Raw genomic sequence first — 104,830 nt, 5'->3', positions numbered from 1 at the left:
TCAACAATACAAAAAATTTCTGTAAAATCGTACATGGTAGTTAGAGCCTTTGGGTTGTGTCGTAACTTTCTAAATGGCTCTAACTACCTTTTTTTCAAGGGCTTTTCTTATCCGTAATTCGGGTTAAAATAGTTGTTTTGGTCTTATTTACTTTTTAACTGATAAGCGTATTGCATCTAAAACTACAAAATTATGTTCAACATTTATTGTATGGCAACCATCATCGTTATTATTCCATGTGGGTAAAACAACTTCTAAAAGTTGCTCTTTATATGAGGTTGGGCTAAGTTCAAGAATTTCTTTGAATTCAATATTACCACCATAACGTTTTAATGAATCTTGACTAGGACGTACAAGCTTGTTTTTATAAATAAAAGGCTTCCCAGCCATTCTGAGTTGCTGATGACCTTTGCAGACTGGATTTTGTGGGTGTTCTTGCCAGTTAGGATTTAAAATATTTTCAGTAAAGAAAATATCTAAACGGTCACCAAATTTTTTGCAGTTTCTACGTGTGGACGTCAATAAATACCACATCCCTTCATGATAAAGAGGAGTGGTATCTACAGCATCAATATTTTCAAATAAGTTTAAATGTTTTTCCCATTTTAAAGGGAAATCAGTACATTTCCATAGTTCAATAGTTTTATTAGCACTGGTTTCAGGAATCATATACCAGTCATTTTCTACCTTAAATACACAAGGATACGATAGGTGGTAGTCCAATTTTAAAATAGTTTGTGGCTTTGAGTAAGCTCCGTCTTTAAAAACCTCCAAGACTGATAAAAAACCTACGGGATGAACATCATTTACTTCTTCGAAAAATATAAAGTGTCGATCATTGTATTGGATGTAGAAGCAATCGGCAAAGGTAAATTTGTGAGGTGAGTGAATTTCAAAAAGATCTTTAAGCTGTTCTTGATTGTTAAAGGATTCATCTAACCAACCAAAACGTATATACCAATGTGAATTAAATTTTTTGGCTTGTTGATTTTGTTGAAATTTGTACCATTTCTTTAAAATTGTTCGCATCATAAAAATTAGATATATAAAACTATCTATCTAATTCTACATTAGATATTATACTTATTCAGTAAAATATTGGTGCTTAGCATGAGCTTATACATCAATAGTATCGTATTTTTTAGTCCGTATAACTTTATTTTTATCTTTATATTTCATTGTTTAGATTTTACAATTGAAATTTAAGGGATTTCTGAAAGTACTATAGTCATAGGGAAATTTAGGAAGACAGATGAGGATTCTTCATACACTGCATTGGGTTCAATTTGCTGGCACAGAAAAAGTCTGTGTTGATTTGTGCAATGAGATGGTCAAAGAACATCAAGTTTATCTTTTAAGTCAGGAGGAAATTCGTCCTTATTTGAATGATGAGGTACATCTAATTGAATTTGATTTTGAGAAGAATCGTTATAACCCACTATTTTTGTATCAAACGGCTAAATTATTAGAAAAAATATCTCCAGATATTATTCATTGCCATAATACAAAAGAAATTGAGATTATGAAATATGCGCAAATTTTTTTGACAAAAAAAATTCCAATTATTGCTACAAAACATACATTACAATATAAAAAAAAATACAATCTTGCGGATTTATGTGTCGCTATTTTAGAGGATACCAAACAGCTTTTGAAGCAAGAGTCGATCATTATCAAAAATGGTATGACATACCAACCACCTACTAAAATTTCTCGCCCTGACAAGTTTTATATTGTACTAGTGGGTCGTTTAGATAAAATGAAAGGTTTTGATATTGCAGTTGAATCTCTTGCATTACTTAATTTTGAGTTCGAATGTCATATTTTTGGTCAAGGTGAAGAACAAGAAAATTTGCAACAGCAGATAAATAGGCTTAAATTGCAAGACAAAGTTTTATTAAAAGGCTTTAGTAATCATATTAATGATGTGTTGTATAGTTGTGACTTACAAATTATTCCATCCCGTTTTGAACCTTATGGGCTTGTCGCTATTGATGCTATTTATTATGCTCCACTAGTGATTTCCTCTCACACAGGGATTAGCGAACAAATTTTGCCAGAGGTATTAAAATTTGAGAATAATCCACAATTCTTATCAGATAAAATAACTGAAGTTTATAATAATTATGATAATTTTATTTATATATTTGATCAAATAAAAGCGACTAAGGACTGTTTTAGTATTGAAAAAATGGCCTCTAGTTATTTAGATGCATACCAAAAACTAATTAATAGCTATTACCCTAATTGAAAAGGTAACCTAATAATGGAGTCATTGATTTAAGTAGTAGACCTCTTGCGAAAGTATAGTTTTATGTAATTTTTGAATTGGCTAAAACCTCATAAAATATAGCTTTTGGCTGCTTAAAATTTGACTAACACAAGAAGTCTAGTATTCGGGTTATATAAATTTTAATACGAAAATCTAAAGTAACAGCTTTAAACTCTGTTAAATTAGACTAGAATCTAATTTTGATCTATTAAAGTCTATATTTATTATTGTTTATCCGAATTCCCCGCCAACACCATATAAATTAGTCCCACAAAAATCACAAATGCACCGCCAATAGAACTTAAGCTAAAGTACAAAATACGGTCATTGGTGTCTAAGGCAAACAGGTTATTGGCCAGAATATAACGCATGAATAACCATTGAGCGACAGCAAATACAATTAGCATAATGCCACGATTACGAACTGCAGGACGCATAGCCATAGTAACGCTCAACTCAAAATTCAAAACGAAGCGCTATTATGCCACTAGCTTAGCTTTATCTCAATTCATAAAAAACCCTGCAAATTTGCAGGGTTCTTCTCACATTCTCAAAACTTATTCTTGAGATTCTGCTTTTGGTTTTTCACGTAAACGAATACCCAAATCACGCAATTGAGTCGCCTCAACTGGTGCAGGTGCTTGAGTCAATGGACATTCAGCTGTCTTGGTTTTCGGGAAGGCAATCACATCACGAATAGACGAAGCACCTGTCATCAACATCACCAAACGGTCTAAACCAAATGCCAAACCACCGTGCGGAGGCGCACCGTATTTCAATGCATTCAACAAGAAGCTGAATTTCTCTTCGGCTTCTTCTTCTTCAATACCTAAAGCTTCAAAAATCGCTTTTTGCATTTCTAAAGTATAAATACGCAGTGAACCACCACCAATTTCAGTACCGTTCAACACCATGTCGTACGCGACAGATAAAGCTTCACCTGGGTTGCTTTTCACATCTTCAATGCTTGATTTTGGCAAAGTGAATGGGTGATGCACAGAGGTCCATTTACCATCATCAGTTTCTTCAAACATCGGGAAATCAACAACCCAAAGTGGTGCCCATTCGCAGGTTGCAAGGTTCAAATCGTGACCGATTTTGACTCGAAGTGCGCCCATCGCATCGTTGACTACTTTGGCTTTATCTGCACCAAAGAACACGATGTCGCCATTTTCAGCACCTACACGTTTTAATAGATCAAGCACGATTGGCTCAATAAATTTCACGATTGGAGATTGTAAGCCTTCAATGCCTTTTTCAAGTTCATTGACTTTAATATACGCCAAACCTTTTGCACCATAGATGCCTACAAATTTGGTGTATTCATCAATCGCGCTACGTGGCAATGAACCCGCACCAGGCACACGAAGCGCGACAATACGACCTTTCGGATCTTTCGCTGGGCCAGCAAATACTTTGAACTCAACGTCTTGCATCAAGTCAGCAACGTCTACCAATTTCAGTGGGATACGCAAGTCTGGCTTATCAGACGCATAATCACGCATCGCTTCTGAATACGGCATACGTTGGAATTTGTCGAATTTCACGCCTAGAAGTTCATCGAACATCTTCACGGTCATGCCTTCCATCAAATCCATAATATCATCGTCACTCATGAACGATGTTTCAATGTCGATTTGAGTAAATTCTGGCTGACGGTCTGCGCGTAAATCTTCGTCACGGAAACATTTAGCGATTTGGTAATAACGGTCAATACCACCCACCATCAACAATTGTTTAAATAATTGTGGAGATTGTGGCAGAGCATAGAAGCTACCGTTAGATACACGGCTTGGTACTAAATAGTCACGCGCACCTTCAGGCGTTGCACGTGTTAAAATTGGTGTTTCAACATCCAAGAAACCATGATCGTCTAAATAGTTACGAATTAGGTTGGTGACTTTAGAACGGAAACGTAAGCGATCTAACATTTCTGGACGACGGATGTCCAAGAAACGGTATTTCAAACGAATTTCTTCTGAAATGTTGGTATTTTCATCGTTCAATGGGAACGGAGGCGTTTCAGATGCTGCAAGAACTTCAATTTCCTTGCCTAAAACTTCAATTTGTCCACTGACCATATTGGCATTTTCTGTGCCTGCATAGCGACGACGTACACGACCTGTGATTTTTAATACAAATTCTGAACGTGCTTTGTCTGCAGTTGCAAATGCTTCTGGAGTGTCTGGGTCAATTACGACTTGCACAAGACCATCGCGGTCACGCATGTCTAGGAAAATTACACCACCGTGGTCACGACGACGGTGTACCCAACCACACAGGGTCACGGTTTGATCAATTTGAGCTTCGGTTAAAGAACCGCAATAATGAGTTCGCATCATAGCGTTAAAAATCCAACTATATGGGTTAAGGAAGCGAATACGTAAACAGCGCACCGCCTTTAGCAAAGGTAGGATTATGCCTCTTTGGGCATGTGGCTACAAGAACCTGCTGCAAAAACAGTGGGTTTTTACAAGGAATGTGTCTGAAATAGGATAATGCAGCAAGATTCAGGATAAAGTGATGAGCTTTGACTTTATTTTATCTACCCTTACCGATCCAAAAACAAAAATAACAGACAACCTAAACTGAACATGAGTAATGCCCCTTGGCTAAACTCATTGATGGCGCGTCCCGTAAAATAATATAGTTCGGCTTGCCAAGTCGCATCGGGGATATAACGCGCATAATCCCAAAGTGAAAAACCACCACATACAATCGACAAGATAATTAGGCCGATGGCATAAACGCGAATTTTAGTGCTTACAGAACTGAGCTGTCGATGCTTGCGATAATAATGCAGGCTCATACATAACAAAAAAGGCAGCGCCAAAATAGAACTGCCAATTTGCAGTATGCGATGCATCGGATAAATACCTGTGCCTAATTGTACCGATTGCGCTAAAAAATCCTGAAAGGCAAAACTACGAAAGTCGTGATGGGTTAAACCATCCCAAATTAAATGGGTGGCATTGCCAATCAGTAAGGCCAGAATCAAGCCACATACAAACCCAAGTACAGATTTTATCGTGTTTAGATTTAACGGGTGATGCACGCCCACAAAGCGATACAATGCAGGGCGATAGAGCAAATACCACAGCGCACAAAAGACAAGACCCAATAATAAATTTGGATACAGCAATGCTGACCATAAATGTGGAGTGGGATCATGACGCAAAGTAAACAGACGGTGTAAATCTGGCAACATCGTACCTATAGCGAGTGCAGCGATAGGCAGACGTTGTCCTGAAAGCTTGGCGAGTGGTGGGGCAAGTACCGCATGTGAGAGCGTAAAGGGCATACCAATTCAAAGTAAATAATATAAAAAATCAGAATAAATTGTGATGAATAGCTTAATTGAGAATACAGAGTAACAATGTTTTTTATTGCAATGTTAATGAAATGTTATATTATAACATCAATTATTTTTACTAATTTGAGCATGGGTCATGTCGTTCCATAAAAATTTAATAACACTTTCCATTTTTTCAGTGCTGACACCTGCAGCATTTGCCAATACTGAAAGCAGTAGTACACAACTGGAAACTATTCAGCTACAAGCACATCCTTTGGTGCAAACTGCAGCAGATTTTGCAGTAGCAGATCATGTGATTGATCAGAAAACGTTGGCAGAGCGGAGTACCACTATAGGTGATGCAATGTCAGATGAGCTAGGTGTATATTCCAATCAATATGGCTCAGGTTCTAGCCGCCCTGTGATTCGTGGACAAGATGGCCCTCGGGTTAAAGTGCTGCAACATGCTTCAGAAACTGCCGATGTTTCTACCCTTTCACCTGACCATGCCATCACTGTCGATCCAATTTTAGCCAAGCAAGTTGAAATTATTCGTGGCCCATCAACATTACTTTATGGTGCAGGAACGGTTGGTGGCTTAGTTAATGTGACCGATCAAAAAATTCCAACTCAAATGCCAAATAATGGTTTAGAAGGACAGGTAGGTTTACGTTACAACACGGGTAGCGATGAAAAGCTAGCGAGTGCGGGGGTAACTGCAGCACTCAGTGATCAATTTGCGCTGCGTATTGAAGGTTCAAAACGTAAAGCCAATGATTACATTACCCCAAACTATTGGGTAGAGCATCATCATACAGAAGTACATGTTGAACCAGATGGCTCAACCCATACACATGAACATGAAGAGTTGGTAAAAGAACGCCGTGTAGACAATACCTTTGCCGAAGGCCAAACGGTGAATATTGGTGGATCATGGATTCATGATCGTGGTTTTGTAGGTGTGTCATACAGTAACCGTCAAGACAAATATGGATTGCCAGGGCATAGTCATGAATATCATGATTGCCATCCACATGGGAATAAATTGCATTGCGGAAGCCACGACCCTGCACCACAACCAGATCCACATGACGAACACGAACATGCACATGGTGGCCCGTGGATTGATTTGGAATCACACCGTTATGATTTGCGTACTGAGCTTGATCAGCCCTTTGCTGGCTTTGAGAAACTGCGTGCGCATGCCAGCTTTACCGATTATGAACATGATGAATTAGAAGAAAACAAAGTCATTAGTAACTTTAAAAGCAAAGGCTATGATGCGCGTTTAGAGTTGGTGCATCAACCTATTGCGGGTTGGGAAGGTGTGTTTGGTACCCAGTATAGCCAGCAAAAAATTGATTTGACCGGACAGAAAGAAAAACATGGCGATCATTTTCATGAAAGCGTACCTATGCCAGATACCAAAACGCAAAAATATAGTTTGTTCGGTTTAGAACATAAACAATTTGGCGATGTGCATGTTGAACTTGGTGCACGGGTTGAACATCAAAAAATTGATGTCGATGCTCAGAAAAAAGATTATTCAGATACAGGTGTATCTGCTTCTGCCGCAGCCAACTGGCAGTTTGCACCGAACTATAAACTATCCCTTACAGGTTCACATCAGCAGCGTTTACCATTGGCGCAAGAGCTTTATGCAAATGGCATCCACTTTGCAACAAACACTTATGAGCGTGGCAATGCAAATTTAGATGTGGAAAAATCGAATAATTTAGAACTTGGTTTGCACTATGAAGCTGACAAACTGGATTATTCGTTGCATGTCTATCATAACTGGTTTGATAACTATATTTATGGTGCAACCACCGACCATATAGAAACTTTCCGTTTAATTGATTATCAACAAGACAAAGCCAAGTTTTATGGTACAGAAGCTAAGCTAGGGTATCAGATTAGCCCTGATTATAAACTTAGTGTGTTTGGTGATTATGTGCGTGGTGAAATTGACAATCAAAACGCACCACGCGTACCTGCAGGGCGTTTAGGGACTAAAGTAGATGCCAACTTTGCCGACGGTTGGTCGGGTATGGCGGAATATTATCGTGTCTTCAAACAAGACAAGGTTGCTTATTTAGAGCAAGAAACAGCAGGCTATAATATGGTCAATGTTGGTGTGGCTTATGCGGGCAACTATGCCAACAAACAAGATTACCGTGTGTATTTTAAAGCCAACAACTTGCTCGATGATGAAGTGTATTCACATACATCGTTCTTGTCGAATATTCCACAAGTGGGTCGTAACTTTACAGTCGGCGTGGAATTTGGCTTCTAAAATTCAATTTGCCTTGAGCAGGATGTCTGCGTGAAAACACAGAAATCCTCTTGAAAATCCAAACAATTAAACCTAGTCTGAGCGCATCGGACTAGGTTTTTTGTTATGCGTATCTTTCAGCGAATTCATCAAAAATTGAATTGGTCGCCTCGGGCGTATGTGGGACTTATTATAAGTTTTCTGGCTTTAGGTTATTTGGCGTCTGCGACCTACCACAGCTTAAAACCATTGCCCGAAGGGCTGAATTACACTGGAAAGTTACGTCATGCGCCTATTAAATTTATTGCCGATCAGACCTATATCGACGCGCAAGGTGTTCAGCAACAACAGCATCAAATTTTTAATGAAATTTTAGAGCTGGTTGATGCAGCACAAAGCACCATTGTATTGGATATGTTCTTGTTTAATCCTGAAGTGGGAACATCTAAACAGCAGCATCAGCCACTGACACAGCAACTCACCGATGCTTTAATTCATAAACGTCAGCTGCAGCCAAATATTGAAATCAAAGTCATTACTGATCCCATTAATTCGGTATATGGTGGCATTGCACCTGAACATTATCGTCAATTGCGTCAGGCAGGTATTGATGTGATTGAAACAGATTTAACCCCGCTGCGCGCATCGAATCCTTTGTGGTCGGGGTTTTGGTATCTCTGCTGTCAGGGCATTCCAAATAATGCTGAAAAGGGTTGGCTACCCAGTCCTTTCGGCAAAGATAAAATTACCTTACGTAGTTATTTCAGCTTGCTTAATTTTAAAGCCAACCATCGTAAAACCATGGTGGTCGATACCGCCGAAGGCTGGAAAGCATTGGTCACGTCGTTTAATCCACATGATGGCAGTTCACGTCATTCTAACAGCGCTTTATTGGTGACGGGCAATACCGCAGTAGATGTGTTGCAAACAGAACAAGCCGTCGCGCGTATGTCGCAGGGCAATCTGTCTGGGGTGATTGTGGGGGAGTTTGAGGCAGATTCGTCTTATCCTCAAGTGCAAGTCATCACTGAACAAGCCATTTTAGAGGGCAGTTTGACACTGATTCGGCAGACCAAAGCGCAAGAACATCTGGATTTGGCGATGTTCTATTTATCGGAGCGACAAATCATCAAGGCACTGATTGCTGCACAGCAACGTGGCGTACAGGTGCGGGTATTACTCGACCCGAATAAAGATGCTTTTGGACGTGAAAAAAATGGCATTCCAAACCGACAGGTGGCGGCAGAATTACATGCTGCAGGGGTGAAGGTACGTTGGTGTAATACCCAAGGTGAGCAATGCCACAATAAAATGCTGATGAAATCGAATGCCACACAGGCTGAGTTGATTTTAGGTTCTGCTAATTTCACCGCACGTAATTTAAAAAACTATAATTTAGAAAGCAACTTGCGTGTGGTCGGACAGGTGCAAGACCCTGTATTTCAGGATGCTCAACACTATTTTAATACCGCATGGTCAAACCTTGAGGGTAAAAATATGAGTCTGGATTATGCAGTCTATGCCGATGAGTCGAAGTGGAAATATGCGTTGTATCGCTTTATGGAGTGGAGCGGTTTATCGACATTTTAGTTTCCCTCATCCCGACCTTCTCCCTGAGGGAGAAGGGGGTGTCAGAACCTAATATTACTTCTCGGGATTTGGCGGCACCATTTCATCCAAATCTTTATCACTCATTTGATCTAACTCGGCAATATCGGTTTTGATTTTCCATTGTGCTTCATCATCCACAGGATTCGGTAAACGCGCTTCTAACCAATCACAAACCACATCTGGGCTAAATTCTGGATGGTTGCATTGAATTACCCACGATAAAAAATCTTTGGCTTCACCATTCATATACGGTGGTGGTGAAACAGGTAAGAATTGAGTCGGCAAGCGCTCATCTCTGGAAATATAATTCAGCACATGTCCCAATTCCTGCACAGTTTGCCATGCCAACGGATGTTCTACATCAATTTGAAATTTGAACCACCATGCATGCTGACCGTCTGAACCATAAGCGTCTACACGGGCTTGCTGTACACTCGGAACTTTGCAGAAAAACTGATGAAGGCGGTCAAAATTTAATTCAGGCACGAGGTTTCATCCAATTTCAAAAAAAATGTATCTTAGCATAGGGGTTGGAGATATTTCATAAATGGCGAGCCGTGTCGGTGAAATCTGCGGAGACGAAAGTTTAAAATTGCTGTTTTTTTATTCATTGTTTATCCTTAATTTGAGCTTAGAATAAAAATATGAAAATAGGAGTGCTAGATATGAAAGTGGCGATTTTAACTGCATTGAGTGGCATGCTATTTTTAGGTGTGTCGATGCAGAGCTTGGCCGAAACCAATCGCTGGGCAGGATATACAGGCGTCAATACACAGCGTGATCAGCATCGTCCTTATTCGCCACAACATCGTCCTGCTTATCCGCAGCATCGACCTTATCATTCACAGCAACCCTATTCCTATCCACCACATTATCCATACCATCAACGACCTGTGCCGCAGTGGGGGCAGCCCACGATTCGTAGTGGCATCAATATTCAATACAATGCGCCAAGTACTGTGCAATATAACCACCAAAGTTACAGTTGGGTAAATGGTGAGCCAAGTAGCGCACATATTGAAAGTTCGACCTATCGTGTGGTGACCGACTGGCAGCACTTGGGTTTACCCGCTCCGCCACGAGGTATGTACTGGATTTTTGAACATGGGCGTTATGTGTTGGTGGCAAATCGTTGAGAAAAAAGTGAAATCATAGAGATCAATGCTTCTAGATATTGAATATCTAGAAGCATTTTTTTGACCTATTTTAGATTTTTACGCCAATTCATCATCTTCTGGGCGAGGGGTTTTGCCTTGTGCTAAAGGCTTTTCACTGTGCTTGTCTCGAATAACGGAAGGGTAATGCCAAGATGCAAAACGCACCACTAAAATTGCAGCGGCTAAAATTAAAATTGAACCAGTAATAATCACTAAGTCGAGATCAGCTTTATGGTCGTGTTGAATATCTGAAATTAGCAAACGGGTTAGTGCGGTAATGGCAATATAAATTAAAAAACGCACAGGCATGTGATTGGTTTTAAAATAAATACCCACCATTGCACCTAGTTCTAAATAGATAAAAAGCAATAAGATGTCATCAATAGTGGCATATTGTTTGATGGTGAAAATATCAATTACCGTATGTCCAGCAGACCAAATGACCATACAGCCAATGATAAAGAGCGCAAGATAATGAAAACTTTCTACAGCCCAATTGCCATATTTGTCTAATAGGCTTTCAACTGCTTGAATATTTTTATCTATTTTTGAACGACGTACTGCCATTTTCACCTCCTGTTTAAGTATGGATATTCAGACTTCAACAAAGGTGATGCAAATTTCATGCACAAATTAGAATAGGGATATAAAATTTAGTATAAAAAAACGCCTGATGATTCAGGCGTTTTTGCAGATACTGTATGAATTAAGACTGGTTGGTGAAGTAATCTTCACTGAAGTTCATTACCACTTCTGCACCCGCTTTCACTTTGGTAATGCGTAAAGCCAGTTCTGGCAAAATACGTTGTACAAAGTACAGTGCCAATGACAATTTGTTTTGATAGAACTCACCCTCTTTTTGCTTGGCTGCATTGGCAATGCGCGCAAACATATATGAGAAGCTGAGCAAACCTACCGCATGTAAATAATCAACCGCTGCTGCGTTCGGGAAATCTACATTTTCTTTGGCTGCATTTAAAACGTATTGAGTCACGGATTCAACTTCAGTCGCTGCATCTAAAGTTGCATCTTTAATGAAGTTGAGGTCTGCATCTAAACCATTGGTGAAATCACGGATTTCTGCAATGTATTCTGCAATAAATTCGCCATTACATTTAATGGTTTTACGACCAATCAAGTCTTGCGATTGTACGCCGTTGGTGCCTTCATAAATTTGGGCGATACGTAAATCACGAACACATTGCTCCATACCCCATTCACGGATATAACCATGACCACCGAAGACCATTTGTGAATCAATTACAGCGTTAAATGCAGTATCGGTTAAGTAGGCTTTGGCAATTGGAGTTAACAATGCAACACGGTCATTGGCTTTTTTCACAACTTCTGCATCGGTAGAGAATTTAGTGATATCCAGTTGCTGACCCACGTAAACTGCAAATGCACGAGATGCTTCATTATTGGCACGTGCATTGAGCAACATGCGACGAACATCACCATGAACTAAGATGCTATCCGCAGGTTTGCTTGGAGATTTAACACCAGAAGCACTACGACCTTGTAAACGATCAGTCGCATATTGAGCTGCATTTTGGTAAGCAAATTCAGAAGCACCAAGACCTTGGATACCCATTGATAAACGTTCATAGTTCATCATCACGAACATGGCTGCAAGACCTTCATTTTCTTTACCGACCAAGAAACCCTTCGCACCGTCAAAGTTCATCACACAAGTCGCAGAGGCTTTAATGCCCATTTTGTGTTCGATTGAGCCTGGGGCTACAGGGTTGCGTTCACCCAATGAACCATCTTCATTCACCAAGAATTTTGGCACGATGAATAAAGAAATACCGCGTGAACCTGCAGGAGCGTCTGGTGTTTTCGCTAAAACTAAGTGAATGATGTTTTCTGCGAGGTCGTGATCACCACCTGTAATAAAGATTTTAGTCCCTGTGATGTTGTACGTACCGTCTGCATTTGGTTCTGCTTTGGTTTTAATAATCCCGAGGTCTGTTCCTGCATGTGGTTCAGTCAAACACATGGTACCTGACCACTCACCTGAGTAAATTTTAGGTAAATAGGTTTCTTTCTGTTCTTGTGATGCATAACTGCTTAATGCCATGCCTGCACCGACAGATAGCAGTGGATACAACATGAAGGATGGGTTGGTGGCAAACAGCATTTCATCTGACAATACTGTCAGCATTTTTGGCATGCCTTGACCACCCCATTCTTCATCTGCGCCTAAACCAATCCAGCCGCCTTCGGCATATTGTTTAAATGCTTCTTTAAATCCAGCAGGTGTGGTGACTTCGCCATTGTTATAGGTCGCGCCTTCTTCATCACCGCTACGGTTAATAGGCAACGTCACATTTTGGGCAAATTTTGCCATTTCTTCCAAAATTGCTTCAGCCGTTGCAGCATCAAGGTGAGCGAGGTTTTCATTGTTTTGCCAGAATTGTTCTGCATTGAATACATCATTTAAGATGAATTTCATATCGGCAAGTGGGGCATTATAAATTGGCATGTGAGTTCACCTGTTTATTGTTTGAATCTTGATTCGTTGAGTTCAGTGTAATCTACAATTGTGAATGTTGTAGACCACTAAAGCGAAAGAATGCTTTATTTATAAAGAAAAAGGACTGTCAATGCTATGACCGTCCTTTCTCAATTTCTGTACTCAAGAGTACAACATTTTGAATATCCCGCTAAATATGTTCAATATTTAGCGAGTTTCAATTTTCGCTTAGAAAGCAAAGTGTTCAGCATCTAATGCAAATAGTGGCTCTACACCTGTTGCAATCACGTCTACGTGTGAGCGAACACGTGGCAAGATTTTCTTGAAGTAGAAACGTGCAGTCGTCACTTTAGCATTATAGAAGTCTACATCGGTTGTGCCTGCTGCAAGTGCTTCTTGAGCGACCAATGCCATACGTGCCCATAGGTAAGCTAGTGTTACATAACCAGAGAAGTACATGTAGTCTACTGCTGCAGCACCTACTTCCTCAGGGTTTTGCATTGCACGCATACCAATTTGCATGGTCAAATCGCCCCATTCTTTATTGAGCGCTGCGAGCGGTTCAACAAATTCTTGCATTGCTGCGTTGTCTTTGTTGGCTTCTGCAAATTTATGGATGATTTTGGTGAAGTCTTTCAACATTGCACCTTGTGTACCCAAAACTTTACGACCTAACAAGTCGAGTGCTTGAATTTCAGTTGTACCTTCGTACAAGCATGAAATACGTGTATCACGCACAATTTGTTCCATGCCATGCTCAGAAATGAAGCCATGACCACCGAAGACTTGTACACCATGTTTTGCAGATTCAGAACCTGTTTCAGTTAAGAATGCTTTTGCAATTGGCGTCAATAAAGACAAGATGTTGTCAGAGTATTTACGCTCTTCTTCGGTTGCACCTTGTTCAACGATATCTGCGTGTAGAGACAACAGATACACTAGTGCGCGACCACCTTCAGCAAACGCTTTTTGAGTCAATAGCATATTGCGTACAGCAGGATGCACAATAATTGGATCTGCTTCTTTTTCAGGAGCTTTCGGACCAGAAAGTGAGCGCATTGCTAAACGGTCTTTGGCATAAGTCAACGCACCTTGGAAAGAACCTTCAGATGCTGCAAGACCTTGTACCGCTGTACCGATACGTGCAGTGTTCATGAACGTGAACATGCAGTTTAGACCACGGTTTTCAGGGCCAATTAGGAAGCCTTTCGCGTTATCAAAGTTGATCACGCAAGTCGCGTTACCATGAATCCCCATTTTGTGTTCGATTGAACCACAGCGTACGCCGTTGCGCTCGCCTACAGAACCGTCAGCATTGAGGTTGAATTTTGGCACGATGAATAAAGAGATACCCTTAGTACCTTTAGGTGCACCAGGAAGACGAGCAAGTACAATGTGGATAATGTTCTCTGCCATGTCATGTTCACCAGCAGAGATAAAGATTTTCTCGCCAGAGATTGCATAGCTGCCGTCTGCTTGTGGTTCAGCTTTGGTACGGATAATACCCAAGTCAGAACCTGCGTGAGATTCGGTTAAGCACATGGTGCCTGTCCATTCACCAGAAACTAGTTTTGGTAAATAAGCATCTTTTTGTTCTTGAGAACCATGGTGTTCTAAAGTACGTACTGCGCCGTGCGATAAACCAGGGTACATGCCCCAAGCCCAGTTTGCAGTACCAACCATTTCAGAAATAACGTTACCTAAAGAAACAGGTAATGCTTGACCACCGTATTGTTCTTCAGCTGAAAGTGATGGGAAACCGAGTTCGATATATTTTTGATACGCTTCTTTAAAGCCCGTTGGTGTAGTCACCACGCCATCATTCCAAGTACAACCTTCACGGTCACCGTTTTGGTTGATTGGAGAAAGTTCATTTTCACAGAAATCTGCTGCAGCTTCCAAATATTGGTCAACCAATTCACGGCTTACGTTTTCTTGGAATGCAGGTAATTTTGCATAGTGATCTTCGGCATTTAATAATTCATGCAAAACGAATTGCATATCACGTAAAGGCGCTTTGTATTGTGGCATATCGGTTTCCTCAATACTGGTTTGACCAGCGTTATATTTTAAATGGATTTCAGCACATGCCTTCTCAGACATGCTATGTTGGAATGGTTGTAATCGTGCAACATCTTCTAATTCGGTACAAGCATCTGCATAGCATTTCTTGGTGACTGCAAAGTCAAAGATTTTTATGTTGAAATGGCTAAGTTGTTTGAGTGTAAACAGTTTTGCTGAATTTGAAATGATACAAATAGTCAAAAAGCGTAAAGAGATATGTCTAAGTGAAGTGGATAAAAAGGTAAATAAAAAGGCACTCAATCGAGTGCCTTAGAGTCGTGTAAGTGTGTGCTCACCTGAATGCATTAGCGCGAAGTAGGTGATATTCTCATTTGTTGCATAGGTTGATTCGGCTGAAAACGAACCAAGCATTGTCCCTTGAGTTGTAGTTCGCCCAGTTTCACTTGAACGTGTTGTCCATGCATTTTTCCTTCACAGGCAGCACGCATGGCCTTTTGATGCGCTTGATGTTGTGCTAATCGTTGATCGTACCGTTTGGTCATTTCAGCACGTTGCGCATCGGTCAGCATTTCACCACGTTGTTGCATACGCGGCATTTTTGCACGCATGGCTTGGTGTTGTTGCATCGCATATTGGCGATGTTGTTTAAATGACTGGCGATCAGGCTGGAAACGCATCGTACAGGTACCTGCGAGTGTTTGATCACCTACTTTTAATTGTAGATTTGTACCTACTGCTTTGTTGTCACAAGCCTGTTGCATCTGCCCACGAAATGCGCGGTGTTCTGCACGCATGGCACGATATTGCTCGCGTTGTTCAGGACTGAAGCGTTGTCCATCTTGAGCATAATGTTGTTTAAACATACGTGTTTGTTGTCGTTCGGTCAGATCATTACTGGTTTGGCATGCAGTTAAAATCCCCATGCCCAAAACACTTGCCCCAAGTAATGCGATTTTCGTCATCTGTTTCATCTTCAAACTCCCCAACCTGCTTTTAACTTCACTCAGTTAAGATTAAATAATAAAGATGAAGAAACAATGGAGAGTTTTTTCTAGCACTGTTGGTTACAATGCTCAAAATCAATAAGAAAAGCTGAGATTGCGCTTTTGAAAATTCGCCGTATACCCATCGCATTACGCCTGTTCTTAACAGTGCTGCTGACGACCTTGCTGATTACCACGGTCAGCTTGGGGGTATTGCATGTCAATATGCAGCGAAACTTCAGCAAATATGTGGCCGATGTCGAAATGCAAAAGCTGGACTTGCTCACTCAAAACTTGGCAGAAGTCTATGCGGTATATCACGATTGGGGCAACGCCATTCAGGCGCAAATTCTCCAAATTGAAGGTGAGGCTGCACCCGATGATTATGACCGTTTATCGCGGTGGTGGTTGCGCCGTCAGTATGACATTGCCTTGCAGCAGCGTTATTTTCAGGAACACACCCTCGCCAATGTAAACCCAAGTGTGGTCGAGCCTGATCTAGCTAAACGACAAGCCAATGCCGCAGAACTTCGCTGGTTAGAACTGAATTTACCTTCACAGTTTCAGCCATTTGAAGGTTTGGTCTTTCCTTTAAGTGCCAATCAAAATGCTTTCCGTCCTGATCGTAAAAATGAAGGACACCAAAACGCGACAGAATCATCTGGAAAAAAACAATTTATTTCGATGCCTGACCGTTTAGGCTTGAGTTCACGCTTATCTTTATATGATGCACAGCGGCAATTTGTGGTAGGAGAGCCTGCTGAAACTCAAATTTCTTATCGTCCAATTATGGTCAATGAAAAAGTCGTGGGCTATTTAGGCTTAAAACCTGTGTTAGATCAGGAAGATGCTTTAAGTATTAACTTTTTTAGTAAGCAAACCCGTTATTTATTATTGGTTTATGCTTTAAGTATTTTGGCGAGCTTGATTGCTGCATTGTTATTGGCGACCTATTTTAAAAAACCGATTCAGCGTTTGTTGAATGGTACACGTGAATTGACCAAAGGGCATTATCAGCATCAGGTCACGGTCAATCGTAATGATGAATTGGGTGATTTATCTACCGAGTTGAATCATTTGGCGGTGATTTTAGATCAACATGAAACTTCACGTCGTCAGTGGGTGGCTGATACTTCGCATGAATTAAAAACGCCATTGGCGGTGTTGCAGGCGCAAATTGAAGCCATGCAAGATGGTATCCGCAAAGCCACACCAGAGCATTTGGCTGCGATGATGCATCAGGTCAATAGTCTGAAAAAACTCACACAGGATTTATCGGAATTGGCGCAAGCCGAAGCCATGCAGCTGAAATGCTATTTCTCGAGCATTGATCCATGGCAAGTGATTGAGCAGGAAATCGAAAGCTTTAAGCCGAAATTTGAGCAGGCTCAGTTGGACTTGATCGTGTCGGGTGAAGGCACGCAATTACAATTGGATATAGACCGTTTTAAACAAATTATGCTCAACTTGCTCAGTAATAGTATTCGCTATACTGAAGCAGGTGGGCAGGTGCATATTCACACCGGTCAAAGCGCAACAGAATGGACAGTGTATGTAGATGACAGTCCGTTTGGTTTAAGTGATGAACAATTGGCACGTTTGGGTGAGCGTTTTTATCGTGCCGATGATTCACGTACACGCGCCACAGGTGGGACAGGTTTAGGTCTGGCTTTATCGGTCAAAATTGCCAAAGCATTGGGCGGAGAGTTAAGTTTTGCACATTCACCATTGGGTGGTTTACGTTGCAAATTAAGCTTTCCTAAAACAATCAAATCTTGAAGGACTTTAAGGAATCGTGCATGAAACATATCTTGCTGGTTGAAGATGAAATTGAACTTGCCCAATTGGTGCGAGATTATTTAGAAGCTGCTGGTTTTGAAGTCAGTATGTTTCATGATGGGCAAGAAGCTTATGACAGCTTTTTGCAGCGTAAACCGAGCTTGATGATTTTAGACTTGATGATTCCGCGTATGGATGGTTTGACCATTTGCCGCAAAGTGCGTGAACAGTCTGATGTGCCTATTATTATGGTCACGGCACGTACTGAGGAAATTGATCGGGTGCTAGGTTTGAACATGGGCGCAGATGATTATGTATGTAAGCCTTTTAGCCCGAAAGAGTTGGTGGCTCGTGTGCAGGCAGTGTTGCGCCGTCTTGAGCGTAAAAATGAGCCAGAGAGTAATGATTTATTCCGTATGGATAAAGCGCAGCAGCGTATTTGGTATCAGCAAAAAACCTTGAATTTGACCCCAACCGAATTCCGTTTATTGGAATTGTTTTTAGAGCATGTCGGGCAGGTGTATTCACGTGCGCAATTGCTAGATCATATTAACCCTGACAGTTTTGAAGTGGCAGATCGTGTAATTGATAGCCACATTAAAAACTTGCGCCGTAAAATTTCTGAAGCTGCCGAAACAGGTAATAGACATGAGTGGATTCAGGCTGTGTATGGTGTAGGTTATCGTTTTGAATATCCTGATGAGTAAAAAAATATAAGCTCTTTATTAATAAAGGGCTTATATTAAATAATCGATTGTCATTATAAATATAACTAGATATGATTATAAAAAACCAAAAAATGGTTTTATAAAATCCTAAATTAAAGAATTTAGATAACAATTTTCCTTAAAAAAAGGGGGGTAGAATGTTTAAGAAAACATTGTTAGTTTTAGCTTGTTCAGCCATTTTAACTGCTTGTGGTGGAGGCGGTGATTCATCGTCGAATAATGGTGGTAATATTCCTGAAAATCCAGCTGTTCCAGCATCAGACCTGGATAAGGCAAAGCAATTGGTAGATACAACAAATACGATTATTAGTTATTTTGATAGTTTCGATGGGCTTCAATCACAATATCAGCCGACATTTGATGCAATTAGTGATGCTGGCAGTGATATTGGGAATGCTAGTAGCTTGATTTTGACTTTGGCTTCATTAGCGCAACAAGCTGCAAACGGTTCAACCCAAGAATATAATGCAACTGAGTTAGAGGCTTTATTAAAAGAAGATTCAACCTATGGTCAGTATTCCCCTGATTATGAATTGAGCAATAATACGTTAAAAGTGAGTGTAAAGCCTGATTCTGTGACTGTAACAGGGGGAGTTACAGCTAAATATTGGACAGATTATGTTTGGGACTCTAAAACACAAACATGGCATGACGTTTTTGGTAATGAAACTACTGTGGCTGTAACCAATCTGAAACTTGAAGCACCATTCTCGGCATCTCAATCAACTTACGATTTTAAATTGGTTGCTGGTGGGAAAATTGCGACCAAGAATGTCCTGAGTAAGAAAGAGGCAATTTTGGCGTTCAATAGTGATAGTACTGCTCAAGTTGTTTATAACAATGCGAAAAAACTTGATGATCGTTCTAGTGACCAAGCACCTAAGACTGCACAATTTAAGTTTGAGAATATTGTATTGACTGCTTTAGGTACAGGTGCAGAGTTGAGCTTAACGGAGTTTTCAAGCAAGGCGACACAAGTTCAGTTTAAAGATAGTTTAAGCACCTCTACAGAAATTATTCCGACTGAACTGAACTTAAAAGGTAAGGCAGTTGCTGGAACTGAGAACCTTAACCTAGAGGCAAGCATTAAATTAAACAATGATTTGTCAAAACAGATTGATGTGACTAATGGTGAAACTGCTGCTGCATTTATCAATGCGGACCTGAATGTGAAACTCAGTGGTAATGTCAAAGGTGGCGGTACCAGCATTAAACCATTTAGTATTGATTTAACTGCTAAACGTAATGAGTACCAGAAAGGTACAGCAACGATTAAGGTCGCTGTGGATAAAGATGCGCTAACGGCTGACTTTAAAACAGATAACCTGATTACAAAAGATCAACCTGTGGTGTGGGCAAAACTGTCTCATGCCAATGGTGCTTATGTTGAAATTGCTGATCTTGACAAGTTTACTTCAGCAGAGATTAAAGTGGGTAACACCCCATACGCTACAGTAAGCAAAGTGTCAGATAATGTATATTCTGCAAAATTCACAGATAATACCGTTAAAGCAATTGCACCATAATCATAAAAAGGAGAGGGGGAGTAAATCCCCCTTTTTATATGCTCAAAAAAAGTCTAGCTGTATTGGGAATGCTAATGCCTTTCTATTCCAATGCCCAGGAAAAAATCTATTATCAAGTACAGGCAGATGTATATAGTGAACCTTTGTCGATTCACGCATTTACAGATGATTGGGATGACCCAAACTTTAAATCGGGAAAAAATGCGTTTGCCCATGGCCTAATGCAGTTGGGTATTAAACAGGGTCAATGGGATTTTAGCTGGATTTGGCGTTATGATTATGTACTACGTTTTAGTCCAGACACTGCAAAATTATATTATCAGATCAAAAATGAAAAATTGATTGATGCCAATACTCAATATAATTTGCAACTAGAGGCACAGCATATTGATACGGTTGGGTCACGATTTGCATATACCTGGCAACTTTCACCTAACTGGAATGTAACTACAGGGGCAACAGCATTAATTGGCCGACATTATGCTGATGGTCAGGTGAATGCTTTGGCGAAAACCACAGATCAGGAACAACTTATGGATCGTGTGAAGTGGCTTAATGGTCAAATTGACTATAGTTATGACCAGCCAGCATTAAAAGAAGACAAAATGGGCTGGAATGAGCGAGCGAATCATGGATATGGTTTTGCATTTGATACTTCATTACAAGGGACCATTGCGAATCACTGGAAAGTAAATATCAATATTCAAGATGCTTTGGCTTATTTATATTGGCAAGATGCACCCTACACCCAATATCAGATTGCTTATGATCAGGATAAGCGTCCACGATTTGATATTCAGGGACAATTTAATAAGTATCATCAATATACGCAGAAACTGCCTTTTAAAATTTATACTGATCTAAATTATCAGTCAGATCAGAATTGGCGTTTAGGTATAAGTTCAATCAGCAATCAATATAGTAGTATTTGGCAATTGAACGCTTATTGGGATAAAGGTGTAGAATGGGGAATCCTTTTTGAACCTCAGACCCATGCTTTAGGCTTATCAGTACAGCATCAAAATTTTGGCTTGAAATATATTGCAGATGATCTAAATACCAATCAGGCCAAGAGGATGGGCGCTCAATTGTTTGCCCAGTATCAATGGTAAAATTTATTCATTATATTTTTAAATTGTCTTCTGCAAAAATCAAAATCCAGTGCTGTTTATTCATGTGCTAGTCCGCACGAATATAAGGATAAAAATCACTTAACATCACACCATGCTCAGGCTGAACTTTCAAGTTGATGATGGCATGACCATTTAAATGCAGACTTATAGCTAAATACTTAATTTATCATCACACCTAAAACCATAAAATGATGTTTTACAGATTTTTCCATGTGCTAGTGTTTTTAAAATTTACATATAGCATAAATACTTTATCGAAAACTTTATGCACCAAACAGCCATCACCAAAAGGTTCGCTCAGGCTAATCCCAGGCAGTTATGTTGCAACACTTGCTGCAATTTGATGCAGTGATGACGGTGTTTGTGCCACTTATTTTCTCCTAAAAAGTTTATCCTGTGGATAACCACAGCTTTTTCCACAGAAAATGTGTATAACTTTGCTGGAATTCTAAACGTCCTTTGGCGAGTGCATCAGTATTAAGATGAACAACTCACCATCACTTCTGGCACATCACTTGGCAAAGGCGCTAAATCTTCAGGTGTTTCCAATGCTGTTTGCTGAATATACGGCTGGCTGAGCAAGTTAAATAAACGCTCAACTTCTGAAAAATCATCACGCTCTGCTTGCTCAATCGCCTTTTGTGCCATGTGATTGCGCAAAATATAGTGAGGGTTTACCTGTTGCATTGCAGCATCTAAATCATCGGTGTCTTGATATTCACGAATCTGTAAATACTGCGCTAAAAAGCTTTCCCACTGACGACGATCCAAACAATCATCCAGTATTTCTGTGTATTGTTTATTTTGTAGGCGGATAAAGCTTTGGGTGTAATCCAGTTGCTCACTTTGCAAAATGCGTAAGAAGTTGGTAGCGCAGTCAAAACTGTCTTTGTGGAAACTTGGTAGTCCCATTTTTTCACATAAACCAAGTTTGTAATGCTCTAAAAAAGTCGGTTCAAAATGCTCTAAACATGCTGCCAGTGCTTGTTTCCAGTGTTCTTTCTGATCTGGGTTTTGTTCAAGCGGAATTAAATTGTTCAACCAAACCCACAAATTCCAGTGTGCCACACTCGGTTGTTGTTGGTAGGTATAACGTCCTTGATAGTCCGAATGGTTGTTGATCCAGTTGGGACGAAAACGCTCCATAAAGCCATAAGGGCCAAAATCGAGTGTTGAACCTGTAATATTTAAATTATCGGTGTTCATCACCCCATGCGCAAAACCGACCAATTGCCATTTGGCAATCATGACAGCGGTACGTTGAATAACTTGCGTAGCAAAGGCGAGTACAGGCTGTTCGGCTGCCAAGCATTCTGGATAGTGCCATTCGATACACTTTTGCACAAACTCTGGCAGTAATTCAGGTTGATACTGATTGATCCATTCAAAATGTCCCAAACGAATATGACAGTCTGATGTGCGTAATAGCATTGCACCAAGTTCTAATTTTTCACGTTGTACACCTTGAGTAGATGAGGTAAATCCAACTGCATTGCTTGATGGCACACCCAGCGCATTTAAAGCATGACCTGCCAAATATTCACGAATCACTGAACGTAACACGGCACGTCCATCCCCCATACGTGAATAAAGCGTTGCACCTGCACCTTTTAAATGAAGATCAATTGTACGTTGTTGTGTGTCCAAAACTTGCGCAATAAGTAAACCGCGTCCATCGCCCAATTGACCTGCCCACTGACCAAATTGATGTCCCGCATAGACCATTGCCAAAGCAGGAAATTCTTTAAACGTGGTTTGTCCGCTGCAAATTTCAACCCATTGTTGTTGTTCCTCTGCTGTCCATTGCAGTTCTTTTGCCAATGCAGCATTAAAGTGTCCTGCTTTTGCACCTTTTAAAGGTAAAGGCTGCTGCATGTGATAAAGACGGGCGGGCAGGGTCGGATAACGTGGATTAAATTGCATGATGATGAAGCGCTTGGCACAAAGTGAGTTTCACTATAGCAAACTTGGACTTTAAAAACTGTAGCCTAACAATGCAGAAAGCCCTGAACAGGTCAGGGCTTTCGCAGTGCATCAGAACAGAGGTTTATTCAGATACAGGGTTCTTTTTTAGGTTACGCATCAGCAAGTTCAATGTTTCACGATGGTGTGAAAGACGCTGTTCAACCAACTGGAATTCAACTTTTAATTTGTCATCCATTTGGTGAATTTTTTCAGCTACAGACGCTTTTTTCGCCTGAATTTCTTGCTCTTTTAACTTTGCCCAATCGTTCAGGGTTTGGGTAAAGGCATCATATTCTTGCGCAAGACGGCTTTTAACTTGACCAATGTCATCATTTACATTGTGACCATAAACTGCCAAGTCTTGCTCTGCATATTTAAAACGCATCGCCAATTCTGCTTTTTTAATATTAAAGCTTGGAATACGACGCAAGTTTTTCGCTAAGCCCAACTTTGAGCATGTCCAAATTAACCATTTGGTTGGGTCATATTGCCACCATTTTACGCCATTACGATAATCGTACTGGAAAATATGGTGATAGTTATGATAGCCCTCGCCCCAAGTGGCAATTGCTAACCAGAAGTTATCACGCGCGGTGTTTTCGTCAGTATACGGACGCGAACCCCACATGTGGCACAGCGAGTTAATAAAGAAGGTAACATGGTGGCTTAAAATCAGACGCATTAAACCGCCCAATAACAACACGCCCCACATATCGCCTACAGCCCAACCAATTGGCACCAAAATGCCAACGTGAACTGCAATCACGAGCGGAATATAGTATTTGTGTTGGAACATCACCAACTTGTCATTTAACAAGTCTGGCGCATTTTTAAAGTTTGGCTCTGCGGCAGGATAGTCGCGTAACATCCAGCCCATGTGCGCAAACCAGAAACCATTATTAATTGAATACGGGTCTTTTTCGACATCATCGACATGGCGGTGATGGGTACGGTGACCTGAACCCCAGAACAAAATACTGTTCTGAACGGCAAATGTTCCCATAATCATTAAAATGATTTTCAAGGGAAGGGTAGCTTCATAAGCACGGTGTGCCCATAAACGGTGATAACCTGCTGTAATACCCAAGCTACTTACGCCAAGTAATACAAACATGCTGATCCAAGCGGCTAAGCTAAAATCATGGTGATAGGCATACCAAGGAATCGCGATCACTGCAACAATAGGTAAGAAAACCAGTGCAAAGATGGCAATCCAGTTGATTGGGGCTTTGGGTAAGGGAGCATTCATCTCCAACAGCACTCCTAGAACCTTGGGAGGTATAAATGGACGCTTAATCCGTTATAACGCTATGACCGATCTATAGATTGAAATCATAGTATTAAATTTTTTAGGGATTAATTTTTTCGCATATTAGCATGAGCGTATTCACGATCACAGCATTATTGTACAGTTGTATTGTACTGGGTGGTAACAGAATATAATGGTATCTGCGAGATTTTACGGAAATATGATATACGGTAGCCAAACAAGCACGATAAATCATTTATTTATTCATCAATATGCTTAAGGTTACCGCTTACAAGTGTTGCATCATCAGTTTAGGATAATCGGTAATTAAACCCTGAATCCCTAAATCTTTAAGCTGTTTGGCGCGTTCAATCTGGTTGACTGTCCAAACGCTGATATTCAGTTTGGCCTGTTGTGTGGCTTGAATGAGCGCACCGGTTGCGAGTTCGTTCATCCAACCAATTTGGCAACAACCTAATTCTAAAGCCTGATCAATGGCTTGATATTGCAGATCATCTTCAACCAATAAACCGCGTTTAAAGCGTGATTTTTGTTGTTGCAAAGCCCAGTGAATTTTCGGATCAAAACTGGTGATGATGGCGTTGTGTTCAAAACCCTTCAAATGTTGCTCTAAACTTTGGGTAATTTTTTCGGCAGCGGCATGCGAGTTGACCGCTTTGACTTCTACTTCAATATGATCAAAATTTTGAATAATGGTCATGGTTTGATTGAGTAGGGGCGTGGTTTCGACTTTATTCCAGTCCGACCACATCACCGCATGATTGTAATGGTTTAAATCTTCCAGACTACATTCATACAGTGCTTTGTCTTGTCCTGTGGTGCGAATGAATTGATCATCATGCATAACCACTAAGGCATTGTCTTTGAGTTGACGCACATCAAACTCAACCGCTCGAATGCCAATATTTTGAATATATTCAAAACCACCGAGTGTGTTTTCAGGCGCTTCGCCACGCGCACCACGATGACCAATTATGCGCATAATGTGCCCATGAATTGAAAGTTTGCTTTCATTTTGCAAGTACGACGTGACAAAGAGATGACATTTCTTATTTTGGTCGGATGGTGTGAAATTTCAAGCAGCATCCGACGTGATTTTTTAGATGCAAAATCAGGGCTTTATTTTAGTTTCCGATTCTAGAGTGTGATGTCAGTTACCAATACTGTCGTTGATGTTCTTTTGCCATAACACTTCGCTGCCTCTTTCGGCACGTTGCAAGCTGCGAGATGCGACAAATAGCCAGTCAGACAGTCGGTTCAGTAATTGCAAAGACGGTGCCTGAATATTTTGATCACGGTTGTGTACGGTCATTAAACTGCGTTCTGCACGACGACATACAGCACGAGCTTGATGTGCATAACTGCATGCCAATGTACCTGCAGGTAAAATAAATTCTTTGAGCATTGGCAGGCTTTCATTCATACGGTCAATGTCTTGTTCTAGGTACTCAATTGCAAGCGGTTGTACGAGGTGGTAATTGGGGATACAGACTTCACCGCCTAAATCGAATAGCCAGTGCTGAATCAGGCTAAGCGATTTGTCCCAAGTGTTTTTGTCTTGAATGTTGCTATGTGTAATTTGTGAGCGCAATACGCCTATGCAGGCATTGAGTTCATCGACATCGCCCAGTGCATGAATGCGTAAGTCGTCTTTGGCGACACGTGAGCCATCGCCCAGTCCTGTTGTGCCTGAATCGCCTGTGCGGGTGTAGATTTTGCTTAAACGGTGGCCCATGATCGTTCCTTGTTTGAAAGTGAAAGTTGCGTTTACTTGGTTGTAAGAAATAAAAGCTGGCGCAATAAAAAAGGATAATGTCGGTCATTACATTATCCATAAACTGCGCTGTTTTAAAGTTTTTGTTGTTATGCGGGTTTTAGTAGCGGAAAGTTACACCTGCTGAAGCGAGGCGACCGCCGTTGATGTAGTAGCTGCCGCTACCGTAAGCGGTTTTATAACCTGTATCACCAATATTCTGAATGTTTGCAAAAACTTTCATATTTGGATTGATGTTATAGAAACCGTGCATATCAATTCTGAGATGCCCTGGAATCGTAATATCATCATAGGCGCTGTTGTCGTATGAGCTATTTGCCATTAGTGTGGTAGAAAAACCAATTTTGTCATCAGCCCAGCCAGTAGTTAAAGCTGCGCTTTGGCGCGGACGACGGCTTAAACTAGCATTCGTTTTTTCGTCTTTTGCATCAACATAGTTATAGCCAAGATTGATATATAGGTTGTCATCTTGCCACTTGATGTAGGCTTCACCACCTTCCATTTTGGCTTTATCAATGTTTTCCATTAAGTTTTTGGTATTGTCATAATCGATTAAGCTATCAACTTTTGTCGAATACAACGAAAATCCAGTAGAAATATTGTAAGCCAATTTCTGATCTAAACCAATTTCATAAGAAATACTTTCTTCTGGATTTAAATCTGGGTTACCACCGTAGGCGTACATATCATTCAACGTTGGCGCTTTAAATGCAGAACCAATATTGGCGTAAATACTGGTTAATGGCAGCAGTTGGTAACGTACGGCACCTTGTGCAGCAGTATGTGTGCCAAACTTTTCATTATCTTCAACACGTAGACCAAGCTGTGTATTTAACCCATTGTTTTGATATTGATGTTGTATGTAATAACCAGCAGAATCTATATCACCTTTATAAGGAGAACCATAAGAAATCACATTACCTTGAGTTTCTCTGTAAGTGCTACCTAATAAAATATTCTGGTGAGGCGTAAATTGCCACTGCCCATACAACTCAGCTTCTTGAGTTTTACTATGAATGAAATCAGTTGAACTGTTTTGATCAATATCATCTTTAAATTGTGATAAGCGAGCATTTAAAGAAAGATTAGGATTGAGATTCACACGGCCTTTTAAATTGATAATCTGATTTTTAAAATCTTGGCTGATGTTGTTGCCGTTATTATCGTATTGACTTGTTCCTTGGTTCTCACTGAAATCGACAGATGCAACATAGCCATCCTGTTCAATTCCCAGCTTTGCGCTATAGCCTTTTTGATCAAAGGATGCATTAGACGCATTTTTTGAGTCTTTTACTGGTGTGCCATCAGTCTCTAAACGCTGACCGCGAACCTGAGCATAATAACCGTCTTGGGCGAAGTCTGCACCGATGATGCTTTTATAGGTATTGTTTTCACCCATTTCACCAGTGATGAAAGCACTGTTTTTAGTTGGTGTTTTTGTGATAAGTTGTACAACACCACCAATTGCATCTGTACCGTATAGAACAGATGCTGGGCCTTTAAGAACTTCGATTTGCTTGATGTCGGTTGTATCAATAAATGGAAGCGAAGCAGCGCCAGAGGTTGCTGAATTTAGTCGCACACCGTCACGCAAGACTAATGCTTGATCAGATTCGGCTCCACGTAAGAAAATAGATGATGCTTGACCATAACCGCCGCTTTGAACAACTGTGATCGCTGGGTCAGTCATTAATAAGTCAGGCAGTGATGCAATCGGGGACTGTTCCAGAATTTTTGGCTCAATAATATTAATCCGTGCAGGCACATCTTTAATATTTTGTTCACTACGTGAAGCAGTAACAACAAGCGTATCTAAAGCAGCATTCACCACACGCTGATCTTGCGATTCTGCAGCAAAAACTGAAGTTGAAAAACCCATTGCAAGCGCAATTGCGCCCACTAAAGCAGTAGGCTGAAAAAGAGTAGACATGACTTTGCTCCATACATTCACCCCACGTGAATGATTGAGTTAAGGGCACAACAAGCAGGTCTCCGGACTTCAATGTGCCAAGCATCTTCTAATTTATGATTGCTTCGCTGTATATCCACCTTCCCATATTGTTCATACAGTGGTGTAAATCATAAGATTTAAATTGATATACGTTTCATGGTTACCGTTGCGGGGGCAGTGTTGGACTTTCACCAACTTCCCTAAAGCTCAAAGCTAGGACTCGTTGCATTTGCGCGAAGTATAAAGTCTGTATGCCATTTAAACAACGGAAATGCAGAATAATCCGCCTGAACTTCACTCAACCCCTTAAAATTGCATTACAATGATTCGCCCCAATATCTGATTTTGTTAGTGTGAACAGACAATTTAAATTTAAAAGTCACGCACAGCAAGATCAGCAAAATGAAGATTGAAAATCAGGATTAGAGTCCAAAACGATGCGTACCCGTGCCAAAATTTGCGGAATCACGCGAATTCAAGATATAAACAGTGTTGTGCATGCGGGTGCAGATGCAATTGGCTTGGTGTTTTATCCTCCAAGTCCGCGCAATGTGAGCATTAAACAAGCACAAGGCTTGCTGCAACACATTCCCGCTTATGTGCAAGTGGTCGGTTTATTTGTCAATGCAACGGCAGATGAAATTGCCACTGTATTGAAACAAGTGCCTTTAGATATTTTGCAATTTCATGGCGATGAAACACCCTTGCAATGTCAGCAAATAGCACAGCAAGTTGGACGTCGATGGTACAAAGCCATTCAGGTCAAACCCGATTTAAATGTGTTGGATGCGATAAAAAGCTATCAACAAGCAGGTGCAAGCGCAGTATTATTAGACGCGTGGCATCCTGAACTCAAAGGTGGAACAGGACACAGTTTTGACTGGTCAAAATTCCCCAAACTCGATATTCCTTTAATTTTGGCGGGTGGTTTAAACCCTGAAAATATTGAAGATGCAATTCAGACGACTCATGCCTATGCCGTTGATGTCAGTGGCGGAGTTGAGTCTGCAAAAGGTATTAAAGACCAACAACTCATAGAAAACTTCATGCAAGGAGTCCAACGTGGATCAGCAAAGTACAAATCACAATAACCCAGTGATTGACTATACCCAATTCCCAGATGCAAAAGGGCATTTTGGTATCCATGGCGGACGTTTTGTGTCAGAAACGCTGATGGCGGCTTTACAAGATTTAGAGAAATTGTATTTCCGCATGAAAGATGATCCGCAGTTTTTGGCAGAATTCGACCGCGATCTCGCCTACTATGTAGGTCGTCCTAGTCCTTTGTATTATGCTGAGCGATGGTCTAAAGAGTTAGGTGGTGCGCAAATTTACTTAAAGCGTGAAGACCTGAACCATACAGGCTCACATAAAGTGAATAACACCATTGGTCAGGCATTACTGGCAAAGTTGTCTGGTAAAAAACGCATTATTGCCGAAACAGGTGCGGGTCAGCACGGTGTAGCAACCGCGACCATTGCCGCTCGTTTAGGCTTGGAATGTGTGGTGTTCATGGGTGCAGAAGACGTCAAGCGTCAGGCCATGAACGTGTACCGTATGCGTTTACTTGGTGCAACTGTTGTACCTGTAGAAAGTGGCTCAAAAACCTTAAAAGATGCCATGAACGAAGCCATGCGTGACTGGGTCACCAATGTTGACTCTACATATTACGTGATTGGTACGGTCGCTGGCCCACACCCATATCCACAATTGGTACGTGATTTCCAGTCGATTATTGGTCGTGAAGCGCGTCGCCAAATTCAAGAGCAGGCAGGTCGTTTACCTGATGCATTGGTGGCTTGTGTAGGTGGTGGCTCTAACGCCATGGGCTTGTTCTATCCATTCCTAAACGATGCCGAAGTGAAAATGTACGGTGTTGAAGCCGCAGGTTTAGGCATTGAAACAGGCAAACACTCTGCACCATTGAACGCAGGGCACGTGGGCGTATTACACGGCAACCGTACTTATTTAATGTCTGATGCACAAGGTCAGATCATTGAAACTCACTCTATTTCTGCAGGTCTGGATTATCCAGGTGTAGGGCCAGAGCACAGCTTCCTGAAAGATATGCACCGTGTCGATTACGTGCCAATCAATGACCAAGAAGCCTTGCAAGGTTTCCGTGATTTAACCCGCATTGAAGGGATTATTCCTGCTTTAGAAAGCTCGCATGCTATGGCTTATGTAAGCAAGCTTGCACCAACGATGGATAAAGACCAAATCATTATTGCGACTGTTTCAGGTCGTGGTGATAAAGACTTAATGACTGTTGCCCGCATTGATGGCGTGGAAATGGTCGATATGTAAATCGCAAGCTGCTTGAAATAAAGCATGCTACATTTCAATTCAATCGTGCTGAAGCAATTCGGCACGATTTTTTATTTGGAGGATTGAAAAATTCTCGCTACTTTAAACAATCATGCTTAAAAAGCATCAACCTTAAAAGCCATCATGCTTAGGAAATTTGCGTAGGAGTCGGATATGCCCAGTTTATTTATCGTGATGTTAGGCGGGCGTCATGTGCGAGCCAATACTGAAGTGCATGATGTGGTACTTGCGGTAGGCGATTCTTTAGAACAGACCTATCCGCAACTCAAGCAGGCTTGGTTTGCAGAGCCGAAAGGTTTACATATTGACGCATGGGCGCAAATTAATGGTGTTGAGTTTGAAGGTAAATCCTACTATTTAAAATTTACCGATGCACAGCCGAATCAGGCAGAAAACCGACTGTATTTAATTAATTTGGGTGGATATGACCCGCGTGAGTTTGGCGAATTACATCGTTATGTTTTGGTGGTGGCGCAAAATCCAATGGTGGCAAAACAGCGTGGTAAAACCTATTTTGCTAAGCATTGGCAAAAACAACATACCGATCGGGTCTTAGAGGTAGATGATTGTATTGCCATAGATCAGGTGTATGGTCGCTATGTGCAGTTGGTTGAAGGCTCATTTTCAGGCAATCGTTGGGAAAATACCTATCTGACTTTGAATGCTGATGCTTAAATACCTTCAGAATATTGAGGGGAAGATATCTATTAATTTATATTTTGTATATTTAGTGAACGCTCAAGCCTTAAAATAGTAAAACAATCTATGCTTTTATAGTTTTTTGAACAAAATCATAAGCTGCGGGTTTTTTGTACATGCATTTGTAGGCATAATACGACCAAAGATGAATTGTTTTTAGACAATAGGGAATGTCTTCAATGGATTTAATTCAGGCGAATGGACAACCGCATTATGGACGTTTTAGTGAACTTCCCAAAAAAATTGATTATCAGGCTTATCAATATAAATCACCGTATGGTGAAGTATTGTCGGGTTGGCGTAAACGCTTAAAATATAAAAAGTTTAAATTTTGTAGTATTCAGCACGAACACTATACCATTGGGCTTGCGATTGCCGATATTGCTTGGGCAGGGCACGGTTTTGTCTATATTTATAATCACATGACGGGCGAAGTGCAGGAATGGAATGCGATTAATTTTTTATCGCGTAATACGGTTTTAGATGAGCAACCGTTATTTAATCAAAGTTTTTTTGAAAAATCGCCATTTCAAATTGAAATTCAACATGCCAATGGTGTGCGTTATATCCGCGTGACAAAATATGGTGAAATTAAACTCAGTGCGCGGATATTTTGTGCAGGCACAGACCCGCTAAGTATGTGTAGCCCAACAGGTATTAATGGTTGGACTTACACCCAAAAACTGACCACACTCGGCTGTGAAGGCTATTTTGTTAATAAAACAGGACAAACCATTCAATTCCATGAACGCACCTTTGCTTCTTTAGATGATACCTGCGGTTTTTTACGCCCTGAAACAGCATGGTTTTGGTTGTCGTGCAACTTTTGGGATACCGAAGACCGTCGTGTAGGCTTGAATCTGGCTTCTGGTGTGAATGAAAGTTTTGGCAACGAAAACTGTTTGTGGATTAATGGCGTGCTGTATCCCTTAACAGATGTGTTGTTCCAACCTGAGGATGATGGCTCGTGGAGCATTCGCTCACTGGATCATCGTTTGAATTTAACTGTCAGCACAGGTTGGCGCCGTTATGAAAACCTGAATTTGCGTCTAGTCGGCAGTCAGTTCAGCCAATGGCAAGCTAAAATTAGTGGTACTATTCAACAAGACGATACCGAAATTATTTTGTTAAACGAATACGGCTTGCTTGAACAGCATTATGCCAAGTGGTAGGGCAAGTTTTTAACCAAGATTGTACGTCACCACTTGCAGATCATCATGTGACGTCATCTATCACTCACTTGAATCGCCATTGAGTTTTTACATAAACGGCAAAAAAAGGCGCATTATGCAATTTCACTATGCGTTCAGAATTGGCATGATACTGCGAAATATATCAAGGTGAGTTTCACATGGCACAAGGTCTTTTGGCGGGTAAGCGTTTTTTAATTGCTGGTATTGCAAGTAAATTATCTATCGCATTTGGTATTGCAGAAGCATTGCATCGTGAAGGTGCAGAATTAGCATTTACTTATCCGAATGAAAAACTCAAAAAACGTGTTGATGACTTCGCTGCACAATTTGGCTCAAGCATTGTATTGCCTTGCGATGTAGGCGTAGATGCAGAAATTGAGCAAGCTTTTGCTGACTTGGCAAAGCACTGGGATGGTTTGGATGGTTTGGTTCACTCGATTGGTTTTGCGCCTGCGCATACTTTAGATGGTGACTTTACCGATGTTACAGATCGTGATGGTTTCAAAGTTGCGCATGACATTAGTGCTTATAGCTTTATTGCGATGGCACGTGCTGCAAAACCATTATTACAAGCACGCCAAGGTTGCTTATTGACTTTGACTTATCAAGGTTCTGAGCGTGTGATGCCAAACTACAACGTCATGGGTATGGCGAAAGCATCTTTAGAAGCAGGTGTACGCTACTTGGCTTCAAGCTTGGGTGCTGACGGTATTCGCGTGAATGCAATTTCTGCAGGTCCGATTCGTACGCTTGCCGCATCGGGCATTAAATCATTCCGTAAAATGTTAGACCTGAATGAAAAAGTTGCACCTTTAAAACGTAACGTGACCATTGAAGATGTTGGTAATGCGGCATTATTCCTTTGCTCACCATGGGCGAATGGTATTACTGGTGAAATTCTGTATGTCGATGCAGGTTTTAACACGGTTGGTATGAGCGCAGAATTAATGCTAGATGCTGAATAAGCATTGCATCAAGCAGATAAAACCGAAGTTTAGGCTTCGGTTTTTTTATCGCTGCATTTTAAGTAAGAGGTATTTTGCAGATTGCTGTAATTTTATTTTCTTCTTTGACGCATCTGCTGCTATAAATAGATGGGTTGACAATATTTCAAAATAAAACTGGGTTTTAGGTCTTAAAAATGAATGCGGAACAATTGCAAAAAACGTTACATGCCAGTCAATATGCAGAACAAGTCTTGGCAAATCACGAAAGCCTGTTACAGCAGGATTATGCAATTGACCAATTTCTAAAACCGCTGAGCGCAGACTATATTCATCAATTGGTGATTTCGACTTTACAAGACATTCAAGATGAAACCTTGTGGATGAAAACCCTGCGAATTTTACGCGCGCGTTTAATGTTCCGCTGGATTTGGCAAGATGCCAACCAACTCACCGATGTGGTGACGTTGACGCAGGAACTTTCAGACTTTGCTGATATTTGTGTGCAAGTAGCCAAAGATTTTGCGCGGATTCCGTTGGTCGCCAAGCATGGCGAACCGATGGGGTATAACGGTAAAGTCCAAGACCTGATTGTGGTCGCCATGGGCAAACATGGCGCGCAGGAACTGAATTTATCCAGCGACATCGACCTGATTTTTGCCTTTGATGAACAAGGCGAAACCAATGGACGCAAGTGTATTGAAGTGCAGCAATTCTGCATTTTATGGGGACAAAAACTGATCTATCTATTAGATCATATCACCGCCGATGGTTTTGTTTTCCGCGTCGATATGCGTTTACGTCCGTGGGGTGATGGTTCGGCTTTGGCGATTAGCCATGTCGCACTGGAAAAATATTTAAGCCAGCATGGACGCGAATGGGAACGCTATGCTTGGATTAAGGCACGTATTATCACAGGTGGGCAAGAAGGTTATGAACTGCTGGAAATGACCCGACCTTTCGTATTCCGCAAATATGTCGATTACACCGCCTTTGAAGCCATGCGCGAAATGAAAGCCATGATTGAGCGCGAAGTGCAGCGTCGTAATATTGAAGACAATATTAAATTGGGCGCGGGCGGTATTCGTGAAGTTGAATTTATTGTGCAGGTTTTTCAGCTGATTTACGGTGGTTCAAAACTAGAATTACAAGACCGCCAGTGTTTGGTGAGTTTGCGCCATTTGGGCGAAGCTGAATTGCTAGAGCCACAAGCCGTACTGGATTTGGAAGATGCCTATTTATTCCTGCGTCGAGTAGAACATGCCATTCAAGCCTTGAATGATCAGCAAAGCCAAGCTTTACCGACTGAACCTGAGTTACGCGCACGCATTAGCGATACTTTGGGCTTTGCCGATTGGGACAGCTTTATGCAGACCCTAAATGAAAAGCGTGTCAAAGTCATTTATCAGTTTGAGCATTTAATTAAAGAAAATGAACCCGATTCTTTGCTGGAAAATTACAGTCAGCTAGAAAAACAGCTCGATGCGGTACTAGACGATCAAGCGAAAAATTTAGTGCATGAGTTCTGGTATGGACATGCCATTAAAAAACTCACCGCCAAAGCTTTACAGCGTTTAAAAACCTTTTGGCCACACTTGATTGAAGCAGTGTTGCAGTCAGAAAATCCACAAATGGCATTGATGCGTTTAATGCCACTGGTCGAATCTGTTCTGCGTCGTACCGTGTATTTGGTCATGCTGATTGAAAGCAAGGGGGCACTGCAACGCTTGGTAAAAATGGCCACAGTCAGCCCGTGGATTTGTGAAGAATTGACGCAATATCCTGTGTTGTTGGATGAATTTTTATCTATGGATTTTGAATTGCCAAAACGCAGCGATTTGGAAGATTCTTTGCGCCAACAATTGCTGCGCATTGAACTGGATGAAGTTGAAGACCTCATGCGGGTGCTACGTTTATTCAAAAAATCCAACGTATTAACAGTTGCGGCCAGCGATGTACTGGCAGAAAGCCACTTAATGAAAGTGTCAGATGCGTTAACCGATATTGCTGAAGTGACCGCAAATGCAGCCCTGCAACTGGCCTATCAGATGATTGTCAAAAAACATGGTTATCCGCTAGACAGTGAAGGGCAGCGCTGTGGTTTGGAGCATAACGCTTTTGCCATTATTGGTTATGGCAAAGTGGGTGGCATTGAACTTGGTTATGGCTCAGATTTAGACGTGGTTTTTATTCACAACATGGATGAACAAGCCGATACCGATGGCATTAAACCGATCAGTGGTTTTGAATTTGCCATGCGGGTGGCACGTAAATTTGTGTCTTTAATGACCACGCAAACCTTAGATGGTCGCGTTTATGATGTCGATACCCGTTTACGTCCTTCGGGAGATGCGGGTTTATTGGTGACCAGTTTACGGGCCTTTGAGCAATATCAACTGAAAAGTGCGTGGCTGTGGGAGCATCAGGCTTTAGTGCGTGCGCGCAGTATTGCGGGTGAGCAATGTTTACGTGACAAGTTTGAAGTGTTGCGTTGTCAGATTTTAACCCAGCCGCGAGATGAAGCTTATGTCCGCAGTGAAGTGCTGAAAATGCGTCAAAAAATGAAAGATCATTTGGGTTCATCTAAAGAGCAAAAAAAAGATGGAATTTTTCATTTAAAACAGGATGCAGGTGGTATCGTTGATATCGAATTTATGGCACAGTATGCGGTATTAGCCTGGAGTGGGTCGAATCCTGATCTCGCCCATTATTCCGACAACGTAAGAATCCTTGAAGATGCCGCAAAAACAGGTTGCTTATCCAGCGACGATGCGACAGCATTGATTCAAGCTTATCTCCGTGAACGAGCCGAAAGCCACCGCTTAGCCCTTGCAAATCAATCCATGCAAGTCAATGCTGCGGACTGGTACGATACCCGTGAGGTCGTTTGCAAGTTATGGCAAAGATTAATTGATCCGACTGCTATGTCTGCGTTGGATTAAAATGACTATTGTATAAACATTTGGAGTGTGTGCCATGAATTTGGCTGATCGTGATGGTTTTATTTGGCAAGATGGACAATTGGTTGACTGGCGTGATGCAAAAATTCACGTCTTAACGCATACCTTACACTACAGTATGGGTGTGTTTGAGGGTGTCCGCGCTTATGAAACGCCAAACGGAACTGCGATTTTCCGTCTTCAGGACCATACTAAGCGTTTGTTAAACTCTGCAAAAATCTATCAAATGAAAGTACCATTTGATCAAGCAGCTTTAGAACAGGCGCAAATTGATGTGGTACGTGAAAACAAACTTTCATCGTGCTATTTACGTCCATTAATTTGGATTGGTTCTGAAAAACTGGGTATTGCTGCAACCAATAACACCATTCATGCTGCTGTTGCGGCTTGGGGTTGGGGTGCATACTTGGGTGAAGAAGCGATGGCTAAAGGTATTCGCGTTAAAACTTCATCGTTTACGCATCATCATCCAAACGTGACCATGTGTAAAGCTAAAGCTTCTGGTAACTACACTTTGTCTATTCTTGCACACCAAGAAGTAGCGCAAGCAGGCTATGACGAAGCGATGTTGATGGATCCACAAGGTTATGTATGTCAAGGTTCTGGCGAAAACGTATTCTTAATTAAAGATGGCGTTTTACATACACCAGACATCGCAGGCGGTGCTTTAGATGGTATTACGCGTCAAACGGTGATCACCATTGCTAAAGACTTGGGATATGAGGTAGTTGAACGCCGTATTACGCGTGATGAATTCTACATTGCCGATGAAGCCTTCTTTACAGGTACAGCAGCAGAAGTTACCCCAATTCGTGAATACGATGACCGTGTGATTGGCTGTGGTTCACGTGGCCCAATTACTACTGAAATTCAAAAAACTTTCTTTGACGCAGTTCAAGGCAAGAATGACAAATATGCACATTGGTTGACTTACGTTAAATAAGTCACGCGTGTGTACCTGAGTCAACATGATTGACTCAGGTGTGATGACCCCGTTCAGGCAATAGTTTGAATGGGGTTTTATTTTGTCTGCTATTGCGTTATGAGTTAGCTAAACATCTTGCGAGGTTTATCTCTCACGTTACAGATATAGATGAATGATCAACTGTTTCTTCGTTGAGTTGGTGGTGTGCAAATTTGATCTTTTGGATAGATTCAGCCGCCCAAAACATGGCTTTTTTATAGCGAGAGGCAATCCCTGTAATTGGTGAGATTTGATGTTAAAAAACGCTCAGTCTGTTGAATGTGATAGGAGATAGTGAATCAAATACGTGAAAAGTGTAGTAAAAATTAGACTAGAAACCGAATTTTGACCATTCTTTCAAAAATAAACCCATCTAAAATGTAACAAAAGTTAAAATAAAAATGTTATTAAAGTTAAATAAAAACAATGTGTTGGTTTAAATGTAAATAAATATATATTTTTCATTATCCCTAAAATTTGGATCACAAATTTTGGGGAGTGAGCTGCTCCCTAGTTTTTTGCGATGTCATTTAAAACAGTACTTTAATCTCGTAATTTGCTGAAATTCAAAGTTTATTAAAAATTGTGTGAAATGGGGCGTATAGATGGATTTTTGTGAGAAATACCTAAAATGAAGAAACTTGCTAAGGATTGAGTTTCAATAATTCTAACGATATCTCAAGCGAGTGAATGATTAAAAAATGGTTTTTTATAAGAGTTATGGAGAAGTGACATGTCTAAATTTATTAAAACTGCTGCTGCTTTGATTGTTTTCGGAGCTTTTTCAACGGTAACAATGGCGGGTGGTAATCATCATCCTAAACCAAACCCTAAGCCAACCCCAGTATGTAACGAAGGGCCATGTACAGGAAGTATTCCAATTCAAGTGATTGTGCCTAAGCGCTGTGAGCTGAAAGTGAAAACACCAAGTATCTCATTAAAAGATGGTGCACAAGCTTCTGGTCAATTTATGGTTGGGGCGAATGCAAACTACAACTTATTGGTCGATACCGACAACCGTGTTGGTGGAGGCAAAACAACCAAATCTGCAGCCAAATCAGGTAATCATGCAGTGGGCTTAACGGTTGAAACCAAACGTGCGGGTTCACCATCTTTGATTCAGTTAAACGATCAGCAAACCAATATTGCGCCAGGCAACAATGGCTGGAGTACTTACAATGTCTTGGTTAAAAGTGACGGTGTAGGTATTTCTAAACCAGCGGGTACCTATACCGATAAATACAACATTCGAGTGTCATTCTAATTCACTTGAACGCAATCTGAATCAGTTGGCTTTACCGACAGGGTGGAGTCAACTTTTTAGTCTAAAGACAAGCGTAATCAGACATTGTTGGGGGATGCATGAAAAAATTATTGAAATATGTGCTGGTCGCAAGTTGTTTATGTGCAGAGGCAGTTTATGCAAATTTGGTGATTTCACCGACTCAAATGTATTTGGGCGATAAAGCACGACAGCGCAGTGCAACAGTAGTCATGGAAGCCACAGACCTTACTGAACCGAAAAGCTTTGAAATGTCTGCCTACAAATGGTCGCAAAATGCACAGGGTGAAGATGTGCTAGAACCAGAACAAGACATCTTAATTAATCCTAAAAACTTTGTTTTACAACCGAATGCACAACAAGTGATACGCGTAGGTTTTAGCCGACCACTTTCTAAGGAAGAAATGGCGCAAGAAAAAACTTGGCGTATTGTTTTTAAAGAAATTGCCCCTGTGGTGGAAGAAGACGCTCTCCAATTTTTATTTACGATTTCTGTTCCTTTATTTGTGGGTAAGCAAGATGCCATTCAGGTGACTGCAACCCCGCGTTATCAAAACGACCATTTGTTTTTAGAGATAGAAAATCATGCTGCATCGCATGTGCAAATTTCTTCAATCAGCATTTTAAACCAACAAAAACAACCTGTCGCAACTACTCGTGAAATGAAATATTTGTTAAATCAACAAAAGCACAGCTTTGATATGGGGCAAATCAAACTCAGTGATTTGAAAAATTACATACTCAAACTTGAAACAGATAAAAGTGAGCAAGCCATTGAGTTAAAAATGAAGGGCTAAATCATGCATAGAACTCGACTGTTTTTTGCGCTGCAATGTGTCCTGTGGGGGATACCATTACCCGCCAATGCTGCCAATACTGAAATGGCATTGAATAGTGTCTGGCTAAATGGCGTAGATCGTGTCATTGAAAGTCTAGTGTTGCAGCAGGATGGGCAACGCTATATGGAATGCGAGGTTTTGCAACAACTCGGTTTACAGCAAGACCGTTTACAAAAACACAGCGCACAAACTCAGTTCTGTTCTGTAACCACCAATGAAATTCAGTCTGAGCAAGATTTTGCGCTGCAAGCGATTAAATTAACTGTACCTGCCAGCTATTTTATAGATGCACAATTGAGCCAAACCCATGCGATTCCGTCTAAAGCAGAGTTGGGCGGTTTTTTAAATTATGATGTGCTGTATGCACGTTATGATAATTACAATGAATTAAATGGCTTGGCGGAGCTTGGTATTTTTAAAGATTACTGGATTTTTAAAAATGGCATGATGTATCGCAAAGAGGCAGAACAAGATCAAGATAAGCTGCTGCGTTTGAATACCAGTTTTGAAATAGAATTTCCATCTCGTTATCAGCGTTTAACTTTGGGTGATAACACTAGCGTTTACAATCCTTTATTAGATACATTCAGATTTGGTGGTGTGTCTTTTGGTTCAAATTTTAGCAGTTATCCAGACTTTATTTATTGGAATGTACCCACCTTAAGAGGCAGTGCTGCACTGCCATCCACCGTCGATTTATACATTAATGGCATCAATCTATATCAGCAACAAGTGACGCCTGGGCACTATACCTTAAATACGGGTGCCAATATTCAGCAGTCGGGCGAGGCGCAAGTGGTGGTGGAAGATGTATTGGGAAATCGTACCGTGCAATCTTTTCCAGTTTATGTCACCACGCAACTACTCAAACCAGGACTGAACGAATACAACTTTTCTGCAGGAAAGCTGCGTTATGACTACGACTACGTGTCGGATGATTATCGGGAGTTTTTTGGCAACCTTTATTTCAGACGTGGAATTACAGACAGCACGACTTTAGGAACCAATTTAAGTTATAGCAAAGATGTGCAGAATGTCGGGTTGCTATGGACGCAATCTCTCAGCAAATATGCCTTGTTAGATACGCATGCTGCGTCTAGCCACAGTGATTGGGGCGATGGTTATACCTTTGGCGCTTCGTTAAGCCGTAATGGAAGCCGGGTTGCACTTGGTGCAAGTCATAAATACTACAGTCCTGAATATCGTGGTTTGGGTTATAGCGATATGACACAAACAGTGGAATACGACAACTTAGCTTATGTCAGTATTTTCAATATTCCTTTCATTAATACCTTAAATGTGAACTATCTGGAGCGCCGTTATTATCCCAATGCAAATAATAGCTTTGCAGATAGTCAAATGCTTACAGTCGGTTTTTCTCGTATGTTTGGGCGTCAAACTTCACTGTCGTTTTCTTATTATAAAGATTTGAAAGTGCAGGATAGTGACGGGGCATATTTAACACTGAATTATCAATTTGACCAACGCCGCAGTGCGCAGCTTTCGCATAATTTTGATGAGCAAACCCAGTTGCGTTATGCACAGAGCAGCCTGACGCAAAATGGTGTGGATTACACTCTTGCTGTGCGTCACCAACAAACAGAAGGGGATATTGGGGTAAATGCCTATACCGCCCTGAAAATGCCGATGGGTAATTTATATTTAAGCCACGATGAAAGTGAGAGCTTTAGCTACAGTCAAGCCAATTATCAGGGTGCAGTAGTGTGGTTAGACCGTAAATGGGCCATGACCAAATATGTAGACAATGCTTTTGCTTTGGTGAATGTTGGTGATATTCCAAATGTGGAAGTACAACGTGCCTTAACACCTGTTGGTAAAACCAATCAACACGGTTATGTGTTTGTGCACGACATTGTGCCTTACGTCAATTACGACGTGTCTTTTGATCAAGACCAGTTAGATTTGTATGACAGCTTTGAATATTCAAGCCAAAAAGTGATTGGTATGAATCAACGCGGCTATAAAGTGAATTTCCCTGTTCAGCGTACAGGATTGATCATATTGCGTTTACTCACGCCCGATCAGCAGACCTTTGTGCAGGGCAGTGAAGTGTATTTAAGTGATGATGCAACCGAATTTGTACCTGTGGGCAGCGATGGAAAAGTACATTTATATGGTGTGAAAGCAGGCAGTTATACGCTGAAAGTCAAAACCAAAGGTGGAAAAGTTTGCCATAGTTCACTTGAAGTCCCTCAAATTAAAGCAGGCACTGTTCCACAAACCAGACAGTTAGATTTGATTTGTCAGTAAGTATATCAGCAGGATGATTGAGGATGAGAACATGAAAAAATTAGGGATGGTAAAAAAATTAAGTCTAGTGCTGTGTGGATGCTGGATTTGTTTTCCTGCACAGGCTTGCACCATTGGTTCAGTCAGTGAATCTTTATTGCAAATGAGTTCACAATACCGTAGCCAGACCGCAACCAGTTTTAATGTGCGCTGTGACCGTGGTTATAGCATTCAGTTCAGCAGTCGTAATTTACGTGACAAACATGGCAGCAGCTTTGTGAATAATGGTTCACACCGTTTACGCACCAGTATGAGTATTATGGGAGCAAAAACAAATTTGTGGAACACGCCTATCGCAGGGCATGTTTCTACGACAGGACATAAATACAGTGTCGCGGTACGCTTGGATGAACAACCGAGTTTGACAACGCCAGCAGGGCGTTATACCGATGAGTTGTATATTAATTTACTTTTTTAGAGGGCTTAGATGTGCGGCAGTTCCAGACAAAATGCGCCGCGGATCAGGTATTCAGCAAACAAGATATTCAGCAGGCAGGTATCCAATATCTGCTTTTTTTATCTATTTAGAGTGAATGACAGCAAACGATTTACATTAAATTTATACATAAAACTATGTGTGCAAAACTAGGTATAGGCGATCATCGAGTTGTTAAAAAAATGACAAATGTGTCACCAAAGCATCATATTACTGCAATGCAGCTGCTCTATGCTAGCAAGCATAAAATAAGAATTGAGCAAAAAGGCGATGAGCAATGTATTGGCAAAGCAGAGCAGTAAATTAGAGCGTTACAGCGATGCATTTAAATTTCATTTCAAACAAGATCAAAAACAAAAAAGCAGCCAGCCTACCTCTGAACTCTCAGACCTTGTCCGCCCACGTTTAAAAATTGCCCTTGTAACAGAAACTTGGCCACCTGAAATTAATGGTGTGGCACGTTCATTGTTGCAGCTTTGCAAAGGATTGCAGGAACTTGGACACAAAATTTTATTGATTCGCCCTGAACAAAAACAAGCCTGCACTCAATTCCAACCGTATCAAGAATGTCTGGTAAAAGCACAAGCCATTCCTAAATATCATAATTTACAATTTGGCTGGCCGCAGTGGTCTAAACTTTCGCAGGCTTTAGATGAGTTTCAACCTGATGTGGTGCATATCGTCACTGAAGGCCCTTTAGGGCTTGCCAGTTTACATATTGCAAAATCAAAAAATATTCCAGTATCAAGTGGTTTTCACTCCGCATTTCAAGATTTTAGCCGTTTTTTCGATTTGGCATTTTTACTCAAGCCAATTCAGCACTATCTAAAATGGTTTCATAACAATACCTCGCTGACGTGTGTGCCAAGTAGCCATACTGAAAAATCATTGCGTCAGTTTGGTGTGCAAGGGCCTTTGGTGGTGGTTGGGCGTGGTGTCGATGTTGAATATTTTTCACCAGATTTTCGTTCTACCCAACTGCGAGCAAGCTGGGGTGCGAGTGAAAATACGCGGGTGATGTTGTATGTAGGGCGTTTATCACCTGAAAAAGAAGTCAATCTTATTATTAATGCCTATCAGCGTATGCCAAAAAATACCGAACAGCCTGTGAAATTGGTGATTGTTGGAGATGGGCCAGACCGTGAACGTTTAGAAGCCATGAACGCTCAGGGAGATATCATTTTTACAGGTAGTTTAAGTGGCACAGCACTTGCACAAGCCTATGCCAGTGCCGATGTGTTTGCTTTTGCCAGTCAGGTCGAAACCTTTGGCAATGTCGTGTTAGAAGCTATGGCCAGTGGCTTGCCTGTCATTGCTTATGACTATGCTTGCGCACGTTTACATCTAAAACCGAATGAAACAGGCTGGTTGAGTCCACTCGGTCAGCCAGAAGATTTGGTCGGTCATATCCACCGACTTCCCGATCTTACAACCCTTAGACAGATGGGCGAACACGCCCGCAAAGCGACTTTAAATATTGGCTGGCAGTATCCAGTCCAACAATTTGAGCAGGCGTTATATCTGGTGGCGAAGGAGCTACACATGCCATCTTAGCTATACGCCAAAGAGGAGAGAACTGATGAAGTTTAAAAATGCAAAAATAAGAATGCTGGATCTCGACTTAAAAGGCTGTTTGTATCTTAACCATTTTTCCCACTCTCAGCGGGTGGCACAATTTTTTAAAGTTATTAGCCGTTTGGGCGATGGTGTGTTCTGGTATGTCATGCTCGCAAGTGCATGGATGATGCAGGGCATTGGTTATAGTTTACAAATTATTTATCTGTTGTTAGGCGGATCTGTCGGCACAGGTATTTATAAATATTTAAAACAAAAAACCGTCCGTCCACGTCCGTATCAGGTACACCAAGTGATCCGTTTGGGTGAACGTCCCTTAGATCATTTTAGCTTCCCATCAGGTCACACTTTGCATGCAGTCATGACCACAACGGTTTTGGGTTATATCCAGCCAGTATTGTTGATGTTGATGTTGCCCTTTACGATTTTGGTGGCCGTTTCCCGTATGATTTTAGGCTTGCACTATCCAAGTGATGTGGCCGTCGGGGCGATGATTGGAGGGGCTGTAGCGAGTGCGATTATTTTGGCTGCACCTTATGTAAATATTGTTTTATAAGTGGTTTGTATCTCAAGTTTATATTAAGAACTTGAGTATGAATTTATTGATTAGAGGGCTAAAGAGTTATAACGGAGTCCTATTAATTACGGTCAAACAGTTGGATAAACCTTCGGTTCGACCTACTTTACTACACATATTTTCATTCAGCAAAATGAGAAGCTGAGTGTTTCGCGAGAACATCATCTTGCGGAGTAACGCTACTCATCATAAAAGCGATTTTCCATATTTGGATTACTGCTCCATTGTTGACTTGCGCTGCAAACAAAGCAGTGCTTGTTTTTGCTCAGGTTGTGGATGACGTTTCCGAGTATCAGATGTATGTGATTGAGTACCATTAAGTATGGTTTTATGTGTGTAAATCATATTTGAAAAGTTATAGATCAGATACAGAAAGGCAGGCAGCTTTGGTGAAATTTGTTAAAGTAGTCGCTGTCTTAAATAGAATAGGGAATACACATGGGTTTACGTTGGACAGATAGCATCGACATTGCGATTGAATTATATGAAGCACATCCCGATGTGGATCCACAATGGATTCGTTTTACCGATTTACACGCGTGGGTCTGCGCTTTACCTGAGTTTGAAGATAACCCAGAAAAATCGACAGAAGGTTTGTTAGAAGCCATTCAAATGGCGTGGATTGACGAAGCACGTTAAAAATAGTGCTGTGAAGCCAGACGGATTTATCCGATGTCGATCTGCATAATTTGCTTCATATCGAAAAAAGCAATTTTTTTACACATCAAAAGCAGAAAACAGCCCATTATTCGGTATAATGCGGCAAAATTTTCGCGTCAACATTGACTTAAGGAGCCAATCATGGCTATTGAACGTACTTTATCTATCGTAAAACCAGATGCAGTTGCTAAAAACCACATCGGTGACATCTTTGCTCGTTTCGAAAAAGCTGGTCTTAAAATCGTTGCGACTAAAATGAAACACCTTTCTCAAGCTGAAGCTGAAGGCTTCTACGCTGAGCACAAAGAACGTGGTTTCTTTGGTGACCTAGTTGCGTTCATGACTTCTGGTCCAGTCGTTGTTTCAGTTCTTGAAGGTGAAAACGCAGTTCTTGCTCACCGTGAAATTTTAGGTGCAACAAACCCTAAAGAAGCTGCACCTGGTACAATCCGTGCAGATTTCGCTGTAAGCATCGATGAAAACGCTGCTCACGGTTCAGACTCAGTTGCATCTGCAGAGCGTGAAGTAAACTACTTCTTTGCTCAAACTGAAGTTTGCCCACGTACTCGTTAATACGCAGTATTCAAACCAGATAAGTGTTATTATGCTTATCTGGTTTTTTATTCTCCGATTTTTATTTTCTGAATAAACCTTTGCTCACCTCTTGAGCTTCTCCTTTCATCTTTAGACATGGTTTAGGTATACACACATGAGTACAGAAGTCCTCGCTGCATCTGCAACAGATGTTCAGCAAGCATCTGCGTCCGCTCCTGCACAGTCTGCGACTGCAGAGAAAGTGAATCTCCTTGGCATGTCACGTCCACAAATGGAAAAATTCTTTGAAGATTTAGGCGAGAAGAAATTCCGTGCAGGGCAGGTGATGAAATGGATTCACCAGTTTTTTGTTACAGATTTTGCTGAAATGACCAATATTTCAGGCAAGTTACGTGAAAAACTGGAAAAGATTTGTGAAATTAAAGCGCCTGAAGTGGTGCATAAAAATTATTCTAAAGACGGTACCCGTAAGTGGGTATTCCGTGTGGGTGATGGTGAAGGCTCATTGGTCGAAACCGTTCTGATTCCTGCCGAAGATAAAACTGGCTCACGTAAAACCCTGTGTATTTCATCGCAAGTGGGTTGTGCACTGGACTGTTCATTTTGTTCTACGGGTAAACAAGGTTTTCAGCGTGACCTAACCCAAGCCGAAATTATTGGTCAGTTGTGGATGGCAAACTATTCCTATATGGAAGATGTGCCTGTGATTGAACGTGAGCGTTCTGTGACCAACGTGGTGATGATGGGTATGGGCGAACCGTTGTTGAATTACGATGCCGTCTTGAACGCCATGCGCATTATGCTAGATGACTTTGCTTATGGCATGTCTAAGCGTCGTGTGACTTTATCGACTTCGGGTGTTGTACCTAAAATTGACCAATTGGCACAAGATATTGATGTGGCTTTGGCAATTTCTTTGCACGCCACCAATAACGAACTGCGTGATGAACTTGTTCCAATCAATAAAAAATATCCATTGGAACAATTAATCGCAGCTTGTCAGCGTTATATTGGCAAAGATGGCAACGAAAGTGCGCGTAAACACGTGACCATTGAATATGTCATGTTAGATGGTGTAAATGACCATCCTGAACATGCGCAGCAAATGATTAAGCTACTCAAGAACCTGCCAAGCAAGATTAATTTGATTCCATTTAACCCATTTCCGCACGCGCCGTATGGACGTTCAAGCCGAAATCGAATTATTTCTTTCCAAAAAACTTTGTCTGATGCAGGTTTTGTGTGTACGATTCGTCAGACACGTGGTGATGATATTGATGCTGCGTGTGGGCAATTGGTCGGACAAGTGGCAGACCGCACCCGCCGTGCCGAACAGTGGAAAAAGAAAGTTGCAGCGCAAAATGAAATCATACGCTCGCAAGGATAATGACTTGTATAGATAACTAACTTGCATCGAACGAAGACGCAAAGGGGATGTCCATTGAATAAGCCTGTATTTAAAATCGCACAAATTACAACTGTTTGTATTTCGGCAATTTTTGCTGCAGCTTGTCAAACCACAGCTCCAACCTTAGGGCAAAAAGACCCTGAAAAAGCGGTGCAAGTACGTACGCAGTTGGCAGCAGAATACTTAAAAAATGGCGATTTAGACTCAGCCAAACGCGCACTTGATCAAGCTTTGGAAAGCGATTCACGTGATTCCACCGCTAATATGATGATGGGCGTGTTGCTGCAACAAGAAGGCAGCAAGCTGAATTTAGAAAAAGCCGATGCGTATTTTAAGCGTGCCATTGCCGCTGACCCAAAAAATGCACAAGCGCGTAACAACTATGGTACGTATTTATATCAAGTAGAACGCTATAATGATGCGATTGAGCAGCTCAGTATTGCAGGTGCAACACTGGGTTATGATCAACGCTTTAGAGCATTGGAAAATGTAGGTCGTATTTACTTGAAATTAGGCGATATAGAGAATGCCGAAAAGTCATTCAAACAAGCCTTGCAAGCCAATCGCGATTCTTATGTTTCAATGTTAGAGTTGTCGGAAATTTTATATTTAAGACAACAATTTGCACCCGCGCGACAATTGTATGAACAATTTGTACGTGCTGTGGGGCAAAAAAATCAGGGTGCGCGTGCCTTATGGATTGGGATTCGTTTAGCACGTGCCAATGGCGATCAATTGGGAACTCAGGTTTTAGTGAACCAGCTGCGTGCATTATTTCCCAATAGCCAAGAATACCAACGTTATTTGCAATTACAGTACAGTACTGAGGCCGTATGGAAGTAAATCCTAATTCACCGCAACCCACACAGGGGACAACGCCTGTACCCCATGCATTAGGAAATGTTCAACGTCCAGGTGAGTACCTTCGTCAAATTCGCGTCAATCAAAAACGCGAACTGGATGATGTTTCAAAAGATTTGAAAATTCCATTAAAAACGCTGATGGCGCTAGAGCAAGACGAATATACCGCTTTGCCTGAAGCGACCTTTATTAAAGGTTATTATCGTACCTATGCCAAATATTTACAGGTCGATGCTTCAGCCATTATTCAGCGTTTTGATGAAATTTATGCCAACGATACAGGGTTGTTGCCAAATCACGCCTTGAACAATTCACCCATCAAAATTATGGGAAAACTGCCAGGCTCTAACCGCGATCGCAATAAAAAGTGGCTCACACGTATCGCTGTGATTGTGGCGGTATTGCTGTTGTTGTGGGCATTGGTCGCGCTAATTCAAAACTGGATGTCGTCTGGTCAAGAGGGTGCAGAACCTGAAATTGCAGTACTGCAATCCGATGTGCAAATCATTTCTGACAATGCGACAGGCAGCACGCCTGCACTTGCTTCGGGCGATCAGCTGAATTTGCAATTTGCTCGTCCAACTTCAGTGCATATTGTTGACTCTGCTGGCAATGTTTTAGCGACAGGACGTCAAGCCTCTACTTTAAATTTACAAGGCGAAGCCCCATTTCAAATTCGCTTAGATGATGCGACTGCTGTGTCATTAAGTTTGAACAATGAGTCGATTTCATTATCGCCATATACTGTGAACGGAAAAGCAGAATTCCGTTTATCTCGATAATGCAGCAAGGTAGAGCGATATCATGATTGTAAATCCAATTCAACGCCGTCCGACCCGTAAAATCCGTGTGGGTTCTGTCTATGTGGGTGGTGATGCGCCCATCAGCATCCAAAGTATGACCAATACAGAAACCTGTGATGTTGCTGCAACTGTGGCGCAAATTCAGCGTTGTGTAGATGCGGGCGTAGACATCATGCGTGTTTCTGTACCAACCATGGAAGCCGCAGCTGCATTTGGTGAAATTCGTAAGCAAGTATCTGTGCCGTTGGTGGCAGACATTCACTTTGACTATAAAATTGCATTGGCAGTTGCCGATGCGGGTGCAGACTGTTTGCGGATTAACCCGGGTAATATTGGTTCGGAAGCCAAGATTCGTGAAGTGGTGGCTGCTGCCAAACATCATGATATTTCTATGCGAATTGGTGTGAATGCAGGATCGCTGGAAAAAGATATTCAGAAAAAATATGGCGAGCCGACAGGTGCAGCATTGCTGGAATCTGCTATGCGTCATATTGATATTTTAGACCGTCTAGATTTTCAGGAATTTAAAGTTTCAGTCAAAGCATCGAATGTGTTTTTAACCATGGATGCTTATCGTTTGTTATCACAACAAATTGATAATCCATTACATTTGGGCGTAACTGAAGCAGGTATTTACCGTACAGGTACCGTAAAATCTGCAATTGCTTTGGGCGGTCTGCTCATGGAAGGCATTGGCGATACCATGCGTATTTCACTTGCGGCAGAACCTGAAGATGAAGTTAAAATCGGTTTTGATATTCTAAAATCTTTAGGTTTACGCTCTAACGGGATTAACTTTATTGCCTGCCCAAGCTGTTCACGTCAGGAATTTAACGTCATTTCTGTAATGCAGGCATTGGAGGAGCGTTTGGAAGATATTCGTACTCCAATGGATGTATCGGTCATTGGTTGTAAAGTGAATGGCCCAGGCGAAGCTAAAGAAGCTGATATTGGTGTGGTGGGCGCAAGTCCGCGTTCATTGGTTTATCGTAATGGTGAAAAGAGCCATTTAATTGATACCAATCAACTCGTTGATGAAATCGAAAGCATGGTTCGTCAGCGTGTTACAGAGCTTGAACAAGCTAAATCTAAAGAGATTATTCGTACAAATTTTTCTGAGTAAGTCATGAGTTCAATTGTTGCAATTAAAGGTTTTAATGACATTCTTCCAACGCAAACACCTGCGTGGAGACGTCTAGAGCAACATTTAGCATCTTTAATGGATGCTTATGGTTATCAACAAATTCGTTTGCCAATGGTTGAGCAAACCAATTTGTTTAAGCGTTCAATTGGTGATGCGACCGATATTGTTGAAAAAGAAATGTACACATTCTTAGACAAGGGTAATCCGCCTGAGTCTTTGACTTTGCGTCCTGAAGGAACTGCGGGTTGTGTACGTGCCATGTTAGAGCACAATTTGCTACGTGGTGCGACACCGCGCGTGTGGTATATCGGCCCAATGTTTCGTTATGAAAAACCGCAAAAAGGTCGTTATCGTCAATTCCACCAATTTGGTGTAGAAACTTTTGGCGTTGCAACACCAGATATGGATGCCGAACTTATTTTAATGACTGCGCGTTTATGGAAACGTATGGGCGTTGCCGATAAAGTTCGCTTAGAGTTGAATACGCTGGGTGAGTCGGATGAGCGCGCAGCGTATCGTGCCGCTTTGGTTGAGTTTTTGGAAGCGCACAAAGCCGATTTAGATGAAGATTCACAGCGTCGTTTAAGTACTAACCCACTGCGTATTTTGGACTCGAAAGATGCTAAAACGCAAAGCATCCTAGAAAATGCTCCAAAATTGCATGATTTTATGGGTGAAGATACGCTGAATCACTTTGCTCAATTACAGCAGTATTTAACCGATGCAGGCATTGAGTTTGTGATTAATCAAAAACTGGTACGCGGTTTAGATTATTACAATAAAACCGTTTTTGAATGGACAACCACGCATTTAGGTTCGCAAGGCACAGTTTGTGCAGGCGGGCGCTATGATGGTTTGGTTGGGCAGTTGAAAGGTAAAGCAGATCAGTCTGTACCTGCTGTGGGCTTTGCCATGGGCATTGAGCGTTTATTGTTGTTGCTTGAACAAGTCGAAGACAATACGCCTGTACGTGATTGTGAAGTGTTCTTGTTGGCAGATCCAACAACTCAAGGAAAGGCGTTGGTTTTAGCTGAGCAAATTCGTGACCAATTGGAACAAGCGGGCAGTCAGATTCGCTTAAAAGTTGGTTCACAAGGCTCAATGAAAAGCCAAATGAAAAAAGCCGATCAATCAGGTGCAATCTATGCCTTGATTTTTGGTGAGCGCGAAACGGAAGCACAGCAATTGGCAGTGAAAACCTTGGCAACTGCTGAGCAAACGACTGTTGCAGTGACCGAAATTGTGCCTTTCATCATTGAAAAATTTTCTTCACAATAAGCCAAATAACATAAGGAAAAGGGTAATCCAATGAGCGCATTGAGTGATGACGAACAACTTGATAGTTTAAAATCGTTTGCGAAAAAATATGGTTCAGCCATGATTAGCGGGATTTTAATTGCGTTGATTGCCTTTTTCGGATGGCAATATTGGCAGAAAAAAACCTTGGCAGAGCAGCAAATGAATACTGCTAAAGTGCAACAACTGATGGATGATGCACGTACAGCAGAAGGCAATCCAGATGCCTTCAGTCAATTGTCTGCAACTGCCGATAAAATTGTGAAAGAAGCCCCTGATTCTGCGCAAGCTATTCAAACTCAATTCTTAATGGCTAAACTCGCTTACGATCAGCAAGATTTTGCTGCCGCAGAAAAAGCCTTAAAGAAAGTTGAAAACTCTAAAGTAAAAGACCAAGGCTTAGTGCAATTGGTTAAGTTGCGTTTGGCTTATGCACAGTTGGCGCAAAAGAAATACGATGAAGCTATTCAAAGTTTGGCCGCGGTGACTGATCCTGCATTTAAAGCGACTGCAGATGAAGCGCGTGGCGATGTTTATGTCGCGAAAAATGACCGTGAAAATGCCAAAAAAGCGTATCAAAGTGCATGGGATACTTTGGTGGAACGTAAACAAGAACGTCAAATTTTACAAATAAAACTCGAAAGTGTTGGTGTTTTGGTGGATGATCCTGAAATTGAACGCCCAGTATTAGACACACAAGTGGATGAGAGCTAATGAATAGAAAGTATAAAATACCGTTTGCACTGACCGTTTTAACCCTCGCTTTAGTGGGGTGTTCTACCAATAAAATTAAAGTTGCAGAAGTTAAGCCAAATCCACTGCCAAAACTTGAGCAAGCACAAAGTCTAGTTCCTGTATTTTCACAAAGCGTTGCATCGACTACATCAGCCGATCCACTACGCCTGCAATTAGATGCCGAAAACGGGGTAATTTATACTGTTGATCCTAAAGGTGAGATGGCAGCCTATCAAGGCAAGCAACGTCTTTGGCAAAAACAAGTGTCTAAGCAAGGCTTAACTGCAGGTGTCAATGCTGCTGATGGCATTGTGGTTGCAGGAAACAGTAAAGGACAATTGTTTGCTTTAGATCAGCAAACAGGTGAGCAAAAGTGGGTTGCACAGTTAACAGGTGCAATTCTTGCACCATCGTTAATTCAGGCGGGTCGTGTGGTGACTGTAAGTAATGACGGCACGGTATATGCACACAATGCCGAAACAGGTCAATTGGTTTGGACTTACAACTTGCCAAACGTGCAATTTAGCTTACGTGGTATGGCAGCACCTGTGGCGCTCGATTCACGTACTGTGCTAATTGCTTCTGCAAATGCCTATGTCTATGCACTGGATATTGTGACAGGTGTACCACGTATGCAGCGCCGTGTTGCCATTAGTGAAGGTCGTTCAGACATTCAACGCTTAAATGATATTGATGGCGACCCAGTGGTTGCAGGTCAATTCTTGGTGACCACAAGCTATCAAGGTCAGGTCACTGTATTGGACTTAGCTTCACAACAAGTGATTTGGAGTGAAGATGCAAGCAGTACCAAACGCCCAGAAGTTGCGGGGAATGGTGTATTTGTCAGCACTGCAGATGGCAAAATTGCAGCTTACGAAATCACATCAGGACAAGCACTTTGGGAAAATGACAGTTTACTCAACCGTCGTTTATCTAATCCTGTATTGTTTGGACAATATTTAGTGGTCGGTGATTTAGATGGTGTCTTACACCTTATTGATCCAAGCTCAGGGCAACTGGTTGGACGTTCAAAAACCAATGGCGAAGTCCGTTCATTGCGTGTAATTGACAATCAACTCTATGTCGCAACGCAAAAGGGCGCATTAAGCGTTTGGCAGAACCGCTAATTTTGTTCTGACTTTTATGCTAAAATAGTTGTCCGTATTTTTACGCGGGGTAATTGAATCATCAATGCCCCGTGTTTTTATTTAATAGAGTGGTCGATGTTTTCTCTGTCGTTTGCGTGGTCGCAACGCTGAACCCAACATCCATACTCTGTTCTTTCTTCCACAGTTTCGGATGTACAGACCATTGAAACTGACTGATCTTGAATAAAGGTTAATCTATGAAACCCGTAATTGCGCTCATTGGTCGTCCGAACGTCGGAAAATCAACGCTGTTTAACCAGATTACCAAGAGCCGTGATGCACTTGTTGCTGACTTTGCAGGTCTGACACGTGACCGCAAATATGGTGATGCAACCTATCAAAATAAATCTTTCATTGTGGTCGATACTGGCGGTATTGGCGAAAGTGAAGGTGGCATCGACTCTTACATGGCTGAACAATCTAAAACAGCCATTCACGAAGCCGATATGATCATTTTTGTGGTCGATGCACGTGCAGGCTTGTTGGCATCGGATGAGCAAATTGCGCGTGAATTGCGTACTTTGGGCAAAAAAGTATTCTTGGTGGCGAACAAAGTAGATGGCGTACATGCCGAAGCCGCTTTGGTTGAGTTCTTTAAGCTGGGTATGGGCGAGCCATTGCAAGTGGCTGCCAGTCATGGTCGAGGCGTTCAGCAAATGCTGGAAGACGTTTTGGCAGATGTTCCTGAAGATGAAAACCCAGATGCACACGATCAAGACACAGGTTTGCGTTTAGCCATTATTGGACGTCCAAACGTGGGTAAATCGACACTGGTCAATCGTTTATTGGGCGAAGAACGTGTAGTGGCATACGATCAGCCGGGTACGACACGTGACTCAGTCTATATTCCGTTTGAGCGTAATGAACGTAAATACACCTTAATTGATACTGCAGGTGTGCGTCGTAAAGGTAAGGTCGATGAAATGATCGAGAAATTCTCGATTGTGAAAACCTTGCAAGCCATGAAAGATGCACACGTGGTGGTGATTGTGGTGGATGCGCGTGATGGTATTGTCGAGCAAGATTTACACTTAATTGGTTATGCGCTTGAAGCAGGGCGTGCCATGGTGATCGCGATTAACAAATGGGACAATATGTCCGAATATGATCGCAAACAATGTAAGTTAGATGTTGAGCGTCGTTTTGACTTTATTCCATGGGCAAAAATCCACCTAATTTCTGCCTTGCATGGTACAGGCGTGGGTGACTTATATCCATCTATCCACCGTGCGTATGAGTCATCGCACTTAAAAGTGTCACCTGCCAAATTGACGCAAATTTTGAATGACGCAACAGATGCACACCATCCACCTAAAGTGCAAGGTCGCGCTATTAAAATGCGTTATGCACACATGGGTGGACAGAACCCGCCAACCATCGTGATTCATGGTAATAAGGTCGATAAAACTCCTGCAGATTACCGTCGTTATTTAGAAAACGTGTTCCGTAAAGTCTATAAGCTAGAAGGTACACCTGTAAAAATTGAATTTAAAACCTCTGAAAACCCATTTGAAGGGCGTAAGTCACAAGTGGATGAGCGTACTGCGGCACGTCGTCGTCGTTATGTGCAGAAGTTTAAGAAAGCCGAGAAGAAGTTTAAGCGAGGCTAAGGCTTAAACTTTGACGTGTTTAATAAAAAATCCCGAATGTAAATTCGGGATTTTTTTTTGAGCAACTTAATTTAAATATAGATAGATGTAGAATTAATGACGCTTCGCCAACAAGCTATTCGACAGACGATTTAACCATTGTGGGCTAATACTCGAAAGTTGCATTAGGGTTTTGGCTTTTAAACCGACCGCACGATGCGTATTGGTCAGAATCGAATCTTTAACCGTCGCTTGTTGATACACCACCTGGGCGACATCTTCTGTCGATAAATGCACGCCCATGTTTTGAATGGTGGCTGCATCCATATCTTTCACCATTGCAGTTTGTACAAATAGCGGCATGACATCTAAGACCCGAATGCCGTATTTTTGCCACTCTATATCTAAACCTTCCGTAATGCCACGTACTGCAAATTTGGAAGCAGAATAAGAAATTAAATCGGCTTGTCCATAAATCGCAGATGCCGAAGACAGGTTAATCACCCGTGCAAAACTTGCTTGTTTTAAATAAGGCAAAGCCGCATGACAACCGTTTAATACACCATTCACATTCACTGCCATAGTCCGATGATGCGCTTCTATGGGTGTGTCTTCAAATGCGCCTGAGTAGAGAATTCCTGCATTATTCACCAAAATATTCAATTCACCTGCCCATTGGCAAAAATCGGATAACGCAGCTTGCCAACTGGCATAGTCTGCTACATCAAGCAAACCTGCATGTGCACGCTCACCCAATTGTTCTGCTAATTGCTGTGCTTGTGCGAGATGAATATCATAAATACCGACACGGTAACCTTGCCGATAAAACAATTGTGCGATTGCCGCACCAATGCCTTGTGCAGCGCCACTAATCAAGATACTGTGCATTTGAACTTGCTCCCTGATGTTATTTTTGTTGTGCATATCGTCCTTGCCATCTGAGCATAACAAAAAAATGGTGCATTCGTGCAATAAATTGAAATAAGGAACAACCCATGCAGCAATTGCTTTCAATCATGCAACAGTTACGTCAACAATGCCCGTGGGATCAAAAACAAACCCCAGAAAGTTTGACTCAATACGCAATTGAAGAAGCTTATGAAGTTGAAGCGGCAGTGCGTTCAGGCAAGGTAGATGATGTACGTGATGAGCTGGGTGATTTGTTGTTGCAAGTGGTGTTTCAGGCACAAATGTATAGCGAGCAAGGTGCATTTGATTTTCAAGATGTGGTACAAGCCATTTGCGATAAATTAATTCGTCGGCATCCACATGTGTTTCAGGCAGAACAGTTTGCGCAGCTTAGCGCAGAAGATGTCGCTGCCTTATGGAAAACCATCAAACAACAAGAAAAACAGGGTAAAGCAAAGTCACGTTTAGATGAGGTGAAACATGCACCCGCTTTGGTGCAGGCACAGCAAATTCAGCAGCATGCGGCACAATTGGGCTTTGACTTTCATACCGTGCAAGATGCGTATGGCAAGTTAGAAGAAGAATTGCAAGAATTACAACAGGCGATTCAACAGCAACAATCCGATGAAATACAGGATGAGTTAGGGGATTGTTTGTTTTCTTTAATCAATGTTGGGCGTAAACTTGGCGTGTCCAGTGAGTTGGCATTATTGGGCACAATTCATAAATTTAGAACACGCTTTGCTTACATTGAAGATCAGGCCGAATTACAACAAAAAACAATAGAAGATATGACTTTAGAAGAAATGGATCAACTTTGGGAGCAGGCAAAACAACAATTAAAATGACAGGTTTTGCGGCAACATGAATATATCGCAGCAATTAAAAGTTTCTTTTCGCTTTTTTTCTTTCGGATGGCAGTACTGGCTTGCATTGCTGTTATGCGGTATCAGTGTATGGACTACAGCACAAAATGTGCAATCTAAGCCTGCGCAGGTGGGTGGGCACAGCTATGATCAAAACTATTTAAAATGGAAAGCGCAGCAAGCCGCGCAAGATCAGCGTTTAAGTGCGGCTCAAACCACATCATCAAGCGCAGAACATTATTTAGCACGTCCTACTCAGCAAAGTGCGCATACAAATCAAGTGCGTTTAAATAGCGCTTCACTAGAACAATTGCAGCAATTGTCTGGGGTGGGCATGAAAAAAGCACAAGCGATTGTGGAATACCGAAAACAAAATGGAAAATTCCAAAGTATTGAAGAACTTCAGCAAGTCAAAGGGATTGGGTCTGCCTTATTTGCCAAGAATAAACACAAGTTGGCATTGTAGCTGCAAGCAGAATTTTAGCACTGCACATTGCAAAATTAGCATGTGAATCAAATTGCCCTTTGATTGTGTTAGAGATATGATTAGCGACATCTTATCTGTTTTACGTTCAGACGTAGGAGACAGCGTCTTTTGCAAACTTTGCGCGCGTCAAAATGTGGTTTATCTACCGCTCAATTACCTTCTTCCATTTTAGATGTTCTAGATGCTTTAACCAAAGCAGGCTATGAAGCCTATATCGTCGGTGGTGGAGTTCGTGACTTAATGTTAGGGCTAAATCCGAAGGATTTTGATGCCGTAACCAATGCCACACCCTCACAAGTGAAAGAAGTTTTCGGACGACGTTGCCGAATTATTGGACGACGTTTTGAGCTGGCGCATGTCTATGCAGGGCGTGAACTAATTGAAGTGGCCACTTTCCGTGCGCCACCGAAAAAAGCTGTGACTTCTGCGGCGGGGATGATTCTGCGCGATAATAACTGGGGCACAATCGAGCAAGATTTTGCCCGTCGTGACTTTTCAATCAATGCGTTGTATTACCAGCCACGCAAAGGCATCGTGTTAGATTTTTGCAATGCCGTAGATGATATAAAGCACAGAAACTTGCGTTTATTGGGCGATCCAACTTTACGTTTTGAAGAAGACCCAGTGCGTATGCTGCGTACTTTGCGTTTTGCTGCCAAATTAAATTTCAATATTGATCCAAAAATTCTTAAAATTTTTACGCCTGAAATGACGCAGTTATTGCGTGATGTATCGCCACACCGTTTATATGATGAGTCGCAAAAACTCTTTACGATGGGACATTTAAATAAAGTCCTGCCGATGTTGATTGAGTTTGGTATTTGGCGTCAGTTATTTGCCGACATCAAGCCAGACATCAACTCATTTATTGAACGTGCAGCAAAAAATACCGATCAACGGATTACGATTGGTAAAACCATCAACCCTGCATTTTTCTATGCGGTGCTGTTGTGGCAACCGTTTTTAGAGCGTTGTGACTTTTATCTTTCTAAAGGTGTGGTGGCAGCCGAAGCGCGAGCCCAAGCAGGTTTAGATGTACTGAAACGTCAGGCGACACGTACCATTATTCCTCGTTTTGCTGAAACTTTTATTCGTGAAGTTTGGGAAATGCAAACCCGTTTATTGCAACCGAAACCACAGCAAATTGAAGCATTGTCTGGGCATGCGCGTTTCCGTGCAGGTTTTGACTTTTTATTACTGCGTGAAAAAGCAGGCGATAGCTCGACTTTAGGAATGGGTCAGTGGTGGGATGCCTACCAGCTTATGAGCACCGATGAAAAAGAACGTGCGATTGCCCAATATAACCGATTACGTGCCAAGAGCCGCCGTAAAACAGCGCAAGAACCTGTTGATGTGGCACCAGCAACACATGCTGCCGATATGCAGATTGAACCCTTGGTGAATGAGCCTGAGCCTCGTAGTCGACGTGCGCGTAAAGCCAAACAGTATGAAGAAAATCGGGCGCAATTGACTGCTACAGCAAACGGTTCAGGTATTGGTGCAGATCATCCGATTTTAAAACGTAAACGTGTGCAACGTGATTTAAGCCAAGTGATTTTTGGGCCAACACAATGAGCAACATCACCTATATTGGTTTAGGCAGTAATTTGGGCGATTCGCGTCAAATTTTGACTGAAGCGGTGCAAAAACTGGCAACTTTGGGGCAAGTGCAGACTTCTAAACTGTATCAAAGCCCACCCATGGGACCACAAGATCAGCCTAATTATTTGAATGCTGTGGTACGTTTAGATACCGAACTTGAAGCCTTGGCATTGTTAGATGAATTACAGCGTTTTGAACAAGAGTCAGGTCGGGTACGTTTACGCCATTGGGGTGAGCGTACGCTAGATTTAGACTTGTTGATTTATGCTGATGCCAACATTCAAAATGAACGTCTGACTGTACCGCATGTGGGGGTGTTAGAACGTGATTTTGTCGTCATCCCGTTGTTAGATTTGGATGCTAACTTAAGCGTTAAGGGACAATTATTAAAACACTCGCCATTGCTTGAACATCCGAGCTTAACTGTTGTAGATGCCAGCAATTGGGCAGGGCTATAAAGTTTTAAATTAAGCATGCGTGATGCTTTTTCCATAGAGGAATATTTTCATGATTAGTTTAAGTGACCTAAGAAAATTTAAAGCGGAAGGTCGAAAATTCTCCTGCCTGACTTGCTATGATGCAAGCATGGCGAAAGCAATGGAAATTGCTGAAATTGATACGATTTTAATTGGCGATTCTTTGGGTATGTCTATTCAGGGGCGTGACTCAACCTTGCCTGTTAGCGTGGCGGATATGGCTTATCACACTGCGGCGGTACGTCGTGGTAATCAACATGCCTTTATTTTGACTGACTTGCCATTTATGAGTTATGCCACCTTAAATGATGCATTGCAAAGCTCGAAAGAAGTGATGCAAGCGGGTGCGCAAATGGTCAAAATGGAAGGTGGTGCATGGCTCAGCGAAACCGTTGCAACACTGACCCGTAATGGTATTCCTGTCTGTGTACATTTAGGTTTAACACCACAATCGGTGCATGTATTTGGCGGTTATAAATTACAGGCACGTACCCGCGAAGCTGCAGATAAACTGATTGCTGACTGTAAAGCTGTGGTAGAAGCAGGCGCGGCGATTCTGTTACTAGAATGTGTGCCAGCACAGCTAGGTCAAGAAATTTCTGCCTTGTTCCCTGAAATTCCAGTGATTGGGATTGGTGCAGGTGCAGACACTGACGGTCAGGTACTAGTGGTGCAAGACATGCTGGGGCTGACTTTTGGTCGTGTCGCAAAATTTGTACGTAACTTTATGAAAGAACAAGCGGGTGAAACTGCCATTTTGGATGCATTTAAAGCCTATCATGCTGCAGTTCAAGATGGTTCTTTCCCTGCACGTGAACAAACTTTCCAAGTCGAGTTGTAATATGAAAACTGAAACCACAATTCAAGGCTTAGCGGCTTCATTACAGCCTGCACGCGCTGCGCGTAAAACCATTGGTTTTGTTCCGACTATGGGCAATTTGCACGAAGGGCATTTGACCTTGGTGCGCGAAGCGAAAAAAATATGTGATGTGGTGGTGGTCAGTATTTTTGTCAATCCAATTCAATTTGGCCCTAATGAAGACTTTGACAGTTATCCGCGAACTTTAGACCAAGACAGTCAATTGTTGGCAGAAGTCGGTTGTGACATTATTTTTGCGCCTTCAGTTGAGCAAATGTATGGCAGCAAACCACGTTTGACCAATATTTCAGTGAGCGAGATTACGGCAGACTTATGTGGCTTGCAGCGTCCTGGACACTTTGATGGTGTTGCGGTGGTCGTGACCAAGTTATTCAATATGGTACAGCCAAACTATGCTTTCTTTGGTGAAAAAGACTATCAACAACTGGCAGTCATTCGTCAGTTTGTACGTGACTTGAATATTCCGCTAGAAGTGATTGGTGTGCCAATTGTACGTGCAGCAGATGGTTTGGCACTTAGTTCACGCAATGGGTATTTGAGCGCTGAACAGCGTCAAATTGCACCGACAATCTATCAAAGTTTAAAGGCTGCTGCACAAGCATTACAGCAAGGTGAAACTTTGTCACAAGTGTTAGCGAATATTAAAGCAACATTGACAGCAGCAGGCTTTGTTGTGGACTATGTAGAGGCGCGTACAACAGAATTGCAGAAAATTGAAGCATTTAGTGAAGATCTGGTGTTGTTCGTTGCAGCAAAATTGGGCAATACACGTTTAATTGATAATTTGCAGGTCAAACATTCTGCATAGCTGGCAATAGAAGGGTTGCATGCCATGAAACGTATTTTGATCGTGACAGGTCAATCGGGTTCAGGAAAATCTTCGGCATTACAAGTGTTGGAAGATTTGGGTTATTACTGTATTGATAATTTACCTTTGGCATTGCTTCCCGAAATTGTGGATAAACTGGATCAGGAAAATAACTTGGAACAGTTGGCATTGGGGGTAGATGTACGCAGCACCCGTGCCGACTTGCAAGAGTTTGATTTGGTATTTGAGCAACTGCAAAAGCATGGTTCAGTCGATATTATTTATCTGACCACGCAAGATCAGGAATTGATTGCCCGTTTTAGCGCATCACGCCGTCCGCATCCATTGTCGAGTCGATTTAAAAGCTTGAATGAATGTATTCAAGAAGAAAAAAACTTGTTGATGCCTATTCAGTTTCGCTCGACTGTGCATATAGATACTACCGATAAAAGCGTGCATGACCTAAAGCATGTATTGCTGTCTAAACTTGGGCAAAGCGATCATTTAATTGTGATTTTACAGTCCTTTGGTTATAAGCACGGCATTCCGCTAGATGCCGACTATGTTTTTGACGTACGGCATTTACCCAACCCGCATTGGGATTTAGAGCTGCGAAAACATTCAGGTTTAGATGCACCCGTGCAGGAGTTTTTGCAACAAAGCCCGCAAACTCATGAAATGTTTAAAGACATTTATCAGTTTTTAGAAAAATGGTTGCCAGCCTTTGCCGAAGGACATCGACACTACATCACCATTTCTATTGGCTGTACGGGTGGGCAACACCGTTCTGTTTATATCGTAGATAGACTAAAAAAAGCACTTGAGGCAAAATGGTCTATACAAGTCTTACACCGAGAAATGAAGCACTGGTCATGATTGACACAACTGTTGACGTAATTAATAAACTAGGTTTACATGCACGGGCATCTGGGAAGCTGATTGAAGTGACCACCAAATTTCGTTCGTCAATCCAAATTGGTAAAGGCGACAAGTTGGTTGATGCCAAAAATATTATGTCCTTGCTCATGTTAGGTGCAGGCAAGGGAACTACTTTACGCTTGGTGATTGATGGTGCAGATGAAGAAAAAGCTTTATCTGATATTCAAGCACTGTTTGCAGCAAAATTTTACGAGGCAGATTAATCGTGGCACGTCGACCGCAACGTTTTACCGAAGATGACTTTGAATCTTTAGAAGGGCGTGCAAGTAAAACCGAACAGAAAAAAGCCGTACAACGTATGGCCGCGCTTGGCGAACAATTGGCGCAGTTAAGTACTAAACAAATTCAAAAACTTCCAGTAGAAGAGCGTTTAATTGATGCTTTACTGGAATTGCAAAGTATTACTTCACATGAAGCACGTCGTCGTCAGTGTCAGCGTATTGGTAAATTGTTGCGTAATGAAGATGAAAGCGTAATTTTGTCTTATTTGACGCCGCAGCAAGGTGCGAAAAAAACCGCACAGTTACAGCGTTGGGTAGAGCGAATTATTAAAGACGGCGACCCTGTGATTAATGATTTTAGTAAAACCTATAAAGCAGCTGAGCGTCATACGCTGCGTCAGCATGTGTTGCGTATCCACCGTGATATGAAACAGGAAGTGTCTGCGGAAGAACTTGAAGCATCTAAGCTCAAGTTGTTTAACTATGTGCAGCAAGTGGCTTTGCTGTCAGAAAACTAAGCTATCAGAGAACCAAGTGATCAAACGCGAGCTTGTCTGATTGCAATAAAAAACGACTCATAACGAGTCGTTTTTTATTGTCTTTTATGTGTAAGGATTTTCAAATTTTAGCCGAACTCACCGACTGAACGCTCTTTGGCCCATTCACGCAGTACAAATTTTTGTAATTTACCTGTCGATGTTTTTGGAATTTCAGTAATCACCACATCCTTTGGTACTTTAAAACGCGCCAAATGTTGACTGCAATAGGCAATAATTTCTTCAGGGCTGACCTGCTTGCCTTCTTTCAGTTCAATAAAGGCACACGGGACTTCCTGCCAACGTGGATCTGGTTTTGCCACCACTGCAGCAGTCAAAATTGCAGGATGTTGATACAACACCTCTTCCACTTCGAGTGAAGAAATATTTTCACCACCTGAAATAATCACATCTTTAGAGCGGTCAGTAATTTTGGCGTAGCCATCGGGTTGGCAGACAGCTAAATCGCCCGTATGGAACCAGCCACCTGCAAATGCTTCTGCGGTGGCTTCTGGGTTTTTCAAATAACCTTTCATCACGATATTGCCACGGAACATAATTTCGCCCATGGTTTTGCCGTCTTTTGGTACAGGTTGCATGGTTTCTGGGTCTAAAACTTTCATGCCATCTTGCAGCGGATAAGGCACGCCTTGACGCGAATGTAATTGTGCTTGTTCTTGAATGGATAGGTCGCTCCAGCCTGCTTGAGAAGCACACAGCGCAGATGGGCCATAGGTTTCAGTTAAGCCATAAACGTGAGTTACGTTAATGCCAATATTGCGCATACCTTCAATAATTGCTGCTGGCGGTGCAGCACCCGCAACCATCACTTCAACACGGTGATCAAACTGGGTCTTTTTCTCCTCAGGGGTGTTGATGAGCATCGACAAGACAATTGGCGCACCGCAGAAATAATCGACTTTGTGCTCTGCAATTAATTTAAAAATCAGTTCAGGGTCGACTTTACGTAAGCAGATATTGGTGCCACCGTTGGCTGCCATCGTCCATGCAAAGCACCAGCCATTACAGTGGAATAGGGGCAGTGTCCATAGGTAGGTTGCACGTGGGGTCATCCCGCAGGCAATAATATTACTGGCTGCATTAATGTAGGCACCGCGATGATGATAGACCACGCCTTTCGGGTTGCCTGTCGTGCCAGACGTATAGTTCAGGCTAATTGCATCCCATTCATCTTGTGGCAAATGCCATTCAAAATTTGGGTCACCTGCAGCCAGCCAAGTTTCGTATTCAATCTGTCCGATGCTAAGGGCATTGGCAGCATGCTCATATTCTGCATCGTTGACATCAATCACGTAAATTTCATGATTGACCATCGCTAAGGCTTCTTGTGCCAAAGCCGCAAATTCAGGGTCAACCAAAAGCACTTTGGATTCTGCATGATCGAGCATAAACGCCAGTGTTTTGGCATCTAAACGAGTGTTTAGTGTGTTCAGCACTGCACCCGCCATTGGCACAGCAAAGTGTGCTTCTAGCATGGCAGGAACATTCGGAAGCAGCACCGAAACAGTGTCATTTTTGCTGATGCCTAAATTTTGAAGTTGATGTGCAAATTGGCAGCAGCGCAAATAAGTTTCGCGCCAGGTAATTTGACGTGAACCGTGAATAATCGCGTTTTGGTGCGGGTAAATATAAGCTGCCCGTTCTAAGTAACGTAACGGGGACAAGGCGACAAAGTTCGCAGGGGTACGCGGTAATTCATCGTATGCGCTGACCATTGTTATTCTCCATAATATGTGTCGTTATTTTATCCAACTTAAAAAGATAGGGATTTTATGGCAGCTTTGCAGTTATGCTTTAGTCGAAAATCTGTTGTTTTTGTTTTGAATCGCTTGTAAGTACATTTAAAAAATAGTTTAAGTAAAATTTAGCAGCTATTTTTTATTCAATAAAAATAGTAGCTTATTGGAAAATATTAACTTATTCTGTCATTTGGCTTTTATAGAGTGATGGGCTGAGACCTGTCCAACGCTTAAATGCACGTCGAAATTCGCGTAATTCACTAAAGCCAAGTTGTTGGCTAATTTCAGTCATGCTCAAAGGCTGTTGTAGCAGTTGTTTGGCTTTATTTTCCAAAACGTGTTGGCGCAGGTTTTGGAAGTTGCAGCCTTCGGCAAGTAATTGTCTGCGTAAATGTCTTTCGCTCATTTGAAAATGTTGTGCCGCTTGGTGCATATCAAAGTGCTGAGGTAAATGCTGTTCGATTAGATAACTCAACACGTGTGCATATTGCTGTTGATTAATCGCCTGCATATCCTGATACGCTTGTTGGCAGACACGCAGGGCGGTGCTGTAATTGGCGGCACTAGAGGTTTTAATTTGGCGTCCTAAAATCTCTGGTCGGAACACCAAAGCATTCATGTATGATGAAAAGTGCAGAGGACATTGATAATGCACCTGATAAGCCTCTAAATAGTCGGGTTGGGCAAAACTAAAATGCACTTCGACCAAATCTTGATGATTGCCAAGCATGACGTCTAAGCAGCTAACAATACTGGACAGGGCTTCATCGCAAAAAAAGCGCAGTAAGTTCCCCGTGGGATAACGCTCTTTCATCACCAGTGTAGGAGAGGTCGAGGAAAAATCGTACTCCAAATCCATCACACTGCCTGAAATGGGATGGTACTGCAGTCCTGTCTGTAAGGCTTCTACAACATTTTGACTGGACACCATGGCAAAACCGAGCATGCCCATGGAAATCAGCCCCTTGTCACGTCCAATTTCTAAGCCTAAATGTGCACATTGAGTGTCTTGCAGGGCGCGTGTCACCACTTTGCAAATATCTTGAAATGAAACAAAACCATTGCCTTGGACGATTTGATCAAGATCTTGAGAAATTCCCTGAAACCATGGTTGATAGGGGATCTGTTGTTCTTTGGCGTAATGAATCAGACCTGACAATAAGGCAGGCGGCACGTGCTGCAGCAAGTAGTTTGAAGTTGCTGACATAAGTCCGATTATCCCCCCATGCCATTGTCGCTTTGACCCTTATTTGCCGTGATGCAATTTTGTTTAATGGCGTTGATCAGCGTCATGACTGATTGTATAAATGAAAAGGAATACGATTGCAATGTATTTGGTGGGTTGGGATAAACAGGAAATTCATATTCAGCCAAAAGGGCTTGCCATGTTTGGTTATGGCAACTGGAAACATCGTGCCTATGAACAACGAACAGCTTTATTTGCCCGCAGTATTTGTATTCAAACCTTAGACAATGACTTATTAATTTTTTGCTGTCTGGATATGGGGTGTGTGACCTATGCTATGCGTCATTTAGCGATACAGCGTAAACTGGGGGAGCGTTTTCAGCCGCAGCGTTTGGTATTGATGGCAACGCATACTCATTCTGCACCTGGCGGTTGTGCACATGAAGCGTTGTACAATATGCCCACACCTGGTTTTGTGCCTGAACATTTAAATGCAGTGGTCGATGCGATTGTGGGCAGTGTGCTCAAAGCTTTGGCGACCCAGAAAAAACCGATATTTATATGAGCAATGGTCGTTTTGCAGAAGAAACGCCAGTGGCATGGAATCGCTCTTTAACAGCGTATAACCGTAATCCTGATGTATCTCGTAGAACGCTGGAACAGGCACATTTGGCCTTAGATCGTGATATGCAATTGCTTGGTTTTTATCGCGAAGGTAATTTACAGGCAGTTTTTTCTTTATTTGGGGTGCATGCTACCTGTTTAAGCAGTCGTTTAAGCGCTCATGATGGTGATAACAAAGGTTATGCCGCACTTTGTACCGAGCGTGCACTGCAACAACGTGGGGTCAAAAATCCTGTGGCAATTTTTGCCCAAGCCGCAGCGGGTGATGTTTCTCCACATTATCATGGCCCTGAGCAGTCACAGGTACGTGCTGCAATGCGCGATGAAAAAGAATACGAATATACACAGCAAAATGGTCGCTATCAAAGTGAATTGGCACTGAAAGCTTTGGCACATAGAGGTACGCCGTTAATGGGAGCTTTAGATGCTGTGTGCCATTATGTCGATTTAAGCAATATTGAAATTCCAGTTGAATTTGCGATGGGCAAACAGATGCAAAAACCAGTGCAGCCTGTCATGGTGCAGCATTTTTTGCAGGAACACCTGTAGATGGTGCAGGTGTGGCACAACCGATTTTTAAAGGTATGCAATGGTTAGTGCAGCGAGTGAAAAAGAAAAAGTTGAGTAATCCTCAAGCCGCAGATTATACCTATTATCAACAGCTATATGCCTCACAAGGCCCCAAAGATATTGTGCTGGAATGTGGTTCTAAAACCATTTTTGGCAAGCCACTGAATCATTATCCTAAATTTTTAGACAAACTGATTGCAGAAATGAACAAGCAGGCCAGTGTAGGCGCAATTGATCATAGCTTGTTGGTACCGAATGTAGTGCCATTACAATTAATTAAAATTGGCGACTTAACCTTGCTGTGCTGTCCTGGGGAAATTACTACTGTTGCAGCTAAGCGGCTCAAAGTAACCGTACAACAAGAATTGGAATCGACTCAAAAAGTATGGTTGGCTTCATATTGCAATGATTATATGGGCTATGTGACCACCTTCGAGGAATATCAACAACAAGCCTATGAAGGTGGTCACACTTTATATGGACAGTGGACTTTGGCAGCGTTGCAAACTAAATTTCAATATTTCGCAGAGCAATTGAATTTGCCTATTCCACAACGCGATACAGCATCGTTATTACCGCCCGCTGTACCTTTGGATGAATTAGAAAAAAGAACATATCGTGACAGTTTGAAAGCTAATGCGCTAAATGAATTGTGGTTTTTTTATACATTGTTCCATGTGAAACATATTCTAAATCATGTACTAGTCAGGAGGTTAATCTAAATCAATATGGATAGAGAGGTCATTTATCTCATCCATGTGTCTCTATTTTTTTAATGCGGTACTTTAAAAAGTAACGCAAAACAAACTGCAATAAAAATAAATGCCACGCAGAAAAAGGAAGGATTATGAAACAGCGTTGGAGTAACTGGTCTGGAAAGCAAACAGCCTATCCAGACTTTTTACAGCCGAAAAATGTAGATGAACTGAAAAAAATTGTGCGGAAGCACGACAAAATTAGAATGGTCGGAGCAGGGCATTCCTTTAGCCCCTTAGCCACAACCGATGATGTGATGGTGAATTTAGATCATATTCAGGGGGTGCATCAATTTAATGCACAAAAGCAGCAATGCACCTTACATGCAGGGACTCGGCTGTACAAACTGGGTGAATGTCTAGCTCCGATTCATCAGGCGCTGCAAAATCAGGGCGATATTGATCATCAGAGTTTGGCAGGTGTGGTTGCAACAGGAACACATGGCACAGGTGTGGATTTACCTTGTCTATCGGCTTTGGTGACTGATTTTGAACTGCTCACAGCAGAGGGTGAGGTGTTGCAATGTTCACCTGAACACAATGCTGAAATTTTTCAGGCAGGTCGGGTCGCGCTGGGCAGTTTTGGGGTGATGACCAAAATCACTTTACAAAACCGTTCGCGCTATAAACTCAAAGAGCAGCTACGTTTATGTGCCTTGAGTGATATTTATCAATATATAGACCGTTGGAAGCATCAACATCGCCATATTGAGTTTTGGGCATTTTTACACAGTGATCAGGTGATTTTAAAAACCTTAAATGAGAGCCGAGGATTGACGGATCCTCGTCCGCAACATTGGTTATCAGAAGACCGTTTATTAAATTTTTGTTCGGAAATAACCCGTGTTTTTCCACAGTTAAATCCGTATTTACAATCTTTGTTGGGCGTGTTTATCAAACCGAGTACTCATGTCGATTGGTCGAGTCAAATTTTCCCAACGCCACGCAATACCAAATTTAACGAAATGGAATACCAATTGCCTGCCGAGCAAGGTTTGGCGTGTTTAGAAGAATTATTGGCGGTTTTGAAACAACAGCGTGTCGCCATGTTTTTCCCAATCGAGTTTCGCTATGTCAAAGGCGATGATATTTGGCTGAGTCCTTTTTATGGACGGGATTCGGTGTCTATTTCAATCCACCAATTTTATAAACAAGATTGCCAACATATTTTTAAATGGGTCGAACCGATTTTACAAAAATATCAGGGACGTCCACATTGGGGCAAATTGCACAGTATGCAAGCGGATCAATTACGTGAGTTATATCCAAAATGGGATGATTTTATGCAACTTCGTGAGCAGCTTGATCCACAGCAAAAATGGATTAATCCATATTTAAGACAAATTTTCACGATTCCAAGTTTGAGTGCGGCGTGATGTTCAATAAACAACTCAAGCAATCGCAAAATAAGAGCATTCAATTAGGGAGCGTGACATGCAAAGTGATTATTTTCAGCAACTCACCCACAGTTTGCAGCAACAGGGTACAGGAACACCGCAACTGATTGTGGATATGGCACGTTTTCAGCATAACTTGGATTATGTTGCAGCCCATTTGCCTGCACGGTTGCAACCACGACTGGTGGTGAAATCGCTAGCGTGTTTGGAGATATTGCAACACGCAAGCCAAAGTCTGAATACGCAGCGTTTTATGTTGTTTCATCTGCCACATTTGTATGAAGTGATGCAGCACTTTCCACAAGCAGATGTACTGTTTGGCAAGCCAATGCCAATACGTGCGGTAGATGCTTTTTATCAGCAGGTGATGGCGTCTGCTGAGAATATCCAATTGCATTTACAATGGTTGGTTGATCAACCTGCACGTTTACAACAGTATTTACATTTGGCACAACAACGCCAGCTTTGTTTGAATATTAATCTTGAAATTGATATCGGTTTGCATCGTGGTGGGGCGCAAGATCATGCTGGATTTATGCAAATGCTGGAATTGATTCAGCAGCATCCACAACATTTAAAACTGTCAGGTTTGATGGGGTACGATGCGCATGTGGTGAAATTACCAAATGTATTTCATGCACAAGCCAAAGCCTATCAACACTCACAGCAGCAATATAGAAATTATAAACAACTGATTCAGCATCATTTTCCAAAGTTGTGGCAGGATGACTTGTGTTTTAACAGTGGTGGTAGCCTGACATTTATGCAGCATTGTCAGCACAGTGAATGTAATGATCTGGCTTTTGGTTCGATGTTGCTTAAACCCAGTGATTTTGATTTAAAAATCTTGTCAGATTTGCAATCGGCTTTGTGGATTGCAACACCTGTTTTAAAGGTATTGGCTGCGGTACTAGTGCCAGGCTTAGATCGTTTGCAGTCCTATTTGCCACAATCCAATCAAGCCGTTTTTGTTTATGGTGGCTATTGGATGGCAGATTATGTTTATCCTGAGAGCAGTCATCCACATGCTTTATACGGACGCAGTAGCAATCAAGAGTTGATTCAAGTACCCAAACAGCATCGCATCCAAATAGATGATTATGTATTTTTACGCCCGCAACAGAGTGAGGCGGTGTTGCCACAGTTTGAAGCGGTGTATGCCTATCAACATGGACAATTCACGCCGTGGGCAACCTTTAGGGAATAAAAACAGCTGAAATGCCGATTCTTTGGCTTTTTTAGTACACAAAGGTTTAAACCTGTACGCAAGCCGTGTAAAATTTAAGGCGCTTTTTATTTATACACCGTTTTTATCTTTTGAGGGTCTCCCTTAATCATAATCTCGCGGTGATATGCTCCATGGTACGGGGCATCACTCCTTAAGGATTTTTATCTATGCCTATTATCACTTTGCCAAATGGCGATCAAAAACAGTTTGATCAAGCCGTATCTGTGATGGAAGTTGCTCAAAGCATCGGTCCGGGTCTTGCCAAAAATACAGTTGCTGGACGTGTGAATGATCGTTTGGTCGATGCCTGCGATTTAATTACCGAAGATGCAACCCTACAAATTATTACGCCTAAAGATGAAGAAGGCGTAGAGATTATCCGTCACTCATGTGCGCACTTAGTGGGGCATGCGGTAAAACAGCTTTTCCCTGAAGCGAAAATGGTGATTGGCCCTGTCATTGAAGAAGGTTTCTACTATGACATCTGGATGCCTCGTCCATTTACGTTAGATGATTTGGCAGCAATCGAAGAGCGTATGAAAAAGCTCATCGACCAAGATTATGATGTTGTGAAAAAAATGACCCCGCGTGATGAAGTAATTGCAGAATTCACAGCGCGTGGCGAAGAATATAAATTACGTTTGATTGCAGACATGCCAAACGAAACTCAAATGGGTTTGTACTATCATCAAGACTATTTGGATATGTGCCGTGGTCCACACGTTCCAAACACTAAATTCTTAAAGTCGTTCAAACTCACCAAAATTTCTGGCGCTTACTGGCGCGGTGATGCGAAAAACGAACAGTTACAACGTATTTATGGTACGGCTTGGGCAGACAAAAAGCAGCTCGCGGCGTATATCAAACGTATTGAAGAAGCAGAAAAGCGTGACCACCGTAAAATTGGTAAAGCTTTGGACTTGTTCCACATGCAGGAAGAAGCGCCGGGCATGGTGTTTTGGCATCCAAATGGTTGGACGATTTACCAAGTACTTGAGCAATACATGCGTAAAGTACAACAAGACAACGGTTACCTAGAAATTCGTACCCCGCAAGTGGTCGATTTCACGCTATGGGAAAAATCAGGACATGCTGCCAACTACGCAGACAATATGTTTACCACCCATTCTGAAAACCGTAACTATGCAGTAAAACCAATGAACTGCCCATGTCACGTACAAGTCTTTAACCAAGGGCTAAAGTCATATCGTGATTTGCCAATTCGTTTGGCAGAATTTGGTTCATGTCACCGTAACGAGCCATCAGGTTCACTGCACGGCATTATGCGCGTACGTGGCTTTACTCAAGACGATGCCCACATTTTCTGTACCAAAGAACAAATTGGGCCAGAAGTTGCAGACTTCATCAAACTGACTTTAGATGTTTATAAAGATTTCGGTTTTGAAGAGGTGCAAATGAAACTGTCTACACGTCCTGAAAAACGTGTGGGAGATGATGCACTTTGGGATATGGCAGAAAAATCTTTGGCTGATGCCTTGGATGCTGCAGGTCTGGAATGGGAGTTACAACCGGGTGAAGGTGCGTTCTACGGCCCGAAAATTGAATTCTCACTGAAAGACTGCTTAGGTCGTGTGTGGCAATGTGGTACAATTCAGTGTGACTTTAACTTGCCTGAGCGTTTAGAGGCATCTTATGTCACTGAAGACAATGATCGTGATCAGCCTGTAATGTTGCACCGCGCAATTCTTGGCAGCTTTGAACGATTTATTGGTATACTTATTGAGCACTATGCAGGCTTTATGCCACCATGGTTAGCGCCAGTGCAAGCTTGTGTCATGAATATTACCGACTCACAAGCTGCTGCAAGTGAACAGGTCGTCGCAAAACTTAAAGAAAACGGTATTCGTGCTATTTCTGACTTGAGAAATGAGAAAATCGGCTTTAAGATTCGTGAGCGTACATTAGAGCGTATTCCATACTTACTGGTACTTGGGGACCGTGAAGTGGAAGAAGGAACGGTAAACGTCCGTACTCGCTCAGGAACAAATTTGGGTACTATGTCAATTGATGCTTTCATTGACCTAGTGAAAACAGCCGTCGCAGAACGCGGCCGGTATATTGTGGAGTAACAGCGATTAAACAGCCTGACCGTAATCAACAGGGCGGAAAATCTAACCGTCCTGCTTTGAATGATGAAATTCGTGCAAAAGAAGTCCGTCTTGTAGACGAAAATGGTGAGCAAAAAGGTATTGTAAGCTTGGCTGATGCATTACGCGCAGCAGAAAGCGTTGACCTTGACTTGGTGGAAATTGTGGCAAATGCCGAACCACCAGTGTGCAAAATCATGGACTTTAACAAGCATTTGTTTGATCTAAAGCAAAAGCAGAAAGAAGCGAAGAAAAAACAGCATCAAGTACAGGTGAAAGAAATCAAGCTCCGCCCTGCGACTGATGTTGGTGATTACAACGTAAAATTACGTGCAATTATCAAATTCCTTGAAGAAGGGAATAAGGTAAAAATCACTTTACGCTTCCGTGGTCGTGAAATGGCTCACCAACAGTTAGGTTTGGCTCAATTGCAAAAAGTTGAAGCAGATGTAATTGAATATGGTGTAGTTGAACAAGCACCAAAAATGGAAGGTCGTCAAATGGGTATGTTGCTTGGTCCTAAAAAGAAAAAGTAATCCCATCTTGAACAAAAGAAGCACTGCACCTTGGCGGTGCTTTTTTTTTGCGTGATGAAAGTGAGCATCTATGTTTCATGTTTATGAGATATGCCATTCGATAAAAAAACTCTACGCAGCGACACGCAACAAACGCTTAAAAACATGCTATAACTAAAACCGCAGTAGAAGAATGCTGGTCAAAAAGCAAAAAAAGTAATGAAGGATAAAACATGATTGATCTTTATTATTGGGGCACCCCCAACGGTCATAAAATTAGTATTGCACTTGAAGAAATGGGTTTGGAATATCAAATTTTCCCTATCAATATTTCAGAAGATGATCAATTTCAGCCAGATTTTTTAAAAATTTCGCCCAATAATAAAATTCCTGCAATTGTCGATCAGAACGGTCCGCGTGATGAGCCAATCTCTGTGTTTGAGTCGGGTGCAATTTTGCAATATCTAGGGCGCAAAACTGGCATGTTTTATCCTACCGATGAACAGGAGCGTGTTGAAGTAGAGCAGTGGCTCATGTGGCAAATGGGTGGTTTTGGTCCAATGTTAGGACAGAATCATCATTTTAGCCGTTATGCACCAGAGAAAATTCCTTATGCGATTGAACGCTATATCAATGAATCCAAGCGTTTGTATGGCGTGTTAAATAAGCAGTTGATGGGGCAAAAGTACGTGGCGGGCGAATATTCAATTGCTGATATGGCTATTTTGCCGTGGGCGTTACGTCATGACTGGCAAAATATTTCGCTGGAAGATTATCCGTATGTACAAGACTATATTACACGGCTGACTGCGCGCCCTGCAGTGCAGAAAGCACTCGCGATTCAAGTTTAAATCTACTTTTATGCTAAGATGCCAGCCACCTGATACCTTACTTTTTCAGGTGGCTTTTTTATTGGATGAGCTATGCAAGAATTTTTTTTAAACTTTACCAAGATTGTTGAGCAAAATGCCAAAGTGTATTGGAGCATTATTTTGGGCATTGTGTCTTGCTTGATCTTATTTGTGATCGAAGCATTTCATGTGCAGAATATGATTGCGGCTTTAAATAGCACAGATCAACAGGTTTTACGTGCTGCGATTGAGCCTGTTACTCAGCGTTATACATGGGCACGTGCGGCACTTATTTTGCTTAGTATTGTTTGGGCGAACTGGGAATATCGTAAAACCAAGCAGGCTTTAGGGCTTTAAATCGTCTATGCTTTGGACGCTGTTTGGTTTATTTTTATCTGCATTTGGTGCGGCAACTTTATTGCCTTTACAGTCCGAAGCTGTGTTGTTGGGGCTGTTATATGAAGGCAGCTATGCACCCATTTGGCTGATTAGCATTGCCAGTCTAGGCAATATTTTAGGTTCTTGTGTGAACTGGTATTTGGGACTCAAGATCGAACATTATAAAGATAAAAAGTGGTTTCCTGTTTCGGCTACACAATTAGAAAAAGCACAGCACACCTACGCCAAATATGGGTTTTGGTCTTTACTGCTCAGTTGGGTGCCGATTATTGGTGATCCAATTACGCTGATTGCAGGTTTAATGAAAGAACATTTTGCCCGTTTTGTGTTGATGGTGAGTCTAGCCAAAATCGGGCGTTATCTGTTTATTTATTTTGTTTATACATGGGTTTAAGCAAGCAACCCCTATTATCTATAGACACTTATGACTGTTCTTGAGCATCACACGTGTTTAAATCAAAATAAATTTCATCTTTTAATTTTGACTTTTTATACAGCCAAAATTGACGCGGTACATCTACTTGAGCAGCTTTCACTGCAGCTAAAACTTGTTGATCAAGTGCGTATTGTCCCGAACCTTGTGTCAATTTCACACGTTTCACTTCGCCATGCTTATTTACTTTGAATTGAAACTTTAACTTACGTGAGTGATTTTTTAAATCTTCCGCACTTAAGTTTAATTGTGGTTGACTACGATACTTAAATTGAACTTTTTGCTGTTGTTGCTGTGCTAACCATTGTTTAGATTGAAAATCAAACTGGCAATCTTCGTGCTGGTTATCCTGAAATCTTAAATTAAAGCTTTGAAAACCAATGGTCGGTACGGCAGTATCTTCTACATAGGTCGGTTGAATTTCAGCAGTGCGAACCGCTTGTAATAAGGCATCATCTAATTTTTTCAGCCCTGTACTTTCTTGAATAGTGGCTTGACTGATTTTGCCGGTTTCATCTGCATAAATACGCACAATTGCAGCTCGGTTTTGTTGATTTAAATCTTCATTTTTATATTTGGGTTGTGGAAACTTGCGCCATGCTAAGCGTGTGGTGAGATGAGCAGGCAAGGCAGCACTTTTTTGTACTTCGAGTGTGGCTTTTGGTGTCGATTTCTGCTGCGGTGGTTTTGCAAAAAGATGCGTCGCACTGAGTCCAAGCAATAGAGTTATATATAAAGATGTTTTCATCATATTACGGTCTTTTTTATCTCACACAAGACGAGGCGAAGTATTGATGGAATTGTAGATAATCGCAAGGGTAATCCGCAACTTATTGCAAGTTTTTAGGGTGTTGATCTGCACAATTTTTGACAGAGCTTTAGCTTTATTTTGAATTGTAGTGGGTGTTCACAATTCCAGTATTTTTTCCTGAGTTGAATTACGGCAAACGAGTGATGAGACGCTCATTTTTATTTAGCCAATATGCTTTTGTTTTAAGCAAAGATGCTTTAGAATACTGGTTCCCTTACCTGCAGGTCGTTTTTGCAATGGTGCAGACGTGCCGAACAGGTGTTTAAAGAGGTTGTTATGGCTAAGTTAAAAACTCGCCGTGGTGCAGCTAAACGTTTCAAAGCGACTGCTAACGGTTTCAAGCGTAAACAAGCGTTCAAACGCCACATTTTGACCAAAAAATCTGCTAAACGTATCCGTCAATTGCGCGGCTGTGTAATGGTTCACGTGAGTGACGTTGCTGCTGTTCGTGCTATGTGCCCATACATCTAAGGAGATTATAAATGGCTCGTGTAAAACGTGGTGTACAGGCTCATCGCCGTCATAAAAAAATTCTTGCTCGTGCTAAAGGTTACTATGGTGCTCGTTCACGCGTATATCGCGTAGCGTTCCAAGCGGTAATCAAAGCAGGTCAATACGCTTACCGTGACCGTCGTCAAAAGAAACGTCAATTCCGTGCTTTATGGATTGCGCGTATCAATGCGGGCGCTCGTCAAAATGGTTTATCGTACAGCCGTATGATCGCTGGCTTGAAAAAAGCACAAGTGATTATCGACCGTCGCGTACTTGCTGACATCGCTATGCATGACGCAGTTGCATTTGCTGCTTTAGCTACAAAAGCTAAAGATGCATTAGCTGCATAAGTCTTTATGACTTAAAAGAAAGACCGCATTTGCGGTCTTTTTTTATGCCTGAAATTTAGGGTCTCTGCCAAGTTTCATAACTCAATCTGAGAAATTTTTAGCCACAGCCTGAGCAAAAACAAGCACTGCTTTGTTTGCAGCGGAAGGCGCAGCGAAGGACAAGCATATTTTTTGCTGCTATTGCGTTATGTGCCGGTCATTTAGAATGACTAAATTTCCTGTCCCATGCCTTATATCAGCTAAAAAATATGCGTTGTCGCAAACATAGACGAATTGTCAACAGCCCCTAAGCTTATAAACCAAAATAATAGGCAGCTGCACAAATAACCACAGTCATTAAAATCAGTTTAATCACGGCAGATGTACCCACTTTATGCGTAGCTGCAGGTGTTGGTATTTGTGGTGAAGCGATGTTTTGTACTTGGCTAGGCGTTGATTCAAAAGGATCAGGTGTTTGCACTGGCGTGAGCTGTGCGGTCTGATAATGGTTCGCAACCTTGGTGATAAATTTGGCGTGTAAATCTTCAAGTTTCTGAGAAAAATGACGTAAATTGAGTTGTTCGCTTGGTTCAAGTTCTGTGCCATCGGCATGATAAGGATGCTGGATTTTATTCTGAATGTGTTGATCCAGTGCATCTAAACGATACAGCATCTGATGTGCATAGGCAGCAGGGTAGTCTGCGGGAATTAACGCCAAAGTTGGGTACATGCTTTCAGTTGCGTTTTGAGTAAGATCTACACCGAAATAAGGTTTAGCGCTTTGCTCTGGTTCAACAAACTCTGTAGCACAAGGATTTAAAAATAACTCGGAGCGAATAAAGCGATCAATTTCATCCCAGTTTGGAGAGGCAAAATCTGTATCGAGCTGTCTGGCAAGTTTGTGATTTAATTGATAACGCCACATGACTTCTTGACGTAGCTCGCTCTGTTGGGAAACAGGCGTCATATAATCTTGTTCTGCGGTATACCATTCTGCAAGCTCTTTTCCGAAAATCCAAGCAGATTTGTGCTGTGCCTCGTGACTCACAATAAAGTGTGCAAAAGGCAATAACTCTACATTTGGATTGGGGTTTTTTTCATCATTTAAAATACTTGCCTGATGTAGGCTTAAACGTCGCACACCTTGTTGTTTAAGATGCTCTAACCAGATTTGAAAGTGTTGTGCCAGTAAATGTTGTGACAATAAATCACGAAACTGAATTTGATGCTGGTTAAACACTTGATGCTTGAGCCAATGATTAAAACTTAAATCTTGAGCCAAATATTCATTGCCATAAGTCACAAGGGCAAGTTGCTGTTTCCAAATCTGATCGAGCGCCATAATGTTGAGATCTCGTGGTGATTGGCTTTATCTTATACTTTTTGTATTTCAAGATGCTAATCTAATTTTCATTACATCGAAGCTTCATCAAAGCGACTAAAAACTGTTAGAATACGGGGTTTTTAAATTATTTCTAAATTGTTGCTTTTGAGAGTTACTATGTCACTGGAAGCCCTGACCAATGAAGCGCTCGCTGCAATTGCAGCAGCAGAGGACCTTGCTACACTCGACCAGGTGCGAGTGCAATTTACGGGGAAAAAAAGCCAGCTTGCGGAACAATCCAAAGCACTAGGTAAAATGGACCCTGAACAGCGTAAAGAATTTGGTGCACAAATTCATGCTGTGCGTGAAGCAATCAATGCGGCATTAACTGCGCGTCAAACTGAATTACAACAAGCGGCTTTGGCACAAAAACTGGCGAATGAAACCGTTGATATTACTTTGCCAGGTCGTGGTCAAAGCATCGGCAGTATTCACCCAGTTACGCAGGTACAGGAACGTATTTGCCAATTCTTTACCAAAGCAGGTTTTACCGTGGCAACGGGCCCAGAAGTTGAAGATGACTATCACAACTTTGAAGCGTTGAATATTCCAGGACATCACCCTGCGCGTGCCATGCACGATACTTTCTATTTTGATGTGAATCATTTATTGCGTACCCACACGTCGGGCGTACAAATTCGCACCATGGAAAATCAACAGCCGCCTATTCGTATTGTTTGTCCAGGTCGTGTGTATCGCTGCGACTCAGACCAAACACACTCACCAATGTTCCATCAAATTGAAGGCTTATACGTCGCAGAAAATACCAGTTTTGCAGAACTCAAAGGTTTGTTAATTAACCTGTTAAACGAATTCTTTGAAAAAGACTTAAAAGTACGTTTCCGTCCATCTTATTTCCCATTCACAGAGCCAAGTGCTGAAGTGGATATTATGGATGAACGTGGTCGCTGGTTGGAAGTTTTGGGCTGCGGTATGGTGCATCCAAATGTGTTACGCGCTTCAGGCATTGATCCAGAAAAATATAAAGGTTTTGCCTTCGGTTTAGGGGTAGAGCGTTTTGCGATGTTGCGTTATGGCATCAATGACTTGCGTATGTTCTACCAAAATGATGTGCGTTTCTTGCGCCAGTTTGCTTAAAACTTTTTAAACAACCTTTCCTAAAATTAGGAGAGGGAAAAGAGATTATTTTTAAATTTTAAAAATCCCCCCTAAATCCCCCTTTGTAAAAGGGGGACTTACGCGAAATAAATAGAAGTGTGGGAATTCCCCTCTTTATTAAAGAGGGGGTAGGGGAGATTCAGGAAATGAATGTATGAAAATTAGCGAAAATTGGCTACGCACGTGGGTTAACCCAGCCATTGACAGCGATACTTTATCGAATCAACTCACGATGCTGGGTCTAGAAGTTGATGATATGTCACCAGCAGCAAAGCCATTTACAGGCGTTGTGGTGGGTGAAGTCTTAACGGTTGAACAGCATCCAGATGCAGATCGTTTACGTGTGACTACGGTAAATATTGGTTCAGGTGAGCCGTTGCAGATTGTGTGTGGTGCGCCAAACGTGCGTGTAGGTATGAAAGCACCTGTGGCAACCATTGGTGCGGTATTGCCAGGCGACTTTAAAATCAAAAAAGGCAAACTGCGTGGTGTGGAATCACAAGGGATGCTCTGTGGCGCATCAGAAATTGACCTTGAAGATAAACTTGATGGTTTATTGGAACTGCCTGCAGATGCACCTGTAGGTGTGAATGTACGTGAATATCTTGATCTAGATGACCATGTCATTGATATCAGTATTACTCCAAACCGTGGTGATTGTTTCAGTATTCGTGGTATTGCCCGTGAAATTGGGGTGATTAACCAATTGCCAGTGAATACACCTGACATTCAGGCAGTAGCGGCAACTATTCAGGATGAAAAAACTGTACAAAGTTTGACGGAAGGCTGCCCACGTTATTTAGGTCGTGTGATTAAAAATGTAAATACCAAAGCCGCTACACCTGAGTGGATGGAGCGCGCGTTGGCACGTTCAGGTATCCGTCAGCACAGTATTTTGGTTGATATTACCAACTATGTCTTGATTGAATTGGGTCAGCCAATGCACGCTTTTGATGGTGCTAAAATTCAAGGTGGCATTCAAGTTCGTCAAGCGACTGCAGCAGAAAAATTGGTGCTGTTAAACGAGCAAGAAGTTGAGCTGCAAGATGATGTGATGGTGATTGCCGATGACGCAAAAGTATTGGCGATGGCGGGCATCATGGGTGGTTTATCTTCTGCGGTAAGTGATGAAACCACAGAAATTTTCCTTGAATCCGCTTTCTTTGCACCATTGCATATCGCAGGTCGTGCACGTCGTTATGGTTTGCATACCGATGCCTCACAGCGTTATGAACGTGGTGTCGATTTTGAATTGCCATTATTGGCGATGAACCGTGCATCACAACTGATTGCAGAATTTGCTGGCGGCGAATTTGGTCCAATTACAGTGGCAGAACAAGCAGCACAATTGCCAACACGTGAAGCAATTGCGTTAAATCAAGCGCAAGTCGATCAGCTCTTGGGTTATCACGTTGATGCTACATTTATTGCCGATGCTTTAACTCGTTTAGGCTGCGAAGTTACTGTTCAAGCTGAAGGTCAGTGGAGCGTTGTACCACCATCACATCGTTTTGATATGGCAATTTACCAAGACTTAATTGAAGAAGTTGCTCGTATTCACGGTTATGACAACATTCAAATCAGTTTGCCTGTGATTGATGTGCAATTAGCAAAATACCAAGATCAGTTTGAAGTTGCGCAATTACGTCAAACCGCAGTGACTTTGGGTTATCAAGAAGCAATTAGTTTTAGCTTTGCCGATGCAAAATTGGAAAAACAATTAAACCCTGCAGTGAATCCGTTGGCATTGGCGAATCCAATTTCAAGCGATTTGGCAGTAATGCGCTCAACGTTGTTATCCAGCTTAATTCCATGCGTTCAGTACAACGTGAATCGTCAACAAAACCGTGTGCGTTTCTTTGAGTTGGGTTTACGTTTTGATTATCAACATGCAGCAAGCATTCATGACTTGAAGCAAATTCCAACTTTGGCATTGATTGCGGTGGGTGCTAAACATGCAGAATCTTGGCATGCTAAAGCTCAGCCTATGGATTTCTTCGATTTTAAAGGCGATATTGAAGAAATTTTAGCTGCAGGTCGTGTGCAGGTAGAGTATGTTCGTTCAGAGCGTACTTGGTTGCATCCTGGACAATCTGCTGAAATTTTGGTAGATGGTCAGTCTATTGGTTACTTTGGTCGTTTACATCCATCTTTAGAAGATGAGCTGGATTTAGGCACGGCTTGGGTAGCAGAACTCGATCAAACAGCAGTTTTGCAAACTTATGTATCTAATTTTACAGAATTATCACGTTTTCCATCGGTTAGACGTGATATTGCGCTTTTAATTAGTGATAAGATAAATGTAAGCGAAATTCAGCAACTTATTGAAAAAACGGGTGGAGCGCTGTTAGACTCAACTTGGTTATTCGATGTGTATACTGGACAAGGTGTTGAACAAGGCAAGCGTTCTTTGGCTTTTGCACTGTTATGGCAACATCCAACACGTACACTTGAAGATGCTGAAATTAAATCTGGTATGGATAACATTCTGCAAGTGTTGGAAAACACTTACCAAGCGACATTGAGGGCTTCATGACAGCATTAACAAAAGCAGAAATGGCTGATCATTTAAGTGAGCTCACGAGTTTAAACCGCCGTGAAGCGAAACAAATGGTCGAGTTATTTTTTGATGAGATCAGCCAAGCACTGATCTCTGGCGAGCAAGTTAAACTTTCAGGGTTTGGGAACTTCGAGTTACGTGATAAACGTCAACGACCTGGTCGCAACCCGAAAACAGGCGAAGAAATTCCAATTTCAGCCCGCCGTGTAGTCACATTCCGCGCAGGGCAGAAATTCCGCCAGCGTGTGGGAAATGAGCAGATCGATTGATCTGCTTTTTTTTATGCTTTTTATAAGAGATTTTAGAAAGACGCTGTGATTTAGCAAGACATAGTGATTGATCTTGCAATTGGGAGACTTGAATCAAACTATGGATATGAATGAAAACACTGTAGAGCTGAACAAGACGCTACCTAAGAATTGAGCGTGGAGATGAGAAACCAAAAGGTTATATCGAAATAAATGCCGAATGGGGTTAAGTGTTTTGGTTAAATGCTTTTATATGCTGAATCATCTACTTGAAAAAGATGGATTGAGCGATTTGGAGATATTGTGCTGAGTAAAATAAATTTTAGACAAAATATTCAGAAATAAAAAAGAGAGCCATCGGCTCTCTTTTTGTACTGCATAATCGTATCGATTATTGAGCAGCAGCTTCAGAAGCAGCAGCAGCAGCGTCTACAGCAGCATCAGCAGCGTCAGTTGCAGCAGCAGCAGCAGTGTCAGCAGCATCAGTAGCAGCGTCTACAGCAGCTTCAGCGTCAGCAGCAACTTCTACAGCAGCAACTTCTACAGCAGCAGCGTCAGCAGCAGCTTCAGCTTCAGATGCAGCTACAACAGCTTCAGATGCAGCAGCGTTAGCGTCAGCAGCAGCTTCTTCAGTTTTTTTAGCACAACCAACGAAAGCTAAAGTAGTAGCAACTGCAGCAGCAATAGCGATTTTTTTGAATAACATGGCATCACTCTCTAAAATATGAGATTAAAAAAAACCGACGTTAGTCTGTTGTATGCTTTTATTATTCCTAAATTTTGTTAGGCACTAACAACGCAGGCGCAGTCTAACTGGTCTGCGAATATGCTATCACTGCGCTTTTTGAATTGCTACTAGGTTGATTGAAAAAAAGGCAAAAAAACGCGAAAAATACGTGCTTTTTTAACAGAAAATAACAATTAATTTGGCGTTTTAGATTGGAGAGTTGCACGGTAACTGGCTAAAAACTAAAAGGTTTTTACTAAATATTTTTTTATAATCATTTACTTAAAAATAAGTTTACATATACCGCGTGCAATTGTGTCTTTATGTAAATTTTGTCAACCAAATAAAAAAGCCATCGTTTTAAGATGACTTTTTTAGGTGTTCTAATATTTATAGCCGTTTAATTGGCTGCTTTACGTTTCATTTGATCAAAGAAGTCGTCATTAGTTTTGGTTTCTTTCATGCGATCAAGCAAGAATTCCATTGCTGCCAATTCATCTTGAGTGTGTAACAATTTACGCAAAATCCAAACTTTACGCAAATTATCTTCACTCATTAAGCGCTCTTCACGACGTGTACCTGATTTTTTGATGTTCATGGCAGGGAAAACACGTTTTTCTGCAATACGACGGTCTAAGGTAATCTCTTGGTTGCCTGTACCTTTAAACTCTTCGTAAATCACTTCATCCATTTTACTGCCAGTTTCAATCAGTGCAGTTGAAATAATGGTTAGAGAACCACCTTCTTCAATATTACGTGCAGCACCAAAGAAGCGTTTTGGACGTTCTAAAGCGTGCGCATCAACACCACCTGTTAAAACCTTGCCTGAAGAAGGTACGACAGTGTTGTAGGCGCGTGCCAAACGGGTAATTGAATCCAGTAAAATCACCACGTCTTTTTTATGTTCAACTAAACGCTTGGCTTTTTCAATGACCATTTCTGCAACTTGAACGTGACGAGCAGGTGACTCATCAAATGTTGATGCAATCACTTCACCGCGCACGGTGCGTTCCATTTCAGTCACTTCTTCAGGGCGTTCATCAATGAGAAGTACAATCAAGAACACTTCTGGGTTGTTACGAACAATCGACTGAGCGATGTTTTGTAGCAACATGGTTTTACCCGCTTTAGGCGGAGCCACAATAATTGAACGCTGACCTTTACCAATTGGCGCAACCAAATCTACCACACGTGCAGTTAAGTCTTCAGTTGTTCCATTACCTAACTCCATCACCAACTGTTCTGTTGGGAAAAGCGGGGTTAAGTTTTCAAATAAGATTTTATTACGTGAATTTTCAGGGGTGTCATAGTTAATTTGATTGACTTTGAGCAAAGCAAAATAACGTTCGCCTTCTTTTGGTGGACGAATCGTACCTGTAATGGTGTCACCCGTGCGCAGGTTAAAGCGACGAATTTGCGAAGGGCTGACATAAATATCATCTGGGCCAGCAAGGTATGAACCTGCAGCTGAGCGTAAGAAACCAAAACCATCAGAGAGAATTTCTAGAACGCCATCACCAAAAATCTCTTCACCATTCATGGCATGGCGCTTTAAGATGGCAAAAATAATGTCTTGCTTGCGGTTACGCGCCATTCCTTCAAGGCCCATAAACTCGGCAATCTTGATGAGTTCGCCAATCGGTTTTTTCTTGAGTTCGGTTAAATTCATAGAGGTTCTGATAGAATTAAAATTCTGGGGTACAGGTTAGAGAGGGAGCAACATTTAGCCGCATTCATACAATAAAATGAAAGCAATTGTATTTGCACAATAACGATTCAGAGCACTGATTCATTGTTTGATTGAAAAATGTGAAAAACAATTTCTGTTGCCGAGCGGCATTTTTGTGTTGTGTCTTTTCAGAAAGAGGATGAAAGATCCTGCGTTTCCTGAGCATGCAATATAAGAGAGAAACGTCTACTTGTCAATTTGTAGGCAAAAAAAATACGCCAATGCGTGGCGTATTTTTTTTCATCATCTCTATAAATAGACGATGGATCAATCGACTTAGATATTTTCGTCAATAAACGCAGTCAATTTAGATTTAGGTGCTGCACCGACTTGCTGTGCAACCACTTCACCATTTTTGAACATCAATAATGCTGGAATATTACGGATGTTGTAGTTCACTGCAGTTTGTTCGCAAGAGGTTACATCAACTTTAACAATTTTAACTTTGCCTTGGTATTCGTCTGCAAGTACTTCAAGTACAGGTGCAATTGCTTTACATGGCGCACACCAGCCAGCCCAGAAGTCAACCAATACAGGAGTATCCGATTGAAGAACATCTGCTTCGAAGTTTGCATCAGTGGTGTTTACGATGTTGCCAGACATGGATTACGCTCCAAATAATTTTTAAGATAGCTTTAGTTAGTATTACATAGCCATCTTGAACAAAGTAGGGGAATCTGTGGATTTTCCATTCAAAATACAAATTTGTCTAATTGATCGTGACGATAACGCTAAACGAAAATGCTAATTCTGTAACACAATTGTCATATATGCAGAAAATTTAAATAGTCGTCAAATTGTGCTGATAAATGGCTTTTAAATTAGGTGTATGTGAATTACTCTAGGCACAATTCTATCTAGGTTTGTTTGAAGAATGTCTGATTTTTTAATTGATGAAGAGTTACTCGCAGCCATCGATATGGGGTCGAATAGTTTTCACTTGGCAATTGCACGGGTGGATCATGGTGAAGTAAAAAAAGTGGCATCAATGTCAGAAAAAGTACAGTTGGCCGCAGGTTTAGATGAAAATAAGAATTTGACCGAAGCTGCTCAACAACGTGGTTTGGCATGTTTGGCGCGTTTTGTAGGACGTTTAACTGCGGTGCAGTCAAATCGTTTGCGTATTGTGGCAACCAACGCATTGCGTCAGGCCAAAAATGGACATGAATTTATTCAAAAAGCCGCAGAAATTTTGCCTAAACCTATTGAAATTATTGCAGGGCGTGAAGAAGCCCGTTTAATTTATTTAGGCGTATCGCACACGATGGCAAATAGTGGTCGTCGTTTGGTAATTGACATTGGCGGTGGTTCGACAGAGTTGATTATTGGCGAAGAATTTGAGCCAATTCATACCGAATCTTTACAAATGGGCTGTGTGGCCTATACCAAAGCCTATTTTGCCGATGGTGAAATTAGCAAGAGCAGTTTTGAAAAAGCAGTGGTTGCAGCGCGTAAAGAACTGTATTCGATTGCCAATACTTATAAAGAAGCAGGTTGGGATACCGTTGCAGGTTCGAGCGGTACCATTAAAGCCTGTCGTCAAATTACGGTAAATATGGGCTGGAGCAATGAGCAGGAAAATCTGACTCGTGAAGGTTTAGAAAAACTCAAAGACCGTTTGCTCAAGTTTAAACACGTATCAGAAATGGAATTTGATGGTCTAAAAGAAGACCGTCGAGCAGTTTTGCCAGCAGGTTTGGCAATTTTATATGCGGTATTTGATGTATTAGATATCGATAAACTGGTGTATTCCGATGGGGCTTTGCGTGAAGGCGTAATGTATGACTTGTTGGGACGTTTCCAGCATGAAGACATTCGTGATCGCAGTGTACAGGCCTTGATGGGGCGTTATAACTCAGACCCGAAACAGGCTGGACGTGTGGTGAAAACTGCGCAACATTTATTTGACAGCGTGGCAGAATCATTAAAATTAAATAACGAAGATAGTGACTTATTGCGTCGTGCTGCGTACCTACATGAAATTGGTTTAGCCATCAGTCACAGCAGTTATCATCGTCACGGTGCATATTTATTGCAACATTCGGACATTCCCGGTTTCTCACAAATTGACCAAAACTATCTCTCGCATTTGGTCGGCAACCATCGTCGAAAGTTGCGCCAAGACGCGAAAACAGAAGCACTGAAAGCGGGTGGCAATAAAATTGTTTACTTAAGTTTGTTGCTTCGCCTTGCAGTTTTGGTCAACGCAAGTCGTAGCGATGCGATGCTTCCTGCCATTGAATTAAGCATCCGCAATGCGCAACAATGGCAGCTCAGCGTGTCGGGTGATGCCAAACAATGGCCATTGCTTGTCGCTGAATTGCACGATGAACAAGTGCAATTCAAGAATTGGGACATTGAATTGAATATTCAGTCGGAACAATTTGTCGATTAAGATTTGGTTAATTTAGGGATAACAGTCGACTTATGAAAAAAGCTGCTCAATCTAAAGCATGGAAAACCGTGCAAATTGCACGTCATCCTGAACGTCCGCAATTTCTAGACTATGTGGGTGAAATTTTCACTGAATTTGATGCCTTACATGGCGATCGTTTATTTGGTGATGATGGTGCAATGATCGGTGGATTGGCACGCTTTGATGGTCAGCCTGTCATGGTGATAGGTCAACATCGTGGTCGCAGTACCCGCGAAAAATTACAACACAACTTCGGGATGTGTAATCCAGAAGGCTACCGTAAGGCACAGCGTCTTATGGATATGGCAGAGCGTTTTAATCTGCCAGTTTTCACTTTTGTCGATACAATGGGTGCTTACCCAGGTGTAGGTGCAGAAGAACGTGGTCAGGCAGAAGCGATTGCGACCAGCTTGGCACAACTGTCGAACTTAAAAGTACCTGTAATTGCTACAGTATTGGGCGAAGGTGGTTCAGGCGGTGCGTTGGGTATTGGTGTGGCTGATCGTGTGGTGATGTTGTCACACAGTATTTACTCTGTTATTTCACCAGAAGGCTGTGCGTCTATTCTGTGGAAAACTGCAGAAAAAGCCGAACAAGCCAGTGAAGCATTGGCATTGACTGCAGAAAAACTGCAAAAGATTGGTATTGTAGAATATGTGGTTGATGAAGGTGAGGGTGCGCATTTAAACCCTGAACAAGTCATGCACAGTCTGAAAAATGTGTTAAAAGAAGCTTTGGATGAATTGCAAGCGATGGATGCAACACAACGATGCGAAGAACGTTACCAGCGTTTAATGAAGTTTGGCAGCGACAATTTAGGTCTAGCGTCTTAAGTCAATTACAGGCTTTTCCTGCACAGACAAAATTTTTAATCGGATGTAGTGGCGGTATGGATTCCATGCTGCTACTGCATCTTTTGTCATTTTTGTGTCCTGAAAAAGTGCGCGCGATTTACATTGATCATCAATTGCAAAGCTCAAGTGCTGAGTGGGGTGCATTGGTGCAAGCCACCTGCCAGAATTTAAATGTACCGTGTGTGTTGCAAAAAGTTAATGTGTCTGAGGGTAATTTAGAAAACCAGGCACGTCAGGCGCGTTATCAGGCCTATATGCAGCACTTAGATAGCAACGAAGTTCTAGTATTGGCACATCATCAGCAAGATCAGGCAGAAACCGTATTGCTGCGTTTGTTTTCAGGCGCAGGTGTGCAAGGACTTGCTGCCATGCAAGCTGTCGATGTACGTGATGACATTAGCATTTGGCGTCCGTTGTTAGATATTTCGCGTGAGCAGATTTGCCAATGGTGCGCTGAATTAAAGCTCGATTATGTGCAAGACCCAAGCAATCAGGATGTGCATTATGACCGAGCTTGGGCAAGAGAAATATTGTGGCCTGTCGTGCAACAGCGTTTTCCTAAAATGCAGCAAGCTGTGACGCGTACTGCAAACTTGATGCAAGATACTGAAAACATTTTGGCAGAAGTTTTGGCGCAGGATTTAGCTGCATGTGGCACAGACTCGCAGTTGAATTTAATTCAGTTACAACAATTGTCTTTGTCACGGCAACGTCAGCTATTATCGGCATGGATGAAAGGACAGGCACAATATCGCCCAAGTTTTGATATGGTCGAACGCTTGCAACGTGAGGTGATTCAAGCCAAAGCCGATGCACAAGCGGCATTACATTGTCAGGATTATTATTATCTGCGTTATCAGCAACAATTATTTCGTTTGCCGAAAGCGGAGTATTTAGCTGCAGAACATTTTGAGGCAGAAGAACAAGTGTTATGTTTGCAGGCAGATCAGACTTTTCAAGTGTGGTCTGGATGTTATCAACTGCAACAAGCCAAAGTCGGTTTATCTGCAACTTTGTTGAATCGTCCGTTAACTTTACGGCCACGTTTGGGTGGTGAAAAAATTCATTTGTATGGTCGGGTGGGCACATGGCCACTGAAAAAAGCCATTCAGGAAGCACAAATTTTTCCGTGGACGCGTCATACAATTCAAATATTAAGCCTAGATAATGTTATGCTAGGCGTTTTTAGCCCCAAAGGCTTTTGGCTTGCACAGTCGGACTATTGTGTCGCAGATGGATGGCAACCGAATTTAGTCTCTTAACGACAAAGAACTCAACGAAGAGCGTGAATCATGAGTGCAGTATTGAATTGTAATATTAGTTTCATTGGCGGTGGCAACATGGCGCAAGCCTTGATTGGTGGTTTGATTGCCAGAGGTTTGCCGCCAACCCGTATTACAGTTTCAGACCCTGTAGAACAAGTGCGTGAATTATTAAAAGAAAAAGATGTGCATGTCACTGAGGATAATTTGGCCGCGATTGCAGATGCAGATATTGTGGTATTTGCAGTCAAACCACAGGTTTTGGCACAAGTATTGCGTCCATTGCACGGTCAGTTTGAAGATAAACTGGTGATTTCGATTGTTGCGGGCGCAGAAACTGCCACGATTTCTGAGTTATTACGTACAGAACGTGTAGTGCGGGTAATGCCAAATACGCCTGCTTTGGTGCAAACAGGTGCACATGGTTTGTATGCAACCGAACAGGTCAATAGCACAGACCGTGAATTGGCAAGTCAGGTTTTGGCAGCGACAGGTTTAACTATTTGGGTAAACTCTGAGGCGCAAATTGATGCCGTAACTGCTGTATCGGGTTCAGGGCCAGCATATTTTTTCTATTTGATGGAAAGCATGATTCGTGCAGGCAAGAACTTAGGTTTAGATGAAAAAGTGGCGACAGCACTGACGTTACAAACTGCTTTGGGTGCTGCGCAAATGGCAATTACTAGCTCGAATACACCTGCAGAATTACGCAAAAATGTGACTTCACCAAATGGCACGACCCAAGCTGCGATTGAAGTGTTTGATCATGCACAAATTTCACAAAATATTCAGGCGGCGTTGGCTGCTGCTAAAACGCGTAGTCAAGAATTAGCGCAAGAGTTGAGTGATAGTATTTAATTATTGAAAAACAACGAATTTAAATTTTAGGAAAGTTTAAGTATGGGTGCAAATTCTGCGCTAATTTTTGGCATTATCATTAACGTAGCGATTTTGCTCGTATTCTTCCGTTTCCTAATGCAATTGGCAGCGGTGAGTCCTTATAACCCTGTGGTGCTTTCAACCATTAAAGCCACCAAAATTGTAGATGTATTTGGACGTATCTTTCCAACAGTTGGCAAAGGTCGGGTCAATTCTGCTGCCTTAGCTTTGTTGGTGGTGCTGTATTTACTCAAAATATTTGGTGTCATGTACTTAAATGGTGCGATGCCAAATAGTCCAATTCACTTAGTGATTCTGACTTTTGTTACTATGATTCAGGATTTAATCCGTTTCTGTCGTTATTTGATTTTTGCCACCATTATTTTGAGTTGGGTGGTGATGTTTACTCAATCTCGTGGCCCGTATATTGAGGTGATTCAAGAGTTGGCAGAGCCGTTATTAGCACCATTTCGTCGTTTATTGCCGAACATGGGCATGATTGATTTGTCGCCAATTATTGCATTTTTGGCTTTATATATCGCTGAAATTATTATGAATCAGGTAGCGATTGTATTGCTGACTGGCTTATAAGTCGCATTATCCTAAAACATTAAAAAGGACTCGATTTGAGTCCTTTTTTTGTAGTTTAAGTTTGGGCTGACGACCTTAATGAGTCTTCAGAAATACAAATAACCTGCATCCTGACCTCCTTCTAGGCGAAGGAAGGTGCTGAAAAAAGAGAGCGCAACGACTTTAGTGCGCTTCATCCCAGTTATTGCCTTTTCCGACTTCCACCACCAATGGTACAGAAATTTCCACCACAGATTGCATGACTTCTGCCAACTTCGGCGCGAGTTCATCTGCCGCATCTGCATCGACTTCAAATACCAATTCATCGTGTACTTGCAGCAACATTTTGGCTTGCGCTTGCGGTAACATTTTGTCGACTTCAATCATCGCCATTTTAATAATGTCAGCTGCAGAGCCTTGTAATGGCGCGTTAATTGCCGCACGTTCTGCCGCTTTACGTACCATCATATTACGTGCAGCAATATCTGGCGTATAGAGGCGACGACCTAAAATAGTTTCTACAAAACCTTGTTCTAGCGCGACTTGGCGGGTACGTTGCATATATTCATAAATGCCCGGATAACGCTGGAAGTATTGCTTGATATAGTTTTGTGATTCTTCACGGGTAAACCCAAGCTGACGAATTAAGCCAAATTCCGACATGCCGTAGAGCAGACCGAAGTTTACAGCTTTGGCCTGACGACGCTGATCTGAGGTTACGTCTTCTAAGGCAATACCCAAGACTTCTGCCGCAGTACGGCGGTGCACGTCTTGTCCATGGTTAAAGGCATCGAGTAGGGCATCATCTTGTGAAAAATGTGCCATTAAACGCAATTCGATTTGCGAGTAGTCGGCTGCCAACAGCACACGGCCTTTAGGTGCAACAAAGGCTTTACGAATTTGGCGGCCAATTTCAGTACGAATAGGAATGTTTTGTAGATTTGGGTCGGTAGAAGATAAGCGTCCCGTTGCGGTCAAGGCTTGGTGATAACTGGTATGCACCCGATGCGTATCCTTATTTGCCTGTTTCAGCAAACCATCGGTATAGGTGCTTTTTAGCTTAGATAAGCCACGGTAGTCTAAAATTAAGCCACTGATCGGATGCTCAATTTTTTCCAAAACACTTTCACTGGTACTGTATTGACCTGTTGCGGTTTTCTTGCCGCCTTTGAGTCCGAGTTTATCAAACAGAATTTCACCCACTTGTTTAGGTGAGCTGACGTTAAAGTTTTCACCAGCCAACTCTACAATTTGATTTTCCAAATCTTGCATGGTTTGGGCAAAATCGACACCGAGTTGATCTAAAAATTGCAAATCAAGCTGAATGCCGTTTTCTTCCATACTGGTCAGCACTCGGGCAACAGGCATTTCAATGTTGTGCAAAATATTGACCAATTCAGGGTATTTTTGCAGCTTCGCAGACAGCACTTCATATAAACGGTAAGTGACGTGCGCATCTTCTGCGGCATAATGTGCTGCCGTTTCAATTTCAATTTGATTGAAGGTTTTTTGCTTAACGCCTTTACCCGCAATTTGCTCATAAGATGTGGTCAAGTGACTTAAATATAAACGTGCTACATCATCCATGCCGTGACGAGTCGCCACCGAGTTAAGTACATAAGACGCCAACATGGTGTCAAAATACCAACCTTGTAAATGAATACCGTGATTTTCAAGCACATGCGCATCATACTTTAAATGATGTCCAATTTTTTCTACGGCATCATTTTCTAAAATTGGTTTGATTTGCGCCAAAACCTGATCACGATCGAGCTGCTGTGGTGCGCCTACATAATCATGTGCTAAAGGCACGTAATAGGCATCTTTTGCATCAAACGCCACAGAAAAACCAACAATTTCCGCAACTCGATAATCTAGACTGGTGGTTTCCGTATCAAATGCGAAACGCTGTGCCGTATTCAGACGTTGCAGTAAGGCATCCCAGTGCTGTGCATCTAAAATGGTGTGATAGCTTGCAGAACCCAGTTGATCATCTACGCTACCTTGAGTGGCCTGATCTTCTGTCGCAATTTCACTGGTTGTCGGTGGTGTCACTGTTTTTGCCGCTTGCTGATAATTACGGTTGTTTGGATTATTTGGATGATCCAGCGATTGCAGCTGATTACGGAACTCAAGTTCGGTATATAAATTACGTAAGGCTTCGACATCTGGTTCTTGTAGTTTTAGCTCAGAATAACCAAAGTCCAAGTCCAAATCACAAACGATACTGGCCAGTTGATGGTCTAATGCGATGCCATCCGCGTTATCTTTAATATTTTGTCCAACTTTGCCTTTAATATTGTCGGCATTTTCTAAAATAGCACCAATGGAGCCGTATTCGGTCAGCAATTTGGCTGCAGTTTTGGCACCAATACCAGGTACGCCCATAATGCCATCCGAGGCATCGCCCATTAGGGTCAGGTAATCAATAATTTGATGAGGCCATACTCCAAACTTGTCAAACACCGCCTGAATATCCATCGGCTTTTCTTTGAAGCTGTCTTCAAGGGTGACTTTTTCAGTCACCAATTGCGCCATGTCTTTATCGCCAGTAGAAATCAGTACTTGCTGTCCTTCGGCCTCTGCACGTTTGGCCAGTGTGCCAATAATGTCATCGGCTTCAGCGCCAGGCAGCATAAATAACGGAATACCCAAGGCACGAATTAAGGCATGTAAGTATGGAATTTGCTGAGATAGCTCTTCAGGCATACTTGGGCGGTCACCTTTATAGATAGGTGATAATTCATGGCGAAAAGTTGGTTCAGGCGTATCAAAAATAACAGCCATGTGGGTTGGCTGGGTGCGACGCATGAGTTTTTGAATCGCAGAGATTGCTCCACGAATTGCATTGGTATGTAAACCAGTTGACGTGGTTAATGGTGGTAGTGCGTGAAAGGCACGAAATAGAAAATATGAGCCATCGACCAAGACAAATGGTGGCATGGATTGATTCCTTCTGCAAATAAGCAGTTTATTGTACGTGATTTTTGCAGTTGTCGCAGAAACTGATTTTTAGTGCAAGTGGACAAGCGGTCGAAGCGGTTACTGAATTGCTGATGAATCCTGATTCAGAATCAGGCTAGCTGTTGTATGATCAGAGCCAAGAGAAAATATAAGCACAATGAAGAGCAATGCAGACAAGGCAGAGTGAAATTCGAATCATTTGGTTCATGGTATTGATGGTTGTTGCAATGGGTGCATGGTGGTTGGATGTACCCATGCTGAGTTATGTGTGCGTGATTGCGGCGGGTATGAGTATCATGCTGTATTGTGGGCGCGTGCAACAAGCCTTGGAATACAACATAGATGCACGAACTATGCGCTATGTACCTACTTCAAAAGTGCCGATGTATTTGGCAGCAATGATTGTCATGCTGGGTATGTTGCTGGATTGGTATTTGATTGTGTCGCTTGCTGTGGGTGCATGGATTTTTCTGTTGTTGCGTTGGCTTTCTCGTTTGGAACAGGCGGTTTATCAAATTCAGCAACGGCAGCAAACAAGTGCATCTCAAACAGAGGTGTCTACTACAAATACATCAGCACCGTATGTAACCACTACAGATTTAGCAGCAACTGTTACCCTTCAAAATGCTGTACCTGAAAGGAAACACACGCCAGAAGATGACATTGCAGAATCGAGAATTGATTTAGCACAGACTGGGGCAGACAATTCTTCTGAGTTAACGACTCAGTCAGCTTCATCTCCAGCTATTTTGGCAACTCAAGCAGAACAGCATTTTGTTGAAAGTCATGCTGTAAATCAAGATTTCATTCATCCATCTGCGCAGACATCATCACAAACACGGACATCTCATCCTAGTTTACTCGAGCAGGCGCAAACATGGTTATTGCATGGCAATCCTGTCTTGAAAGTCGCCATTGTCGTATTGTTAATTGGTGTGGTGTTGCTGCTACGTTTCGCCACCGAACATTGGCAATTTAGTTTGGCAGTCAAACTCATGTTTGTTGCAGCTGTAAGTGCTGCGGTGACCGTATTGGGTTATTTGCTACGTACAAAAAATCGGAGCTTTGCTTTAGGGGTGCAAGGTTTAGGTTTGGCAGGGCTGTGTCTGACCTTGTTTTTTGCCTATTACAACTTGGTCATTCCTAATTTAGCGATGGCCAGTGTGTGTTTTATCGCTGTAATGTTGCTCACGCTTTGGCTGAGTTTGAAACAACAGTCTATCGAACTGGCATTAATGGCAATGTTGATTGCTTATTTTGCGCCCTTTACCTTACCTGTTCGCAATGCCACAGCCATTGAATTGATTGCCTATTATTTAGTGATTAATGTAGCGGTAGCAATTTTAAGCAGTGTGCGCCCTTGGAAATACCTGAATCAGGTTGCATTTTTAATGACGGCTATCGTGGGTGGTGGCTATGCCTTTTATCATGGGTATGTGTTTGAACGTCAGGTTTTAAGTGCTTTATTGTTGGCACATGCGGCAATTTTTATTTGGCTCGGTTTTCGCTTTAGTCAACTTTTGGCACAGGATGATATCGCCACTTTCCAATTCAAACCTATTTTGGACCTTGCCCTGATTTTTGGTGCACCTATTGTCGCTTACGCCTATTTATATGTGATGTATTTTGAAGAAACTCGATGGCAAGCGGCTTTTAGTCTGGTCTTTGCTGTGATTTTTGCAGCCTTATATACGCTGACCCGACAGCGTTCACAAACCAAGTTTATTGCACAGAGTTATTTTAGTCTGATGCTGATTTTCAGCTTGCTGATCCCGCCTATTTTATTACCTGAGCAATGGAGCGTAATCGGGTGGGCACTGCAAGGTGTGGCAGTTTTTGCTTTTGCCTTAATCAAAGTATCTTCAATCAGTCGTTATTTGGCTTTAGGTTTGTTCGCTGTTGCAGGGTTATCGGGACTGTATTACTTGGTGGAGCTGCCATATTTTGAACACAGTATTTACTGGGTACTCAGTCTGAGTTATGCCGCTGTGGTATTAATGGCCAACAGCAAAGCAGATTTTCGAGCACAACTCAGCACAGGTACGATCAGCATATTTTGTTTCATGCTGCTGTCTGCCAGCAGTCTGTGGTTGTGGTTAGGTCTAGACAGCTTAGTTGGCGAACATGCCATGGTTTGGACGCTGCTGGCAATCGTCAGCGCCTATGTATGTATGAATGAAGTCATGCTTTCACGACAGGCCACGTGGTCTTGGCTACTGCCGAAGTGGTTGGGACTCACTCCAGTCATGTTCGCTGCTTTATCTTTAGTGATCAGCCGTGATTATGATGGGGCAATTCAATGGGTATCAGGCGCAGAACGAATGTTATTTGCACTGTTTGCACTCTTGCTCAGTGTTTTGTGGTTACGCCCTTTATGGACGGTACGCACCGATAAAGTCTGGGTGAGTTTGGGGCTAATTCCTGCTTTAGCACTGGCAAGTTTAACGCTGTTACCTGAGCATCCTTATAGCAGTGTGGTGATTTTACCGCTGATATTTGCAGCATGGTGCTGGTGGCAAAAGCCAGAGTCAGACTGGCGTATGTTCTGGTATGCGCGCAGTAACTTGGTCTTAATGCTATTTTGGATGTTGTGTTCACAACTGCTCAATGAGCAGGCATTTTATGGCTATGTTTTGCCAATTTTGAATCCATTTGATCTGGTCAGTATCGCCATGTTGGTGGCTATTTTATGGATGCTGAATTTACAGCGGAAAACTGATTTAGATCAGGGCTTAGCTGCGGTGATTATGGTTGTCAGTCTGCTATGGTTAAGCAGTTATGTTCTTTTGCGTGCCTTGCATTTGTATTTAGGTACGCCAATCAACGAGATTGCCGTTTGGCAAGATGCCACCGTACAGTTAAGCCTGACTGTACTTTGGGTCAGTTTGGCATGTATTGCAATGTGGATTGCCAGTTTCAAGCAATTACGTGCCTTATGGATTCTAGGTAGCAGTATTTTGGTGATGGTGACCTTGAAACTGGTACTTTTGGATTTATCCAATATTGGCACTCTTATGCGGGTACTCTCATTCTTTGCGGCAGGATTGGGTATGCTGCTGATTGCCTATATTGCTCCAATTCCTGAACCTGATCTTGCTAAAAACAACAGTTCGCCATCTTCTAAAACTTAAGATGGCGCTCAGGTTGTATTTATGACGAAGTGGGTGTGATTCAAAACGATTACTTTAAGTCAGGTTCTCGTTTGAGTTCTTTAGCATTGGCGTACTGATCAAGTTCGTCATTGCTCAAGGGGCGTGATAATGGATGATCAACAAAACCCATTTTTGGTACAGGAATTTCAATGCAATTGTCCAAGAAACCATTACGAATACGTTCTTGCATTTCATCACGTACTTTTAAGAAGTTTTCTTGCTGACACCACACTGCAAATAACAATTCAATTGAAGACTCTCGGAAAGCTGTAACCGTCACTGCTGGTTTTGGGTCAGATAAAACTAGCGGATATTGATTGGCGACACTCAGCAAGACTTCACGTACTTTAATAATATCTTCATGGAAATTAATGGCGAGCGTAATTGGAACACGCCGTATTGGAAATTTGGACAGGTTATGTACAGGGGCACGAATTAATTGTTCATTGGGCAAACGCACATAAATATTGTCTTGGGTCAGTAATTTCACTGAAAGCAGGTCAATTGAAATCACTTCGCCTTCAATGGTATGCCCACGAATCAGGGTAATTTGAATGGTATCACCCACCTCAAAAGAGCCTTCACCAATCAGGAACATACCACTAATTAAGTTAGAGGCTGATGTTTGGGATGCAAAACCAAGTGCTACCGTTAAAATACCTGCTGCGCCCAAGAAAACACTTAGCTTAAAGCCTGCCTCCTTAAGGCTAGCCATCACAAACAGCAGAAAAATAAAATAGAAAATTCCGCGTCGCCAGACCAAGCGTTGATGTGCATTAAAACGCGCACCTATGGTACGTACAAAGGTATTGGAAACAAAACGTGCAATTAAAAAACCAATGAGTGACAGTACCACTGCTACCAAAATTTCGGTCAAGCGATCTGTATTGACACTGGTAAATATCCCTTTGAGGCTGTTGGTGATTTCTTTGGAAATATTGGAATCTGCCATGACATCCTCTTAGAAAAATGACTCAAACATATTAAACAACGCACCTGCCGTTTCACGTGGTGGCTGTAAATAGGTGACTTCACCTGCATGTGGTGGTGTGCGGTTTTCAATCCGAATCCGTGGCGGGCGGTCTAAACCTTCATGCATGACTCTAATTTGTGAAGTCCATAAACGCCCTGTACTTTCACTAAAAAATAAAGGCAGCGCAGGTACAGGTACACTCATACGGTCAAAGCGCAATTGCTGATTACTGGTATTGTGAAATTCAATAGGAGTCACTGCACGAAAGGCACGTGGTTTGAGCTGATGTAATTCAGTACGACCATCCACCGCCGTGGCATAGCAAATTTCACCGGTACGATGATTCGGGCCAAACCAAGTATCTTTTGGGCGAATAATAGGCAGGTCAAAAATGGGTTCACGTTGGCCATCTACAAATCCTGCCATCCACAATGGCGTGCTGATATACAGGGTGCCGCGTTGCCCCGCAGGAATATAAATTGGATCAACAGGTTTAATCACCACAGAGCGGTCTGCTAAACGTGGCATCAGTTGTAATTTGCTCTGTGTCGATTTGAACATATAGCGTTCAACTTTCACAGGTTGTGGAAACGCAAATTCAGGATCGTCAATCGTGTGCCATTGCTGTTCATAATCGTATTGAATTTGCGGACGATAGTATTCCAAACGCCATTCTTGCATGCCGCGGGTTAAACGCAATAACAATGAACCAAATTGCCATGCTTTAGGACGATTAAGCTCAAACTCATAGTCACCCCACCATTTTAATTTGGGTGAATCGAGTTCCGAAATCTCATGATTTTGTGACAATGGCCTATCCCTTTGTTGATAAATCAGTGAAAAACAGACTTCACGCTGTCATACGCTTAGAGTACACTCAAATTAAATTTTTTCATCATTATTATAATCGCTGATGCAAGTACTGAAACAATTACAAATACCGTATAGCTTCGCCAAACGGCATGGGGTGCTGATTCGTTATGAGGGCGATCATGCCTTTATTGTACGTCGTGAAAATACCCCTATGCTTGCAATTCAGGAAGCACGTCGTTTTTTGGGACATCCTGCGCAGCATCAACTTTGTAGCGATCAAGAATTTCATCAATTATTAAGCAGCAGTTTTGCAGGTGATACTGGCGAATCTCAGCAAGTCGCGGCAGGGCTGGAAGATCATCCTGATTTGCTCAGTTTGGCAGACTCTGTACCTGAAGCAGAAGACCTAATGGATCAGGAAGATGATGCACCTATTGTGCGTTTAATCAATGCCTTGTTGTCTGAAGCGATTCGGGTCGGTGCATCCGATATTCATATTGAATCATTTGAAAAGAAACTGTCGGTGCGTTTACGGGTCGATGGCCAGCTACGTGAAATTGTGCAACCACGCCGTGAATTGGCGCCGCTGTTGGTGTCACGTATTAAAGTCATGGCCAAGCTCGATATTGCTGAAAAACGTATTCCTCAAGATGGTCGTATTTCGCTTAGATTGGCAGGTCGTGAGGTGGACGTACGTGTTTCAACACTGCCATCTTCACATGGCGAGCGAGTGGTGATGCGTTTGCTGGACAAGCAGGCAGGTCGTTTGAACATGACTCATCTGGGGCTTATGCAAAATGATTATGAACGTCTAAAACAATTGGTGCATCGCCCACACGGGATTATTTTGGTCACAGGGCCTACGGGTTCGGGTAAAACCACGACTTTGTATGCTGCATTGTCAGACTTGAATGATGGTTCTAAAAATATTTTGACCGCAGAAGACCCAATTGAATATCAGCTGGAAGGGATTGGGCAAACACAGGTCAACACCAAAGTGGATATGACCTTCGCACGTGCTTTAAAGGCGATGCTGCGTCAAGACCCAGACGTGGTGATGGTGGGGGAGATTCGTGATTTAGAAACTGCCGAAATTGCGGTGCAGGCGTCTTTAACAGGTCACTTGGTGCTATCTACACTGCACACCAATACTGCCATTGGTGCAGTTACCCGTCTAAAAGATATGGGAATTGAGCCGTTTTTACTTGCCAGTTCTTTAATTGGTGTGATTGCCCAGCGCTTGGTTCGTACCTTATGTCCACGTTGTGCAACATGGCATGAAGCGGATGCTTTTGAAACAGAAATTTTCCGCCATTTAGATGTCGGCACTGAACTGAAGTTACCGCAACCCAAAGGTTGTGAGCACTGTTCACATACCGGATTTATCGGGCGTACTGCCATTTATGAAATTGTCCCGGTCGATGATCAAATGCGCCGTCTAGTGCATGGCAATGCTGCGGAATATGAAATTGAAACCTATGCGCGTAAACAGTCGGGTTCTATTCGGGATGATGGTTTGCGCAAAGTGTTGGCCGGTAAAACCACATTGGAAGAAGTGCTTCGAGTCACCAATGAAGCGGCGGAGTAGAGAGTTTTTCTGTAATTTTTAAATATAAGATGTACTTATAAAGTGCATCTTATATTTTGGTAGGTATGAAATTAGCTTATTTTTCTAAAATCTCTTTTATTTCCATTTCTAATCTTTCATAGAATTGATCTAAAGTCATATTCTTAAAAAATCTATTTCTATTTACATATGGCAAAGCTTCCTGCATCAATTGATTATATAAAGGATCATTAACATACTTTGCTAACACTAAACGTGAGATAGCACCTAGACCTGTGATATATTCTTTTTCATCTCCATGATTCAACCACTGATTTAAAGTTTCCAGATCTTTATGTTTTTCTTCATCATAAATTAAAAAATCATAAACTTGTTGTAACACGTGCTGCAATTGTTGTGGATCATTAAAATGAATTGCTTCCCCCTCTATTCCATGAATATTGGGTAAATACTGCAAGGTATGATCATCTATAAAATGTTGGCGTAGTATACGGATTGCTTTTTCTGATGAAATTTGAATATAACTTCCCAAAGCAATTTGGCTATATGCTAAAACATTTTTTTTACTTGAACATAGTATTAATATACCTTCATATATTTGATCATTAAAATCTCGATGATATATAGTTTCGTTAAATTGATTTTTTTTTCTCTGCTTTATAAAATTTAAAGATTCTTTATTTAAATCTAACCACTGATCTGCAAAAATACTGAGCTTCTCTTGTGTTTGTGGTATAGCTTTAAATTGTAATAACTGTTCTCTTGATACTGCTTCGACAGAGCTTAACATCTGTTCAATACTTTTCTGATCGGGGAAAATAACATCCCGACTAAAAAACACATAATGCTTTGCATCAAAAGCAACGAGATTATGCTTGCGCAATGTTTCGACCAATATTTTATAAAGGTATTTACTTTTTTCCTGCAAATATTCAATCACAAAAACATTCGTAGAAAAGTTAAAGAAGCCCTTTACATTACTAAAGAACTGGATAATTTCTTCATCGAAATTTTCTGCAAGTTCAGGATTAGTCACAATACTTTCAACTTCAATGAGCCAATTTTTCAGATTTTCTGTAAAACCTAAATCTTGAGGATTGGTTGCAAAATATTCTGCCTGTTCTAATGTAGAAATTGTTGTTTGAAAATGATGCTGTTCAGCATCCCATACATAAAATAACGCAGACATTTCTTATAAACTCGGTTTTAATTATTCGTCTTATCTTATTTATGTTTGAAATATAAGGCTATATTTTTTATAAAATTTATTTTGATAATTTAGGAAGCTACCCTAAAACATTTTGTTTTAGGGTAGGAGTTCATCAGGTAATCGCATTTAACGTTACATTGATATTGCCACGTGTTGCATTGGAATAAGGGCAGACAATATGTGCAGCATCGACCAATTTCTGTGCCTCGCTTGCATCCATACCCTCAAGATGAATATTAAGCGTCACTTCAATACCAAATCCTGTTGGAATAGGGCCGATACCAACATCACCTTCAACATAGGCAGCAGGGGCAATCGAAATTTTATCTCGGTTAGACACAAATTTCATTGCACCTAAAAAACAGGCTGAATAACCAGCGGCGAAGAGTTGTTCAGGATTCGTACCATTACCTGTACCCCCCATAATTTTCGGCACCGCCAATTGAACATCTAAATGACCATCGGACGTCGTTGCACGACCATCACGACCACCAGTGGCTTTTGCATGGGCTGTATAAACTGCTTTTTCTAAAGTCATTTTTCTAATCCCTCAGATGATGGTTCAAAATCATATCGTGGGGGATTTTGTTTAAATAATATTCAGTTTTTTTGTAATTTTATACAGAGTGAAAATCAATATTGAACCAAAACACGGTGCTGCATCAGTGGCATTGATGCACGAATCTGTTGCTGTTCGTCTAAGTCAAAAGGAACCGTGAGTAGTTGAGCGCCTTCTTCTGCGGTGATTGCTAAAATTTGACCGCGGCTGTTGCTTGCTCCAGCATGCCCCCAAGTTTGACGCTTTTCACCATGCCAACCTTGTTGTGCGGCACCCAGTACAGCACATTGGCTATCCATGGCACGCGCCTGCAAGAGCAATTGCCAATGCATTTGACCTGTGGTGTAAGTAAAAGCCGATGGCGCAGTTAAAATATTGGCGCCTTGCGCACGTAAAGTTAAGGCCAATTCAGGAAAGCGCAAGTCATAACACACCATTAAGCCAATGTTGCCAAACGGTGTTTTCGCCACAACGACTTCAGAGCCGGGTTCAAAAAACTTAGATTCCTGATAACCACCAACAGAGTTACCAACTTGCACATCAAACAAATGAATTTTGTCATAACGTGCTTCAGTTTTTTCTGGGCTAATACATAAACTGACCGTACGCACACGACCATCTGCAATTGTTGAACCATCAGGGCGATATGGGCAGGGCAATGTACCCGCCACAATCCAGATTTGATATTGATGTGCAAGCTGTTCCAAACGCTGTTGAATACTTTCAAACTGTGTCGCGGTTTCACGTTGTTTACCGGCCGCAAAACAGATAAAGTTTTCTGGAAAAACGATCAGTTCAGCGCCATCAGCTTTACTCTGTTGAATCAATGTTTCAATGATTTTGAAGTTTTCTTCAATATCGTTTTGCGAGTTCATTTGAGCAACAGAAAGTAAAGTCATCAAAGCATTCCTGAGTGAAGATCAAGCGTTCTGCTGATTTTTCTCAGCACACTGATCAAGATTATCTTGTTCTTTTTGTAGCTGTTTCACCAAAGGTTCGAACATATTTTGGTTGTTTTCATTCAGCTTCATGAGGGTTTTATGGGCATCTAATACTGTGGTGAGCATATTGCTATGCGTGACGTGTTCTTCTACCAGCTCACGCGTGCAGACTGTCGGATCGCCACAGTAATTTAAAATCACAAACACCTGTCCTAAGCCCATGCTATTTGCGAGCGTAGTAATGTCTGGATTAGTAGATAGCATAACTGCCTGAATTTGATGGATTTGTTTTAGTTTTAAGCCTAGCTTAGCCAATATACCTAAAACTGTACTGTCAATAAATGTAGTTTGGGTTAAATCTACAATTGCACCCACCACATTGGATTGCTGTTCAATTTTACTGAGTAGTTTGTCTAGACTAATACAAGATTGGGCACGCACTTCGCCAAAAAGCTTAAAGATATGCGTTCCATTCAAACTTGCATATTCAACATGACCTGTTGACATATAAATGCCATTTGCAGAGAAGGATTAGATAATTATCCCATAGCGACTATATAGACTCAAGTAGCTTACAGTCGTATATCTAGGGTTAAGAAGTTAACTGGCTGATTTGTTGGTTATTTTGTTCGACACAAACTCAAGATTGCAATGTCATCGGCTACATGATCGGGTGCTTGGAATGATTGATTTTGCAAGTGAAAGACCAATTGTTCAAACTGTTCATTCAAACCACCGCTATAAGGTTCTAACGCACCATCGGAGCAGATAATAAAACGTGCCTGTTTATTTAATACGCACTCAAATTCCTCAACTTCTAAATCTTCAGTCAGTCCTAAAGGAAAACTACTGGTATTTAAAATTTTAGGTGCTTGATTGGGTTCGATAATAATGGCAGGTGGATAATGCCCCGCACTCGACCAACGCAGTTCGTGGGTTTCAATATTTAAAATCCCACTAATCATGGTGATATGCTTTTCAATATTTTCTTGAACCAACATGCCATTCAGCTTCTTAATCAGTTCGCGTGGTGTTTTGGAGCGACCATGAAATGCAGCCATCCAAGACGTTAGTAAACTACTAGTTACACCATGCCCAGAGACATCGGCTAAATAGAACATGATTTCTTTATCACTGATTTTCCAGTAATCAAACCAATCGCCCGACAAATAAGCCGAAGGCTTAAATAACGTATCTACACGGTAGTTGCACAGTTCGATAGGATTGGGCAGTAATTTTTTTTGTAATTCCGCCGCAGAAGGTAAGTCACGGCTGTCTTGATTGCGTTTATATTGTGCGTCTATTTTGCGTAAGGCTTGTGGTGGATTTTCTGGTAAACGACTCCACAACCAACCTGCTAAAGCGCCTTGTTCCCATGCTTGCACCAATGCTGTGCCTTCATCTTCAAAGGCCAATACAATCGTGGGTAAATTCCATTGATGTGTTAAATAATCTTGCACATCGGCAATTGCAATAATGGTTGGGTCATACAAGCTGATGTCATCTATGTGAATCATTTGCACACTAGGAAGTGTGTCGAGCACCTGTTCTAGATATGGAATATCACGTGTGGGTTGAATGAAATACATAGAGTTTTGTGTTGACCCTGAACCTAAACAAAGCGTTACTATAACAATGCCTGAATACTCAAGGAAAGTAAAAACTCACCTTGAGTAAAATGTTTTACAAATTATTCTTTGCTTTCTTCAGGCGGGTTTATTTCTTCTTGATCATCAAAAAGTTCTTCGCTTTCATCATCTACAAAAGAAATACTATCTGCATCGAGTCCTTTCTTTTCCGCAATTTCAAAGTTTTTACGTTGCAAGTAAATATCCCGAATCGCGGCATATTTATCGCCCTGTAATACTTGTTCTACATCTAGGAGTTGCGAGCGCGTATCTAGGCCGCGCATAACTTGCTCCGACCAATATAAACGGTCATTGCCATCTAAAATGTATTTTTGTGGACGTGCCTGACCATCTACAAGTGTGCCGAAACCATCACGGAAAGTACTTGGGCCGTAAATTGGTAGCATGACATAAGGCCCTGAAGGGACACCGTAGTAGCCCAAGGTTGTACCAAAATTTTCTTCTTCCGTGTCTAAACCTAAACGACGTGCAGGGTCAGCCATGCCTAAAGTAGTAATCGTATTTAAACTAAAACGACCTAAAGTTTTTGCGGCACGTAAAGGGCGGCCTTGAATCAATTGGTTAACCGCATTCCAAGGTTCGCCCAAGTTTTTTCGGAATTGACGATATGACCCGCGCACTTCACCAGGGACTTTCTTTGTATATTGAACCGCAAGTGGACGCGCGATATTACGATCTAACATATCGTTGAATGCATAAATCTGACGGTTCAAAGGTTGCAGTGGGTCTTTGACTTCATCGGGTTGTGCAGCATTTGCATTCACTTTTAAATCTTTGGCTTTTACATTTTTTAATTCTTTAAGCGCATTCAAACGACTACTTTTAGTTTCAGAAGATGAATCTGCCGCAATAACTTCAGTAGTTTCTTCTTGAGCAACTTCTTCAGTAGAAGGCGTTGTCGCATGTGTTGAGGTGATGAATCCTAAAGAAACAAGGCACACCCAAAGATATTTTTGTTGATACATAAAGAATCCTAGCGCTTAAATCTGAGTAAGCAAAAGCTGTTATATCGCCGATAGGTATATAGTAACAGTTAATTGAAACGATGTATTAAAGCAAATTTGCTCAAAATGTGTGTAGAAAAAGCAAAAATGAACAAAAAATAAACACCCGATATATTTCTTTTGAAAAAAGTCTTGCAAGGCAAAATATTTCACCTATAATGCACATCCATCGGCGGTGATGTTGATAAAAACTTGTTAAAAAACAATAGCTTGGTTGATTGGTTTGAGATTGATTGAGTTTGGTTTGAGTAGATGGGTTTGAAAATAAAATCAACATTGCATGTTGACTTTCTAGAAATAGAGAGTAGTATAGCCGACCTAGCTTGATGCTGACGAAGCATCGAGAAGATCATTAAGAAATTATGAAGAACAACTTGTGTGGATTTTTACTGATTGATTAATCGAAAATATTTCATTGATTAATTGGTTTAAATTACTCGAAGTTTATTTGAGCGAAATTTAAGTCAGAAAATTGATGAGCCAGATTTGGAGCCTTAGATTAAAGGTTCAAAATGATTTTAACTGAAGAGTTTGATCAT

Annotated in this window: 90 protein-coding genes, 1 pseudogene and 1 riboswitch; of the genes and pseudogenes, 60 read left to right on the top strand and 31 right to left on the bottom strand. The window is 41.8% G+C overall.

Going from position 1 to position 104,830, the window contains the following annotated elements; translation table 11 throughout:
- Positions 1-147: 147 nt before the first annotated feature.
- Positions 148-1,032: a hypothetical protein gene (locus FTU66_RS08540; RefSeq protein WP_180064604.1), complete on the bottom strand. Its 885-nt coding sequence runs from the start codon at positions 1,030-1,032 to the stop codon at positions 148-150.
- Between the two features lie 220 nt (positions 1,033-1,252).
- On the opposite strand from FTU66_RS08540, the gene FTU66_RS08535 reads away from it, so the two are divergent.
- Positions 1,253-2,251: a glycosyltransferase gene (locus tag FTU66_RS08535; protein WP_180112639.1), complete on the top strand. Its 999-nt coding sequence runs from the start codon at positions 1,253-1,255 to the stop codon at positions 2,249-2,251.
- Between the two features lie 245 nt (positions 2,252-2,496).
- Here FTU66_RS08535 and FTU66_RS08530 read toward each other — a convergent pair whose 3' ends face one another.
- The 3 genes from FTU66_RS08530 to FTU66_RS08520 all read right to left on the bottom strand — a co-directional run bounded on the left by FTU66_RS08530 (position 2,497) and on the right by FTU66_RS08520 (position 5,573).
- Positions 2,497-2,715, bottom strand: a complete 219-nt coding sequence (locus FTU66_RS08530; protein ID WP_179995034.1) for a hypothetical protein — start codon at positions 2,713-2,715, stop codon at positions 2,497-2,499.
- A gap of 114 nt (positions 2,716-2,829) precedes the next feature.
- Positions 2,830-4,614, bottom strand: a complete 1,785-nt coding sequence (gene aspS, locus FTU66_RS08525; protein ID WP_180112638.1) for an aspartate--tRNA ligase — start codon at positions 4,612-4,614, stop codon at positions 2,830-2,832.
- A gap of 209 nt (positions 4,615-4,823) precedes the next feature.
- Positions 4,824-5,573: a DUF4184 family protein gene (locus FTU66_RS08520; protein ID WP_180060541.1), complete on the bottom strand. Its 750-nt coding sequence runs from the start codon at positions 5,571-5,573 to the stop codon at positions 4,824-4,826.
- 148 nt (positions 5,574-5,721) lie between these two features.
- Between FTU66_RS08520 and znuD the strand changes: the two genes are divergently transcribed.
- Positions 5,722-7,863 (top strand): zinc piracy TonB-dependent receptor ZnuD, encoded by a 2,142-nt coding sequence (gene znuD, locus FTU66_RS08515; protein ID WP_180112637.1) that lies wholly within the window; start codon positions 5,722-5,724, stop codon positions 7,861-7,863.
- 105 nt (positions 7,864-7,968) lie between these two features.
- Positions 7,969-9,432, top strand: coding sequence for a phospholipase D family protein (locus tag FTU66_RS08510; protein ID WP_180112636.1), 1,464 nt, complete (start codon positions 7,969-7,971; stop codon positions 9,430-9,432).
- Positions 9,433-9,486: 54 nt separating this feature from the next.
- Here FTU66_RS08510 and FTU66_RS08505 read toward each other — a convergent pair whose 3' ends face one another.
- On the bottom strand, positions 9,487-9,939 hold the full coding sequence (locus FTU66_RS08505) for a hypothetical protein (RefSeq protein WP_154320358.1): 453 nt from the start codon (positions 9,937-9,939) through the stop codon (positions 9,487-9,489).
- Between the two features lie 179 nt (positions 9,940-10,118).
- On the opposite strand from FTU66_RS08505, the gene FTU66_RS08500 reads away from it, so the two are divergent.
- Positions 10,119-10,589, top strand: a complete 471-nt coding sequence (locus FTU66_RS08500; RefSeq protein WP_004975035.1) for an RcnB family protein — start codon at positions 10,119-10,121, stop codon at positions 10,587-10,589.
- Positions 10,590-10,667: 78 nt separating this feature from the next.
- Here FTU66_RS08500 and FTU66_RS08495 read toward each other — a convergent pair whose 3' ends face one another.
- The 4 genes from FTU66_RS08495 to FTU66_RS08480 all read right to left on the bottom strand — a co-directional run bounded on the left by FTU66_RS08495 (position 10,668) and on the right by FTU66_RS08480 (position 16,085).
- On the bottom strand, positions 10,668-11,177 hold the full coding sequence (locus tag FTU66_RS08495) for a phosphate-starvation-inducible protein PsiE (protein ID WP_004975036.1): 510 nt from the start codon (positions 11,175-11,177) through the stop codon (positions 10,668-10,670).
- A gap of 139 nt (positions 11,178-11,316) precedes the next feature.
- Positions 11,317-13,098 (bottom strand): acyl-CoA dehydrogenase C-terminal domain-containing protein, encoded by a 1,782-nt coding sequence (locus FTU66_RS08490; RefSeq protein WP_180112635.1) that lies wholly within the window; start codon positions 13,096-13,098, stop codon positions 11,317-11,319.
- 219 nt (positions 13,099-13,317) lie between these two features.
- Positions 13,318-15,120, bottom strand: coding sequence for an acyl-CoA dehydrogenase C-terminal domain-containing protein (locus FTU66_RS08485; RefSeq protein ID WP_180112641.1), 1,803 nt, complete (start codon positions 15,118-15,120; stop codon positions 13,318-13,320).
- Between the two features lie 338 nt (positions 15,121-15,458).
- Entirely contained in the window at positions 15,459-16,085 is a 627-nt protein-coding gene (locus tag FTU66_RS08480; RefSeq protein ID WP_179989978.1) for a hypothetical protein, read from the bottom strand.
- A gap of 135 nt (positions 16,086-16,220) precedes the next feature.
- Between FTU66_RS08480 and baeS the strand changes: the two genes are divergently transcribed.
- From baeS to FTU66_RS13550, 4 genes are all read left to right on the top strand, one after another.
- Positions 16,221-17,876 carry a sensor histidine kinase efflux regulator BaeS gene (gene baeS, locus FTU66_RS08475; RefSeq protein WP_180112634.1) on the top strand — a complete coding sequence of 552 codons (1,656 nt, stop codon included), beginning with the start codon at positions 16,221-16,223 and terminating at the stop codon, positions 17,874-17,876.
- A 20-nt stretch (positions 17,877-17,896) separates the two neighbouring features.
- Positions 17,897-18,583: a response regulator gene (locus FTU66_RS08470; protein WP_180112632.1), complete on the top strand. Its 687-nt coding sequence runs from the start codon at positions 17,897-17,899 to the stop codon at positions 18,581-18,583.
- A 158-nt stretch (positions 18,584-18,741) separates the two neighbouring features.
- Positions 18,742-20,130: a hypothetical protein gene (locus FTU66_RS08465; RefSeq protein ID WP_180112631.1), complete on the top strand. Its 1,389-nt coding sequence runs from the start codon at positions 18,742-18,744 to the stop codon at positions 20,128-20,130.
- Between the two features lie 38 nt (positions 20,131-20,168).
- On the top strand, positions 20,169-21,242 hold the full coding sequence (locus tag FTU66_RS13550) for a hypothetical protein (RefSeq protein WP_218949300.1): 1,074 nt from the start codon (positions 20,169-20,171) through the stop codon (positions 21,240-21,242).
- A 498-nt stretch (positions 21,243-21,740) separates the two neighbouring features.
- Here the strand turns inward: FTU66_RS13550 and FTU66_RS08455 are convergent, their stop codons facing one another.
- The 5 genes from FTU66_RS08455 to FTU66_RS08435 all read right to left on the bottom strand — a co-directional run bounded on the left by FTU66_RS08455 (position 21,741) and on the right by FTU66_RS08435 (position 28,202).
- Positions 21,741-23,186, bottom strand: coding sequence for a YdiU family protein (locus FTU66_RS08455; RefSeq protein ID WP_180112630.1), 1,446 nt, complete (start codon positions 23,184-23,186; stop codon positions 21,741-21,743).
- A gap of 124 nt (positions 23,187-23,310) precedes the next feature.
- Positions 23,311-24,477 (bottom strand): acyl-CoA desaturase, encoded by a 1,167-nt coding sequence (locus tag FTU66_RS08450; protein WP_104852484.1) that lies wholly within the window; start codon positions 24,475-24,477, stop codon positions 23,311-23,313.
- Positions 24,478-24,766: 289 nt separating this feature from the next.
- The gene (locus FTU66_RS08445; protein WP_004975054.1) at positions 24,767-25,480 is read right to left on the bottom strand and encodes a glycerophosphodiester phosphodiesterase; all 714 of its coding nucleotides are present in this window, start codon (positions 25,478-25,480) and stop codon (positions 24,767-24,769) included.
- Positions 25,481-25,648: 168 nt separating this feature from the next.
- The gene (locus tag FTU66_RS08440) at positions 25,649-26,233 is read right to left on the bottom strand and encodes a cob(I)yrinic acid a,c-diamide adenosyltransferase (protein ID WP_154320365.1); all 585 of its coding nucleotides are present in this window, start codon (positions 26,231-26,233) and stop codon (positions 25,649-25,651) included.
- A gap of 139 nt (positions 26,234-26,372) precedes the next feature.
- Positions 26,373-28,202 carry a TonB-dependent siderophore receptor gene (locus FTU66_RS08435; protein WP_180112629.1) on the bottom strand — a complete coding sequence of 610 codons (1,830 nt, stop codon included), beginning with the start codon at positions 28,200-28,202 and terminating at the stop codon, positions 26,373-26,375.
- 35 nt (positions 28,203-28,237) lie between these two features.
- Positions 28,238-28,462, bottom strand: a riboswitch (cobalamin riboswitch).
- 198 nt (positions 28,463-28,660) lie between these two features.
- Between FTU66_RS08435 and FTU66_RS08430 the strand changes: the two genes are divergently transcribed.
- The 23 genes from FTU66_RS08430 (at position 28,661) to der (ending at position 54,550) form a co-directional block, all read left to right on the top strand.
- The gene (locus FTU66_RS08430; RefSeq protein ID WP_180112627.1) at positions 28,661-29,314 is read left to right on the top strand and encodes a phosphoribosylanthranilate isomerase; all 654 of its coding nucleotides are present in this window, start codon (positions 28,661-28,663) and stop codon (positions 29,312-29,314) included.
- Positions 29,286-30,530, top strand: coding sequence for a tryptophan synthase subunit beta (gene trpB / locus FTU66_RS08425; protein WP_096901527.1), 1,245 nt, complete (start codon positions 29,286-29,288; stop codon positions 30,528-30,530). Before FTU66_RS08430 ends, trpB begins: the two co-directional genes overlap by 29 nt.
- A gap of 174 nt (positions 30,531-30,704) precedes the next feature.
- Positions 30,705-31,226: a DUF1543 domain-containing protein gene (locus tag FTU66_RS08420; protein ID WP_180112626.1), complete on the top strand. Its 522-nt coding sequence runs from the start codon at positions 30,705-30,707 to the stop codon at positions 31,224-31,226.
- Between the two features lie 203 nt (positions 31,227-31,429).
- Positions 31,430-32,422 carry a DUF2804 domain-containing protein gene (locus FTU66_RS08415; protein ID WP_004975070.1) on the top strand — a complete coding sequence of 331 codons (993 nt, stop codon included), beginning with the start codon at positions 31,430-31,432 and terminating at the stop codon, positions 32,420-32,422.
- A 179-nt stretch (positions 32,423-32,601) separates the two neighbouring features.
- The gene (locus tag FTU66_RS08410; protein ID WP_004975071.1) at positions 32,602-33,408 is read left to right on the top strand and encodes an enoyl-ACP reductase; all 807 of its coding nucleotides are present in this window, start codon (positions 32,602-32,604) and stop codon (positions 33,406-33,408) included.
- Between the two features lie 176 nt (positions 33,409-33,584).
- Complete coding sequence (glnE, locus tag FTU66_RS08405; RefSeq protein WP_096901524.1) at positions 33,585-36,329, top strand: bifunctional [glutamate--ammonia ligase]-adenylyl-L-tyrosine phosphorylase/[glutamate--ammonia-ligase] adenylyltransferase; 2,745 nt, start codon at positions 33,585-33,587, stop codon at positions 36,327-36,329.
- A gap of 34 nt (positions 36,330-36,363) precedes the next feature.
- Positions 36,364-37,290: a branched-chain amino acid transaminase gene (locus FTU66_RS08400; RefSeq protein WP_004975074.1), complete on the top strand. Its 927-nt coding sequence runs from the start codon at positions 36,364-36,366 to the stop codon at positions 37,288-37,290.
- Between the two features lie 754 nt (positions 37,291-38,044).
- On the top strand, positions 38,045-38,575 hold the full coding sequence (locus FTU66_RS08395; protein ID WP_180112625.1) for a hypothetical protein: 531 nt from the start codon (positions 38,045-38,047) through the stop codon (positions 38,573-38,575).
- A 98-nt stretch (positions 38,576-38,673) separates the two neighbouring features.
- Positions 38,674-39,390: a molecular chaperone gene (locus FTU66_RS08390; RefSeq protein ID WP_180112624.1), complete on the top strand. Its 717-nt coding sequence runs from the start codon at positions 38,674-38,676 to the stop codon at positions 39,388-39,390.
- A gap of 3 nt (positions 39,391-39,393) precedes the next feature.
- The gene (locus FTU66_RS08385) at positions 39,394-41,703 is read left to right on the top strand and encodes a fimbria/pilus outer membrane usher protein (protein WP_180112623.1); all 2,310 of its coding nucleotides are present in this window, start codon (positions 39,394-39,396) and stop codon (positions 41,701-41,703) included.
- A gap of 31 nt (positions 41,704-41,734) precedes the next feature.
- Positions 41,735-42,160, top strand: a complete 426-nt coding sequence (locus tag FTU66_RS08380; RefSeq protein ID WP_179990495.1) for a hypothetical protein — start codon at positions 41,735-41,737, stop codon at positions 42,158-42,160.
- Between the two features lie 288 nt (positions 42,161-42,448).
- Positions 42,449-43,732, top strand: coding sequence for a glycosyltransferase family 1 protein (locus tag FTU66_RS08375; RefSeq protein WP_179988668.1), 1,284 nt, complete (start codon positions 42,449-42,451; stop codon positions 43,730-43,732).
- A 25-nt stretch (positions 43,733-43,757) separates the two neighbouring features.
- A complete protein-coding gene (locus FTU66_RS08370; RefSeq protein WP_180112622.1) occupies positions 43,758-44,309 on the top strand; it encodes a phosphatase PAP2 family protein in 552 nt (183 codons plus the stop codon).
- Between the two features lie 459 nt (positions 44,310-44,768).
- Entirely contained in the window at positions 44,769-44,969 is a 201-nt protein-coding gene (gene iscX / locus FTU66_RS08365; RefSeq protein ID WP_104852473.1) for a Fe-S cluster assembly protein IscX, read from the top strand.
- Between the two features lie 162 nt (positions 44,970-45,131).
- Positions 45,132-45,563, top strand: a complete 432-nt coding sequence (ndk, locus tag FTU66_RS08360) for a nucleoside-diphosphate kinase (RefSeq protein WP_004975092.1) — start codon at positions 45,132-45,134, stop codon at positions 45,561-45,563.
- Positions 45,564-45,699: 136 nt separating this feature from the next.
- Positions 45,700-46,932, top strand: a complete 1,233-nt coding sequence (rlmN, locus tag FTU66_RS08355; RefSeq protein ID WP_004975094.1) for a 23S rRNA (adenine(2503)-C(2))-methyltransferase RlmN — start codon at positions 45,700-45,702, stop codon at positions 46,930-46,932.
- A 75-nt stretch (positions 46,933-47,007) separates the two neighbouring features.
- Positions 47,008-47,796, top strand: a complete 789-nt coding sequence (gene pilW / locus FTU66_RS08350) for a type IV pilus biogenesis/stability protein PilW (protein WP_371971077.1) — start codon at positions 47,008-47,010, stop codon at positions 47,794-47,796.
- A complete protein-coding gene (locus tag FTU66_RS08345) occupies positions 47,787-48,596 on the top strand; it encodes a RodZ domain-containing protein (protein WP_004975098.1) in 810 nt (269 codons plus the stop codon). Before pilW ends, FTU66_RS08345 begins: the two co-directional genes overlap by 10 nt.
- Positions 48,597-48,618: 22 nt before the next feature.
- Positions 48,619-49,740, top strand: a complete 1,122-nt coding sequence (gene ispG / locus FTU66_RS08340) for a flavodoxin-dependent (E)-4-hydroxy-3-methylbut-2-enyl-diphosphate synthase (protein ID WP_004975100.1) — start codon at positions 48,619-48,621, stop codon at positions 49,738-49,740.
- A gap of 3 nt (positions 49,741-49,743) precedes the next feature.
- Complete coding sequence (hisS, locus tag FTU66_RS08335) at positions 49,744-51,039, top strand: histidine--tRNA ligase (RefSeq protein ID WP_180112621.1); 1,296 nt, start codon at positions 49,744-49,746, stop codon at positions 51,037-51,039.
- Positions 51,040-51,069: 30 nt separating this feature from the next.
- Positions 51,070-51,771 carry a tetratricopeptide repeat protein gene (locus FTU66_RS08330; protein WP_178318747.1) on the top strand — a complete coding sequence of 234 codons (702 nt, stop codon included), beginning with the start codon at positions 51,070-51,072 and terminating at the stop codon, positions 51,769-51,771.
- On the top strand, positions 51,771-52,919 hold the full coding sequence (gene bamB, locus FTU66_RS08325) for an outer membrane protein assembly factor BamB (RefSeq protein ID WP_096901518.1): 1,149 nt from the start codon (positions 51,771-51,773) through the stop codon (positions 52,917-52,919). Before FTU66_RS08330 ends, bamB begins: the two co-directional genes overlap by 1 nt.
- A 218-nt stretch (positions 52,920-53,137) precedes the next feature.
- A complete protein-coding gene (gene der / locus FTU66_RS08320) occupies positions 53,138-54,550 on the top strand; it encodes a ribosome biogenesis GTPase Der (RefSeq protein WP_004975107.1) in 1,413 nt (470 codons plus the stop codon).
- 93 nt (positions 54,551-54,643) lie between these two features.
- On the opposite strand, the gene FTU66_RS08315 is transcribed toward der, so the two are convergent.
- Positions 54,644-55,417 carry an SDR family oxidoreductase gene (locus tag FTU66_RS08315; RefSeq protein WP_180112620.1) on the bottom strand — a complete coding sequence of 258 codons (774 nt, stop codon included), beginning with the start codon at positions 55,415-55,417 and terminating at the stop codon, positions 54,644-54,646.
- A gap of 107 nt (positions 55,418-55,524) precedes the next feature.
- On the opposite strand from FTU66_RS08315, the gene mazG reads away from it, so the two are divergent.
- The 9 genes from mazG (at position 55,525) to yjgA (ending at position 62,235) form a co-directional block, all read left to right on the top strand.
- The gene (gene mazG, locus FTU66_RS08310; RefSeq protein WP_004975111.1) at positions 55,525-56,286 is read left to right on the top strand and encodes a nucleoside triphosphate pyrophosphohydrolase; all 762 of its coding nucleotides are present in this window, start codon (positions 55,525-55,527) and stop codon (positions 56,284-56,286) included.
- Between the two features lie 16 nt (positions 56,287-56,302).
- On the top strand, positions 56,303-56,770 hold the full coding sequence (locus tag FTU66_RS08305; protein ID WP_180112619.1) for a ComEA family DNA-binding protein: 468 nt from the start codon (positions 56,303-56,305) through the stop codon (positions 56,768-56,770).
- A gap of 129 nt (positions 56,771-56,899) precedes the next feature.
- Positions 56,900-58,366, top strand: a complete 1,467-nt coding sequence (gene pcnB, locus FTU66_RS08300; RefSeq protein WP_131260755.1) for a polynucleotide adenylyltransferase PcnB — start codon at positions 56,900-56,902, stop codon at positions 58,364-58,366.
- The gene (gene folK / locus FTU66_RS08295) at positions 58,363-58,851 is read left to right on the top strand and encodes a 2-amino-4-hydroxy-6-hydroxymethyldihydropteridine diphosphokinase (RefSeq protein WP_004975118.1); all 489 of its coding nucleotides are present in this window, start codon (positions 58,363-58,365) and stop codon (positions 58,849-58,851) included. Before pcnB ends, folK begins: the two co-directional genes overlap by 4 nt.
- 49 nt (positions 58,852-58,900) lie before the next feature.
- Positions 58,901-59,710, top strand: a complete 810-nt coding sequence (panB, locus tag FTU66_RS08290) for a 3-methyl-2-oxobutanoate hydroxymethyltransferase (RefSeq protein ID WP_004975120.1) — start codon at positions 58,901-58,903, stop codon at positions 59,708-59,710.
- 1 nt (position 59,711) lies between these two features.
- The gene (gene panC / locus FTU66_RS08285; RefSeq protein WP_004975122.1) at positions 59,712-60,557 is read left to right on the top strand and encodes a pantoate--beta-alanine ligase; all 846 of its coding nucleotides are present in this window, start codon (positions 59,712-59,714) and stop codon (positions 60,555-60,557) included.
- Positions 60,558-60,581: 24 nt separating this feature from the next.
- Complete coding sequence (gene rapZ / locus FTU66_RS08280) at positions 60,582-61,433, top strand: RNase adapter RapZ (RefSeq protein WP_180112618.1); 852 nt, start codon at positions 60,582-60,584, stop codon at positions 61,431-61,433.
- A complete protein-coding gene (locus tag FTU66_RS08275; protein ID WP_026438354.1) occupies positions 61,430-61,699 on the top strand; it encodes an HPr family phosphocarrier protein in 270 nt (89 codons plus the stop codon). The genes rapZ and FTU66_RS08275 overlap by 4 nt, the downstream gene beginning before the upstream one ends.
- A 2-nt stretch (positions 61,700-61,701) precedes the next feature.
- Entirely contained in the window at positions 61,702-62,235 is a 534-nt protein-coding gene (yjgA, locus tag FTU66_RS08270; protein WP_167846246.1) for a ribosome biogenesis factor YjgA, read from the top strand.
- A gap of 107 nt (positions 62,236-62,342) precedes the next feature.
- Here yjgA and FTU66_RS08265 read toward each other — a convergent pair whose 3' ends face one another.
- Positions 62,343-63,989 (bottom strand): acyl-CoA synthetase, encoded by a 1,647-nt coding sequence (locus tag FTU66_RS08265; protein WP_131260752.1) that lies wholly within the window; start codon positions 63,987-63,989, stop codon positions 62,343-62,345.
- 202 nt (positions 63,990-64,191) lie between these two features.
- A complete protein-coding gene (locus tag FTU66_RS08260) occupies positions 64,192-65,220 on the bottom strand; it encodes an AraC family transcriptional regulator (RefSeq protein ID WP_180112617.1) in 1,029 nt (342 codons plus the stop codon).
- 121 nt (positions 65,221-65,341) lie between these two features.
- On the opposite strand from FTU66_RS08260, the pseudogene FTU66_RS08255 reads away from it, so the two are divergent.
- From FTU66_RS08255 to FTU66_RS08220, 8 genes and pseudogenes are all read left to right on the top strand, one after another.
- A pseudogene (locus FTU66_RS08255) lies at positions 65,342-67,115 on the top strand (neutral/alkaline non-lysosomal ceramidase N-terminal domain-containing protein).
- A gap of 125 nt (positions 67,116-67,240) precedes the next feature.
- The gene (locus FTU66_RS08250) at positions 67,241-68,524 is read left to right on the top strand and encodes a D-arabinono-1,4-lactone oxidase (RefSeq protein WP_180112616.1); all 1,284 of its coding nucleotides are present in this window, start codon (positions 67,241-67,243) and stop codon (positions 68,522-68,524) included.
- 58 nt (positions 68,525-68,582) lie between these two features.
- Positions 68,583-69,752: an alanine racemase gene (locus tag FTU66_RS08245; RefSeq protein ID WP_180112615.1), complete on the top strand. Its 1,170-nt coding sequence runs from the start codon at positions 68,583-68,585 to the stop codon at positions 69,750-69,752.
- A gap of 188 nt (positions 69,753-69,940) precedes the next feature.
- A complete protein-coding gene (gene thrS / locus FTU66_RS08240) occupies positions 69,941-71,863 on the top strand; it encodes a threonine--tRNA ligase (protein WP_004975142.1) in 1,923 nt (640 codons plus the stop codon).
- A gap of 5 nt (positions 71,864-71,868) precedes the next feature.
- Positions 71,869-72,417, top strand: coding sequence for a translation initiation factor IF-3 (gene infC / locus FTU66_RS08235; protein WP_096902435.1), 549 nt, complete (start codon positions 71,869-71,871; stop codon positions 72,415-72,417).
- A 212-nt stretch (positions 72,418-72,629) separates the two neighbouring features.
- Complete coding sequence (locus FTU66_RS08230; RefSeq protein ID WP_180112614.1) at positions 72,630-73,247, top strand: glutathione S-transferase N-terminal domain-containing protein; 618 nt, start codon at positions 72,630-72,632, stop codon at positions 73,245-73,247.
- A 72-nt stretch (positions 73,248-73,319) separates the two neighbouring features.
- Positions 73,320-73,604 (top strand): hypothetical protein, encoded by a 285-nt coding sequence (locus FTU66_RS08225; RefSeq protein WP_004975148.1) that lies wholly within the window; start codon positions 73,320-73,322, stop codon positions 73,602-73,604.
- A gap of 7 nt (positions 73,605-73,611) precedes the next feature.
- Positions 73,612-74,040, top strand: coding sequence for a YqaA family protein (locus FTU66_RS08220; RefSeq protein WP_004975149.1), 429 nt, complete (start codon positions 73,612-73,614; stop codon positions 74,038-74,040).
- Between the two features lie 28 nt (positions 74,041-74,068).
- Here the strand turns inward: FTU66_RS08220 and FTU66_RS08215 are convergent, their stop codons facing one another.
- A complete protein-coding gene (locus FTU66_RS08215) occupies positions 74,069-74,827 on the bottom strand; it encodes an energy transducer TonB (protein ID WP_026438356.1) in 759 nt (252 codons plus the stop codon).
- A gap of 339 nt (positions 74,828-75,166) precedes the next feature.
- Between FTU66_RS08215 and rpmI the strand changes: the two genes are divergently transcribed.
- Together rpmI and rplT are read left to right on the top strand one after the other, a co-directional pair.
- On the top strand, positions 75,167-75,361 hold the full coding sequence (gene rpmI / locus FTU66_RS08210) for a 50S ribosomal protein L35 (RefSeq protein WP_004975152.1): 195 nt from the start codon (positions 75,167-75,169) through the stop codon (positions 75,359-75,361).
- An 11-nt stretch (positions 75,362-75,372) separates the two neighbouring features.
- Positions 75,373-75,732, top strand: a complete 360-nt coding sequence (gene rplT / locus FTU66_RS08205) for a 50S ribosomal protein L20 (protein WP_004975153.1) — start codon at positions 75,373-75,375, stop codon at positions 75,730-75,732.
- A gap of 292 nt (positions 75,733-76,024) precedes the next feature.
- On the opposite strand, the gene FTU66_RS08200 is transcribed toward rplT, so the two are convergent.
- Positions 76,025-77,053, bottom strand: a complete 1,029-nt coding sequence (locus FTU66_RS08200) for a hypothetical protein (protein ID WP_180112613.1) — start codon at positions 77,051-77,053, stop codon at positions 76,025-76,027.
- Positions 77,054-77,212: 159 nt separating this feature from the next.
- On the opposite strand from FTU66_RS08200, the gene pheS reads away from it, so the two are divergent.
- The 3 genes from pheS to FTU66_RS08185 all read left to right on the top strand — a co-directional run bounded on the left by pheS (position 77,213) and on the right by FTU66_RS08185 (position 81,043).
- The gene (gene pheS, locus FTU66_RS08195) at positions 77,213-78,193 is read left to right on the top strand and encodes a phenylalanine--tRNA ligase subunit alpha (RefSeq protein ID WP_004975156.1); all 981 of its coding nucleotides are present in this window, start codon (positions 77,213-77,215) and stop codon (positions 78,191-78,193) included.
- A gap of 175 nt (positions 78,194-78,368) precedes the next feature.
- On the top strand, positions 78,369-80,750 hold the full coding sequence (pheT, locus tag FTU66_RS08190; protein ID WP_104852457.1) for a phenylalanine--tRNA ligase subunit beta: 2,382 nt from the start codon (positions 78,369-78,371) through the stop codon (positions 80,748-80,750).
- A complete protein-coding gene (locus FTU66_RS08185; protein WP_004649746.1) occupies positions 80,747-81,043 on the top strand; it encodes an integration host factor subunit alpha in 297 nt (98 codons plus the stop codon). Before pheT ends, FTU66_RS08185 begins: the two co-directional genes overlap by 4 nt.
- A 370-nt stretch (positions 81,044-81,413) precedes the next feature.
- Here the strand turns inward: FTU66_RS08185 and FTU66_RS08180 are convergent, their stop codons facing one another.
- The 3 genes from FTU66_RS08180 to trxA all read right to left on the bottom strand — a co-directional run bounded on the left by FTU66_RS08180 (position 81,414) and on the right by trxA (position 84,081).
- The gene (locus FTU66_RS08180) at positions 81,414-81,728 is read right to left on the bottom strand and encodes a hypothetical protein (RefSeq protein ID WP_180112612.1); all 315 of its coding nucleotides are present in this window, start codon (positions 81,726-81,728) and stop codon (positions 81,414-81,416) included.
- Between the two features lie 421 nt (positions 81,729-82,149).
- On the bottom strand, positions 82,150-83,418 hold the full coding sequence (rho, locus tag FTU66_RS08175; protein ID WP_004975162.1) for a transcription termination factor Rho: 1,269 nt from the start codon (positions 83,416-83,418) through the stop codon (positions 82,150-82,152).
- A gap of 336 nt (positions 83,419-83,754) precedes the next feature.
- On the bottom strand, positions 83,755-84,081 hold the full coding sequence (gene trxA, locus FTU66_RS08170) for a thioredoxin (protein WP_004975164.1): 327 nt from the start codon (positions 84,079-84,081) through the stop codon (positions 83,755-83,757).
- A gap of 271 nt (positions 84,082-84,352) precedes the next feature.
- Between trxA and ppx the strand changes: the two genes are divergently transcribed.
- Genes ppx through FTU66_RS08145 form a run of 5 tightly spaced genes read left to right on the top strand, consistent with a single transcriptional unit; the run spans position 84,353 to position 89,480 of the window.
- On the top strand, positions 84,353-85,873 hold the full coding sequence (gene ppx / locus FTU66_RS08165) for an exopolyphosphatase (RefSeq protein WP_004975167.1): 1,521 nt from the start codon (positions 84,353-84,355) through the stop codon (positions 85,871-85,873).
- A gap of 32 nt (positions 85,874-85,905) precedes the next feature.
- Positions 85,906-86,727 (top strand): acetyl-CoA carboxylase carboxyltransferase subunit alpha, encoded by an 822-nt coding sequence (locus FTU66_RS08160; protein ID WP_004975170.1) that lies wholly within the window; start codon positions 85,906-85,908, stop codon positions 86,725-86,727.
- Positions 86,664-88,010 carry a tRNA lysidine(34) synthetase TilS gene (gene tilS, locus FTU66_RS08155; RefSeq protein WP_096902429.1) on the top strand — a complete coding sequence of 449 codons (1,347 nt, stop codon included), beginning with the start codon at positions 86,664-86,666 and terminating at the stop codon, positions 88,008-88,010. Before FTU66_RS08160 ends, tilS begins: the two co-directional genes overlap by 64 nt.
- Positions 88,011-88,040: 30 nt before the next feature.
- Positions 88,041-88,868, top strand: coding sequence for a pyrroline-5-carboxylate reductase (proC, locus tag FTU66_RS08150; RefSeq protein ID WP_004975173.1), 828 nt, complete (start codon positions 88,041-88,043; stop codon positions 88,866-88,868).
- 42 nt (positions 88,869-88,910) lie between these two features.
- Positions 88,911-89,480: a YggT family protein gene (locus tag FTU66_RS08145; RefSeq protein WP_180112611.1), complete on the top strand. Its 570-nt coding sequence runs from the start codon at positions 88,911-88,913 to the stop codon at positions 89,478-89,480.
- A 162-nt stretch (positions 89,481-89,642) separates the two neighbouring features.
- Here the strand turns inward: FTU66_RS08145 and polA are convergent, their stop codons facing one another.
- Entirely contained in the window at positions 89,643-92,402 is a 2,760-nt protein-coding gene (polA, locus tag FTU66_RS08140) for a DNA polymerase I (protein ID WP_180112610.1), read from the bottom strand.
- A 188-nt stretch (positions 92,403-92,590) separates the two neighbouring features.
- Here polA and FTU66_RS08135 point away from each other — a divergent pair, with 188 nt between their 5' ends.
- Positions 92,591-95,554: a DUF2339 domain-containing protein gene (locus FTU66_RS08135; protein ID WP_180112609.1), complete on the top strand. Its 2,964-nt coding sequence runs from the start codon at positions 92,591-92,593 to the stop codon at positions 95,552-95,554.
- A 49-nt stretch (positions 95,555-95,603) separates the two neighbouring features.
- Here FTU66_RS08135 and FTU66_RS08130 read toward each other — a convergent pair whose 3' ends face one another.
- The gene (locus FTU66_RS08130; RefSeq protein ID WP_168418882.1) at positions 95,604-96,527 is read right to left on the bottom strand and encodes a mechanosensitive ion channel family protein; all 924 of its coding nucleotides are present in this window, start codon (positions 96,525-96,527) and stop codon (positions 95,604-95,606) included.
- A 9-nt stretch (positions 96,528-96,536) separates the two neighbouring features.
- Complete coding sequence (locus FTU66_RS08125; protein WP_180112608.1) at positions 96,537-97,358, bottom strand: hypothetical protein; 822 nt, start codon at positions 97,356-97,358, stop codon at positions 96,537-96,539.
- 103 nt (positions 97,359-97,461) lie between these two features.
- On the opposite strand from FTU66_RS08125, the gene gspE reads away from it, so the two are divergent.
- On the top strand, positions 97,462-98,949 hold the full coding sequence (gene gspE / locus FTU66_RS08120) for a type II secretion system ATPase GspE (RefSeq protein WP_180112607.1): 1,488 nt from the start codon (positions 97,462-97,464) through the stop codon (positions 98,947-98,949).
- 76 nt (positions 98,950-99,025) lie between these two features.
- On the opposite strand, the gene FTU66_RS08115 is transcribed toward gspE, so the two are convergent.
- From FTU66_RS08115 to FTU66_RS08090, 6 genes are all read right to left on the bottom strand, one after another.
- A complete protein-coding gene (locus tag FTU66_RS08115; protein ID WP_180055949.1) occupies positions 99,026-100,117 on the bottom strand; it encodes a hypothetical protein in 1,092 nt (363 codons plus the stop codon).
- A 133-nt stretch (positions 100,118-100,250) separates the two neighbouring features.
- Positions 100,251-100,676, bottom strand: coding sequence for an organic hydroperoxide resistance protein (locus FTU66_RS08110; RefSeq protein ID WP_104852447.1), 426 nt, complete (start codon positions 100,674-100,676; stop codon positions 100,251-100,253).
- A 95-nt stretch (positions 100,677-100,771) separates the two neighbouring features.
- Positions 100,772-101,596 carry a carbon-nitrogen hydrolase family protein gene (locus FTU66_RS08105; protein WP_180112606.1) on the bottom strand — a complete coding sequence of 275 codons (825 nt, stop codon included), beginning with the start codon at positions 101,594-101,596 and terminating at the stop codon, positions 100,772-100,774.
- Between the two features lie 21 nt (positions 101,597-101,617).
- Positions 101,618-102,145, bottom strand: coding sequence for an anti-anti-sigma factor GigB (gigB, locus tag FTU66_RS08100; RefSeq protein WP_070154874.1), 528 nt, complete (start codon positions 102,143-102,145; stop codon positions 101,618-101,620).
- A 113-nt stretch (positions 102,146-102,258) separates the two neighbouring features.
- Positions 102,259-103,227 (bottom strand): RsbU family protein phosphatase GigA, encoded by a 969-nt coding sequence (gigA, locus tag FTU66_RS08095; protein WP_096902424.1) that lies wholly within the window; start codon positions 103,225-103,227, stop codon positions 102,259-102,261.
- A 101-nt stretch (positions 103,228-103,328) separates the two neighbouring features.
- Complete coding sequence (locus tag FTU66_RS08090; protein WP_180112605.1) at positions 103,329-104,252, bottom strand: VacJ family lipoprotein; 924 nt, start codon at positions 104,250-104,252, stop codon at positions 103,329-103,331.
- Positions 104,253-104,830: the final 578 nt, after the last annotated feature.

Origin of the sequence: Acinetobacter sp. YH12131, from assembly GCF_013418635.1 — a bacterium.
Lineage (GTDB): Bacteria > Pseudomonadota > Gammaproteobacteria > Pseudomonadales > Moraxellaceae > Acinetobacter > Acinetobacter towneri.
Note: the sequence above shows the minus strand (reverse complement) of the source record. Positions and strands in the feature narration are given on the sequence as shown.

Coding starts and splice junctions, on each gene's coding strand:
- folK (WP_004975118.1), top strand. CDS start 58,363: ATGAGCAACATCACCTATATTGGTTTAGGCAGTAATTTGGGCGATTCG.
- FTU66_RS13550 (WP_218949300.1), top strand. CDS start 20,169: ATGCTCAAAAAAAGTCTAGCTGTATTGGGAATGCTAATGCCTTTCTAT.
- rpmI (WP_004975152.1), top strand. CDS start 75,167: ATGGCTAAGTTAAAAACTCGCCGTGGTGCAGCTAAACGTTTCAAAGCG.
- FTU66_RS08225 (WP_004975148.1), top strand. CDS start 73,320: ATGCAAGAATTTTTTTTAAACTTTACCAAGATTGTTGAGCAAAATGCC.
- FTU66_RS08470 (WP_180112632.1), top strand. CDS start 17,897: ATGAAACATATCTTGCTGGTTGAAGATGAAATTGAACTTGCCCAATTG.
- FTU66_RS08250 (WP_180112616.1), top strand. CDS start 67,241: ATGAAACAGCGTTGGAGTAACTGGTCTGGAAAGCAAACAGCCTATCCA.
- panB (WP_004975120.1), top strand. CDS start 58,901: ATGATTAGTTTAAGTGACCTAAGAAAATTTAAAGCGGAAGGTCGAAAA.
- FTU66_RS08115 (WP_180055949.1), bottom strand. CDS start 100,117: ATGTCTGCGTTATTTTATGTATGGGATGCTGAACAGCATCATTTTCAA.
- FTU66_RS08395 (WP_180112625.1), top strand. CDS start 38,045: ATGTCTAAATTTATTAAAACTGCTGCTGCTTTGATTGTTTTCGGAGCT.
- FTU66_RS08160 (WP_004975170.1), top strand. CDS start 85,906: ATGAAAAAAGCTGCTCAATCTAAAGCATGGAAAACCGTGCAAATTGCA.
- FTU66_RS08510 (WP_180112636.1), top strand. CDS start 7,969: ATGCGTATCTTTCAGCGAATTCATCAAAAATTGAATTGGTCGCCTCGG.
- hisS (WP_180112621.1), top strand. CDS start 49,744: ATGAGTTCAATTGTTGCAATTAAAGGTTTTAATGACATTCTTCCAACG.
- FTU66_RS08385 (WP_180112623.1), top strand. CDS start 39,394: ATGCATAGAACTCGACTGTTTTTTGCGCTGCAATGTGTCCTGTGGGGG.
- FTU66_RS08500 (WP_004975035.1), top strand. CDS start 10,119: ATGAAAGTGGCGATTTTAACTGCATTGAGTGGCATGCTATTTTTAGGT.
- FTU66_RS08275 (WP_026438354.1), top strand. CDS start 61,430: ATGATTGACACAACTGTTGACGTAATTAATAAACTAGGTTTACATGCA.
- polA (WP_180112610.1), bottom strand. CDS start 92,402: ATGCCACCATTTGTCTTGGTCGATGGCTCATATTTTCTATTTCGTGCC.
- rplT (WP_004975153.1), top strand. CDS start 75,373: ATGGCTCGTGTAAAACGTGGTGTACAGGCTCATCGCCGTCATAAAAAA.
- pheS (WP_004975156.1), top strand. CDS start 77,213: ATGTCACTGGAAGCCCTGACCAATGAAGCGCTCGCTGCAATTGCAGCA.
- FTU66_RS08230 (WP_180112614.1), top strand. CDS start 72,630: ATGATTGATCTTTATTATTGGGGCACCCCCAACGGTCATAAAATTAGT.
- FTU66_RS08135 (WP_180112609.1), top strand. CDS start 92,591: ATGCAGACAAGGCAGAGTGAAATTCGAATCATTTGGTTCATGGTATTG.
- FTU66_RS08260 (WP_180112617.1), bottom strand. CDS start 65,220: ATGTCAGCAACTTCAAACTACTTGCTGCAGCACGTGCCGCCTGCCTTA.
- FTU66_RS08245 (WP_180112615.1), top strand. CDS start 68,583: ATGCAAAGTGATTATTTTCAGCAACTCACCCACAGTTTGCAGCAACAG.
- FTU66_RS08435 (WP_180112629.1), bottom strand. CDS start 28,202: ATGTCTACTCTTTTTCAGCCTACTGCTTTAGTGGGCGCAATTGCGCTT.
- rho (WP_004975162.1), bottom strand. CDS start 83,418: ATGAATTTAACCGAACTCAAGAAAAAACCGATTGGCGAACTCATCAAG.
- FTU66_RS08265 (WP_131260752.1), bottom strand. CDS start 63,989: ATGGTCAGCGCATACGATGAATTACCGCGTACCCCTGCGAACTTTGTC.
- FTU66_RS08330 (WP_178318747.1), top strand. CDS start 51,070: ATGAGCGCATTGAGTGATGACGAACAACTTGATAGTTTAAAATCGTTT.
- FTU66_RS08220 (WP_004975149.1), top strand. CDS start 73,612: ATGCTTTGGACGCTGTTTGGTTTATTTTTATCTGCATTTGGTGCGGCA.
- FTU66_RS08420 (WP_180112626.1), top strand. CDS start 30,705: ATGCCCAGTTTATTTATCGTGATGTTAGGCGGGCGTCATGTGCGAGCC.
- FTU66_RS08110 (WP_104852447.1), bottom strand. CDS start 100,676: ATGACTTTAGAAAAAGCAGTTTATACAGCCCATGCAAAAGCCACTGGT.
- mazG (WP_004975111.1), top strand. CDS start 55,525: ATGCAGCAATTGCTTTCAATCATGCAACAGTTACGTCAACAATGCCCG.
- FTU66_RS08520 (WP_180060541.1), bottom strand. CDS start 5,573: ATGCCCTTTACGCTCTCACATGCGGTACTTGCCCCACCACTCGCCAAG.
- FTU66_RS08090 (WP_180112605.1), bottom strand. CDS start 104,252: ATGTATCAACAAAAATATCTTTGGGTGTGCCTTGTTTCTTTAGGATTC.
- pheT (WP_104852457.1), top strand. CDS start 78,369: ATGAAAATTAGCGAAAATTGGCTACGCACGTGGGTTAACCCAGCCATT.
- trxA (WP_004975164.1), bottom strand. CDS start 84,081: ATGTCTGGCAACATCGTAAACACCACTGATGCAAACTTCGAAGCAGAT.
- FTU66_RS08380 (WP_179990495.1), top strand. CDS start 41,735: ATGAAAAAATTAGGGATGGTAAAAAAATTAAGTCTAGTGCTGTGTGGA.
- FTU66_RS08400 (WP_004975074.1), top strand. CDS start 36,364: ATGAATTTGGCTGATCGTGATGGTTTTATTTGGCAAGATGGACAATTG.
- proC (WP_004975173.1), top strand. CDS start 88,041: ATGAGTGCAGTATTGAATTGTAATATTAGTTTCATTGGCGGTGGCAAC.
- FTU66_RS08370 (WP_180112622.1), top strand. CDS start 43,758: ATGAAGTTTAAAAATGCAAAAATAAGAATGCTGGATCTCGACTTAAAA.
- FTU66_RS08430 (WP_180112627.1), top strand. CDS start 28,661: ATGCGTACCCGTGCCAAAATTTGCGGAATCACGCGAATTCAAGATATA.
- rapZ (WP_180112618.1), top strand. CDS start 60,582: ATGAAACGTATTTTGATCGTGACAGGTCAATCGGGTTCAGGAAAATCT.
- panC (WP_004975122.1), top strand. CDS start 59,712: ATGAAAACTGAAACCACAATTCAAGGCTTAGCGGCTTCATTACAGCCT.
- FTU66_RS08145 (WP_180112611.1), top strand. CDS start 88,911: ATGGGTGCAAATTCTGCGCTAATTTTTGGCATTATCATTAACGTAGCG.
- FTU66_RS08180 (WP_180112612.1), bottom strand. CDS start 81,728: ATGTTATTCAAAAAAATCGCTATTGCTGCTGCAGTTGCTACTACTTTA.
- gspE (WP_180112607.1), top strand. CDS start 97,462: ATGCAAGTACTGAAACAATTACAAATACCGTATAGCTTCGCCAAACGG.
- FTU66_RS08345 (WP_004975098.1), top strand. CDS start 47,787: ATGGAAGTAAATCCTAATTCACCGCAACCCACACAGGGGACAACGCCT.
- iscX (WP_104852473.1), top strand. CDS start 44,769: ATGGGTTTACGTTGGACAGATAGCATCGACATTGCGATTGAATTATAT.
- FTU66_RS08130 (WP_168418882.1), bottom strand. CDS start 96,527: ATGGCAGATTCCAATATTTCCAAAGAAATCACCAACAGCCTCAAAGGG.
- FTU66_RS08485 (WP_180112641.1), bottom strand. CDS start 15,120: ATGCCACAATACAAAGCGCCTTTACGTGATATGCAATTCGTTTTGCAT.
- der (WP_004975107.1), top strand. CDS start 53,138: ATGAAACCCGTAATTGCGCTCATTGGTCGTCCGAACGTCGGAAAATCA.
- FTU66_RS08530 (WP_179995034.1), bottom strand. CDS start 2,715: ATGGCTATGCGTCCTGCAGTTCGTAATCGTGGCATTATGCTAATTGTA.
- FTU66_RS08490 (WP_180112635.1), bottom strand. CDS start 13,098: ATGCCAATTTATAATGCCCCACTTGCCGATATGAAATTCATCTTAAAT.
- FTU66_RS08495 (WP_004975036.1), bottom strand. CDS start 11,177: ATGGCAGTACGTCGTTCAAAAATAGATAAAAATATTCAAGCAGTTGAA.
- FTU66_RS08535 (WP_180112639.1), top strand. CDS start 1,253: ATGAGGATTCTTCATACACTGCATTGGGTTCAATTTGCTGGCACAGAA.
- FTU66_RS08315 (WP_180112620.1), bottom strand. CDS start 55,417: ATGCACAGTATCTTGATTAGTGGCGCTGCACAAGGCATTGGTGCGGCA.
- FTU66_RS08390 (WP_180112624.1), top strand. CDS start 38,674: ATGAAAAAATTATTGAAATATGTGCTGGTCGCAAGTTGTTTATGTGCA.
- FTU66_RS08445 (WP_004975054.1), bottom strand. CDS start 25,480: ATGCGCATAATTGGTCATCGTGGTGCGCGTGGCGAAGCGCCTGAAAAC.
- FTU66_RS08455 (WP_180112630.1), bottom strand. CDS start 23,186: ATGCAATTTAATCCACGTTATCCGACCCTGCCCGCCCGTCTTTATCAC.
- FTU66_RS08375 (WP_179988668.1), top strand. CDS start 42,449: ATGAGCAATGTATTGGCAAAGCAGAGCAGTAAATTAGAGCGTTACAGC.
- gigA (WP_096902424.1), bottom strand. CDS start 103,227: ATGTATTTCATTCAACCCACACGTGATATTCCATATCTAGAACAGGTG.
- znuD (WP_180112637.1), top strand. CDS start 5,722: ATGTCGTTCCATAAAAATTTAATAACACTTTCCATTTTTTCAGTGCTG.
- FTU66_RS08450 (WP_104852484.1), bottom strand. CDS start 24,477: ATGAATGCTCCCTTACCCAAAGCCCCAATCAACTGGATTGCCATCTTT.
- bamB (WP_096901518.1), top strand. CDS start 51,771: ATGAATAGAAAGTATAAAATACCGTTTGCACTGACCGTTTTAACCCTC.
- FTU66_RS08465 (WP_180112631.1), top strand. CDS start 18,742: ATGTTTAAGAAAACATTGTTAGTTTTAGCTTGTTCAGCCATTTTAACT.
- thrS (WP_004975142.1), top strand. CDS start 69,941: ATGCCTATTATCACTTTGCCAAATGGCGATCAAAAACAGTTTGATCAA.
- FTU66_RS08215 (WP_026438356.1), bottom strand. CDS start 74,827: ATGAAAACATCTTTATATATAACTCTATTGCTTGGACTCAGTGCGACG.
- FTU66_RS08410 (WP_004975071.1), top strand. CDS start 32,602: ATGGCACAAGGTCTTTTGGCGGGTAAGCGTTTTTTAATTGCTGGTATT.
- aspS (WP_180112638.1), bottom strand. CDS start 4,614: ATGATGCGAACTCATTATTGCGGTTCTTTAACCGAAGCTCAAATTGAT.
- gigB (WP_070154874.1), bottom strand. CDS start 102,145: ATGTCAACAGGTCATGTTGAATATGCAAGTTTGAATGGAACGCATATC.
- ispG (WP_004975100.1), top strand. CDS start 48,619: ATGATTGTAAATCCAATTCAACGCCGTCCGACCCGTAAAATCCGTGTG.
- FTU66_RS08185 (WP_004649746.1), top strand. CDS start 80,747: ATGACAGCATTAACAAAAGCAGAAATGGCTGATCATTTAAGTGAGCTC.
- ndk (WP_004975092.1), top strand. CDS start 45,132: ATGGCTATTGAACGTACTTTATCTATCGTAAAACCAGATGCAGTTGCT.
- glnE (WP_096901524.1), top strand. CDS start 33,585: ATGAATGCGGAACAATTGCAAAAAACGTTACATGCCAGTCAATATGCA.
- FTU66_RS08305 (WP_180112619.1), top strand. CDS start 56,303: ATGAATATATCGCAGCAATTAAAAGTTTCTTTTCGCTTTTTTTCTTTC.
- FTU66_RS08440 (WP_154320365.1), bottom strand. CDS start 26,233: ATGGGCCACCGTTTAAGCAAAATCTACACCCGCACAGGCGATTCAGGC.
- FTU66_RS08540 (WP_180064604.1), bottom strand. CDS start 1,032: ATGATGCGAACAATTTTAAAGAAATGGTACAAATTTCAACAAAATCAA.
- FTU66_RS08480 (WP_179989978.1), bottom strand. CDS start 16,085: ATGAAACAGATGACGAAAATCGCATTACTTGGGGCAAGTGTTTTGGGC.
- rlmN (WP_004975094.1), top strand. CDS start 45,700: ATGAGTACAGAAGTCCTCGCTGCATCTGCAACAGATGTTCAGCAAGCA.
- FTU66_RS08415 (WP_004975070.1), top strand. CDS start 31,430: ATGGATTTAATTCAGGCGAATGGACAACCGCATTATGGACGTTTTAGT.
- tilS (WP_096902429.1), top strand. CDS start 86,664: ATGCGAAGAACGTTACCAGCGTTTAATGAAGTTTGGCAGCGACAATTT.
- FTU66_RS08200 (WP_180112613.1), bottom strand. CDS start 77,053: ATGGCGCTCGATCAGATTTGGAAACAGCAACTTGCCCTTGTGACTTAT.
- ppx (WP_004975167.1), top strand. CDS start 84,353: ATGTCTGATTTTTTAATTGATGAAGAGTTACTCGCAGCCATCGATATG.
- FTU66_RS08105 (WP_180112606.1), bottom strand. CDS start 101,596: ATGACTTTACTTTCTGTTGCTCAAATGAACTCGCAAAACGATATTGAA.